We start from the raw sequence: 115,343 nt of genomic DNA on the forward strand, positions 1-115,343 counted from the left end.
TGATTGACGGCCTCACCAGGACGTTAAGCGACGTGCGCGCCAGCGTCGCGGACTGGCGCGTCATGCGCGACCGCGTCGAGAACGCGATCAAGACTTTCTCTTCCAATCCACCGCCGCTGCCGATCGACGAGGTCGCCGAGGCCAACCAGTTCCTGCAATGGCTGTGCGCGGACAATTTCACCTTTCTCGGCGTGCGCGAATATCGCTTCTCGCCCGACAGCGATGCGTCGGACGACATCACGACCGCTGAGGGCCTCGGCATCCTCCGCGACCCCGATGTAAAGGTCCTGCGCCGCGGCAACGAAATGGTGGTGATGACGTCGGAAATTCGCGAGTTCATGCGCGAGCCCACCCTACTCATCGTCATCAAGGCCAATGTGAGTAGCCGCGTTCATCGCCGCATCCGGATGGATTATATCGGCATCAAGCTCTATGCGCCCGACGGCCGGCTCGAGGGTGAATTGCGAGTCGTCGGCCTGTTCACCTCAGGCGCCTATACGCGCTCGGCACGACAGATCCCCTATGTTCGCCACAAGGTATCGCGGGTGCTTCAGCGCGCCGGCTTTGATCCGAACAGCCATTCGGGCAAGGCGCTAATGCACATCCTCGAGGAATATCCGCGAGACGAACTATTCCAGGTCGACGTCGACACCCTGTTCAATTTCGTCATGGAGATCCTGATCCTCTATGAGCGCCCCCGCGTCCGGGCGCTCGCTCGGGTCGACAAGTTCGATCGCTTCGTCTCCATCCTCGTCTTCATTCCGCGCGACAAATACGACACTGATGTGCGCATGCGCGTCGGCGCCTTCCTGTCGCAGATCTACAAAGGGATGCAGGCGGCCTCCTACGTGTCTTTCCCCGAAGGAGCATTGACGCGCGTTCACTACATCATCGGACGCTATGAAGGTAAGACTCCTGCCGTCGAGCGCGCCACGCTGGAAGCCGGGATCAGCGCCATTGCCGCGACCTGGGCCGACAAGCTGAAGGCCGCGCTGACTGCGTCTACCGATGGCATGCGGGCGCGCATGCTCGCCAATCGCTATGCCCAGGCCTTTACCGGCGGCTATACCGAGGTTTCCACGGCGGAACAGGCGATAGCCGATATCGCCACCATCGAAAGGCTCACGCCAACCCGCCCGGTGACGATTTCGGTTCATCGCTTCGAGGGCGAGGACGATCCCAAACGCTTCGGCCTGAAGGTGTTCTCGGATGCCGCGCCGCTGTCGCTGTCCTATCGCGTGCCAGTGATCGAAAATCACGGCCTGCGCGTGGTCGATGAACGTACCTATCAGATCGTGCCCGGTGCCAGGCCGGAGCCGGTGTGGCTGCACGACATGACGATAGAGACCAGCGACGGCCAGCCGATCGAGATCAACCGGGAATTCAGCCATCGGCTCGAAGCCTCGATCATGGCGGTGGTCGGTGATCGAGCCGAATCCGACGGATATAACGGGCTGATCCTGCGCACGGCCCTGGGCTGGCGCGAAGTCTCGACCATCCGGGCGCTGTCCCGCTATTTGCACCAGATCCGCGCGCCGTTCAGCCAGGATTATATGTGGGAGACTCTGCGCAAGAACGCAGCGATCACCGCCAACCTCGTCGCGCTATTCCAGGCCCGCCTCGATCCACGCCTCACCCTTACTGATGCCGAGCGCTCGGCCCGGGAGACCGCCCTCCTTGCCGATATCGAGGAGCAGCTCAAATCCGTCGCATCGCTCGACGAAGACCGCATCCTCCGCCGTTTCACCAATCTGGTGCAGTCCACCATCCGCACCAATTTGTGGCAGGTCGGCGAGGACGGACATCCGCGTCCGGTGATCTCATTCAAGTTCGACGCGCGCGGAATCGAGGACCTGCCGGCTCCACGACCGCTCTACGAGATTTTCGTCTATTCTCCCCGCGTCGAAGGCATTCACCTGCGCTTCGGCAAGGTTGCGCGCGGCGGACTGCGGTGGTCCGATCGGCCGCAGGATTTCCGCACCGAGATTCTCGGCCTGGTCAAAGCCCAGCAGGTCAAGAACGCCGTGATCGTGCCGGTCGGCGCCAAAGGCGGCTTCGTGCCCAAGCGCCTGCCGCCGCTCTCCAGCCGCGATGCGTGGCTCGCGGAAGGCACCGAAGCCTATCGCATCTTCGTTCGCTCGCTGCTCGAACTCACCGACAATCTCGACGGCGACGACCTCCTCCCGCCCGACTCGACCTTGCGGCATGATGGCGACGATCCTTATCTGGTCGTCGCCGCCGACAAGGGCACCGCCACCTTCTCCGACATCGCCAACGCGATTTCGGCCGAGAAGAACCATTGGCTCGGCGATGCCTTCGCCTCCGGCGGCAGCCAGGGCTACGACCACAAGAAGATGGGGATTACGGCGCGAGGCGCCTGGGAGGCGGTCAAACGCCACTTCCGCGAGCTCGGCACCGACATTCAGACCATGCCTTTCACTGTAGTTGGCGTCGGCGACATGTCCGGCGACGTCTTCGGCAATGGCATGCTGCTCTCGCCCGCGACGAAATTGGTTGCGGCGTTCGATCACCGCGACATCTTCATCGATCCCTCTCCCGATCCGGCGATCAGCTACGCCGAACGCAAGCGCATGTTCGACATGCCGCGATCGAGCTGGCAGGACTACAACAAATCACTGATCTCGCAAGGCGGCGGCGTGTTCTCGCGCTCCCTCAAGGCGATTCCGCTCGCACCGGAAGTGCGCACCTTGCTCGATCTCGACAAGCCGCAGGCGACGCCCTTCGAGGTGATGACGGCGATCCTGAAGACGCGCGCAGACCTACTGTGGTTTGGCGGCATCGGCACCTATATCCGGGCGTCGGTGGAGAGCGACGATCAGGCCGGCGACCGCGCCAATGATCCGATCCGCATCACCGGGACCGACGTTCGCGCCAGGGTGATCGGCGAAGGCGCCAATCTCGGCGTCACTCAGCGCGGCCGTATCGAAGCGGCGCAGACGGGCGTCAAGCTCAACACCGACGCGATCGACAATTCGGCCGGTGTGAATACGTCCGACGTCGAGGTCAATATCAAGATCGCATTGGCCCGCCCCGAGCGCGAGGGACGCCTCAGCCCGGCTGACCGTAACACCCTGCTTGCCGCGATGACCGACGATGTCGGTGCGCTGGTCCTGCGCAACAACTATCTGCAGACGCTCGCGCTCTCGCTCGCTGAACGCAAGGGCGTGGCCGCGACAGGCTTCCTCACTCGCCTGATGCAGTCGCTCGAGCAGCGCCGCCTGCTCAGCCGGGCAGTCGAATTCCTGCCCGACGACGCCGCCATCACCGAGCGCGCACGACGCGGGCAGTCCCTGACGCGGCCTGAACTTGCCGTGTTGCTCGCCTACGCCAAACTGACGCTCTACGACGACCTGCTCGGCACCAGCGTGCCGGACGATCCTTATCTCGCCCGCGAGCTCTCCGGGTATTTTCCAGGCCAGGTTCAGGACAGGTTCCCGACAGCGGTAGAGTGCCATCGCCTCCGACGCGAAATCATCGCGACCAGCCTCGTCAATACGGTCATCAACCGCGGCGGCCCGGCGTGTATCGTGCGCCTGATCGACGAAACCGATGCCGATATCCCCACCATCGTCATGGCCTATGTGGCGGTGGATGAATCCTACGGGCTCAAGTGGCTAAATGATGCGATCGATACGCTCGACGCCTGCATCGAAGGGCAGTTGCAATTGTCCCTCTATGAGGCGGTCCAGGACCTTCTGCTTTCCCGCATGGTCTGGTACGTGCGCAATATTGATTTCAAGGATGGCCTCGAGGCGGTGATCGCACGTTTCGGCCCGGGTATCCGCGAGATCAGCGCCTCTCTCGACAACACCCTGCCACCGGACTTGCAGGCCGCGCGCGGCAAGCGCCGGCAGGAGCTGACCGATGCCGGCGTCCCGTCCGGCCTCGCCGGCGAACTGGCCGATCTCGACACCCTGGTCTCGGCGCCGGACATCGTGACGGTCGCCGAGCGCACCGGCCGCAGCATCGGCGACGCCACCGCGACGTTCTTTGCCGCCGAGGCCAATTTCCGTCTCGACCGCATCATCGCTGCCGCGCGCAGCGTGCCCGCCAGCGATCGTTTCGAACGCCTCGCCATCGACCGCGCCGTCGACCTGATCGCGGCTGCCGAAAGAGGCCTCGCTGCGGATATGTTGGCAACCGGCCAATCCGGCCAGCAGGCTGCGGAGACCTGGCTTGCAGCTCATCCCGAGACGACGCGCATCCGCCGCGCAGTCGAGGAGATTGCTGCTGGCGGCCTGACGCTCGCCAAGCTGATGGTGGCGGCAAACCTGCTGGGGGACTTGGTCAAAGGCTGAGGCGTGCGGGGCAGCGATGTGAAACTCTAAAGAGCAATGCTAGCGCAGGTTGTTAGCCAGCGAACGGAGGACCCCAATGATCCACGCTACTTGCCATACCGCTGATAATGTCCGCTGCATCGAGTTCGATGCCACACCCTGGTTCAGCGAGGCTAACGCTCCGAGCATTATCGATTTGGCCGAACGCGGATGGGTCAGCACAGCGATTGCAGATTCCCTCGAGAGCCGACGAGGATACGAACGCTTGCACGACCTCGTTGAGTATGCAGCGAAGCGACTGCAACCGGAATCCCTGGAGGACCCCACCTGGGAAACCTTCGAGTGCGTCGTCGATGGACCCGAGGCCGTAGCCTGGCTCGAGAAAAACCGGCCCGACGTTGTGGCAAGGATCCCGTAAGCTACGAGAAGCGCAGCAATGGCAACGATGATTGGCGCATCACAATGAAGCGGAAATGGCGCGCCCGAAAGGATTCGAACCTCTGACCCCGTGATTCGTAGTCACGTGCTCTATCCAGCTGAGCTACGGGCGCGTGCCGCGATGTGGGGCCAAAGCCGCCAGCACCGGATGCGTTTCGGAAACGATGTTTGCGAAAGCGGGCCATAGCTACCGGGTCGAGCCCGGCTTGGCAAGCGCCCTGAGCCGCTTATTTCACTACCGTGACATAGCCGGAAAAAACGGCTCAGGCCCGCGCGCGTTCGTTACGGATGCTGTGCAGTTCCACCGGCCGGTCCGGAAGGCTGATCCGGAAGGTGGCGCCCAAAGTGCCTTCCACAAGGTGAATATCGCCGTCATGGGCGCGGACCAGTTCGGCCGCAATCGCGAGGCCCAGCCCGCTACCGCCGGGGCGAGACGAGCCCTGAAATGCTTCAAACAGGTGGTCGCGTGCCCGCTGCGGGACGCCGGGGCCGGTGTCGGACACTTCGAGAATCGTGACAGCGCCTTCGCGGCGGCCGGTGATGCGGATCTGCTGCGGGGCGACGTCGCTCTGTGGCTGCCCTTCCAGCGCCTGGGCCGCATTGCGGACCAGATTGAGCAAAATGCGAAATAACTGGTCGGGATCGGCATCAATCATCAGCCCGCGCTCGATGGCGTTGACCCAGCCGATCGACACGTCGGTCGCAAGCCCAGCCGATTCGCGGACTTCGTTGACCACCGGCTCAACGAGAATCATCTTGCGATCGGGGGCAGCTTCCTGCGCGCGACCATAAGAGAGTGTCGACTGGCAGAAGGCGATGGCGCGCTCCAGCGAGCGCATCAGCTTCGGCGCGAAGCGCTGCACGCGGGGATCGGGCACGCTGGCGAGCTGATCCGACAGCAATTGTGACGACGCAAGCAGATTGCGCAGGTCATGATTGATCTTCGAGACCGCGAGGCCGAGCGCAGCGAGACGACTCTTCTGATGCAGCATCGAAACGAGATCGCGCTGCATGTCGGACAATTCGCGCTCCGCCACGCCGATTTCGTCGGCGCGCTGGCTCGGCACGATAATCCGCGCCGAGCTCTCGGGGTTTTCATGGAAAGCGACGAGATTGGCTGTCAAATTCCGCATCGGCCGCACGAACAGATAATGCAGCGCCAGATAGACCAGCCCGGCAGAGAGAATCGCCAGTCCGAGCGACACCCACAATAGATTGCTGGAGAAACGATACATCGCCTGCCGCAGCGGCAATTCATCGACCACTACTTCAATGAATTGCGCCCCGCCGGGCGCCGGCCCGATGATGCGCATTGTCTGATCGCCAGTTTCCAGCATGACTTCGAACGCATCGACAATCGCCGACCACACCGTCATCGACCGCATATCGATGTCATGGTCGATCTGCGACGGAAGATCCGCGCTGGCGAGCAGACGGCGCTGCTGGCCCATCTTGATGGCCACCGCGCGGGCGCCGATGCTGCTCAGGATTTGTCGCGACAGCGATTCCGGGACCATGCCGAGCGGCGCGGCATCCAGCACCAGTGCTGCCGTATTGGCCGCGGCCAGCCTGTCGTTCAGCCTGTTGATCCGGAAATTGGCGATCGAGGGCACATAAATGAGAATTTCGGCAATCAGCACCAGCGGAATGGTGAGCAGCAACAGCTTGCCCGACAGCCCCAGCCGTCGCATGGGGCCGAGCCTGAACGCGGGCTCGATGGGCTTTTCGCCGGCCGAAGACACAATATTGGCCTCTGATCTCACGGTCTGACGCTGAACTATCGAGAGATACGGGTCCAACGACGATTTGTTACGATGATGTTTGCGACCAGTTCTTAAATTTGTCCGCTCAGCGAACACGCTTAAGCCATAGAGCAATTTCACAACCGCCAACAACCTGAAAACACCGGGAAATTGGGATTAATCCCATAGTTCCAGGAATTTGGCGGATCAGAACACCGCTACAGGGCAACATTGACGAAAACAGGACGCTCCCGTATAAGCCCGCCAACTGTCCGCGATGACCCGGTTTTGGATCGGGTGCGGCTCGTCTTTGGGCCGGAAATGGCTCGTTGAGCCAACATCTTAGGACTTACCTCAAATTACTCGGCGAATTGCCCGGTCAGCGGAGAACGACCCGTGAAGCGGACTTATCAACCCAGCAAATTGGTGCGCAAGCGCCGTCACGGCTTCCGCGCTCGCTTGGCGACCGTTGGCGGCCGCAAGGTTCTGGCTGCGCGCCGCGCACGTGGCCGCAAGCGCCTCAGCGCCTGATCGGATCTCTTCCGAGAGTTCATCATGGACCGGTTACGGCAGCGGGCGGACTTTCTCGCCGCTGCCAATGGGCCGCGGGTGAACAGCCCTGCCTTTGTGATGCAAACCCGGCGACGTGACGACGACGGCCCGATCAGGGTCGGCTTTACCGTGACCAAAAAAAACGGAACCGCCACCGAGCGGAACCGTATCCGGCGCAGGCTTCGCGAACTGGTGAAGCGCGTCGATGTCTTATCCATGCGACCCCACAGCGATTATGTGCTAGTCGGCCGTCGTGTCGCGCTCCAACGCGATTTCACGATGATGCTCGACGACCTCCGCTCGGCGCTGCACCGCCTCGATCGGCAATCTTCTAAGACGCAATCTTCTAAAACCAGCGTGACCTGACGCTTTCAGCCTGCGACAAGCGCGCAGCCGGAAGCGAGAGCCGCACCCGCATTTGAATGACGAGACCTGAACGATGACCGACAATCGCAACACCATCATTGCCGTCATTCTGTCCGGCCTGGTGCTGATCGGCTGGCAATATTTCTACAACATCCCGCAGATGGAGAAGCAGCGCGCACAGACCGCGACGCAGACCCAGCTCGCCAACCCGACCGCACAGCCCAACGCCACGCCCGGCAGCACGACGCCGACCGCGAATTCCACCGCCGCAGGCGGCGCACCCACGAATGTGGCGCCGGCCAACGCTCCGATCGTCAGCCGCGATAGTGCCATTGCAGCGTCGCAGCGCGTCAAGATCGACACGCCGCGTATCTCCGGCAGCATCGCGCTGAAGGGCGCGCGCCTCGACGATATCTCGCTGACCAAGTTCCGCGACACCGTGGATCCGAAGTCGCCGGCGATCGTGCTGTTCTCCCCCTCCGGCACTGCCGCGCCTTATTATGCCGAGTTCGGCTGGGTCGCCGCCGCCGGTGCGAACACCAAGATTCCCGACCAGAACACCCAGTGGCAGCAGGAAGGCTCCAACGCCCTGACGCCGACCACGCCTGTCGTGCTCAAGTACAACAACGGCGACGGCCTGACGTTCACTCGCACCATTTCGATCGACGACCGCTACCTGTTCTCGGTCAAGGATGACGTCAGCAATATCGGCAACGCGCCGGTGACGCTGTATCCCTTCGCGCTGATCTCGCGCCACGGCACGCCGCATGTCGAAGGCTATTACATCCTGCATGAAGGCCTCGTCGGCTATCTCGGCGACCAGGGCCTGCAGGAATACGGTTACAAGAAGATCGACGAAGCCAAGGCGGTGAATTTCAAGGTCACCAATGCCTGGCTCGGCATCACCGACAAATACTGGGCTTCGGCGCTGCTGCCCGACACCAATGCGCAGCTGCAGGCCCGTTTCTCGTCGAACCTGACCGGCACCCAGCGGACCTACCAGACCGACTATCTGCAGGACGCGCAGACCATCGCCATCGGCGGCACCGGCACGGCCAATGCCCGCCTGTTCGCCGGCGCCAAGGAAGCTGCCACTGTCGGCATCAACTTCCCGCTGGCGGTTGGCCTCGGCGGCTACAATCAGGCGCTCGGCCTCAACCACTTCGACCTTCTGATCGACTGGGGCTGGTTCTACTTCATCACCAAGCCGATGTTCCTGGCGCTCGACTGGTTCTTCCACCTGTTCGGCAATTTCGGCATCGCTATTTTGCTGGTGACGGTGCTGGTGAAGATCATCTTCTTCCCGCTGGCCTCGAAGTCCTACGCCTCAATGGCGAAGATGAAGGCCGTGCAGCCGCAGCTGGCGGCGCTCAAGGAGCGCTTCCCTGACGACAAGATGAAGCAGCAGCAGGAGATGATGGAGATCTACAAGAAGGAGAAGATCAACCCGATCGCCGGTTGTCTTCCCGTCATGTTGCAGATTCCGGTGTTCTTCTCGCTCTACAAGGTTCTGTTCGTCACCATCGAAATGCGCCACGCGCCGTTCTTTGGCTGGATCAAGGATCTGTCGGCGCATGATCCGACCAATCTCTTCAACCTGTTCGGCCTGATCCCCTTCGATCCGACGACGATTCCGGTGTTTGGTCACTACCTCGCGCTCGGCATCTGGCCGATCATCATGGGCATCACGATGTGGTTCCAGATGAAGCTGAATCCGACACCGCCGGATCCGACGCAGAAGATGATCTTCGACTGGATGCCGCTGATCTTCACCTTCATGCTGGCCGGCTTCCCGGCAGGCCTCGTGATCTACTGGGCATGGAACAACACCCTCTCGGTGCTGCAGCAGGCCTACATCATGAATCGCAACGGCGTGAAGGTCGAACTGTTCGACAACGTGAAGTCGACCTTCGCGAAGAAGCCGGCTGAAAAGAAGACGTAACCCTTGGAGCCCTCATCCTGAGGAGCGGCCACTTGGCCGCGTCTCGAAGGACGAGGGCGGGGCGCTCATGGTTCGAGACGGCGCTTGCGCGCCTCCTCACCATGAGGGCCGGAGCAGCACAGAAAGCCACTTCGCATGACCACTGACACCGATGCGAAGCTGATCGAACAGGGCCGCCTGCTTTTTGCAGGCGAATGGACGTTCATCTGGGCCTCGCCCTCGATCGAGACGCTGCCGCCGATGGCAGGAATGGAAGTTGCCTTTGCCGGGCGCTCCAATGTCGGCAAATCCAGCCTGATCAATTCGCTGACCGGCCGCAATGCGCTGGCGCGGACCTCGCATACGCCGGGGCGCACACAGGAGCTGATCTTCTTCGAAGGTCCTGATGGCTCCGACTTTCGGCTCGTCGATATGCCCGGCTACGGCTATGCCTCGGCGCCAAAGGTCAAGATCGCGTCCTGGACCAAGCTGATCTACAATTTCCTCCAGGGCCGGGCGAGCCTCGCGCGCGTCTACGTCCTGATCGACTCCCGGCATGGCCTGAAGGATGTCGACCTCGACGTGCTCAAGTCCCTCGATCGCTCGGCGGTCAGCTACCAGATCGTGCTGACCAAGGCTGATCAGGTGAAGAAGAGCGAACTCGACAAGACCCTCGAAGAGGTCCGCACCGAGTTGCGGACTCATCCGGCAGCCTTTCCGGACGTGCTGGTTACATCGTCGCGCACCGGTGACGGCATGGCCGAATTGCGGGCTGCAATGGTCCGCCTGTTGAACGAGCGCAACTGATGACCCGCTTTAGCCTGTTTCGCATTCTTGTCATCCTGGCCGGCGTGATGGGCGCGGACGGCGTCATTCTGGCTGCCGCTTCGGCGCATCAGCCGGACGCGACGCGGCTGGCCTCGGCCTCCTCGATGCTGCTGTTTCATGCCGCCGCCATTCTGGGTACCGTTGCCCTGATCGAGCGCGGCGTCGCCCATCTGCAGATCGGCCTGACAGCTGCGTTCGGCTTCGTCATTGCTGCCGCGATCTTCGCCGGCGACCTGACCCTGCGCCAATATGTCGGTCACGGCTTGTTCACAATGGCCGCACCGACCGGCGGCACCCTGCTGATCCTGAGCTGGCTGGCGCTGGCGGTATCCGCAGCTTGGCCGCGCCCCACCTGACGCCGGGCCACTGGACAGAGCAGCGATGCTTTGCGCGGCGGCAATCAATCGGCTAGAACGCGCCGCAGATTGCTCACCGTGAGATCCGCTTCATGACCGACGCGCCCATCATCAGTGCTCTCGACCAGGCCCGCATCCTGTCGGAGGCGCTGCCCCACATGCAGCAATATGACGAAGAGACGATCGTCATCAAATATGGCGGGCATGCCATGGGCGCCGAGGATACGGCCCGCGCCTTTGCCCGCGACATCGTCCTCTTGGAACAGACCGCCATCAATCCGGTGGTCGTGCATGGCGGCGGCCCGCAGATCGCGCAGATGCTGACGCGCCTCGGCATCAAGTCGGAATTCGCCGCCGGATTGCGCATCACCGACGCGGCGACCATCGAGATCGTCGAGATGGTGCTGGCCGGCTCGATCAACAAACAGATCGTCAGCTACATCAACGAAGCCGGCGGCAAGGCCGTTGGTCTCTGCGGCAAGGACGGCAACATGGTCACCGCGTCGAAGGCGACGCGCACCATGGTCGATCCGGATTCGAACATCGAGAAGGTGGTCGATCTCGGCTTTGTCGGCGAGCCGGAAAAGGTCGATCTCACGCTCCTCAACCAGCTGATCGGCTATGAGCTGATCCCGGTGCTGGCGCCGCTCGCAGCAAGCAAGGACGGCAAGACCTTCAACGTCAATGCCGATACCTTTGCCGGCGCCGTGGCAGGCGCGCTGAAGGCCAAACGCCTGCTTCTGCTCACCGATGTGCCGGGCGTGCTCGACAAGTCGAAGAAGCTGATCCCGGAACTGTCGATCAAGGATGCCCGCAAGCTGATCGCCGACGGCACGATTTCCGGCGGCATGATCCCAAAGGTCGAGACCTGCATCTATTCGCTCGAACAGGGTGTCGAAGGCGTCGTCATTATCGATGGCAAGACTCCCCATGCCGTGCTGCTCGAACTCTTCACCAATCAGGGCACGGGCACGCTGATCCACAAGTGACGGACAACACGCACCACAAGCCGTCATGGCCGGGCTTGTCCCGGCCATCCACGTCTTGGCGGTGGAAAGCGAAAGGCGTGGATGCCCGGGTCAAGCCCGGCCATGGCGTGGGGAGAGGCCTTGGGTGCTCTCTGCTTCTTGGCTTTGCGCTTCTACTCGGCGCCCTCACCTCCCCCGCTCGCGCCGATCTCAAACTCTGCAACCGCATGAGCTATGTCGTCGAAGCCGCCATCGGCATCGACGACAAGAGCGCCACCGCGACGCGCGGCTGGTTTCGCATCGATCCCGCGCAGTGCCGCGTCGTCGTACAGGGAACGCTGACGGCCGACCGTATCCTGCTGCATGCCCGCGCGCTCAGCATCTACGGCGCCTCACCCGTGGCGCAGAACGGCACCGACAACCTGTGCATCGCGCCGGATAACTTCGTCATCGCTGCTGCCCGGCAATGCCGTGCCGGACAGTCACAAGTGCCGTTCACGATGATCAAGCCGACGCAGACCGACGACGGCAACATGGTCGCCTATCTCGCGGAAGACAGCGAATATGACGACGAACAGGCCAAGCTTGCCGCCATCCAGCGCCTGCTGGTGATCGCGGGCTATGACGCCGCACCGATCGATGGCGTGGACGGGCCGAAGACCCAGAGCGCGCTCTCGTCCTTCCTCAAGAGCCGTAGTCTTGCTGCCGATGTGGTTTCAACGCCGAATTTCTTCGAGACAATGATCGCCGCCGTGCAGGCGCCCTCCGCAACAGGCCTCACCTGGTGCAACGACACGTCCTACAAGGTGATGGCGTCAGTCGCGACCGATGATGGCAAGGGCGTTGTCAGCCGCGGCTGGTATCGCATCGAACCAGGCAAATGCCTGCGACCGGATGTTGTCGGCCAACCCCGCCAGATCCTCAGTTTCGCCGAGGCCGTCGACGACAATGGCCGCGGCATCAAGCTCAACGACAAGCCGCTAAACTGGGGTGGCGTTCGCATGCTGTGCACGCGCGAGAGCAAATTCGAGATTCGCGACCACAACGACTGCAATACTCGCGGCCTCACCAGCGCCGGCTTCGCTATCGTCGACATGTCGGGCGGCGGCAGGACGCTGCGCTTTGCGACGCCGTGACGACCGGACAACAGAGACAATCAATGACCCTGCCGACCAAATCGCCCCGTGCCTTCAACCATGTCGAGACATGGGTGTTCGATCTCGACAACACGCTGTATCCGCACCACGTGAACCTGTGGCAGCAGGTCGATGGTAAGATCCGCGACTTCGTCGCGAACTTCCTCAGGATTTCGCCCGACGCGGCCTTCAAGGTTCAGAAGGACTATTACAAGCGTTACGGCACCACCATGCGCGGCATGATGACCGAACACGGTGTGCGCGCCGACGACTTTCTGGCTTTCGTCCACGAGATCGATCATTCGCCGCTCGAGCCCAATCCGGTGATGGGCGCCGCGATCGCACAATTGCCCGGCCGCAAACTGATCCTGACCAACGGCTCGGTCGCCCATGCCGGCGCCGTGCTGGAGCGCCTCGGTTTCGCCGACCAGTTCGAAGCGATCTTCGACATCATCGCCGCCGATCTGGAGCCCAAGCCGGCTCAGCAAACCTATGATAAGTTCTTGCGCCTACACGGCGTCGATCCCTCGAAGGCGGCCATGTTCGAGGACCTGTCACGCAACCTCGTGGTACCGCACAAATTGGGCATGACGACCGTGCTGATCGTGCCTGACGGCGCCAAAGAGGTCGTGCGCGAGGACTGGGAACTGGAAGGCCGCGACGACGACCATGTCGACCACGTCACCGACGATCTGACGGGGTTTCTGGCGGCGCTGAACAAAGCCCGGTAGGGCGGGATGGCCGCCCGCGCGTCTTGACTCTCCCCAGCCGAATCCCGACAAAAGCTCCAAGAAATCACCTTTTACCCACGATCTGCCCAAGGAAATCGCGATGTCGCTGACCGCCCTCGAATCCACCATCAATGCCGCCTTCGACGCGCGCGATAACGTCAACGCTGCGACCAAGGGTGAAGTCCGCGACGCTGTCGATCAGGCGCTGAACCTGCTCGACAAGGGCGAGGCCCGCGTCGCCGTGCGTGCAGACGACGGCAAGTGGACCGTGAACCAGTGGCTGAAGAAGGCCGTGCTGCTGTCGTTCCGCCTCAATGACATGGCGCAAATCTCTGGTGGTCCCGGCGGCGCGGCCTGGTGGGACAAGGTGCCCTCGAAGTTCGAGGGATGGGGCGACAACAGCTTCCGCGACGCCGGCTTCCGCTCTGTACCGGGCGCTATCGTGCGCAAGTCGGCCTTCATCGCCAAGAACGTCGTGCTGATGCCGTCTTTCGTCAATCTCGGCGCCTATGTCGACGAGAGCTCCATGGTCGACACCTGGTCGACGGTCGGCTCCTGCGCCCAGATCGGCAAGCGCGTGCACATTTCCGGCGGCGTCGGCATCGGCGGCGTGCTGGAGCCGCTACAGGCCGGCCCGGTCATCATCGAGGACGACTGTTTCATCGGCGCCCGCTCGGAAGTCGCTGAAGGCGTGATCGTGCGCAAGGGTGCGGTGCTGGCCATGGGCGTGTTCCTGGGCGCATCGACCAAGATCGTCGATCGCGAGACGGGCGAAGTATTCGTCGGCGAAGTGCCGGAATATGCGGTGCTGGTCCCCGGCAACCTGCCCGGCAAGCCGATGAAGAACGGTCAGATCGGCCCCTCCACCGCCTGCGCCGTGATCGTGAAGCGTGTCGACGAGCGCACCCGCTCCAAGACCAGCATCAACGAACTGCTGCGCGACTGATTTGTCGTTTCGTCCGGTTTGCGCGTAGCATCGTGTAAACCGGACCGATCCGTTGAATTGAGGGCTGCCATGGACTGGACCACGCTGCTTTTCAGCTTCAAGGGACGGATCAACCGCGGCAAATACTGGCTCGCGATCCTGATCTACATAGTGGCCTGGATCGCCTTCGTGGCTGCTGCCGTGATGTGGCTCGGCGGCTTTGACACCGATCGCCTGTTCAGCATGGTCGGCGGCGCGTTGCTGCTGTGGCTGGCCGCCATTGTCCTCATCACCGCCGGTACATGGTCCGGCATCGCCACCGGCATCAAGCGGCTGCATGACCGCGAGAAGAGCGGATGGTGGATCCTGGTGTTCTGGCTCGGCCCCAGCGTCCTGAGCGGCATCGGCAGCACCAGCAGCGCGAGCACCAGCTTCGTCTTTCATATCGCCAGCTTCGCCGTGACCATCTGGGCCATCGTCGAACTGGGCTTCCTGCGCGGCACCGCCGGGCCGAACGAATACGGTCCCGATCCGCTTGCCGCGCTTGCCACTGCACCAAGGGTCTGATGTCCACCGACGCTCTCTCCATCGCTCAAGATCTTCTCCGCTGCCCCTCAGTCACTCCTGCTGACGCCGGCGCCCTCGGCGTGCTCGAGACCCTGCTGACGTCGGCCGGCTTCGAAGTCCATCGCGTCACCTTCAGCGAGGAAGGCAGCGCCGACATCGAAAACCTCTATGCCCGTATCGGGACTTCCGCGCCGCATATCTGTTTTGCTGGCCATACCGACGTGGTGCCGCCCGGTGATGAAGCGGCGTGGACCCATGGCGCTTTCTCCGGCGACGTGACGAACGGCCTGCTCTACGGCCGTGGCGCGGTGGACATGAAGGGTGGCATCGCCGCGTCAGTCGCCGCCGTGCTGGACTATCTGGCCGCGAATGACGGCAAGCCGCAAAAGGACGGCGGCGGTTCGATCTCCTTCCTGATCACCGGCGACGAAGAAGGCATTGCCGTCAATGGCACCGTGAAGCTGCTGCAATGGGCGGCCGAGCGTGGCGAAAAATTCGATCATTGCATCGTCGGCGAGCCTTCGAATGTCGAGGAGATGGGCGACACCATCAAGATCGGCCGCCGCGGCTCGCAATCCGGCACGTTGGTCGTCGATGGCGTGCAGGGCCATGTCGCCTATCCGCATCGCGCATCGAATCCGGTACCGGATATCGCCGCGTTGATCACAGCGCTGAGCAGCGATCCGCTCGATCAGGGCAATGCGCAGTTTCAGCCGTCCAATCTCGAATTCACCTCGGTGGATGTCGGCAACAAGGCGACCAACGTCATCCCCGCGCAAGCGCGGGCGAAGTTCAATATCCGCTTCAACGACCATCACACGCAGGCGTCATTGCGCGACCTGATCGATGCACGCGTCGCAACTGCCGCCGGCAATCGCATTCGCGCGCATGTGATCTGGGAGCCGAGCAATTCGGACAGCTTCGTCACAAAGCCCGGCGCCTTTACCGATACGGTCGTCGCCGCGATCAAGGATGTCACTGGCCGCACACCGGATCTCAACACGGGCGGCGGAACCTCGGATGCGCGCTTCATCAAGAACTACTGCCCGGTGATTGAATTCGGCCTGGTCGGGCAGACCATGCATCAGATCGACGAACACACGAAGGTTACCGATCTGGAGAAGCTCACCCAAATCTATCGCGGCGTGCTGGATCGGTATTTCGCATGAACGGCAAGATTCTCGTCCTCACCGCGCTCGAAAGCGAGCTCGACAAATCACGCGCGCCTGCCGAGATCGAGGTGATTTTCACCGGCGTCGGTAAGATCAACACCACGATCGCAACACTTCAGGCGGTGCAGGCCATGCAGCCCAAGCTCGTCGTGAACTACGGCACCGCCGGCAAGCTAAACACCAAACTCAACGGCCTCGTCGAGGTCAGCGACGTGATCCAGCGCGACATGAATGCCGAGCCGTTGGCGCCGCGCGGCCGCACGCCCTTTGCGCCCGATCTCGACCGCCTGGTCTCGGGCCAGCGCGGCGTGATCTGCGGCAGTGGTGACAGTTTCGTCACCTCCACCGATCCTTGGCTGGTGTCGAACAATGTCGATATCGTCGATATGGAACTGTTTGCCATCGCGCAGGTCTGCCTGCGCCACGGCATTCTCTGGCGCGCCTTCAAGTTCATCACCGACGACGCCAATGATTTTGCGCATGAGCATTGGACGGCGAATGTCGCGAATGGACAGGATCTATTCTGGGACGCGATGAAGGCCGTGAAGGTCTAGTAGTCGACCTTTACCAGATACAGCCCATCCGGCGGCGCCACGATGCCGCAGGCGCTGCGGTCCTTCGCGGCAAGCGCCGCAGCCAGATCGTCCGGCGTCCAGCGGCCGTTGCCGACCCAGACCAGTGAGCCAACCATCGAGCGCACCTGGCTGTGCAGGAACGAGCGTGCGGAGGTCGTGATGGTGATCGCCTCACCGTTCTGCACCACATCGAGCTGATCGAGCGTGCGGATCGGCGACTTGGCCTGGCATTCGGTATCGCGAAAGGTCGTGAAGTCGTGTCGACCGAGCAAACGCTTCGCAGCCTCGCTCATGGCAGCGACATCGAGCGGTCGCGGCACGCGCCATACCCGGCCGGCATCGACGGCGAGGTTCGCGCGACGATTGGTGATGCGATAGACATAGTGGCGCTTGATGGCCGAGAACCGCGCCTCGAAATCATCCGGCACGATATCCGCCGACAGCACGCCGACCGGATGCGGCCGCAGATGGGCATTCATGCCATCGCGAAAGCGACCCGGCACCAGCACTTTCGGCACGTCGCAATGGGCGACCTGGCCGAGCGCATGGACGCCGGCATCGGTGCGACCGGCGCCATGGACGCGGATCGGCTCGCCGCAGATGGCCTCGGCGGCACGCTCCAGCGTGCCCTGTACGGTCAGCGTCGCGTTGGCCTGCACCTGCCATCCGGAAAATGGCGCGCCGTCATATTCGATGATCATCTTGTAGCGCGGCATCAGCCCACCCGCAGAGGCGGCTTCAGCGGCGTGCCACGCAGAAATTCACTGGCCTTCATCGGCTGCTTGCCGGCGCGCTGCAGGTCGATGATCCGGATCGCGCCCTCGCCGCAGGCGATGGTGAGCTGATCGTCGATGATCTCGCCGGGCGCACCCGCGCCCTTTGCAAGCTCGCAGCGCAGAACCTTCACGCGCACCGCCTCGCCCTCGATCGGCACTTCGCACCACGCGCCCGGAAACGGCGACAGGCCATGACAATGCCGAAGCACGTCGCGCGCCGGCTTCGACCAGTCGATCTTGGCTTCGGCCTTGTCGATCTTGGCGGCATAGGTGACGCCGACATCGCTCTGCGGCGTCAGGCTCAGCCGGCCCCTTTCCAGCGCGCCCATGGCACGCACCATCAGGTCGGCGCCGAGCGGCGCCAGTGCATCATGCAGGTCCAGCGCCGTCATCGCATCGGTGATCGCCAGCCGCTCGGCCATGGCGACATCGCCGGTGTCGAGGCCGACATCCATCTTCATCACCATGACGCCGCTCTCGGCGTCGCCCTCCATGATGGCACGATTGATCGGTGCAGCGCCGCGCCAACGCGGCAACAGCGAGCCGTGCAGGTTGAAGCAGCCGAGCGGCGGCACATCGAGAATGTTCTGCGGCAGGATCATGCCGTAGGCGACGACGACCGCAGCCTCGGCCTCATGCGACCGGAACTCGACTTCCGCCTCCGGCGTCCGCAGCGCTTTCGGCGTGAAGACGGGAATGCCGAGCCGTTCCGCCTCGCGCGCCACGGGCGTTGGCTGCAGCTTCATGCCACGGCCGGCGGGCTTTGCTTCGCGGGTATAGACCGCCACGATCTCATGGCCATGGGCCACGAGTTCGAGCAGCGTCGGCACCGCGAAATCCGGCGTGCCCATGAAGATCAAACGAAGCGACATAGGTTCGGAGCCGATCTGTTGCAGCGTTGCGCGGAGAAACCTACTCCGCGCGCTTGGCGAGCTTGGTGAACTTCTTCAGCACGCGGTCGCGCTTCAGCTTGGAAAGGTAATCGACGAACAGCACGCCATTGAGATGGTCGATCTCGTGCTGAATGCAGGTCGCGAACAGGCCAGAAGCCTCTTCCTCGATGGTCTTGCCGTCGAGGTCCATATAGCGGATCCGTACCGTCGCCGGACGTTCCACTTCCTCGTAATATTCGGGGATCGACAGACAGCCCTCTTCATAGACCGAGAGCTCTTCCGAGGCCGAGATGATCTCCGGATTGATGAAGACGCGTGGCTTCTTGCCGTCCTCCTCATCGTCCTTCTTGGCGATGTCCATGGTGATCAGCCGCAGCGGAACCGCGATCTGGATCGCCGCCAGCCCGATCCCGGGTGCGTCATACATCGTCTCGAACATGTCGTCGGCGAGCTTGCGCACCTCTGACGTCACCTTCTCGACTGGTTTGGAGATCAGCCGCAACTGTTTGTCGGGCAGGATAATGATTTCACGAATGGCCATGGCGGCGATTTAATCTGCGCGCCGGTCCGGGTCAATCCGCTGGAAAAGCTGGACTTTGAAGGACGTTAACTCCCCGCTAACCATGAAAATTGAGGCGCGGTTAACCATGCCGGTTAAGGCCTGCTTAACCACATTTCTTAGGCTTGGGTTAACCAGGAAAATTCATTTTGCATTAACCATAAATGTTCCCTCTTCGTTCGCGCAACCGACCGAATCGGCTACAAGGATGGGATGAACGAGATTCTTTTCATGATCGGCGACATGCCGGTCACCGCCGGCGTGGCATTGATGGGCTTCAGTGCTCTAGCGCTGGGTTTGCTGCTCACCATCGCCATCATCATCGCTCGCTCCGGTAGCCGCGGCGCCGCCATGGCCATGGCCCAGGCGATCCGCGCCGACGAACTGGAAGAACGCCTCAGCGAAGTGCTGAAGGCGCAGAACGAGGCCACCGGCCGCGTCGACGCCATGGGCCAGGCCTTGGCGGGCCGTCAGGCCGACATGGCACGCGCGGTCTCCGAGCGGCTGGACTCGGTGACCCATCGCGTCGGCCAGTCGATGGAACAGACCACACGCAACACTATGGAAAGCCTGAGCGCGCTGCATGAGCGGCTGGGCATCATCGACAACGCCCACAAGAACCTCACTGACCTCACCTCGCAGGTGACGACGCTCCGCGACGTGCTCGCCAACAAGCAGTCGCGCGGCGCCTTCGGTCAGGCGCGGATGGAAAGCATCGTCAAGGACGGCATGCCGAGCGGCGCCTATGCGTTCCAGCACACGCTGTCGTCGGGTAAGCGGCCGGATTGCGTGATCTTCCTGCCGGACCAGCGCCCGCTGTGCATCGACGCAAAATTCCCGCTGGAAGCCGTCACGGCGCTGCATGACGCACGCAGCGACGACGAGAAGAAATACGCGGCGCAGCGCTTGCGCGCCGACGTGATGAAGCATGTTACCGACATCGCCGAGAAGTATCTGGTTGCCGGCGAGACGCAGGATACGGCGCTGATGTTCGTGCCGTCGGAATCCGTCTATGCGGAAATCCATGACGGCTTCGACGACATCATCCAGAAGGCCTATCGCGCCCGCGTCGTGCTGGTTTCCCCCTCGCTGCTGATGCTGGCTATCCAGGTGATGCAGCAAATCCTGAAGGACGCGCGGATGCGCGACGCCGCCGACCAGATCCGCACCGAGGTACTGAATCTGGGCGACGACCTCACCCGGTTGCGCGATCGCGTGATGAAGCTGCAGACGCATTTCGGGCAGGCCAATGAGGACGTCCGCCAGATCCTGATCTCCGCCGACAAGATCGAGAAGCGCGCCGGCCGCATCGAGGAACTGGATTTCAGCAAGAGCGAGCCGGCGGCCGAGGTAGCCCCGGTCATCGCGAAGACCGCCGCCCCCGACATGTTCGCGCCACTGCCGCGCAAGATTCAGGCAGGGGAATAGCTCCAGAACTCCAACTGTCATCGCCCGGCCGAGCGCGCAATTGCGCGCTTGGACCGGGCGATCCAGTATCCGGCGGCGGTTGTAGTTTGCTATGAAGTATCAACGTTAAGGGCAGTGTATACTGGATCGCCCGTCAAGCCGGGCGATAACAACTGAGAAAGTGGTGCCGAGAGGCAACTGAGTTATTGCGCCCTCACCGGCAGATGATCGGATACAGATCGTCCCAGTTCGGATTATCCTTCTCGATCAGCGCAATCTTCCATTCCCGCTTCCACTTCTTGAGCCGCTTCTCACGAAGCATCGCGTATTCGATATTGTCGAAGTGTTCGAAGTAAACGAGGCGATCCACACCATATTGCTTCGTGAATCCCTCTGCGGCTTTCGTTTTGTGTTCGTATACGCGGCGAATGAGATCGTTCGTCACGCCGATATAAAGCGTTCCGCCGATGTCGCTTGCCAGAATGTAGACGTAAAAGTTGTAGGCACGCATCGTCAGGACTCGCCACTGCCGTTGCACCAAACTCACTTGTCGTCACCCGGCTTGACCGGTTGACCCAGTATACACCGACCTTACGTTCGTACGACGCTGCCAAACACAACCAACGCCGGATACTGGATCGCCCGGTCCTAGCGCGCAATTGCGCGCCAGGCCGGGCGATGACAACCGAGGGGAAGGATACGAAGCCACAGGCCGCTTTCCCCCGAATCTGCTAACCTTTCCCCATGACCAGCGCGCCTGACTCGTCCGAAGCCGCCCTCGCCTTGAAGCCCCGTGCCACCTGGCGCGAGAGCATGGCGGTGTATCTGCAGCCGCGGGTGCTGATCGTGCTGCTGCTTGGCCTGTCGTCGGGTCTGCCGCTTGCATTGTCCGGCTCGACGCTGCTGGTGTGGATGCGCGAATCCGGCGTCGATCTCGGTACCATCGGGTTGTTCGCCCTCGTCGGCACGCCCTACACGCTGAAGTTCCTTTGGGCGCCGCTGGTCGACGCGCTGCATGTGCCCTTCTTCACGCGACAGTTCGGCCGCCGCCGCGGCTGGCTGGTATTTTCACAACTGCTGCTGATCGGCGCGATCCTGCTGCTGGCGCTCACCGACCCCGCCCGCTCGCCACTGTTCGTCGCCCTTGGTGCGCTGCTGGTCGCTGCGATGTCATCGACGCAGGACATTGTCGTCGATGCGTTTCGTGTGGAGAGCCTGCCGGAGAGCGAACAGGCGGCCGGCATGGCGTCCTATGTGGCGGCCTATCGCATCGGCATGCTGATCTCCACCGCCGGCGTGCTGTTTCTGGTCAGCGCCTTCGAGAGCATCGGCATCGCGCGCTCCACCGCATGGATGTGGGGCTATGTGGCGATGGCGGCGATGGTGCTGATCGGCACGGTCACAGCGCTTGCGGCCACCGAGCCCGAGCAATCCGCGCAGGCCGAAGCCGCCACGCGCGGCGACAGCGCCTTCACGCGCGTGCTGCAGGCTGCAATCGGCGCGTTCTCCGAGTTTCTGGCCCGCAAGGACGCCTGGGCCGCGCTGGCCTTTGTCGTGCTGTTCAAATTCACCGACGCCTTTTCCGGCACCATGACAGCGCCGTTCGTGATCGATCTCGGCTTCACCCGCAACGACTACGCCGCCATCGTCAAAGGCGTCGGCCTTGCCGCCACGCTGATCGGCGGCTTCGCTGGCGGCTTCGTGGCGCGGCGCTATTCGCTGGCGGCGAGCCTGTGGATCGGCGCTGTGTTGCAGGCGCTGTCCAACCTGGCATTCTCGTGGCTCGCCATCGTCGGCGTCAATCAATGGGCGCTGGCACTGGCCATCTCGGTCGAGAATTTCACCAGCGCCATCGGCACGGTGATCTTCGTCGCCTATCTCTCCGCGCTCTGCAAGAATCCGCTGCACACGGCCACGCAATATGCGCTACTCACAGCGCTCGCTGCGGTGGGGCGGACCTATCTGTCGGCAGGCGCAGGTTACGTTGCGCAAGCGACGGGATGGCCGATGTTCTTCGTCATCAGCGTGGTCGTCGCGGTGCCGAGCCTGATCCTCCTGATCTGGCTGCAGCGCCGCGCGCATTTCGAGATGCTGGGGCCGGTACGGGTTTAACCGAAGCGAACTCAGTTCGGCTTCGTCACCACGCTCCATTTCGTCACCAGCGCTTCACTCATCTGCCCGGCCTGCTCGGCGCAGGTGACTTCAGCAACCTTGAGCGCAACTTCCTTGCCGACAAGCTTCTTCAGCTGCGTGGCCTGCACGTCATTGGCAACGACGATCTCGAACGTCTCGGGACCGGTCTCAAGATTGCACAGCCCTGCAGGCGCCGGCAGCCGACGCGGCTCGCTGACCACTTGATACACATTGGTGCGCTTGCCCTTGGCATCGCGGCTGCGCATGGCGTTGAGCTGCCCGGTCAGCACATCGCCGATCTTCATGGTCTTCGGTGCCACCGGTGCGGCTGGCGGAGCCGGCGTTTCGGTCGCGCCTCTGGCAGCCGTAGCAAACAGGCCGGCCGCACAAATCGCAGCGGCCCAGGTCGGCAAAGCCTTCAAGTCATATCGTGTCATCAATGCTCTTCCAGTCTTAAAACAGCGTCCGCTGTCGCATTGCTGCCGACAGCGTGCCTTCGTCGAGATAATCGAGTTCACCACCAACCGGCACGCCATGTGCCAGCCGCGTCACCTTCACATTGGCCTCCTGCAGGAGGTCGGTGATGTAATGTGCCGTGGTCTGCCCATCAACCGTCGCATTCAGCGCCAGGATGATTTCGCTCACCTCTGAATCATGCGCACGTGACACCAGCGCGTCGATGGTCAGATCCTGCGGGCCGACGCCGTCGAGCGGCGACAGCGTTGCACCCAATACATGATATTTGCCCGTCGTCGCATGGGCGCGTTCGAGCGCCCACAAGTCCGCGACATCGGCGACCACCACGATGGTCGAGGGATCGCGGCGCGGGTCCGTGCAGATCGTGCAGGGATTCTGCGTATCGATATTGCTGCAGACCTTGCAGACCTGAATCCGGTCGATCGCCACCTGCAAGGCACCGGCCAGCGGCGTCATCAGTGCCTCGCGCTTCTTGATCAGATGCAGCGCAGCACGCCGGGCCGAGCGCGGGCCAAGACCAGGCAACCGCGCCAGCAGTTGAATCAGGCGCTCGATTTCCGGACCGGCCGTGGATGCCATCTCAGGTAAGGCCCATCCCCGGCGGCAGACCGAGGCCGCCGGTCAGCGCCTGCATCTTCTCTTGCATCGCAGCTTCCGCCTTGCGGCGCGCATCACCGAGCGCTGTGACCAGCAGATCCTCAAGGATCTCGACTTCGTCGGCTTTAACCAGCGAGGGATCGATCTTCACGGCCTTCACTTCGGTCTTCGCGGTCATCCGCACGGACACGAGGCCACCGCCGGAGATACCTTCGACCTCGACATGGTCGAGCTCGTCCTGCATCGCCTTCATCTTCGATTGCAGCTGCGCTGCCTGTTTCATCATGCCGAGAAAATCAGCCATGAGTTTTCCTTCGCAGTTCGATTAATCGTCGTCGTTGAGACCGTCGGTCGCGTCATCGCTGATCAGGTCGCTATCGCTGCCGTTGAAGTCCGGCGGCTCAGGGGCGATGACACGAACCTCGACCTTCGCACGCGGAAACCGTGCCAGCACTTCCTTGACCCGCGGATCGGCTTCCGCCGCACGCTGGCGCTCATTCTTCTGCTCGAGCTGCTGATCGCGCAGCGTCGGCTGTCCCTGCTCGTTGGACACGATCACGGCCCAACGCCGGCCGGTCCACTGTTCGAGCTTCCGTGACAGGTCGTTGATCAGCGTGCGCGACGCCGTGCGCTCCATCGCCAGCTCAAGCCGCCCGTCTTCGATCTTGATCAGGCGCACATCGGCTTCGAGCGCCCCGCGCACCATCAGGTCGCGTTTCTCGCCGGCCAGTGCGACGAGTTCAGGGAAGGTGGAAATCTTCAGCACCGCTGCGGGCGGTGCATCTGCCATGCCGACTTGCGGCCGCGGCGATGGTTCCGCGCCGCCGCGCTGCATGGTCGGACCACGCGACGCACTCGCTGACATCGTCGGCATGGCGGACGGCATCTGCGCTGACGGCAAAGATGCCGACGGAGGGGACGATGGCGCGGCACGGCCTCCACCATTCGTTGGGATCATCGGCGACGTCCCGCCATTCTGGTCGAGCATCCGGATCGCTTCATCCGGCGTCGGCAGATCGGCAACGTAAGCGATGCGCACCAGCACCATCTCTGCGGCGGCGGCGGGACGCGTCGCGCCCTGCACCTCGGTGATGCCCTTGAGCAGCATCTGCCACATCCGCGACAGCACCCGCATCGACAGCTTCGAGGCAAAATCGCGTGCGCGCAGACGTTCGGTCTCTCCAAACGCGACATTGTCGGCGGTTGCCGGCACGATCTTCACGCGGGTGACGAAATTGACGAATTCGGCAAGATCGCTCAGCACCACAATCGGATCAGCGCCGACGTCGTATTGTTCGCGAAATTCCTTAAATGCACTGGCGATGTCACCGCGCGCCAGCGAATCGAACAAGTCGATCACGCGGGTGCGGTCAGCAAGGCCGAGCATCTGCCGCACAGCATCGGCGCGGACCGTGCCCGCGGCATGCGCAATCGCCTGATCGAACAGCGACAGCGAATCGCGCACCGAGCCTTCGGCGGCGCGGGCGATGATGCCCAGCGCTTCCGGCTCGACCTCGACATTCTCTTTGCCCGCGATGTTCGACAGATGCGACATCAGCACGTCGGCATCGACGCGGCGCAGGTCGAAGCGCTGACAGCGCGACAGCACCGTCACCGGCACCTTGCGGATTTCGGTGGTGGCGAACACGAACTTGGCGTGTTCCGGCGGCTCTTCCAGCGTCTTCAGGAACGCGTTGAAGGCGGCGGTCGACAGCATGTGGACTTCGTCGATGATGTAGACCTTGTAGCGCGCGCTGGACGGCGCATAGCGCACGCTGTCATTGATCTGGCGGACATCGTCGACGCCGGTGTGGCTCGCGGCGTCCATTTCGAGAATGTCGATATGCCGGCTTTCCATGATCGCCTGGCAATGGATGCCGGGCGTCGGCATGTGGATGGTCGGGCCTTTGACCGAGCCATCGGCCATTTCGTAATTCAGCGCACGCGCGAGAATGCGCGCCGTCGTTGTCTTGCCGACACCGCGGACACCGGTAAGGATCCAGGCCTGCGGAATGCGGCCGGTCTCGAACGCGTTGGAAACGGTGCGGACCAGCGCTTCCTGGCCGATCAGATCGTCGAAACTGCCGGGGCGGTATTTACGCGCGAGCACGCGATAGGGCGTGGCGGCAGCAGGCGCCGGGGCAACGCCCGAAGGACTGCCCATATCGAAACCGCTCTGGTGATCATCAGGAGGGGACGTGCCAGCGTCGGTCATCGAGGAATCCGCAATGTGTTGTCTCGTAAAGCCGGCTTGCGGAACATCTGGCGCATCATAGGCGGAACGGGACACAGGTTCCGGCCTTCGATGCTGCCTCACTCATCGAACAAGGCGCCCACCGAGCAAACGACCCATGTGCAGGACGCTGAATTTGCTCGATAAAACAAGTAGGAGACTGACGAGCGACCCGATCCGGATCTCGTTAGGGCTGCTTCCTTCCGGACCTGACCCGATTGGCGAGTGGCTCGTCCACCGCCAATCTCCCGGTGCTTATTTGGGGCCAAAATGGTCGGAAAGCAAGCGCGGCGCGTGTCGCAAGTCCGCCGCAAGTTTTGCGCAGGAAAGTCGCAAGAAAACGTGGTCCAGACGCGCAAAACCGGCCATGACGGGAGTTGTCTGCGCAGCCGCTTCCTGCGACGCTGTGCGCCTTAATCGAGAGTCAGAATGGCCGCTCCCTCCTCCTGGTCGCTGCACGAGCAGCTGCAACAAGACACCATCGACATCGGCGACCTCCCCCTCAGCCGCGTGCTGGTGGTGAAGGACGCGCACTACCCCTGGCTGATGCTGGTGCCGCGCCGCGCCGACACGACCGAGATCATCGATCTCGACGAGGTCGCGCAGGGCCAGTTGATGACCGAGATCAACCGTGTCGGCCGCGCGCTCAAAGAAATCACCAAATGCGACAAGCTCAATGTCGCGGCGCTCGGCAACATGGTGCCGCAGTTGCACGTCCACATCATCGCGCGACGCAAGACCGATGCCGCCTGGCCGCGGCCGATCTGGGGCGTGATGCCACCACTCGCCCATGACGCGGCAGAAGTGCAGCGCTTCATCTCAGAACTCCGCCGCAAGATCTGGCTCGGTTGACCATCATGACAAGCACCATGTTTCCGCTCGGCCATCCGGCCTTCGTCTCCAACACGCTCGATCGCGCCGCCCACCTGCGCTTCAGCGACGAGAAACTGTTCGCGCTGGAGGGCAAAAGCTCCTCGCGCGCTTATGTGATCTACCGCGACTCGCTGGTCATGAAGAAGGATGGCGATGCCCAGCGCGCGCTGCTGACCATCGACGAGGCGCTGAAATTCGGCGCCAATCCTGGCACTGTCTTTCTGGGCCTGCGTGACGGCGATGCGGTGTTCGGCATGGGCATCGGCGCACCCGCAGTGGAAAAGCTGCTGACCCGCGACGATGTCGTCGTCAGCGAACTCCGCGGCATGGCCATGCAGGGTATGGTGCCGCCGGAGCAGCTTTCGGCGGTTGCACAGGCCAAGTCGCTCGTCTCCTGGCATCAGCGCCATGGGTTTTGCGCCAATTGCGGCACCAAGTCGTCGATGGCCGAAGGCGGCTGGAAGCGCGTTTGCCCGAGCTGCAAGACCGAGCATTTCCCGCGTACCGATCCCGTCGTCATCATGCTGGTGGAGAAGGGCGACAAGTGCCTGCTCGGCCGCCAGAAGCAGTTCGCTCCGGGCATGTATTCGTGCCTTGCCGGTTTCGTCGAAGCGGCCGAGACCATCGAGGACGCGGTGAAGCGCGAGATCTTCGAGGAAGCCGGCATTCGCTGCACCGACGTCACCTATTACATGACGCAGCCCTGGCCCTACCCGTCATCCCTGATGATCGGCTGTTCGGCGCGCGCCATCAGCGACGAGATTACCGTCGACAAGATGGAACTTGAGGACGCCCGGTGGTTTGACCGTGACGAGGCGATGCTGATGTGGAAACGCGAACACCCGGACGGGCTCGCGGGGCCGCACCCGTTCGCCATCGCGCATCATCTGCTCGGTCGCTGGCTGCATCCCGACCAAGCCTGACCACGGGGAATCCTTCATGAGTGCCACGCCTGTCCACGTATTGTGTATCGGCCTGCCGGTTCGCGACCTGACCTTTGCCGTCGAAGCCGTCCCGGGGCGTGGCCAGAAATTCCCCTCCCAACGTTTCGCCCAGATCATCGGCGGCAATGCGCTCAACGCCGCCATCGGCGTCAGCCGGCTGGGTGGCCGGGCGTCGATGACCGGGCCGATGGGCGACAAGAACGAGACCGCCGACCAGTTTCTGTTCGACGACCTCGCCAAGGAAGGCATCGACTCCGCGCATCTGGTGCATATGCCGGGCCTGGTGACACCGATCTCGGCCGTCATGATCGACCCGTCGGGCGAGCGCACCATCGTCACCTTCCGCGATCCCGAACTCTGGAAGGTAAAACTGCCCGACCACGACCTGCTGCTGCAGGACTGCAGTGCCATTCTGGTCGAGAGCCGCTGCGCCGGCTTTGCCACCGAGCTATGCATCGAGGCACGCCATCGCGGCATTCCCGTCGTCGTCGACATCGACAGCACGCTGTCGCAGCGCGAGGGCCTGCTGACCGCCTCCTCGCACCTGATCTTTTCGGACGATGCGCTGCAATCGACCGCCGGCATCACCGACAATCTCAAGGCACTGCAGAAGATGGCGACGCTGACCTCGTCTTTCCTCGCCGTCACCCGCGGCCCGCGCGGTACCCTGTGGCTCGACGAGCACGGACATCCCAAGGAAACCCCGGCCTTCCCCGTTCACACCGTGGACACCCTCGGCGCCGGCGACATTTTCCATGGCGCCTTCGCGCTGGAATTCGCGGGCGGCAAGTCGGTACCGGAGGCGCTGCGCTTCGCCTCCGCCGCCGCGGCCCTGAAATGCACCCGCTATGGCGGTGCTTTCGCCTGCCCGCAACGTGCTGAAGTCGAACAGCTTTTGAGGGAATCCAGGGTCGGCGCCCTTAGCTGAGGCGGGACAGGGCTTGCTTTGGAAGAATGTTCTATATATGAGGTTACTCGACCCCATAATTAGAACAAAGTTCTTCCCATGACCGATGTCGCCGACCAGCCCCTTGAATCCACCCGCCGCCTCGATGCGATCGATCGCAAGATCCTGACCGTCCTGCAGGAAGACGCCTCGCTGTCGGTGGCCGAGATCGGCGACCGCGTCGGGCTTTCGTCGACACCGTGCTGGAAGCGCATCCAGCGCCTCGAGGCGGATGGCGTGATCCTCCGCCGGGTGGCACTGGTCGATCAAAACAAGATCGGCCTGGGTATCTCGGTGTTTGTCTCGGTGGAGAGCGGCGACCATTCCGACGCCTGGCTGAAGAAATTCGCCGATGCCGTCAGCGCCATGCCCGAAGTCATGGAATTCTACCGGATGGCCGGCGACGTCGACTACATGCTGCGCGTGGTCGTGGCCGACATGCAGAGCTACGACATCTTCTACAAGAAGCTGATCAGTGCCGTGGCCCTGAAGAACGTCACCTCCCGCTTCGCCATGGAGAAGATCAAGTCGGTCACGGCACTGCCGGTGCCACCGATGCCGGCTGCTTGAGAAATACCGCGCTGTCGTCGCCCTGTCGGACCGGGCGACGACGCCGAAACAGATCAATCATATACTTCGATTGAATCAACAATAATGATCAATTAGATTTATTGATCAAACGGCATGAGGATGTGGCCAAACCGGAGTTTGGCCCATGACCGTTCTTGCCCAAGATGCGAACCGCACCAGCCCGCTTGCTGCTCGCAACCTCCCGCTTCTTCCCGGATTGGCGCTCACCGGCGCCATCGCCGGCACTGCACTCGCCTTGCGTGAAATCCCCTATGTCGGCCTCGCCAGTCCGATGATCCTGGCCATCGGCATCGGTATCGCGATCCAGAACACATCCGGCACGCCGGCTGCGGCCAAAGCCGGCATCACCTTCTCCATGCGCAGCATCCTGCGCTTCGCCATCATCCTGCTCGGCCTGCAACTCACCGCGGCGGAATTGCTGGAGGTTGGCGGCATCGGCTTTGCGGTGATCGCGGCGACGCTCCTTGCAACCTTCATCTTCACCACATGGCTTGGCCGCGCGATGGGTATCGACCGCAGACTGGTCGAACTGATCGCCGCCGGCACATCGATTTGCGGCGCGTCCGCCGTGATCGCAACCAACACCGTGACCCGCGCGCCCGATGAGGATGTCGCCTACGCGGTCGCCTGCGTCACCATCTTTGGCTCGATCGCCATGTTCGTCTATCCGCTACTCGGTAGCGTGCTGCAGCTCGACCCACATCATTTCGGGCTTTGGGCTGGCGCATCGATCCACGAGATCGCGCAGGTGGTCGCGGCCACCTTCCAGCAGAGCCGTGAGGCCGGCGAATTCGGCACCGTCGCGAAACTCGCGCGCGTGATGATGCTGGCACCGGTGGTGATCGCACTTGGCCTGCTGGCGACACGGCGCGCACGTGCCATGGGCGCGGAATCCGGCAGCGCCAAGGTGCCGATGCCCTGGTTCGCCTTCGGCTTCGTGGCGATGGTGATCCTGAATAGCCTCGTTGACGTGCCGCATGCAGCTATGAGCGTGATCATTCCGATCACGACCTTCCTGCTGACCATGGCGCTCGCCGCCATGGGGCTGGAAACCAATATCCAGAAGCTGCGCGCCAAGGGCCTGCGCCCGCTGCTGCTCGGCGCCGCAGCCTTCCTCTTCATTGCCAGCTTCAGCCTCATGCTGGTGAAGCTGACTACCTGACGGAGATGCCATGACGCTCGAACAGCTCCGGATCTTCGTCGCCGTCGCCGAACACGAGCACATGACGCGGGCTGCCGAGAGTCTGCATCTCACGCAATCCGCCACCAGCGCCGCCATTGCGGCGCTGGAAACGCGCTATGCGACGCAGCTGTTTCACCGTGTCGGCCGCCGCATCGAACTCACCGAGATTGGCCGCGCCTTTCTGATCGAAGCCCGGGCCGTGCTGGCACGCGCTGCCGCCGCGACGACCGTCCTCACCGATATGGCTGGCATGACGCGCGGCTCCCTTGCGCTGGCCGCGAGCCAGACCGTCGGCAACTACTTTCTGCCGCCTGTCATGGCGCACTATCGCCAGCGCTTCCCCGGCATCGACCTCAGCCTCCGCATCGGAAATACCGAACAGGTGGCCGATTGGGTGCGCGACGGCGAAGTCGATCTCGGCATCGTCGAAGGCGCGGTTGACGATCCGGCGCTCGCGACCCAGCCCGTGGGCGACGACGAACTTGTGCTGGTGGTCGGTCAATCGCATCCATGGGCGCGACAACGCACCATCGCGCCAGCTCAGTTCGCCGAGACGCAATGGGTGCTGCGTGAAGTCGGCTCCGGCACGCGCGCCATTGCGCAATCGGTACTGGACCAATCAGGAATCGCGCCCGATGACATCCGTATCGCCATGGAGCTGCCGTCGAACGAAGCCGTCTGCGCGGCCGTCGTGGCCGGCGCTGGTGCGAGCATCATCTCACGCCTGGTTGCCGCCGCCTTGATCGGCAGCGGCGATCTCATCGCCCTCGAAGCCTCGCTGCCAACACGGCGCTTCATCCAGCTGCGCCACAAGGAGCGCTATGTGACGCAAGCGGCAAGGGAGATGTCGGAGATGATTGCGGCGGATCAGGCAGCCAGAACGTAACTCGCACGATTTTCCACCAACTGTCGTCGCCCGGCTTGGCCGGGCGACGACAGCAGAAATCAAATCGTCTGGTTATACGCGCCGACTTCCGGATGCGTGCGCAGCACCACATTCATGGCTTCGAACATGTCGTGCATCCGCGCTTCGGAGACCGGGCTTTCGACAACGACCACCAGCTCCGGTTTGTTCGATGACGCCCGCACCAGACCCCAGCTGCCGTCCTCGCAGGTGACGCGCACGCCGTTGACCGTGACGAGATCGCGGATCGATTGTCCGGCGACCTTATCGCCCTTCTTCTGCGCATCCTCGAAATGCTTCACCACCGCAGCGACGACGCCGTATTTGGTCTCGTCGGCACAATGCGGCGACATGGTCGGCGACGACCAGGTCTTCGGCAGCGCGTCCTTGAGATCGGCCATGGTCTTGCCCGGCGCGCGGTCCATCATTTCGCAGATCGCAATCGCCGAGACGAGGCCGTCGTCATAGCCGCGCCCCACCGGCGCATTGAAGAAGAAGTGACCGGACTTCTCGAAGCCAGCGAGCGCCTTCAGCTCATTGGTGCGGCGCTTCATGTAGGAGTGGCCGGTCTTCCAATAGGTCGTCTTGGCATTCTGCTTCTGCAGCACCGGATCCGTCACGAACAGACCAGTCGATTTCACGTCGACCACGAAAGTCGCATCCTTGTGAACCGCGGACATATCGCGGGCGAGCATCACCCCGACCTTGTCGGCAAAGATTTCCTCGCCGGTGTTGTCGACGACGCCGCAGCGATCGCCGTCACCGTCGAAACCGAGACCGACATCGGCCTTGTGTTCGAGCACCGCATCACGGATCGCATGCAGCATCTCCATGTCTTCCGGATTCGGATTGTATTTCGGGAACGTGTGATCGAGCTCGGTATCGAGCGGGATCACCTCGCAGCCGATCGCTTCCATCACTTGTGGTGCGAAAGCGCCGGCAGTGCCGTTCCCGCAAGCCACGACGACCTTCAGCTTGCGCTTCAGCTTCGGGCGATTGGTGAGATCGGCGATATAACGCGCCGGATAATTCTCATGGAATTGGTAGGAGCCGCCAGCCTTGTTCTTGAATTCGGCATAGAGCACGATTTCCTTCAGCCGGGTCATCTCGTCCGGACCGAAGGTCAGTGGCTTGCTGGCGCCCATCTTCACACCGGTCCAGCCATTGTCGTTATGCGAGGCCGTCACCATGGCGACACAGGGCACATCGAGATCGAACTGCGCGAAATAGGCCATCGGCGTTACCGCGAGGCCGATATCATGGACCTTGCAGCCGGCGGCCATCAGGCCCGTCATCAGCGCGTATTTGATCGAGGCGGAGTAGCCACGGAAATCGTGTCCGGTGACGATTTCCTGCTTCTGGCCGAGTTCTGCAATCAGCGCGCCGAGCCCCATGCCCAGCGCCTGAATGCCCATCAGGTTGATTTCCTTGCCGAACAGCCAGCGCGCGTCATATTCGCGAAAACCCGTGGCCTTGACCATCGGCTCGGATTCGTAGGCGTAGGTATTCGGCACGAGCAAGGGCTTCGGCTTCGGAAACATCGCAGGACCTCGCATCAATTGGGATCAATCTCGAATGCGCAGGCTTAGCCTTTGCGCACGCCTGTGGGAAGACGCATGGGCATTCAAGGATGCGAGTTTGTTTAGAATTGGGCTGCGGCGTGAATGCGTGGGGGATATGAGGTACTACTGTTCGAGTACCATCCGGCCATTTGCATATTCGAAGCGTTTCAACTTCGAGAGAAACGACAGGCCGAGCAGATTCTCGGACAGTGCCTCATCGGGCAGCACCATCGCATCGACATCACGCACAGTGAGTTCACCGACCTGCACGACAGCGATTCGCGTGCGCGCAGCCTTCAGCGTTCCGTTCGCCGTTGTCACCGTGGCGTTATAATCGGCACGCGACGGACGCAGACCAAATCGCGCCGCCGACTTTTCATTCAATGCGATGACGGACGCGCCAGTATCGACCATGAAGCCGATGCGCTGGCCCTCGATGCTCCCCTCAGTCTGGAAGTGACCGCGCGCATCGCGCGCAATCGACAGGCTACGGACACCGGCCTTTGCATTGCCCTGTGTCGCGGGTGCAGGGGATGACGCCTTCGCCATGGCCGGCGTCGTCGCCGTCATCTTGTCGGCCATCTGCGCCATCACGGTGCCCAGACCGATCAGGATCGCCGCGAAGAACATGATACTACGCATACGCAACCTCACTGAACGCAATCAGGGGAACCGCGAGTTCATCACACGGACTCACCACCGTCCGTTCAGGACGGTCTTACAGACTGCTATTTTCGCGAAAAGGATGAGCGAAGCGTTAATGAGCAGCACTTTGCCTGATGATCACGTCCCGCGCGGCTTCACGCGGCGCGTCGGCAGCGCATTGGCGGGATCTTCCGGCCAGGGATGGCGCGGATAGCGGCCGCGCAGGTCAGAGCGCACATCGAGGTAGCTGCCGCGCCAGAAGCCCGGTAGATCGCGCGTCACCTGCACCGGGCGCTGCGCCGGCGACAGCAATTCCAGCACCAGTGGCACCTTGCCCTTGGCGACCGAGGGATGGGTGTTCAGCCCGAACAATTCCTGCAGACGGACGGCAATGGTCGGCCCCTGCTCGGCTTCATAATCGATCGCCAGCACGGTCCCCGTCGGCGCCTCGAAATGCGTTGGCGCTTCCTTGTCGAGCCGCGCACGCAGATCCCAGGGCAGCAGGCCCATCACGGCATCTGACAGATCGCCGGCCGAAAAATCCTTCGAGGAGATCTTGTCGAACAGCGCCGGCATCAGCCAGGTCTCGCGAGCCGCGGCGAGCGCAGTGTCGGACAGATCGGGCCAGGCATCGCCTTCCGACACGCGCAGGAACATCACGCGCCCCCGCCACTGCTGCAGCGCCTTCGACCATGGCAAGCGGTCGATGCCCGCGGCAACCAGACCGTCGGCGAAGACACGCGCGGTGTCTTCAGACGGTTTCAGCGTGAACGGTGCTTCCGACAACGTGATCGCATGCAGCACACGCTTGCGGCGCCCGCGCAGCGACATCGACGCCCGATCGAAACTGACATCGTCGGTATTCTCGATCTGATCGGCGAAGCGCGTTTCGATATCGGCCTGCGCGATCGGCGCTGCCAGCAGGATACGGCCATTGGCCGCCGTGCCGGTGAGCTCCGCCACGGCGATATATGGCGCGCGCGCAAGCGCCGCGCTTTGTTCGATCGACGCGCCGCGGCCATTGGCCAGCACGAAACTGCCATTGCCGCGGTTCTTGGCCACGCGATCCGGGAATGCAAAGCCGAGCATAGTGCCGGTGGTCAGCGTATCCGAGGTTGGGCTGCGGCGGTCGAGCCCCCTTCCCCCTTGCGGGGAAGGGTCGGGGATGGGGGTGCCCCACGCTCCGACCTCACTTGTGGACCCCCCTCCCCGACCCTCCCCCGCAAGGGGGGAGGGAGCAGAAGCGCCGCGCTCGTTGCCTTCGACCTGCGACGCCCAGCGCTCTGCGAGCTGCCGGGCGCTGCCGGCGCGCTGTGAGCGGTCGCGGCGGAATTGATCGAGTCTGACATCGAGATCGACGCTGTCGCCACCAAGACCACGTTCAGTGAGGATCGCAGCGATCTCGGCAGCCTCCTCGCCATAACCGAACCGCGCCGAATCCACGATCATGCGCGCCAACCGCGGCGGGAGCGCCAGCGCGCGCAGCGCATGGCCTTCCTCGGTGATGCGGCCGTCACCATCCAGCGCGCCGAGTTCGCCGAGCAGGCCGCGTGCTTCCTTCAGCGCCGGCGCGGGCGGCGGATCGAGGAAGGTCAGTTGTGCGGGATCGTTGACGCCCCATTGCGCGAGATCGAGCACCAGCGTGGACAGATCCGCGCTAAGAATTTCGGGCTGTGTGTAGGCCGGCAATGAGGCGGTCTGCGGCTCGTCCCATAGCCGATAGCAGATGCCAGGCTCGGTCCGGCCGGCGCGGCCGCGGCGCTGATCGACCGCAGCGCGCGAGGCCCGCACGGTCTCCAGCCGCGTCAGTCCGATGTCCGGCTCATAGCGCGGCACGCGCGCGACGCCGGAATCCACCACGATCCGCACGCCTTCGATGGTCAGCGAGGTCTCGGCAATCGACGTCGCGAGCACTACCTTGCGCTGTCCCTTGGGCGCAGGCTGGATGGCACGGTCCTGGACGCCGGCATCGAGTGCACCGAATAAAGGGACGATCTCGATGGATGCATCCTGTACGCGCTCGGCGAGAAAATTCTGCGTGCGACGAATTTCTGCAGCGCCCGGCAGGAACGCCAACACCGAGCCGGGATCGGCACGCAAGGCGGTCGCGATGGCGTCGGCCATCTGCCGCTCGAGCTGGATATCTGGCTTGCGGCCAAGATAGCGTGTCTCCACCGGATAAGCGCGCCCCTCGCTGGCGATGACCGGTGCATCGCCAAGCAGCTTCGCGATGCGCGCACCGTCGATGGTCGCCGACATCACCAGTATGCGTAGGTCCTCACGCAATCCGGTCTGCGCATCGCGCGCCAGAGCGAGTCCCATATCGGCATCCAGCGAGCGTTCGTGAAATTCGTCGAACAGCACCGCGCCGATATTCCTCAACTCGGGATCGTCGAGGATCTGCCGCGAGAAGATGCCTTCGGTGACTACTTCGATCCTGGTGTTGCGCGAGATCTTCGAGCCGAAGCGGACGCGATAGCCGACGGTCTCGCCGACGCGCTCGCCCAGCGTTTTCGCCATCCGCTCGGCGCTGGCGCGGGCTGCGATGCGGCGCGGCTCCAGCATGATGATCTTCCTGCCCTTCAGCCACGGCGCATCGAGCAACGCCAGCGGCACGCGCGTGGTCTTGCCGGCGCCCGGCGGCGCCACCAGCACCGCGGCGTTGCCGGCGTCCAGCGCGCCTGACAGGTCGTCGAGCACAGCATCGATGGGCAGGGATGTATCGAAGGTTCGGGTCAAATCGTCATCTTCGCGATGTTCTCGGGGGGCATACCAATCTCAGGTGTCATACGCGGGCTTGACCCGCGTATCCATCTTGCTTCGCGAGAAGATGGATCGCCGGGTCAGGCCCGGCGATGACGGTGGAGAGGACGTTGCGTCCCATTCCCCCACTCCTTAACGCCCGTTAACCACCCCGCCAAACTCGCACTGCCGCGACCATTTGCGGGGCATATTTGGGGGGCAGAGAAAGGCAATTGAAACCGATCTCGTCTCATGATCCCGCCAAAAGAAGCGCCGAACAGGGGATACCGATGACCACCAGTGGCACCTTCGCCGTCGCCGATCGCGCGGCGCTGTCAGGCACAGAGCGAATCGACTGGGTCGATTATGCCAAGGGCATCTGCATCATCATGGTGGTGATGATGCACTCGGTGCTGGGCGTCGAACTGGCCGCCGGCCAGACCGGCTACATGCATCTGCTGGTGGCCTTCGCCAAACCGTTCCGGATGCCGGATTTCTTCCTGATCTCCGGGCTCTTTCTGGCCCGTGTCATCGACCGCGACTGGCGGACCTATCTCGACCGCAAGGTCGTCCACTTCCTGTATTTCTACGTGCTCTGGGTGACCATCCAGTTCGGCTTCAAGGCGCCCGGCTTTGCTGCCGAACACGGCTGGGCCTATGTCGCCAATCTCTATCTGATCTCCTATATCGAGCCGTTCGGCACGCTGTGGTTCATCTATATGCTGCCGGTGTTCTTCATCGTCACCAAGCTGGCGCGGCGCGTGCCGCCGCTGCTGATCTGGGGCATCGCCGCCGCGCTGGAGATGGCGCATATCGGCACTGGCTGGACGATGATCGACGAGTTCTGCTCGCGCTTCGTCTATTTCTATTCGGGCTACCTGTTTGCGACACAGGTCTTCGCGCTGTCCGATCGCGCACGGGCCAAACCAGTGATGGCGCTGGTCGGCCTTGCGGCCTGGGCGCTGGTCAATGCCGCTCTCGTCTATGACGGCTGCAGCGAATGGCCAGTGATCTCGCTGATGCTCGGCTTCGCCGGCGCGGTCGCGATCATCGTGATGGGCACACTGCTGGCGAAGATGCAATGGCTCGGCTTCATCCGCTTCTTCGGCGAGCATTCCATCGTGATCTATCTCGCCTTCTTCCTGCCGATGGCGACATCCCGCGCGCTGTTGCTGAAATTCAGCCCGTTCGACATCGGCACGATCTCGCTGCTGGTGACACTCTGCGGCGTCATCGGCGCGCTGGTGATCTGGAGGCTCGCGCTGATGGTCCGTGCGAACTTCCTGTTCGAGCGCCCGGCAGCGTTCTGGATTGCGCCGAAGAAGAAAAGCGCGACGTTGCAGGCGGCGGAGTAGAACTTACACCGCCGTCGGCGACCTTCCGTCATCGAGCTTCACGCCGTCCTTCATGCCCTCAATTTTGGCGCGGAAACCTTCCGCATCGCCGAAATCCGCAAATCCGACATAATGCCGATGCGGGCCGAGCACGCGGCGCGCATGCTTGATCGGGCACCAATAGACTTCGGTGCGGGCGGCAACTTCGCGCACAAAGGCAGCGACCCCGTTGCAATACGAGCAATAGGCGCAGTTCACCTTTTCGATGATGTTGAGGTAGGCGAGGTGATGCCGGTCGAACACCAGATAGTCGCGCCGCCGCACCTTGGGGATGCCATAAATCGGAAAGCAGACCGCCTGATAGGCCATCACCCAGAGATCGATCAGTACGAAGGGGATGATCAGTGAATAGATCACCGGAGCGGACAACACGATCAGCGGATTGGCGCTGAAGAGGTATTTCGACGCGCCCACCTTGATGGCGCGCTGCAGCTTCTCGATGTCCTGCTCGAACACGATCTTGCGCCGCTCGAAGCGAAAGCGCAGCTCCTCCCGCCGGCGGGTCAGCTCGGCCTCGATCTCGGCCTCCACGCTCTTCATTTTGTCCATCAGTTCGGCGAGCTCGGGCATGAACGGTCCTTGATTGGCAATGACCGGCGCAGGGGCACATGGAACAGGACGCGGCGCAAGCCGGGCGGCATCACAAAAACCGGCGGGATGGCGGGCTGACAGACTGTCATTTCCGGCGAAAATCCTTAAGTTGCGGCCATGCCGAAAACCTCAGAAACAGCTGCCGCCAAGCCCGCCACCGTCAAGGCCCTCGCGAAGGGCGACCATGTCTTTCTGGTCGACGGCTCGTCCTATATTTTCCGCGCCTATCACGCGCTGCCGCCGCTGAACCGCAAATCCGACGGGCTGCAGGTCAATGCGGTGCTGGGCTTCTGCAACATGCTGTGGAAGCTGATCCGCGACATGCCGCCGGACAACCGGCCGACGCATCTGGCGATCATCTTCGACAAGTCGGAAGTGACCTTCCGCAACAAGCTCTACCCCGAATATAAGGCGCACCGGCCACCTGCGCCCGACGACCTGATCCCGCAATTCGCGCTGATCCGCGACGCCGTGCGCGCCTTCGACCTGCCGAGCATCGAACAAGGTGGTTTCGAGGCCGATGACCTGATCGCGACCTATGTCCGCGAAGCCGGTGAGCGCGGCGCGACCGCCACCATCGTGTCGTCGGACAAGGATCTGATGCAGCTCGTGACCGAACAGGTCACCATGTACGACACCATGAAGGATCGTCGCCTCGGCATTGCGGAGGTGATCGAGAAATTCGGCGTGCCGCCGAACAAGGTCGTCGAAGTACAAGCGCTGGCCGGCGACAGCGTCGACAACGTGCCCGGCGTCCCCGGCATCGGCATCAAGACCGCTGCGCAACTCATCATCGAATATGGCGATCTTGAAACGCTGCTGAACCGCGCCGGCGAGATCAAGCAGCCGAAGCGCCGTGAGTCGCTGATCGAGCACGCGGAGAAGGCGCGCATCTCGCGGCAGCTCGTGCTGCTCGACGACAAGGTGGCGCTCGACGTGCCACTCGATGACCTCGCGGTGCATGAGCCCGACGCACGCAAGCTGATCGCGTTCCTGAAGGCGATGGAATTCTCGACACTGACCCGGCGCGTTGCCGAATATGCCGAGATCGATCCGGCGGATGTGGATGCCGACAGCGCAACGAAGAGCAGCTCCGCGCCCTCCGCTCATAGAGCAGGCGGCGATCTGTTCGGGAACACCGAATCTACATCCACTGCGAAAAGCAAAACAGGCGCAACCGGCCCAGTGAGCGGTAGCGCCCATGCGACCGGTCCCGGCAGCAAGGACGTGCTCACCCCGATCTCGCTGGCCAAGGCCCGCGCCGAAGCCGCGCGCAAGATGCCGGTGAAGCGCGAGGCCTATCAGCCTGTACGCTCCCTGAAAGAGCTCGAGCTATGGATCTCCCGCATCCTCGATACCGGTCACGTCGCATTCGAATGCAAGGCGTCGTCGATCGATCCGATGCAGGCCGACATGGTCGGCATCGCGCTGTCGCTCGGTCCGAATGATGCCTGCTATGTGCCGCTGGCCCATCGCCAGTCCGGCGACGGCGCAGGCCTGTTCGCCGCCGATCTCGAGCCCGACCAGATCAAGGCCGCCGATGCGCTTGCTGCGCTGAAACCGGTACTGGAATCCGCGGGCCTGCTGAAGATCGGCTTCAACATCAAGTTTACCGCGGTGCTGCTCGCACAACACGGCATCACGCTGCGCAATCATGACGACGTGCAACTGATGTCCTATGCGCTCGACGCCGGGCGCAACGCCCATGGCCTCGATGCGCTCGCCGAGATCTGGCTCGGCCATGCCATGTTGACTTTTGGCGAACTGATCGGCTCCGGTAAGGGCAAGCTGACGTTCGAGCAGGTCAAGATCGACCGCGCCACAGCCTATGCCGCCGAAGACGCCGACGTGCTGCTGCGACTGTGGAATGTGCTGAAGCCGCGGCTGGCGGCCGAGCACATGACCACCGTCTATGAGACACTGGAACGACCGCTGATCTCGGTGCTGGCCCGCATGGAACGTCGCGGCATTTCCATCGACCGTCAGGTGCTGTCAAAACTCTCGGCCGACTTCGCGCAGACCGCTGCGCGCATCGAAGCCGAAATCCGCGAGATTGCCGGCGAAGAGGTCAATATCGGCAGTCCCAAGCAGCTCGGCGATATCCTGTTCGGCAAGATGGGCCTGCCGGGCGGTAGCAAGACCAAGACCGGCGCATGGTCGACGTCGGCGCAGGTGCTCGATGACCTAGCCGAACAAGGCCACGAATTCCCGCGCAAGATTCTCGACTGGCGACAGGTGTCGAAACTGCGTTCGACCTATACCGACGCGCTGCCGAATTACGTGCATCCGCAGACCCACCGCGTTCACACCACCTACGCGCTGGCAGCGACGACCACGGGACGCCTGTCGTCCAACGAACCGAACCTGCAGAACATTCCGGTGCGTACCGAGGATGGCCGCAAGATTCGCCGCGCCTTCATCGCCGCACCCGGCCACAAGCTGGTGTCGGCCGACTACTCACAGATCGAATTGCGACTGCTCGCAGAGATCGCCGATATCCCGGTGCTGAAACAGGCCTTCCAGGACGGGCTCGACATTCACGCCATGACGGCTTCGGAAATGTTTGGCGTGCCGGTCAAGGACATGCCGGCGGAAATCCGCCGGCGCGCCAAGGCGATCAATTTCGGCATCATCTACGGCATTTCGGCCTTCGGCCTCGCCAACCAGCTCAGCATCCCCCGCGAGGAAGCCGGCGCCTATATCAAGAAATACTTCGAGCGTTTCCCCGGCATCCGCGCCTATATGGACCAGACGCGCGATTTCTGCCGGGAGCACGGCTATGTGCAGACCCTGTTCGGGCGTAAATGTCATTACCCGGACATCAAGGCCTCGAACGCCTCGATCCGCGCCTTCAACGAACGCGCCGCGATCAATGCCCGCCTGCAGGGCACCGCCGCCGACATCATCCGCCGCGCCATGACGCGGATGGAAGACGCGCTGGCGGAGAAGAAACTCTCAGCCAAGATGCTGCTGCAGGTGCATGACGAACTGATCTTCGAGGTCCCCGACGACGAAGTCGCGGCGACGCTGCCGGTCGTGCAGCACACGATGCAGGACGCGCCGTTCCCGGCGGTGCTGCTGTCGGTGCCGCTGCAAGTGGATGCGCGCGCGGCGGATAACTGGGAAGAGGCGCACTAGTTTTACCGCCCAAATCGGCGTCGCAGATGGATTTCGACTATCTGCGATGCCGAATCTGAAATGGTTCGACGCCATCCCATGGGCTAAACAACGACCACTCCCAGCCAGCGAATGGTCCCATGCCCCATCTCACATCCCTGCTCGGTTTTGCCCTCGTCTCGCTCGGCATGGTGCTGACGCCGGGACCGAACATGATCTACCTGATCTCGCGCTCGATCACGCAGGGGCCTGCGGCCGGCATGGTGTCGCTCGGCGGCGTGGCGCTGGGCTTCATTTTCTACATGCTCTGCGCGGCCTTCGGCATCACTGCGCTGCTGTTCGCGGTGCCCTATGCCTATGACACGCTGCGCCTTGCCGGTGCGGCCTATCTGCTGTGGCTGGCATGGCAGGCGCTGAAGCCGAACGGACGCTCGCCGTTCCAGGTCAAGAAGCTGGCCATCGACAGCCCGCGCAAGCTGTTCGTCATGGGCTTCGTTACCAATCTGCTCAATCCAAAGATCGCGATGCTGTATCTGGCGCTGCTGCCACAGTTCATCGATCCCACGGCCGGCAGCGTGCTGACACAGTCGCTGGTGCTCGGATCGACGCAGACCATCATCAGCGTCGGCGTCAACGGGCTAATCGCGCTCGGCGCCGGATCGATCGCGCTGTTTCTCGGCGAGCGACCGACCTGGCTCAAGCTGCAGCGCTGGCTGATGGGCACGGTGCTGGCCGGCCTCGCCGTGCGGATGGCGCTGGAGACAAAGCGGGCTTAATCCAGCTTCGCGTCCATGCCGCGCTTCACACCCGGACGCGCCATCAACGCATCGTACCAGCGGCCGACATTCGGGAAATCGGCGAACGACACCTTGTGGCGCTCATGCCGCCAGGCCCAGCCGAGGACGGCGAAATCGGCCACCGACAGCGCGCCGGCGACGAATTCGTGGTCGGCCAGGCGACGATCCAGCACGCCATAGAGCCGGCGCGTCTCATCGGAATAGCGCTTCAACCCGTAGGCCCGCTGGGTCTCATCTTCCAGCGCGATGAAATGATGCACCTGGCCGGGCATCGGACCGAAGCCCCCCATCTGCCACATCAGCCATTCCAGCACCGGAATCCGCTCGCCGAGAGATTTCGGCAGGAATTTGCCGGTCTTTTCGCCGAGATAGAGCAGGATGGCGCCGGATTCGAACACGCTGACCGCCTTGCCATCCGGCCCGTCGGGATCGACAATGGCCGGGATCTTGTTGTTAGGGCTGATTTTCAGGAATTCGGGCTTCATCTGCTCGCCCTTGCCGATATGCACCGGGAAAACCTTGTAAGGCAGCCCCATTTCCTCCAGCGCGACGGAGATCTTGCGGCCGTTCGGCGTATTCCAGGTGTGCAGCTCGATAGTCATGCGATTCCTCTTCCGGTCTTGCCTGATCTTGTTGCCCGGTCTGTAGCATCGTCCCAACGGGCGGTAAAACGGCCTGGAGAGTGTTGACGAGGCCCGCGCCAGTCTGGAATGTGCCGGAAAGCGCCGGTAGATTGCGCCCGGTTCAGCACAGAGACCGTTTCAGCAGAGACATGCCATTGACCAAATCAGCCGCCCGCGCCCGCCTGTTCGAGATCATCCGCGACCGTTCGTTCGGTTATGGTGAGATCACTTTGGCTTCAGGCCGCAAGAGCGATTTCTATTTCAACCTGAAGCCCACGATGTGCCACCCGGAAGGCGCGGCCCTGCTGGCCGAGCTAACCTATGACGCGCTGCGCGACGACAATCTCGATTATGTTGGCGGGCTTGAGATGGGCGCCGTGCCGCTGGCCGGCGCGCTCGCACAGCTCTCCTGGCTGAAAAACCATCCGATCGCGGCCTTCTTCGTCCGCAAGAAGCCGAAGGAGCACGGTGCACGTCTCGCTGTCGAAGGTCTCGCCAAGGGCGAGACGCTGGAAGGCAAACGCATTGTCATCGTCGAGGACGTCACCACCACTGGTGGCTCTGCCGTGAAGGCACTCGATGCGGTGCGCGAGGCCGGCGGCGAAGTCGTGCTGGTGTTCACCATGGTGGACCGCGACGAAGGCGCAGCCGAGACCTTTGCCAAGGCCGGCGTGGCGTTTCGCTCGCTTTACAAGGCCGGCGAATTTCTGAAGGGTTGATCCTTCATCGGCTCCGTTCGCGCACAATGCGCGCAGGACGCAGTGAAAGGTCACCTTTTGCTTCGCTTCATCGCCCTCGCTGCTCTGCTCCTCATTGTCACGCTTGCGCCCGACATGGCGCATGCAGCCGAGGGCGGCCTCGATGGCACCAGGCTGTCGCTGCTGTGGGCATTACCGTTTGCCGGCATCCTGCTGTGCATCGCCACCGGACCGGTGCTCTATCATCACCTGTGGGAGCACCATTACGGCAAGTTCGCCGCGTTCTGGGCCGCGTTGGTGATCGTGCCGCTGTTCTTCGTGACTGATGCAACGACCGTGGTGCACACGCTCTCCCACACCGTGCTGCTCGAATATCTGCCGTTCATTCTGCTGCTGCTGGCGCTGTTCACCGTGGCCGGCGGAATCTATGTCGAGGGCAACCTGCATGACAGCGTGTTCACCAATACGGCGCTGCTAGGCTTCGGCACGCTGATCGCCAGCGTTGTCGGTACCACCGGTGCGTCGATGATCCTGATCCGGCCGCTGATCCGCGCCAATGACGATCGTCGCACTAACGTCCACGTGGTGGTGTTCTTCATCTTCCTCGTCTCGAATATAGGCGGCTCGCTCTCACCACTCGGCGACCCCCCACTCTTCCTCGGCTTCCTCCGCGGCGTCGATTTCTTCTGGACCACGGTGCACATTTTTCCGGAAACGCTGTTCGCGGCCGGCATCGTGCTGGCGATCTTCATGGTGCTCGATGTCTGGCTGCATCACCGCGAAGGCAATCTGCCTGCGAAGAAAGATCCGACGCCGGATTCGCCGTTGCATTTGCACGGCAAGATCAACCTGCTGCTGCTGGTCGTGATCATCGGCGCAATCCTGATGAGCGCAAGCTGGAAGCCCGGCATCACTTTCACCGTACTCGGCACGCCGCTCGCATTGCAGGATTTGCTGCGCGACGTGATCTTCGTGCTGGTGACATTTGCGTCGCTGTGGCTGACCAAGACCGAGCATCGCAAGGCGAACGATTTCAAATGGGGGCCGATCGAGGAAGTCGCACTGCTGTTCGCCGGCATTTTCATCTGCATCGTGCCGGTCATGGCCATGCTGCAGGCTGGTGCCAATGGCCCGTTTGCGCCGCTGGTGGCGCTCGTCAGCCATGCCGACGGTACGCCGAACAATGCCGCTTATTTCTGGCTGACCGGCATCCTGTCGTCGTTCCTCGACAATGCGCCAACCTATCTGGTGTTCTTCGAACTCACCGGCGGTGACGCCAAGACATTGATGGCATCGGGCGCGGCGACGCTGGCGGCGATTTCAGCAGGTGCAGTGTTCATGGGCGCCAACACCTATATCGGCAACGCGCCGAATTTCATGGTCTATGCCATCGCCCGCGACGCGGGCATAAAAATGCCAAGCTTCTTCGGTTACATCCTGTGGTCGGGTGCGGTGCTGATCCCGGTCTTCCTGGTGATGACATGGGTGTTTTTCATCTAGCGCGCCGCGCTGGTTACCATTCATTTACCATGACGCCCTAACATGACACCGCACCGGAGCGTTTTCGCTCGGGCACTGACATGCGGTCGCGGAGCTGGCGTTGCGTCACAATCGAACATCCTCGCGTGTCGTGCGTCCCCTGGTGCTGCTGACGGCGATGAGCCTCGTCGGACTGACCCCGCAGACGGCATCTGCGCAGAATTTCTTCGACTTCCTGTTCGGCGGCGGCCAGCCGCAGAAACAGCAGCAGCGCCGCGGCGCGCCCGCGCCGGAGAGCAATTTCTTCTCCGATCCGTTCGGCCTCAACACGCCGGCCGAAGCGCCGCCACAGCAGCGCAGCGCATCTATCGGGGGCTCCGGTCCCGCCTTCTGCGTGCGCACCTGCGACGGCAAATATTTTCCACTCGGCCGCGGCATGAGCGCCGCTCAGATGTGCCAGGCATTCTGCCCGGCGGCGACCACCAAGGTCCTGTTCGGCAGCAGCATCGAAAGCGCCTCGTCGAGCACCGGTGAGCGCTACAACGATCTGGAAAACGCCTTCGCCTATCGCAAGGCGCTGAAGGCCGACTGCACCTGCAACGGCCGCGATCCCTCCGGCCTCGCGCCGGTCGATCTGACGCTCGATACATCGCTGCGTCCCGGCGATGTGATCGCGACGACCAACGGTCTCGTCGCTTTCTCGGGCGTCCGCACCGGCAACACCCAGACCGCGGAATTCACGCCGGTGGCGAATTATCCCGGCCTGACCTCGGATGTCCGTGCCCGGCTCGGCGAGATGAAGGTGGCACCGGTCTCTGCAGAAATGATCACCGACGAAGCGCCGATGTCGGAAGCCGCGCGTGATGCAGCGCCGGCTGCTGCCACGACCGTCGTGCCGAAGAGCGCGCCGGCTGCCCGCGCCAAGCGCGCCGAGCTTCAATAGATCATCGACCGACGATGACGCCGATCACGTTCGGCGCCGAGAGATACTTCTCCTCGATCTCGGCACGCGCCGCCGCGCGATTCTCCGGCGTCAGCAATCCGCGCTTCTCGGCGAGGATCATCCAGCAATAGCCCCACCAGTCCGTCAGCATGCCGTGGTCGTCGACAAGGTCGTACCCCTGTTCCGCGGCGAAAATCCGCGCATGCGCCTCGTCGAGCTGATCGAGCCAGGCGTGATCTTCCAGCGAGAACAGGTCATCGCTGATGTCGTCCGTCGTATAGCCCCAGACCGAGAGGCAAACGGTGTTGAACTCGCGATCGATCTGATCGTCATCGATCGGATGCCGGCGCGCCATCAAATGCAGCCGCGACAGCGACCGCGCAAAGTCGGCTATGCGGGTGAGAGCAAACTGATCGAAGGCAATGGTGGACATCTAGTCCTCGCGAGCTTGAACAGACCATAGATATTGTAGGCGAAGGCAACGAATCACCTCGGAATATCAATAGCTTACTAATTTGTTCTTAATTTGTTCCAATTTTATAAATTCGGTTCTCGCGTGCCTGCCCAAATCCCGGGCAGCTCCATGGCAAAAGCTCGCCACCCCCACGGGTTCCGGGAGCAGCTAAATGCGCGTATGATTTTGGTCAGTGACACAGCTCAGGATGGCCGGTTTGTCAGATCTATCAGTCCCAGCAAAATTCCAACCCGAGAATACGGCTGTCGATGAACTGGCGCTTGCCGACATCAAGAGCGCTATCCTCGTCAAGTTGAGGCTGGCAATCGGCAAGGAAGCCGCATTCGCCACCAAGCACGACTGGTACAAGGCTGCCGCCCTGACGCTGCGCGACCGCATGGTGCATCGTTGGCTGAGCTCGGACAAAGAGAGCTACGACGCCGGCCGCAAGCGGGTCTATTACCTCTCGCTGGAATTCCTGATCGGCCGCCTGTTCACCGATGCGCTGAACAATATGGGCCTGCTGCCGCTGTTCGAAGCCGCGCTCGGCGATCTTGGTGTCGGCCTCGACGAACTCCGCAAATGCGAGCCGGATGCAGCGCTCGGCAATGGCGGCCTCGGCCGCCTCGCCGCTTGCTTCATGGAGAGCATGGCAACACTCGGCATTCCAGCTTTTGGCTACGGCATCCGCTACAACTTCGGCCTGTTCCGTCAGGTCATCTCGCACGGCGTGCAGCAGGAATATCCCGACGAGTGGCTCGGCTTTGGCAATCCGTGGGAACTACCGCGGCGGGAAGTCACGTATAATGTCTATTTCGGTGGCAGCATCGAGACCGTCGAGGACGGCAAGGGCCGCAAGCAGGTCATCTGGCATCCCGGCGAGACCGTCGAGGCCGTTGCCTATGACACGCCCATCGTCGGCTGGCGTGGCCAGCATGTGAACGCGCTGCGGCTGTGGTCGGCGCGCGCGCCGGATCCGCTGCGGCTCGACGTCTTCAACACCGGCGACTATGTCAGCGCCAGCGCCGAACAGGCGCGCGCCGAGGCGATCTGCAAGTTCCTCTATCCGAACGACGAGAGCGCCGCCGGCCGCGAATTGCGTTTGCGCCAGGAATACTTCTTCGTCTCCGCCTCGCTGCAGGATCTGGTGAAGCGTCACCTCCATTCCGACGGCAATCTGCGTGGCCTCGCCAACAAGGCGGCGGTGCAGATGAACGACACGCATCCGAGCCTGGCCATCGCCGAGCTGATGCGCATCCTGGTCGATCAGCACAACATGCGCTGGGATGCCGCGTGGCAGATCACCAACGCGACCTTGTCCTACACCAATCACACGCTGCTGCCCGAAGCGCTGGAGACCTGGCCGGTCGAACTGTTCCAGCGGCTGCTACCGCGGCATCTCGAAATCATCTATCGCATCAACGAAGCGCATCTCGACCGCGCCGATGCGACGCGCCCCGGCGACACCGCCTATCGCGCTTCGGTCTCGATCATCGACGAGACCTCCGGCCGCCGCGTGCGCATGGGCAATCTAGCTTTCATCGGCTCGCACCGCATCAACGGCGTCTCGGCGATGCATTCGGAGCTGATGAAGGAGACCGTGTTCCACGATCTCAACCAGCTCTATCCCGGTCGCATCACCAACAAGACCAACGGCATTACTTTCCGCCGCTGGCTGATGCTGGCCAATCCGAAGCTCACCGACCTGTTGCGCGCCACTTGCGGCGAAGCCGTGCTCGACGATCCTACGCGGCTCATCAAGCTCGAGGCCTTTGCCGGCGACGCCGCGTTCCAGCAGGAATTCCGCAAGGTCAAACATCACAATAAGCTCGCGCTCGCGCGTGTGATCGGCGAGAAGCTCGGCGTACAGGCCGATCCCTCGGCGCTGTTCGACGTGCAGATCAAGCGCATCCACGAATACAAGCGACAATTGCTCAACCTCATTGAAACAGTCGCGCTGTATCAGGCGATCAAGGACGAGCCGGGCAAGGACTGGGTGCCGCGCGTCAAGATTTTCGCCGGCAAGGCGGCGGCGAGCTATCGTTACGCCAAGCTGATCATCCGCCTCATCAATGACGTCGCCGAGGTCGTGAACAACGACACCACGATCGGCGGCAAGCTGAAGGTCGCGTTCCTGCCGGACTACAATGTCAGCCTCGCGGAAGTCATCATTCCTGCGGCCGACCTGTCCGAACAGATCTCCACCGCCGGCATGGAAGCCTCCGGCACCGGCAACATGAAGCTCTCTCTGAACGGCGCGCTGACCATCGGCACGCTGGACGGCGCCAATATCGAAATCCGTGACAATGTGGGCCCGGAGAATATCGCGATCTTCGGCATGACCGCCGCCGAAGTCGTCGAGCGCCGTGCCAAGGGCCTCGACGCCTCCGACGTGATCAACAAATCGCCCAATCTCGGCCGCGCGATCCAGGCCATCGAGACCGGCGCATTCTCGCCGGATGATCCCGGCCGTTACGCGTCGGTCGGCCACGCGCTGCGCCACCTCGATCACTATGTGGTCTCGGCTGACTTCGACTCTTATTACGAAGCCCAGCGCGGCATCGACACGCGGTGGAGGGCCGGCTCAGCCTGGAGTCGCGCCGCGATCCTCAACACCGCCAGGATGGGCTGGTTCTCGTCAGACCGCACCATCCGCGAATATGCCGATGATATCTGGGGCGTGCCGGTTGCTGGCGATCTGCCGGGCACACCGAGTCTGCAGGCGCGAAAGGCAACGTAAGCGCGACGGTGCTCACGCGCGATAAGCAACGAGCACCGCGCCGCAGGCGATCAGGATGACGCCGAGCCAGTTCGGCAGCGACAATTTCTCGCCGAGAAACAGCACGGCGAACACCGCCACAAACACGACGCTGAGCTTGTCGATCGGCGCGACCTGTGCGGCATTGCCAAGCTTCAGCGCGCGGAAGTAGCAGATCCACGATGCTCCGGTCGCGAAACCAGACAGCACCAGAAACACCCACGTCTTCGCTGATACATTGGACGGCGACTGCCAGTTGCCGGTGACATAGACCATCATGCCCGCGGCCAGCAGGATAACGATGGTGCGGATGAAAGTAGCAAAATCGGAATTGACGTTCTCGATGCCGACCTTGGCGAAGATCGCCGTGAGCGCCGCAAAGCCCGCGGACAGCAGCGCCCAGAACGGCCAGGAGAGCATGACGTTTTTCATTTGAAGCGTCCTTACCTGTCAGCCGTCATTGCGAGGAGCCCTTGCGAGGAAGCAATCCAATCTTCGCGTTCTAGCTGGTCGTGCATTGCATTCCGACTAACGGTTTCGTCATGGCTGGGCTTGTCCCGGGCAAGACGGCTGACAGATTCCGCGTGACATGAAAAAGGCGGCCTTGCGGCCGCCCTTTCGCACTCAATCTTGAAGCAGCAACTTACTCCGCGGCCAGCTTCACATCCGGCGCAGCGGCGCGGACATCCGCATCGACCTGGGCTTCGAACTTGGCGAAGTTCTTCTGGAACATGCCGACCAGTTTTCGCGCAGTCGCGTCGAATTCGGCCTTGTCCTTCCAGGTGTTTACCGGATTGAGGATTTCCGACGGCACGCCATCCAACGCGGTCGGGACCGCGAAGCCGAAATACTTGTCGGTACGGAATTCCACGTTGCGCAGTGAGCCGTTCAGCGCGGCGGTCAGCAGTGCGCGGGTCACCTTGATCGGCATGCGCGAGCCGACGCCGTACTTGCCACCGGTCCAGCCGGTATTGACCAGCCAGCAGTCGACATTGTGCTTGGCGATCAGGTCGCGCAGCATATTGCCATAGACTGACGGATCGAGCGGCAGGAAGGGCGAGCCGAAGCAGGTCGAGAATTCCGGCTCCGGATCGTTGCCGAGGCCGCGCTCGGTGCCGGCGACCTTGGCGGTGTAGCCGGACAGGAAGTGATACATCGCCTGCGCCGGCGTGAGCTTGGCGATCGGCGGCAGCACGCCGAATGCGTCGGCGGCGAGCATCACGACGTTCTTCGGCTGCGGCGCGCGGCCGGTGCGCGAGGCATTCGGGATGAAGTCGAGCGGATAGGCGGAACGGGTGTTCTCGGTCTTCGAGCCATCGTCGAAATCCGGCAGGCGAGTATTGGCGTCGAGCACGACGTTTTCCAGCACCGCACCGAAGCGCTTGCTCGCCGCATAGATCGCGGGCTCGGCTTCTTCGGAAAGCTTGATGGTCTTGGCGTAGCAGCCGCCTTCGAAATTGAAGATGCCGTCCTTGCCCCAGCCATGCTCGTCGTCGCCGATCAGCGTGCGCTTCGGATCGGCCGAGAGCGTGGTCTTGCCGGTGCCCGAGAGTCCGAAGAAGATCGCGCTGTCGCCGTCGGGGCCGACATTGGCCGAGCAATGCATCGGCAACACGCCCTTGGCAGGCAGATAGTAGTTCAGCGTCGTGAAAACCGACTTCTTCATTTCGCCGGCATAATAAGACCCGCCGATCAGGACGATCTTGCGGGCGAAATCGATGGCCACGACGTTTTCCGAGCGGCAGCCGTGACGTTTGGGATCGGCCTTGAAGCTCGGCAGGTCGATGATGGTGAGTTCAGGCACGAAGTCCTTCAACGCAGCTGCTTCCGGACGGATCAGCAGCGTGCGGATGAACAGGGAGTGCCATGCGAGTTCGGTGAACACGCGGGTCTTGATCTGGAAACTCGGATCGGCGCCGCCATAAAGGTCCTGCGCGAACAGGGTCATGCCTTCGGCGTGCTTCTTGAAATCGATATAGAGCGCTTCGAACTGCTCCGGCGTGATCGCCTGGTTGCCAGCCCACCACATCTGTTCGGTGGAAGCGTCCTTGACGGTGAACTTGTCCTTCGGGCTGCGGCCGGTGAATTCACCCGTGTCAGCACAGAGCGCGCCATCGGACGACAATTCGGCTTCGCCGTTACGCAGCGAATATTCGTAAAGCTGCGGCGCGCCGAGATTCCAGTTCACCGCTTTGAGATTTTTCAGTCCGAATTTGTCGGCGCCATAGGCACCGTTGCGTACGCCCGTCTCTTGCACGGAATATTCCTCCTTGAGTCCGCATATCCGACCTGTGCAACTGTCTTCAATCGCACGTCAGCAGCGGTAGCCGTCATTATAACCACCGAGGCCGTAACCCGGCGATCTAATAGTGACGAAGATGTGAAATGCCAAGCTGCTGTCCGCATATTTGGTTTATTCCAGCACGGCACTTGATACCGCTCAATTCTTCAAAGCGCGGGCCTGCTCTGCGAGTTCCTTCAGGACTTGCCGCAATGCACCCGGAGTGACAATCCGCCGCGGAAAGTCCAGCCGGATCACCGTCGCGCCGTTCTGCAGGTCCATGCCATCCGGATCGCATCCGGTGCACCGCCAGTCGCCTGCGTCCGCGTGGAGAAGCTTCGTTGCATAGAGATTAAGCGCATCGAGATGATCGGCGTTCATATGAGCAACAGCGCCCTCCTCGGCCTCCAGCATCCCTTCGGCATCGGTGAGATCGGTCAGAAATTGCTCCGGCTTCAGGTCGTTGATACGGCCAAAGCCGGCCACCAGATGGGCACTCTTCGGCTTGATCCGGAAGAACGAAAAATCCTTAAAATCCACAAAGACTTGCGCGGATGGATGGACGCTGAGATAGCGCCGGCGCAGCAGCGATTTTTCGCTGTCGCCGGCCTCCTGCGCGATACCTCCGAGCATGATGCGTGAGCCCTCCAGAGGGTCCCCCGGCGCTCGCTCATCAAGCATCAGCGAGACGCGGGCATCGGCCAGAATATTGCGGGTATGAAGCGCCAGCCGGGAAATCAGGACAATCGGCGACCCGTCCGGGTGGCTGGCGACATTGGCCAGCGCACAATAAGGATCGCCGGAACCGACGGCCAGGGTAGCCAGCGCCCCCTGCCGACTGCGCCGCAACAGCGACCGGGTGACGCGCGAGGGGTCGAAATCAGGGGTCGGCTGCATGGTTAAATCCCGTATTTCATTGCAAAAAGTGGCTATTTCTTCTCCCCCGGGAGGTCTATACATCTACGGAACCCACGCGTCATTCAAGCGTTCAGGGAACTCGGCCACACTTCAGCCCAGCTTGCATTGCTCGTTGACTGTGTTCTTAAGGCCACCTCATACGGCGGATTGTTGAATTCTGCCGGATAGCCCATCCCGCTTCGGAAAGCAGGCTCATGCCAACTATCGCACTGGTCGACGACGACCGTAACATTCTCACATCCGTATCGATCGCGCTGGAAGCCGAGGGCTACCGCATCATGACCTATACGGATGGTGCTTCCGCACTCGATGGCTTCCGCACGAGCCAGCCGGACCTCGCAATCCTCGATATCAAGATGCCCCGCATGGACGGCATGGAGACCTTGCGCCGCCTGCGCCAGAAGTCCGATCTGCCGGTGATCTTCCTGACGTCGAAGGACGAGGAGATCGACGAGCTGTTCGGCCTGAAAATGGGCGCCGACGATTTCATCCGCAAACCGTTCTCGCAGCGTCTGCTGGTCGAGCGCGTCAAGGCCGTGCTGCGCCGCGCCGCGCCGAAGGACCCGACTGCCGCTCCGAAGGAGACCGACGCCAAGGCGCTCGATCGCGGTTTGCTGCGGATGGATCCGGAACGTCACACCTGCACCTGGAAGAACGAGCCGGTCACGTTGACCGTCACCGAATTCCTGATCCTGCAGGCGCTGGCGACGCGCCCCGGTGTGGTGAAGAGCCGCAACGCACTGATGGATGCCGCCTATGACGATCAGGTCTATGTGGACGATCGCACTATCGACAGCCACATCAAGCGGCTGCGCAAGAAGTTCAAGGTCGTCGACGACGACTTCGAGATGATCGAGACGCTGTATGGCGTCGGTTATCGCTTCAAGGAAACCTGATCTGTAGATGGTTCCCGCAGCACGGTTGGGGCCTGACGGCTCAGCCGTGCTGCGCTAGAATGCGCATCCGCACACGCAACAATGAGCGCGGCGTGGCGCATCGCAGATATCGACAACAACCGGGCAGTTTTGGCATTGCTGGATCGTACGCAGCCTGATGAAAGCCTGGACGCCGACGGCACGTCGCCGCATGCGGCAGGCGGCGATGCCGATCGCACCCGTCGCGGCTGGCAGCGCCCGCTCGACTGGCTGCGCCGTGCCCGGCAGTTCTTCGTTGCGCTGACCTTTTCGAGCCTGACGCGTCGCATCGTTTCGCTCAATCTCGCCGGCCTCTGCGCCCTGGTCGCCAGCATTCTCTATCTCTCACAATTTCGGGCCGGCCTGATCGACGCGCGTGCGCAGAGCCTGCTGGTGCAGGCCGAAATCATCGCCAGCGCCATTGCCGCTTCGGCCACCGTCGAAACCAATACGATCACGATCGACCCCGACCGCTTGCTCGATCTCAAGCCCGGCGAAACCTATGGCGTGCCGGACGAACTCTCCGGCCTCGATTTCCCGATCAATCCCGAACGCGTTGCGCCGGTGCTGCGGCGGCTGATTTCGCCGACCAAGACTCGTGCGCGCATTTACGACCGCGATGGCGTGCTGATCCTCGACAGCCGCAGCCTTTATGGTCGCGGTGATGTGCTGCGTTTCGAACTGCCGCCGCCGACGACCGAAAAGCCCGGCTTTGCCGAACGCACAATGATCGCGGTCCGAACCTGGCTCAATCGCGGCGACCTTCCGCTGTATCGCGAACTTGGTCCGGAAAACGGCAACGGCTATCAGGAAGTGCAACAGTCGCTCGACGGTCTGAAGAGCAGCATGGTGCGCATCAACGAACGGGGCGAAGTGATCGTCTCGGTCGCCGTCCCAGTGCAGCGCTTCCGCGCCGTCCATGGTTCGCTGATGCTGTCGACCCAGGGCGACGACATCGATCAGATGGTGACCGCCGAACGTCTGGCAATTCTGAAAGTCTTTGCGGTCGCCGCCGTGGTGATGATCGTGCTGTCGCTGCTGCTGGCATCGACCATCGCAGGTCCGGTGCGACGGCTGGCCGACAGCGCCGAGCGCGTTCGCCGCCGCATCCGCACCCGTGTCGAGATCCCGGATTTCACACGCCGCCGCGACGAGATCGGCCATCTCTCCGGAGCGCTGCGCGACATGACCGATGCGCTTTATAACCGCATCGAGGCGATCGAGATGTTCGCGGCCGACGTCTCCCACGAGCTCAAGAATCCTTTGACCTCGCTGCGCTCCGCCGTGGAAACACTCCCGCTGGCGAAGAACGACAACAGCCGCGGCCGCCTGCTCGCAGTGATCGAACACGACGTGCGCCGGCTTGACCGGTTGATCTCGGATATTTCCGACGCCAGCCGTCTCGATGCCGAACTCCAGCGCAACGACACGGCGCCCGTCGATGTCCGACGGTTGTTGACCACACTGACCTCGGTCGCCAACGAAACCAAGCTCGGTCATGACGTCGGCGTTGAAGTCCGCTTCGAAGGCGCTGCCACCGACGCCTTTTCAGTGCCGGGCCACGATTCCCGCCTCGGTCAGGTCATCACCAATCTCGTCACCAATGCGCAGTCATTCTCGACACCGGGCGGCAAGGTGCGGATCGTCTGCCGTCGCCTGAAAGGCAAGATCGAGATCGTGGTCGATGACGACGGCCCCGGCATCGGACTAGATGCACTCGAACGGATCTTCGAACGCTTTTACACCGACCGCCCACATCAGGGCTTTGGCCAGAATTCCGGTCTGGGCCTGTCGATCTCCAAACAGATCGTCGAAGCCCATAGCGGTACGATCTGGGCGGAGAACCGCATCGGCCCGGCCAATGCCGACGGCGAGATCCCGGTGCTGGGTGCGCGCTTCGTGGTACGGTTGCCGGCCACATGAGCGCGGATGGCAAAAGCATCCATGCCTCCGCCGTACTGGTCGATGAGCGCGCGGTCCTGATCCGGGGGCCGTCCGGCTCCGGGAAATCGCGGCTGGTCTTCGACCTGATCCTCGCCGCTCAGAGCGGACAGCTTCCCGAGGCCATGCTGGTCGGCGACGACCGGGTGCATCTGGATGTCAGGGATGGAAAACTGTGGGTACGGCCGGCGCCCGAACTGGTTGGGCTGCTTGAGGTCAGGGGGCTCGGAATCCGGCGTCTGGACTGCGCTACCGGTGCCATCGTCGGGCTGGTGGTCGATCTCGCCGCCACCGACGCTGCGCGCCTGCCAGAGCCGGAAGCGCTCAAAACCACACTGGAGGGCGTTGAATTGCCCCGAATCCCGGTCGGGACAGGCTTTTCACCACTACCATTGGTCGTAGCCGCGCTTATTACAAACGATGGTTTAGCCGCAGTGCGACCTTTGGACGATTGCTCGAAGGGAATTGGTAACCATATTAGTCCCACTATCGCCACCGAATAGACCCGCGCTACTTCCCGCCGCATCCGTGCAATTTAAGGGAGATTCGCGAAGAGCCCTCTTGCATAGGGGCTCTGGATGGTCAAAGTGGCCCTTTCGTGCGGTGCACCAAAAGCACCCACGAGGAGTTTCCGATGATTGGTCTAGTACTTGTGACCCATGGGCGCCTTGCCGACGAGTTTAAGGCGGCGCTTGAGCACGTAATGGGTCCGCAAAAACAAATTGAAGCCGTGACGATCGGCGCCGAAGACGATTCCGATTTGTGTCGCAGCGACATTATCGAAGCGGTCAATCGCGTCGACAGTGGCGATGGCGTTGCCATCCTCACTGATATGTTCGGCGGCACGCCATCGAATCTGGCGATCTCCTGCATGAGCCGGCCGAAGGTCGAGGTTCTCGCCGGTATCAACCTGCCCATGCTGGTGAAGCTCGCAAAGGTGCGCGAAGAGCGCACGCTGCCCGATGCGATCGCCATGGCGCAGGAAGCCGGCCGCAAATACGTCACCATCGCCAGCCGCGTTCTCGCCGGCAAATGAGCGACAGCCCAGACGATACGACGGTGTCCGGCAGCGTCTCCCGCGAGATTCCGATTACCAACAAGCGTGGCCTTCATGCGCGCGCCTCTGCCAAATTCGTGCAGATGGTCGAACGCTTCAATGCCGACATCACGGTGACACGCAACGGCGAGACCGTTGGCGGTACATCCATCATGGGCCTGATGATGCTGTCCGCCGGACCCGGGACCAGCATCACGGTCACTGCCAAAGGCGCCGAAGCTCAAGCGGCGCTGGATGCGATCACCGAGCTTGTGACCAACAAGTTCGGCGAAGAGTAGCGGTTCGCCGAAAGCTGCTTTGTCAGCGAACGGCTATTTCATCGCGCCAGGCGCCACCACATAGACATTCCACCGCGTGGTCGTGCCGACATTGCCCTTGAAGAAGCGTCGCGTCGACATCACGATACGTTCGGCATTCGGCAGATTGTCCTTCATCCACGCTTCGCAGCGATCGAATTTCCAGTCACCGACCATGCAGATTCCGATGAAGCCGTTACGCTTCGCTTCGGCCATCGACGTCACGCCTGACGGCCATGGCTCGTAAGGCGTCAGCGGCAGCGGATGATCGGGACTGTAGAACGTCATCTGCTCGGCAACATCGACGAAGCCCACGACCTCGCTCCAGCGCGTGTGGAAGCGCTTGTGCCAGACTTCGGTGAGTTCGCGCGCGAGTTGCGAGTAGGAGATGTGAGCGAAATTGCCGTTGGCATCGCGCGGCAGTGACGCGATGGCGATCTGCGGTGCGGCGGCGAGCGTGACCAGCGACAGCACCAGCCAGATCGCAGCGAGCCGTACCAGCGCGACCCGCGGCATCTTCAGCGCCGGGATCGCAATGACCGCCAGCGGCACCAGGAAGAACAGCGAGATACCCCAATCAGTCTTGATATAAACGTCGAACAACAACGCACCGATCGGCGGCCCGACGGCGACAATGGCCTGGATCAGCCAGATATTCAGGGCCTGATCCTTGCGGACACCGGGATTGGTCGTCAGTGACCACGGTCGCTTGACGAATGCGCGGGGATCGCGCGCCACCGACGCCCACCAGCGTGGCCCCCAGGCCAGCACCGCAGCGGCCAGACCCAGCGGCAACAGCAGCAGCGCGATATTGTGGCCAACATAACCCCACGCCAGCTGCAAACTCTCCCAGCGTGACGAGATCGCATAGGTATTGCCGGCGTAACGAAACGGCGCGTATTCCACCTGCCGCACCCAGTCGAGATGCGGAATCATCGCCGCCGCCATCGTCGCGATGGCGATCCATGGTGCCGGCGAGCGCAGGAACAGCATCCGCTGCGGATGGATCAGCGCGGCCAGACCGATGGCGCCGATCATCGTCACCACCCAGTATTTGGTCATCAGCGCCAGCGCAGCGGCGAGGCCAAGCAGGAAGCCCGAGCGGATCGAGCGCTTCTCGAACGCGTGCAAATAGGCGAGCACCACCAGCGGCAAAGTTACCAGCTGCAGCAGGTCCGGATTGTATTTGAAGCCCTTGAAATTGAAGATCGGATAGATCGCGACCATCAGCAGCACGAAAAAGGCACGGCGGCGATCGACCACGCGCAGCGCGATCGCCCAGCAAAGGATCATGCCGATGCCGACCGTGACCATGGCGAGCAGATAGGTCGCCCAGTCCACCGGCGGGAAAAATCTGAACCAGACGCCCGAGATCCAGCCCGACAGCGGCGGATGCTTGCCGTAGCCCATCAGGAACTTCTGCCCCCAGGCATAGCCCTCGGAGACGTCGAAATGGATGTCCTGCGCCGCCTTTACCTGGGTCAGGATCGCGGTCCACAGCACCACATGGGCGATCGTGAAGCCGAGCACCAGCAGGACGCTCAATTGCGGATCACACGCCCAGGCAACGAGCCGCGCAGCGCCGCGGCGGCCGATCGACAGCAAGCCCCGGCGTTTGGCGGGGGTAGAGGAAGCGATTGTACTCATGGGCCCCTGCCTAGCGTGTTTCGGGCCGGAGTAAAATCAGGATGCCGTGACGGAAACAGGGCCGGGAATCAGGCCGAAACCCGCATTAAGGTTGCCGCATCGGGGCCTGAATGCTATCCCGCGCGCATGACAACCTCCCCGATTTCGAACGTTCGCAACTTCTCCATCGTCGCCCATATCGACCATGGCAAATCGACGCTGGCCGACCGACTGATCCAGATCACCGGCGGCTTGCAGGCGCGCGAGATGAAGGAGCAGGTGCTCGATTCGATGGATATCGAGCGCGAGCGCGGCATCACCATCAAGGCGCAGACCGTCCGCCTGCATTACAAGGCCAAGGACGGCAAGGATTACATCTTCAACCTGATGGACACGCCCGGCCACGTCGACTTCGCCTACGAGGTCTCGCGGTCGCTGGCGGCCTGCGAAGGCGCGCTGCTGGTGGTCGACGCCTCGCAGGGCGTGGAAGCGCAGACGCTTGCCAACGTCTATCACGCACTCGACGCCAATCTCGAAATTGTGCCGATCCTCAACAAGGTCGATCTGCCCGCGGCAGAACCCGAGCAGGTGAAGAAGCAGATCGAGGACGTCATCGGCATCGACGCCTCGGACGCGTTGATGATCTCGGCAAAAACGGGTCTGGGCGTGCCTGACGTGCTGGAAGCCATCGTGCACCGGCTGCCTCCACCGAAGGGCGATCGCGACGCCACGCTGAAGGCGTTGCTGGTCGATAGCTGGTACGACGTTTATCTCGGCGTCGTCGTCCTCATCCGCGTCGTCGACGGCGTCATGAAGAAGGGCCAGCGCGTCCGCATGATGGGCACCAACGCCGCCTATGATGTCGAGCGCGTCGGCTACTTCACGCCGAAGATGGTCAATGTGGACGAGCTCGGCCCCGGCGAGATCGGCTTCATCACGGCCGCGATCAAGGAAGTCGCGGATACCCGCGTCGGCGACACCATCACCGACGATCGCAAGCCGGTCACCGAGATGCTGCCGGGCTTCAAGCCCGCGATCCCCGTGGTGTTCTGCGGGTTGTTCCCGGTCGATGCCGACGACTTCGAAACGTTGCGCGCCGCCATGGGCAAGCTGCGGCTGAACGACGCGTCGTTCTCGTTCGAAATGGAAACCTCGGCTGCACTGGGCTTCGGCTTCCGCTGCGGCTTCCTCGGCCTGCTGCATCTGGAAATCATCCAGGAGCGCCTGAGCCGCGAATTCGATCTCAACCTGATCGCGACCGCACCGTCAGTGATCTACAAGATGCATCTCACCGACGGTGAGGAGATCGAGATCCACAATCCGATCGACATGCCGGACGTGGTGAAGATCGCCGAGATCCAGGAGCCGTGGATCGAAGCCACGATCCTGACGCCCGACGAATATCTCGGCAGCGTGCTGAAGCTCTGCCAGGAACGCCGCGGCAATCAGAAAGAACTTACTTACGTCGGCGCCCGCGCGATGGTGAAATACGAGCTGCCGCTCAACGAAGTGGTGTTCGATTTCTACGATCGCCTGAAGTCGATCTCGAAGGGCTACGCCTCGTTCGACTATCATCTGACCGACTACAAGGCCGCCGATCTCGTCAAGATGCAGATCCTGGTCAATGCCGAGCCGGTCGACGCGCTGTCGATGCTCGTGCATCGCACCCGCGCCGAAGGCCGCGGCCGCGCCATGGTCGAGAAGATGAAAGAACTGATTCCGCCGCACATGTTCGTCATCCCGATCCAGGCGGCGATCGGCGGCAAGGTGATTGCCCGCGAAACCGTCCGCGCGCTGCGCAAGGACGTGACCGCGAAGTGCTATGGCGGTGATATCAGCCGCAAGCGCAAACTTCTGGAGAAGCAGAAGGAAGGCAAGAAGAAGATGCGGCAGTTCGGCAAGGTCGACATCCCGCAGGAAGCGTTTATTGCCGCGCTGAAGGTGGATAGCTGAGGGCATATCGCTTGCAGCTCTGACAGGAGGGGCACTACGTGGCAGCGATGCGGAAGTTGAGCAAAGCGGCCCAGCAACACCCCTCCGGTTTTTCCGATCCGGCCGTCAAAGCGGCATTCGACCGTTACCCGCCGCCCTTCAAGGCGCGGCTCATGGCCCTCCGGCGACTGATCTTCGGGACCGCCGCGGGAATCGATGGCGTCGGTCCGCTGCAGGAGACCCTCAAGTGGAATCAGCCCAGCTATCTGACAAGCGAGAAGAAAAGCGGGAGTACCATCCGACTTGATCGCATGGGGGCCACAGAGCAGTACGCGCTGTACTTTCACTGCCAGACCGATCTGGTTGCAACCTTCCGTGAATTGTATCCAACGGAGCTAAGCTTCGAAGGCAACCGCAGCATCGTGCTGCACGTCGATGATCCCGTGCCGGAACAAGCCCTGAGTCACTGCGTCGGACTGGCGCTGACCTATCATCTCCGCAAGCGCAGGCCTTCAACGAGGTCATCTCAGGCTGAATGAGCGCGGCGACAACTGGCTGTCGTCCGGGAACAAATAGCGCCGTGAATGAACGGATTCCGCCGGCACAATTTTCCGCCCGCCGCAATGCGGCAGGTTTCTGCGACCAAACATCCCCCACGACCGCTATTGCCTCCCCGCTCGCCTCCCCTCATGCTGCCCCCCACGACGCTGAAAACGGCGCGTATAAAAATTTGGGGAGGATTGAATGATCGCGCACCGCACGGTTGCGGCTACGACGGTTGCTGTTTCGCTGCTTTTCGGCGCTTCCGCACTGGCCCAGCAAGCCAACACGCTTCCGCTCAAGATCGGCGTGCTCGCCGACTTCGCCTCGGTCTATGCCGACATCGGCGGCCAGGGCAATGTCGAAGCAGCGAAGATCGCCATCGAGGAATTCGGCGGCAAGATGTTCGACAAGCCGATCGAGCTGGTCACCGCAGATGCGCTTAACAAGGCCGACGTCGCCGCCACCATCTCGCGCAAATGGTATGAGGCCGAGAATGTCGACATGATCATCGACATGCCGACATCGGCCACTGCGTTGGCCGGCATGGAGATGTCGAAGCAGTTCGAGAAGATCATGATCGTCACCGACGCCGCGTCGTCGGACATCACTGGCAAGTCGTGCTCGCCCTATACCGCGCACTGGACCTACGACACCTATGGCAACGCCCACACCGTCGGCAGCGCCATCGTCAAGCAGGGCGGCGATTCGTGGTACTTCATTACAGCGGACTATCTGTTCGGCCATTCCATCGAACGTGACACCGGCGACGTGGTGCGCGCCGCGGGCGGCAAGGTGGTCGGCAGCGCCAAGCATCCGCTGAACACGGCGGACTTCTCGTCCTTCCTGCTGCAGGCGCAATCGTCCAAGGCCAAGATCATCGGCATGGCCAATGGCGGTGGCGACACCATCAACACCATCAAGCAGGCGTCGGAATTCGGCATCGTCGCCGGCGGCCAGAAGCTCGCGGGCATCGTGATGTTCATCTCCGACATCCACTCGCTCGGCCTGAAGATGGCGCAGGGCCTGATCATCACCGAGGCCTATTACTGGGATCTCAACGATCGCACCCGCGCCTTCGGCAAGAAGTTCTTCGACAAGATGAAGCGCATGCCGACCATGAACCAGGCCGCGACCTACAGCGCCACGCTGCACTATCTCAAATCGGTGCAGGCGGCAGGTACCCGTGCCACCAAGCCGGTGCTGGCGAAGATGCGCGAGATGCCGGTGCGCGACGCCTTCACCGATAACGGCGTCCTGCGCGAGGACGGCCGCATGGTGCACAGCATGTTCCTGCTCGAGGTCAAGAAGCCGGAAGAATCCAAGGCGCCGTGGGATTACTACAAGGTGCTCGCGGAGGTCCCCGGCGATCAGGTGTTCCGTCCGATGAAGGACGGCGGCTGCCAGTATGTGAAGAAGGACTGAGGGTCTTTCGCATCAGCAACAACGGCCGTCGCCCGGCCTGGCGCGCAATTGCACGCCTGGCCGGGCGGCACGTTAGTTTCATCGCATTTAAACGATGGCACTCGTTTCCGGCTTCGCCACCGGAGCCCTCAACCAGAAGAGCGCCAGGAATGCGAGCGACGTCAGCGCACCTGTGAGCGCCAGCGCGACGCGCGGGCCACCTTGATCCAGCACAAGGCCGAACAGCAGCGGCGCTGCCCCCTGCAGGATGCGCGCCGGCGCGGCCAGCCAGCCGGTTCGCATGCCGTATCCCACGGCGCCAAACATGGCCAGCGGAAGCGTCCCGCGCGCGATCGTGAACAGGCCATTGCCGGCACCGTGCAGAAGGGCGAATGGCAGCGCGACGGGCGCTCCGAACAGGATCAGCAATCCGGCGCCGACGGGATGCAGGCCCGCCGCCAGGCGTGCGGATATCATCGCCGACGCATGTCGTAGCAGGCCGAATTCCCCGATCCGGGCTGCGACTTGCGCAGGCCCCATCAAAGCCCCGGCGAGCACGGCCTGCGCCGGGGTGGCCCCGAGCGCTTCCAGCAGGCGCGGCATGTGCGCGGCAAAGGCGGTGGTGACAAACCAGGTCGCACCAAAGACGCCCGCCAGAACGATCATCGCCCATGGAATGCCTGATGTGGGGACGGCAGGCTCATCCAGATGCGCATGCGGCGGCGCCTTCGGAACGAGAAAGCGGTTGAGCGGCAGACCGATGACGATGTGCAACGCGGCCCATGCGAAGCAGGCGCCGCGCCAGCCGAAGGCATCGATCATCGCGGCACTGAGCGGCCAGCCGATGGTGCTCGCAAAACCGGCGAACAGGGTGATGCCGGTGATCGCACTTCGGGCCTGTCGTCCCCACAATCCCGCAACCGTCGCGAACGCGGCCTCATACAGGCCGAAACCCATGCCGGCGCCGATGACCAGCCAGGCCAGGGCCAGCGTGATCGGCCCCGTTGCAACCGCAAGCAAGGCCAGCCCCGCCGCAAACATCAGATTGGTGGCGACAAGGACGTCCCGGCCACCGCTGCGGTCGATCATGCGGCCGGCGAGTGGACCGAGCAAACCCGACACCAGCAACGCCACGGAGAACATGGCGAAGAACCACGTCCTGGACAGATGCAGGTCGTCGCAAATGGGATCCGCGAACACGGCCGGAACATAGTAGCTGGAAGCCCATGCCAGTGTCTGCGTCGTACCGAGCGCGGATACGACTTGCCAACGAACGACTGCCACCTCAGGTCACAGCTCCCCGCTCGTACCAGTCCCGTGTCGCCTTCACGATGTGAACCACAGAGAGCATCACCGGCACCTCGATCAGAACGCCGACGACCGTTGCCAGTGCCGCGCCCGATTGAAAGCCGAACAGTGCGATCGCCGCGGCGACGGCGAGCTCGAAGAAGTTCGATGCGCCGATCAGGGCGGAAGGACCGGCCACGCACCAGGCGACGCCGAGGCGGCGGTTGAGCCAGTAGGCGAGACCGGCATTGAAATAGACCTGGATCAGGATCGGGACGGCAAGCAGCGCAATGACCATCGGTTGCCGGGTGATCTGCTCGCCCTGCAGGCCGAACAACAGCACTAGGGTCAACAGGAGCGCGATCAGCGATACCGGGCCAAGCAGCGACAGCGCCTGCGATAGCGCCGCCTCGCCTCCCCTCGCCAGCAATGCGCGCCGCCAGAACTGCGCGATCGCCACAGGCACGATGATGTAGAGCAGGACGGACAACAGCAACGTGCCCCAAGGCACGATGATGGACGATAGGCCGAGCAGAAGTCCGACGATCGGCGCGAAGGCAACCACCATGATGGTATCGTTGAGCGCGACCTGTCCCAGCGTGAAATTCGGCTCGCCATCGACCAGATTCGACCAGACAAACACCATCGCCGTACAAGGCGCAGCGGCAAGCAGAATCAGACCAGCCGTATAGCTGTCGATCTGGTCCGCGGGCAGATACGGCCTGAACAGATGGCCGATGAACAGCCAGGCGAGCAGCGCCATCGAGAACGGCTTCACCAGCCAGTTGATTCCGACGGTCGCGGCAATGCCGCGCCAGTGTGCGCCAACGTGACCGAGCGCTCCGAGGTCCACCTTGAGCAGCATGGGAATGATCATCAGCCAGACGAGAACAGCCACCGGCAGATTGACCTGTGCAATCTCCGCCGAGCCCAGCGCATGGAAAACAGCCGGCATCCATCGGCCCAGCAGAATGCCGACGACGATGCAGAGACCGACCCAGATCGTGAGATAGCGTTCGAACAAACCCATGGCTGGAGCGGAAACCGGCCTGCCGATGGCCTCACTGGTCATGACGTTGTCCTGCGATCCGCTGGCCGCTCGCATCCACGACCCGGTCGCCATCCTCTTTCGAGAACGCTCCAAGCTGTGGAGTGGGCATGATGTCCAGAACCGCTTCGGATGGCCGGCAGAGCCTCACGCCCAGCGCGGAGACCACGATCGGGCGGTTCATCAGAACCGGATGGGCTTCGATGGCGTCGAGCAACTGCGCGTCGGTCAGACTGGTGTCGGAGAGGCCCAGTTCGGCATAGGGCGTTCCCTTCTCACGCAGGACGTCGCGCACCGACATGCCGGCGCGCGCGAGCAATTGAACGAGCAGGACTCGCGACGGCGGTGTCTTCAGATACTCGATGATGTGTGGCTCAATGCCGGCGTTGCGGATCATGGCCAGCGTGTTGCGCGAGGTACCGCAATCCGGGTTGTGATAGATGATGACGTCGACGCTATCAGGCACGTGACAGCTCCTTGCTGTCCGAGGTGCATGCGGACGCCGTGGCCGGCATACAGATGTCGGGATGACCCGCGCAGCAATCCCGCATCAGGAACTGGATGAGGCCCGACAGCGCGTCGTAATCGGCGGTGTAGACAATCGAGCGGGCCTCCCGCTTCGCGCTGGCAAGGCCAGCCTGGGTCAGCTCCTTCAGATGGAAGGACACATTCGAGGCCGACACGCCTGCAGCCTCCGCGACGGCGCCGGCCGGCATCCCGGCGGGACCGGCCTGCACGAGCAGGCGCACGATGCGAAGCCGCGTCTCCTGGGACAGCGCTGCAAAAGCCGACAGGGCTTGACGTTCTTCCATATTTCAATAATCCTAAAAATATAGAATCATGGAGTAACATCGATGCTGGACCTTGCCAAGCCGGAAATTCCGCCTTCGCCGCAGATCACCGCCGACGACATCAGCATCGGGGCGCTCCTCGCAGTCTGCGACGCGGCACCGGCATTGCCTTTGGTGTTCACCTATGGCGGTCACAGCATTCGGCCGGGCTACCACATCACCGAAGTCAAGGCGGGCGCCTTTTCCGCGCTTGATTGCGGCGGCAATCCCGAAGCGTGGTCGGAGATCTTCGTGCAGCTGTGGGACATCGTCGAAGGCGACCGGACCCATATGACCGCCGGAAAGTTCGCGGCCATCATCCGGAAAGTCTCCGACCATGTCGCTCTCGATATCAATGCGCGACTGACTTTCGAAGTGAGCGATGGCATCGCGCCGATGCAACTACACTGCGCGGATACCCCGCGCATACAGGGCGACGTTCTCACGGTGGCGCTTGCCCCGCGTCCGGCGAGTTGCAAGCCACGCGACCGCTGGCTGGAGGCGCAGAAGGAAGCCAGTGCATGCTGCGCGCCGGTATCGTCCAAAAGCGCGTGCTGCCGGTAGACGCCGCGGTTCAGACCGGAGACCTGTTACTGGACTCTCAACGAGAGCGCGCGGTAGAGCCCACAATCATTATCCTTTGCCACCTGCGGTCGTTGCGCTGCGTCGATCCGCGAGGCGACCAGTCTCTTTTGGCAAAGCTCCTGGCGAGGAGCCGGGATGCGCAGACGCCTGGGCTTGCGACAGCAACCACGCCCGGAATGCCTGCAGCAAAGGATTCCCGGCTTTCTCCTCCGGGCAGGCGAAATAGTACGAGCCGACGCTTTTCAGGGTCAGGCTCGACAACACCTTCAATTTGCCCGACCTGAGTTGGTCGGAGATCAGGAATTCCGGAAGCAGGGCGACGCCAAGACCGGAGCTCGCCGCGCTGATCAAAGTGGACTGGATATCGAAACGCGGCCCGCGGATCACATTCGTGCCGCCGAGCTCAGCGGCATCGAACCAGCGACGCCATGCATCCGCGCGTGTGACCAAATGCAGAAGCCGCAGCTCGGCGACCTCGCTCGGCGGCAATTCGCCGCGCCTGCCGATCAGCGTCGGCGATCCAACCGGCAGAAGAATTTCGTCGAACAGATGGTCTGCCTGCGTGCCGGGCCAGTCCGGCTGGCCGAAGTAGAGGGCACCATCGAGCGCGGTCTCGCTGAAGAAGAAGCGCGTGTTGCGCGCACTCACATTGATGGCGACGCCGGGATGGCGCGCATAGAAGTCCGGCAGGCGCGGAATGAGCCACTGGGCGCCGACAGTGGGCAGCGCCGCGACGTCCAGAACCATGCCGTCGGCCTCATAGCCCATGATCTCGAGCGCATCGCGCTCGATCCGCTCGATCGTCTGCGCCACGCGGGTGCTGTAGGCCGCCCCTGCCCGCGTCAACGTGATGCGTTTCTTGATCCGATGAAACAGCTTCACGCCGAGCTGCGTCTCCAGCTGCGCAATCTGGCGCGACACCGCACTTTCGGTCAGCGCGAGTTCGCTGGCGGCGCGGGTGACGCTGAGGTGTTTGGCAGCCGCGCTGAACGCCATCAGCGCGCCGAGGCTCGGTATTCTGCGGCGCATAGTTCATTCCAAAAACGCAAGATGTCCGCAGATTAAATTGTTTGCACGCCTAAGCACAAGGCAACAATCTCCCCGCGGATGACAAAAGTCATGGCGGGCGGCGACCTCTGGCGAGGTCAGGCCCCGGCAACGGTCTCAAGACATGCAGACTGCAGCGCGGTGCCCCGCACAGGTGCTTCGGTCATCAACTTCAAGGAGCACATCAGTGGCAGTCAACAAATTGCATGACGAATTCCACACGCTCGACATGGAGAGCGGCTGGCAATTGCCCGAGGGCTACGATCCCGCGTCGGGCGCGCTGGAGAAGATCCTGTCCGGATCGCTCGATACCGCGAACAAACGCGGCAGCCGGACGCGATTGCTGAAGTTCCCTCCGGGTCTCTTCACCACACAGCAGATCGTTCACGACCACTGGGAAGAAGTCTTTCTCGTCTCCGGCGACCTGATCGTTGGCAACGACGAGAACGGGCAAGGCGGCACGCCGTTCGCCGGCTACACCTACGCCGTCAGACCGCCAGGCGCGTGGCATGGTCCGTTCAAATCCGAGGGCGGCTGCCTGCTTCTCGAAATGCACTACTACGATCCCGCCTGAGAGCCACAGAGACGATGACGGCAGCCTCTTGGAGGGGCCGCCGATCAGAGCCGATGCTCCCTGAAATCCCCGCAAGAGGTCTTGATAGAATGAGTAATGCGAAGCTTCCCGTCATCATCGCCGGTGCAGGGCCGGTCGGCATGGTGGCTGCCGCAGATCTGGTGCGACAGAACATTCCGGTTCTGGTGCTTGAGAAGAACGACGCGCTGAGCAGCGAGTCGCGCGCATCGACATTCCATCCGCCCACACTGGACATGCTCGACGATCTCGGTTTCGCCAGCACGTTGATTGCACAGGGACTGAAGGCGCCGACAGTGCAGTACAGCTCGTCCGAGGACGGTGTGCTCGGCACATTCGATTTCGCGGCGATCTCCGATCTGGTGCGGCATCCGTTCCGCCTGCAAGCCGAACAGTTCAAGCTCACACGCATCATTCTGGACGCCCTGTCCGGCAATCCGCTGTTCTCGATCGCGTTCGGCAGCGGGGTTAAATCGGTCGAGCAGACCAGCAACACCGTCAAGGTGGTGGTCACGGCCAACGGCCACGACACCACGCATGAATGCGCCTGGCTGATCGGCGCCGATGGTGCGAACAGCATCGTCCGCCGCAGCCAGGATATGGAATTCGAGGGCTTCACCTGGCCCGAGCGTTTCCTGGTGATGACGACACCGGTCGATTTCACCGCGCTTCGGCCGGGCGTCTCGTCGGTCAGCTATGTCGCCGATCCCGAACGCTGGTACTTCCTTCTGCGTATCCTCGGCGCATGGCGCGTGATGATGCCGGTGGCCGCGGAAACATCCGATGAGGAAGCACTGTCCGAAGCCTATGTGACGGCGTCGATCCGGCGGATCGTTCCCGCAGAGCTGGAGGCCCCCATCCTCCACACCACGCTCTATCGTGTGCACCAGCGCGTGGCCGCGAACTTCCAGAAAGGCCGCACATTCCTGGCCGGTGACGCCGCCCATATCAACAACCCGCTCGGCGGCATGGGCATGAATGGCGGCATTCATGATGCATTGAACCTGACCGCGAAGCTGGGTCCGGTCATCAACGGCACGGCTGATGAGAGCATTCTTGCCGATTACGATCTGCAGCGCCGGACGGTCACCATGCAGGCCATTCAGGGCGACACCATCCGCAACAAGAAGAACCTCGAAGCGAAAGACGAAGCCGATCGCGCGCGTTTCCGCGACGACATTCGCGCAGCAGCCGCCGATCCGGAAAAGGCACGAGCGCTATTGCGCCGGATCGCGATGCTCGACTCGCTTGAGCGGGCCGGTGCGTTGCATGTGGCTGAGCACCGCCCGGGGTGATCAGCAACTCTCTCTGAGACGATGTCGACGGCAACCGGTCACTCGGCTGGATAAGAACCGCGGCAGTGGAAGCGCCAGTAAGCCTGGAGGAGCCAATACCATGGTTCCCAAGATGTCATGCAGGAGTTTCAGAATGCCAAGCAAGGATTTACGGATGAAGTGGACGACGTTTCTTTTGGCGGCGCTGGTAGCGCCTGTCGCCTTGGGCGTGCCCGGCGCGGCAGCGGCCGGCTTTCCGGAAAAAATGATCACAATCGTGGTCCCTTATCCGGCTGGAAGCACGGCGGACGCGATTCCACGACTGGTGGCTCCGCTGATGTCGAAGTCGCTCGGCGTCACCGTGATCATCGAGAACCGCGGCGGCGCCAACGGCTCGATCGGGGCGGCTCGCGTCGCCGCTTCGCCGGCGGATGGCTATACGATTCTGCTCGCGACAACCGGCATGATGGCGATCAATCCGTGGATCTATGAAAAGCCCGCCTATAATTCCGAAAAGGATTTCGCGCCCATCACCAATGGCGCTTCGACGCCGAACATCCTGGTCGTCAATCCGTCGGTCAAGGCGAACTCGCTGAAGGAACTGGTGGCGCTGGCCAAGGCCGAGCCGGGCAAGCTGACATTTGCGTCAGCCGGTATCGGCAGCACGAGCCATCTGTGCGGCGAGACGCTGAAGGTGCTCGAAGGCATCGATGCCGTCCACATCCCGTATCAGGGCGCAGCTCCGGCACTTCAGGATGTCATCGGTGGTCAGGTGTCCATGATGTGCGATAATCTGTCGAACACGGTCCAGCAGGTACAAAGCGGAGCGCTGAGGCCCATCGTCGTGACCGCGCCTGAACCAAGCAAACAGCTGCCCAATGTGCCGACGTCGCCGCAGGCAGGCTATCCCGATCTCCTCGCGGGCAACTGGTACGGCTTTGTCGCTCCATCGGCGACCCCCAAGGACGTGATTGAGAAGCTCAACACATCGATCGTGGAGGCGTTGCGAGATTCAACTGTTTCGGCTCGCCTGGAAGGCCTTGGTTTGACCGTGATCGCGGACAAGCCCGATCAGTTCGGAGCTGTTATCGCCAAGGATTCTGCGCGGATGGAAAATATCGTGAAGCGCTCGAAAGCGAAGATTTCCAACTAGGGATTTTTCGGCATCCCTCCGAGCTTAAACTGGTATTGACTTTAGTCCTAGATTGAGTTGCCTCGCTTCCAGCCTGCTCGATTGCTGCGTGCTCATGACACACAGCGTCGATCAGACTGCAGCGGCGACCCGGTGATCCGGGCAGCTGCTGGTGGAGCGCCGGGAGGCGCAGCGTTCGCTCGGCGGGCTTCGCACCCCCACCGATGTCGCAACGCGCGCGTCTTCCCTGCGGGACTCGCAATCCCGCCGGTGCTGACGTGCGGGCCGGCCCTCGCAAGGCCAGCCTCAAGGGGTCTCGCAAACCCCTGGCGCCTCCCGGCGCTCCATTCTCGCAATGGGAAACGGGATGAAGGGTCGTCCGCGCCCTCGCCGAAGCGGAGATCGGCGCGTGCCTTATGCGACCTGCGCGCGGACGGACAGTTCCGCATCCGGCGCAGCAATGGCCTGAGCGCGCAGCAGCTCGACAATCTCCTCATTCGGCCGGGCCCGGCTGAACAGGAAGCCCTGCCCTTCATGGCAGCCTTCGCTGCGCAGGCAGGCGAGTTCGGATTCTGTCTCGACGCCTTCCGCCGTGATGGTGACACCGAGGCCCATGCCAAGGCTGATGATCGAGCGCACGATGGCCTGCGCATCGCGATTGGAGCCGAGATCACGCACGAAGGACTGGTCGATCTTGATCTTGTCGAACGGAAAGCTTCTGAGATAGCTCAGCGACGAATAGCCGGTTCCGAAATCGTCCATCGAGATGCGCACGCCGAGCGCGCGCAGCGCGTGCAGGGTCGCCAGCACCTGATTGCTCTTTTCCAGCAGCAGCGTCTCGGTGATCTCCAGTTCAAGCCGCCGCGGCGGCAAGCCCGAATGCTTCAGCGCATCCATCACCACCGAGAGCAGATTGCCGACACGGAACTGCAGCGGCGACAGATTGACCGCGACGCGCACTTCATCGGGCCAGCGCGCAGCCTCATTGCAGGCGCGGCGCAGGATCTGCGTGCCGAGCGCATTGATCAGGCCGGTGTCTTCCGCAACGGGGATGAAATCCGCCGGCGAAATCATGCCGCGCTCCGCATGTGGCCAGCGCACCAGCGCCTCGCAGCCGGTGATGCGGCCGGTCTTGAGATCGATCAGCGGCTGGTAGAATGGCCGGAGCTGATCGTCCTGAATGGCGGAGCGCAGATCGATTTCGATCTTGCGACGCGCCTGCGCACGGGCGTCCATGCCGGATTCGAAGAAGCTGAAGGTGCCGCGCGAGTCGTTCTTGGCACGCGACAGTGCCATGTCGGCGTTCTTGAGCAACCGCTCGGATTCGTCGCCGTCGCTCGGCGCCATCGCGATGCCGATGCTGGCGCCGATGACCACCGAATGACCGTCGAGCAGATAGGTCTCACCGACGGCGTCGAGCAGCCGGCGCGCCAGCAGCACGACATCCTCGGGACGGTTGATGCCGGTCTGGATGATGGCGAATTCGTCGGAGTTCAGCCGCGCCAGCGCGTCTTCCTCGCGCAACGACGACCGCAACCGCCGCGCCACGCCGCGCAGCAGCTTGTCGCCGATACCATGGCCGAGCGTGTCGTTGACACCCTTGAAGTTGTCGAGGCCGAGAAACAGCACCGCGACCTTCTCGCCGGTGCGCCGGGTATGTGCGAGGACCTCGTCGAGACGCTGGCGCAGCAGGTTGCGATTTGGCAGGCCGGTGAGGCCATCATGATGCGACATGAAAGCCAGCCGCATCTCGGCACGCTTGCGCTCCGTGATATCCATCAGCGCCAGCATCACAGCTGGCTCCTCGTTGTAGACGAGGTGCCGCGAATAGATCGCCAGATCGATCAGCGAGCCGTCGGCCTTGACGTGTTTCCAGGTTCGCGCGGCCTGCTCGTCATTGGCGTGATCGCCGACCCAGGGCGGGGCGGCCTCGAAGGCCTGCAACTGGCGGATGGTGAGCTTCTCGAATTCCGGACGCGTGTAACCGTAATGTTCGATCGCAGCGTCGTTGACGCTGAGGATGCGTTCGTCATCGAGTGCGCAGACGATCATCGGCACCGGATTGCTCTCGAACAGCAGGCGGAACGACGCCTCGCGCTGTTTCAGCTCGGTGATGTCGACGCGCAGACCGATGACACCGCCGTCTTCGGTGAGCCGCTCTTCGATCAGGACGACGCGGCCGTCGGCCAGAACCTGTTCGTGACGTTCACCTGGATGGAACAGCTTGGCGACGCGTTCTGCGATCCATTCGTCCTCGCGGCCGATGGCTTCGGGATAGTCGCCGCGCTCGACACCAACGCGGATCGTGTCCTGCAGACGCGCACCCGGCACGAACTGATCCGAGCTGCGGTTGTAGATTTCCGCGTACTTCTTGTTCCAGAGGATGTAGCGCCCGTCGGAATCGAGAAACACGATGCCTTGCGGCAGGATGTCGATCGCCTCGCGCAGACGCTCGTGGGATTTGCGGGCTTCCGCGATCGCCGCCTCGGCCTGGGCACGCTGTCGCACGATCTCGCGAATGGGACCGCTGACGAGACCCTTTTTCGGCGCCAGTTTCGGCGCAGCCGCGATCGCCCGGCTCGGCCGGGTGATCCGAGACGCCAGTCCGGCTTTCGCTTTCTTTTTCGCTTCAGGCCGGAACTTCGGCATCAATGATCCACTCGCAACGCGCGTGTGACAATATGTGCAAGAAGTGTCTGAAAAAACGGTATCAATGCCCGTTTACAGCAACCGATTACCGTCTGAACTGCGCGCCTGTACACATCCCGTGCCTTCACAACAGGCAAAAACCGTGGGCCTATGGTTACCCATGTCTGGACGTTACCGGGTCACGCGCGATCATCCCCGCCAAGTGAGAGACGCAAGCGGCTCGAAACGCTGATAAAACGACTGAGCCGGTCGCAACGGGAGGACCAGCAAACCCAAACGCAAAAAAAAGCGCCAGCGTCAGACATGGTTACCCGCGCATTAAAATCATGCGTGCCGCAGGTCACTCACCTCATCGACAGCTTCAGCTATAGTCGCGGCATGAGCCTTCGCCTGATTCTCAGCCTCATATTCCTGCCCGCCGTCATTGCTTCAACGCCGCTGGCGTTGGCGCAAACCAAAGGCAGCGTCGATCTGAAACCGCTGCCGCCGCTGGCCAATCCGAACGACCCGGCCATCGGCGCCAAAGAACTATTCGGCCGCAAGGTGCTGCCGACGAAATCGCCGGTGCGCGTGGTCGGCTTCTACGCCAAGGGCTGCATCGCAGGTGCCGAAGCGCTGCCGATCAACGGGCCGACCTGGCAGGTGATGCGGCTATCGCGCAACCGCAACTGGGCGCATCCGCAACTCGTCGAGCTGCTGGAGCGGCTATCGGTCAAGGCTAACAAGAACGCCGGCTGGCCAGGCATCCTGGTCGGTGACATGTCGCAGCCGCGCGGCGGCCCGATGATCACAGGCCATGCCAGCCATCAGGTCGGGCTTGATGCCGATATCTGGCTGACGCCGATGCCGAACCGCCAGCTCTCGCGCAACGAGCGCGAGGAGATGTCGGCGGTGATGATGGTGCGGCACGACCGGCTCGACATCGATCCGACTACCTGGACGCCGTCCCATCTGCCGGTGATCCGCGCCGCGGCGGTGGAGCCCAGTGTGGAGCGCATCTTCGTCAACGCCGCCATCAAGAAGGCGCTGTGCCGCGAGGCCAAAGGCGACCGCAGCTGGCTGTCGAAGGTGCGGCCGATGTACGGCCATGATTATCACTTCCATGTCCGCATCAAATGCCCGGTCGGCAGTGCCGAATGCGAATCCCAGCCACCGCCGACTGATTCCGAGGGCTGCAGCGCCGGCGATCTGGCTTACTGGTTCAGCGATGCCGTGCTGCATCCAAAACCGCCGCCGGTTCCGGCCAAGCCGAAGCCGCCGATGACGCTCGCAGAAATGCCGGCTGCGTGCCGACAGGTTCTGACGGCACCGTGATCGGCCGATTGGCTATCGCATTGTCGTGAAACCGGGTTAGAACACGCCATCGTTGTGCCGTAAGCCGACGATCAACAACGGGCGCCCCTCCCGAACTCCTTCCATATCAGCCGCGGCTGTCAGCTGCCCGGCCCAATCGGCGAGATCCAACATGCGCATCAGTGCACGCAACCAGATCAAAGGTACCGTCCTCGAAGTGACCAAGGGCGCGACCACGTCGCATGTCCGCGTCGACATCGGCGGCGGCCAGGTCGTGACCTCGTCAATCACCAACGAAGCCGTTGACGATCTGGCGCTCAAGGCCGGCGGCAAATGCATCGTCGTGGTGAAAGCCTCCGACGTCATGATCGCGGTGGATTGATTATGTATGCGCGTCTGATTGTCGCGCTCACACTGCTCGGTTCGGCGCCTGCATGGGCTGCCGAGCCAAGCGGCTGTGACAAATTCAAATGGCCGATCGACAAGGAGCGCGCCGCACTCACGGCGCAAGATCGCCCCAAGATTGTCTCAGGTGCCGACCTCGCAATTCCCTCTGCAGCGACGCTCGATCTGAAGACGCCCGGCGATGCCAAGCTGCCGACGTCCCCGGAGCGAAAGCCGAAAGAAGGCACATTTGCAGGCTTTGCGCGCTTCCAGAAGGCGCCGAAGGCTGGCACATACACCGTCAGCCTGTCGTCGGCGGCGTGGGTCGACGTGGTGCAGGATGGCGAGATCCTGAAGCCGATGGAGTTCAGCGGCGCGACCGACTGCGCCGGCATCCGCAAGACCATGAAGTACGATCTCGCGGCAGGTCCGTTCGTGATCCAGGTCAGCGGCGTGACTGAAAACACCATCAGCCTGGCCGTGCTGCCGTCCGAGTGACGGCAGCCTTAGAGGCCTCCCCGCCCAAGGGCCTTTACCCCCTTGGCCAGCCTGATATTATTCCCCAGCGATATCCCCTGCGGACCGTAAGTCCTCGGGATTGCCGGAACGGCGCTTCCGCCTGTCGCATGTCCCACCCAACCAACGCCTGAGTTGCGCGCACTTTGCGCTGCGCTCACGCATGGAGCGCCACATGAACCGTTTTGCCGGACTTTTCGCTGCGTTCTCGATCCTGCTCGGATCGACCTTCACGCCTGCCCATGCGCAGGACAAAACCCTCACCGTGTTCGCCGCAGCGTCGATGAAGAACGCGCTCGACGAGCTCGATGCCGCCTACACTGCCAAGACCGGCGTGAAGATCACCGCCAGCTATGCTGCAAGCTCGGCGCTCGCCAAGCAGATCGAACAAGGCGCGCCGGCCGACGTCTTTGTGTCCGCCGACACCGACTGGATGGACTACGCCATCGGCAAAAAGAACATCAACGTCGCCACGCGCACCGACCTCCTCGGCAACAGCATCGTGCTGATCGCCGCCAAGGACGCCAAGCTCGACAACGTCACCATCGGTCAAGGCTTCGATCTCGCCAAGCTCGCCGGCGACGGCAAGATCGCCACCGGCGATGTGAAGTCGGTCCCGGTCGGCAAATACGCAAAGGCCGCGCTTGAGAAGCTCGGCAGCTGGACCGCCGCCGAGTCGAAATTCGCCATGGCCGAGAGCGTGCGCGCTGCGCTGACGCTGGTCTCACGCGGTGAAGCTCCGCTTGGCATCGTCTATGCGACCGATGCCAAGATCGATCCGGGCGTGAAGATCATCGGCACCTTCCCGTCGGACTCGCACCCGGCGATCATCTATCCGGTCGCGGCGACCACCACCGCGAAGACCGAAGCTGCCGACTATCTGGCCTTCCTGAGGTCATCGGCCGCAAAGACGGTTCTTGAGAAGTACGGCTTCACGTTCCTGGTCAAGCCGACGTCCTGACACGTGTCCGACATCTCCCCTGAAGAATGGACGGCGATCCTGCTTTCAGTCAGGGTCGCCGTGATCGCGACATTGATCTCGACGCCGATTGGAATCGGCGTCGCTTGGCTGCTCGCGCGACGTGACTTCTGGGGCAAGCCGATCATCGACGCCATAATCTATCTGCCGCTGGTGCTGCCGCCCGTCGTCACCGGCTATCTGCTGCTGTTGCTGCTCGGCAAGCGCGGCATTCTCGGCGCGTGGCTCTCCGAACATCTCGGCATCGTCTTCGCCTTTCGCTGGACGGGTGCCGCGCTTGCATGCGGCGTGATGTCGTTCCCTCTGCTGGTGCGGCCGATCCGGCTCTCGATTGAAGCGGTTGACCGGCGGCTCGAACAGGCGTCGAGCACGCTCGGCGCATCGCCCTGGAAAGTGTTTGCGACCGTGACCCTGCCGCTGGCGCTGCCCGGCGTCTTGGCCGGCATGGTGCTCGGCTTTGCCAAGGCCATCGGCGAATTCGGCGCCACTATTACTTTTGTCTCAAACATTCCCGGCGAGACCCAGACGATTTCCTCCGCGATCTACTCGTTGATCCAGACGCCCGACGGTGACGCGGCAGCCTCACGTCTGGTGATGATCTCCATCGGCATCGCCGTACTGGCGCTTATCGCTTCGGAATGGTTCGCGCGCCGCGCGACGCAACGGCTACACGGAAACTGATCGTGCTGCGCGTTGATGTGTTCAAACAACTCGGCGAATTTTCAGTCGACGTCGCCTTCACCAGCGAAGGCCGCGTGACGGGCCTGTTCGGCTCCTCAGGCGCGGGCAAGACCTCGCTGGTCAGCATGATTGCCGGCCTCGTGCAGCCGGATCGCGGCATAATCGCCGTGGATAGTGACGTGCTCTATGACGGCAGCGCGCGCATCCACGTCCCGCCGCATCGGCGCCGCATCGGCTACGTGTTTCAGGACGCGCGACTGTTCCCGCATCTGAGCGTCGCGCAGAATCTCGATTACGGTCGCCGAATGAACCGCCTGACACGCGATTCTGCTGAGGAAACGCGCATTACAGAGATGCTTGATATCGGACATCTGCTCGATCGTCGTCCCGGTGGCCTCTCGGGCGGTGAACGCCAGCGCGTGGCGCTGGGACGTGCGCTGCTCTCGCAACCGAGGCTGCTACTGCTCGACGAACCGATGGGGGCGCTCGACGAGGAGCGGAAGGCGGAGATCCTGCCCTACCTCAAGCGGCTGCGCGATGCAGGCGATGTGCCGATGGTCTTCGTCAGTCACGATGCCGACGAGATGCGGCAACTGGCGACGCAGGTCGTGATGCTGAAGCGTGGCCGTGTCGCGGCCTTCGGTGGCACCGAGATCCTGCCGCGTATCATCCCGGCAGCCTGAGCCAATCAGGCGCCGGACAGCGTGGTCCAGCCTCGCTTCAGTTTCGCCTTGAGGGCTTGCCTGCGTGTCAGCTTTGGCGGCGCGGGATCTTCATCTTCGGGCAGACGCAGGCCAACCACATTAACGCGTCCGCCACCAAGACTGCGCGCGACAAGATCAATACTGTCGATCGGCAAGGCGGCGCCAACAGTCGGCGCATGATCGAGATGGATATCGAAATAATCGGCCAGCGTCAGCGATGCCTGGGCTGGATCGACGGCGATGCCGTAGATCGCCGCAAGATCGCCGAGAGTGATTTCGCCAGACACCATGAAATCACCAAGCAGATGCGGGTCTGGCGCCGTGCTCGGCGGCATGTCGACAAAGAAGCGATCCAGCGCCTCGGCCTTTTCCGGCGGCGCCAGCAGATAGATGTAATCGCCGGCCGTAACAGGCTCGGCCTCCGCCGGCGTCAGTATGCGCTCATCGCGAATGACCAGCGTCGGCTTCGACCACGACGGAATGAGGTTGCGTTTCAGGTAGAGGCTCTTCGGGCGCACGGCATAGCCGACCAGTTGCTGTTCGAGCTGACCTGGCAAATCGAGTTCGATACGGCGCGGCCCCCTGTCGGTGCGCGGCAGAGCGACATGCAGCTTCCGGGCGGCAAAAGCCAGCGTCCATCCCTGAAACAACAGCGAGATGATCACGACCACGAAAGCGACGTCGAAATACAGCGACGCCTTGGGCAGACCAACCAGCATCGGGATCGAGGCAAGGAAGATTGCGACGGCACCGCGCAGACCGACCCACGAAACGAACATCTTTTCGCGCCAGTTGAAGCGGAAGGGCTGCAAACACAGGAAGACCGCGACCGGGCGTGCCACGAACATCAGAACAAGGGCAACGCCGACCGCCGGAATGATGCTGCCCACCAGCCGCTCCGGCGACACCAGAAGACCGAGCATGACGAACATCACGATCTGCGCCAGCCACGTCGCAGCGTCGAGGAACGTCACCACGGAATTATGCGCCCGCGTCGGGCGATTGCCGATGATGATGCCGGCAAGATAGACCGCCAGAAAGCCTGAGGCGTGAGCGATCTGAGCCAGCCCGAAGATCACCAGAGCCGCGGTGCAGACGAAGGGCGCATGCAACCCCTGCGGCAGCGCCACGCGATTCATGGCCAAGACAACCAACCGGCCACCGACGACGCCGATCAGGGTGCCCAGCACGGCTTCCTGAACAAATTCCATTGCCACGTGACCGGCAGAGGCGTCCCCCAGCGACAGAAGCTTGACCAGCGTCAGGGTCAGAAAGACGGCGAACGGATCGTTCGTTCCAGACTCAACTTCGAGTGTCGCGCCAACCCTTGGTCTGAGGCGCAGGCCTTGCGCGTGGACCAGCAGAAAGACAGCCGCCGCGTCGGTGGAAGCCACCACCGCGCCGGTCAGCAGCGCCTGGGTCCAGTTCAGGTCGAGGGCATATTTGGCGACCGGTGCCGTGATCAACGCCGTCAACAACACGCCAATCGTGGCCAGCACCATCGACGGGGCCAGCACCGCGCGAATGGCCTGAAATCGTGTCTTCAACCCACCGTCGAACAGGATCAGCGCGAGTGCAACCGAGCCCACCACATAGGTTGTATGGACGTCGTCAAACCGCAGTCCGCCAGGGCCCGCTTCGCCGGCCACCATGCCGATAAACAGGAAGAACAGCAGCAATGGCGCGCCGAAGCGAAGCGCAAGCAGGCTGGACAGGATGCCGGCCATAACCAGAACTGCGCCGAGAAGGATGGCAATGCTGACGGAATCAAGTGACGCCATGAGGCTCCGAGGCCGGAAATACTTGTAAATCCATGCTTATCGTCGTCATCCCGAGACGCCAAACGTTTTCTGCGTGATACCTATTTGCAGGTATATTTCTCGGAAATTGCCCAAGGCAGAAGCTCCACTCAATGGCGTCGACGTGGTGCTTGTGTGAATCTCTACCCATCCGAATCAAATACGCCGTCCAGCGATGATTCCACACCACACGATACATTCACGACAACGAGAGCTGCGCGATGCTTGACCTGACCGACACCCACGAATTCGTGCTGGCAACCGCACGATCGTTCGGCGCCGAGGTAACCTCGCCGTGGTTCTATTTGCAGCTCGGACTTATGATGGCCGGCGGCGGCATTGCCTTCGCCATCGGGGCCGCAATCCGCTCGCGGGTCGATATGACCTCTCTGGCGATGGGCTGGCCGGCGCCACTGCGCATGTTCATGCGCATTCTCGTCGGCAGCGCAGCCACCGCGGCCTTTGCGATCCTGATGACCCTCGACCGCGTGATCATGCTGAGCGTGACATGGCCGAGCCGCAGCTATTTGCTGTCGGTGACCGCGAAGCTTGCACTCGCCTGGCTGGTGATCCGGCTTGTCACCAGCGTGATCCGTAACGAATTCCTGGTCCGGCTGGTGTCGATCTCGGCCTGGTTCGTCGCGGCCCTCAGCATTGTCGGCCAGTTGCAGCCGACCATCACCATGCTGGATGCGAACGGGATTGATCTCGGCGGCCTCCGGCTGACCCCGCTACTCTTGATCAAGCTCGGCGTCTTGCTCGCGGTAGCGCTATGGCTGTCGAATATTGCCAGCAATTTTCTGGAAGGCCGGATCAGGCAGTCCCATGACCTCACGCCCTCGATCCAGGTCCTGCTGATCAAGCTGGTGCGCCTGCTCTTGATGGTGTTCGCCGTCGCTCTCGTCATGGGTGCGGTCGGCATCAACCTCTCGGCGCTCGCCGTGTTCTCCGGTGCAGTCGGTGTCGGTATCGGTTTCGGCCTGCAGAAAATCGTCGCCAATTTCATCAGCGGCGTGATCCTGCTGGCGGACAAATCGGTGAAGCCCGGCGACCTCGTCACCATCGGCGACAGCTCCGGCCGCATCAGTGCGATGAATACGCGCTACATCTCGGTCGCCGCGGGCGACGGCCGCGAGTTCCTGATCCCCAACGAGGACCTCATTACCCAGAAGGTGGTGAACTGGACCTATACGGACAAGGACACGCTGGTGAAGGTCAATTTCAGCGCCAATTACGATGCGGATCCGCGCGTCGTCTGCAAGCTGGCTATCGACGTCGCAACGGCATCGCCACGGGCCAATACGGCCAAGACGCCGAACTGCATCCTCACCGAATTTGCCGAAGCCGGCATGAAATTCTCGCTGACCTTCTGGATCGACTCGCCCGACGGCATGGATGCTGTGAAGAGCGAGGTGATGCTGGGACTGTGGGATGCTTTCAAGCGTGAGGGCATCCGCGTGCCCTATCCGGTCCGCGAGCTGAAGATCCGTGGCGGTGCACTACCGGTCGAAACCATTGTCGAAGTCGTATCCGGTCCGGAATAAGTCCCGATGAAGCTTTCCGCCGACCTCGTTCCGGCGACGCTGCTGCGGCGCTACAAGCGCTTCCTTGCCGATGTCGAACTCGCCGATGGCAGCGTGATCACTGCCCATGTCGCCAATCCCGGCGCGATGATCGGCCTGCAGGCGGCCGGCGCGCGCGTCTGGCTGTCGAAGTCGCCGAGCAAGACCCGCAAGCTGCCTTTTTCATGGGAGCTGATCGAAGCCGATTTCGGCAATGGCCCGGAACTGGTCGGCGTCAATACAATGCACCCCAATGCCATTGTCGCCGAGGCGCTGGCCGCCAATGCGATCCCCGAACTCGCCGGCTACGACACCATCCGCCGTGAGGTGAAATACGGCGCTGCGTCGCGGGTGGACTTCCTGCTGGAACACCCGTCACGGCCGCCCTGCTATGTCGAGGTCAAAAACGTCCACATGATGCGCCAGCCAAGTTTGGCCGAATTCCCGGATTCCGTCACCGCGCGCGGCGCCCGCCATCTCGACGAACTGGCCGCCATGGTTGCCACAGGCGCCCGGGCCGTGATGCTGTTCGTGGTCCAGATCGGCTCGTCCACGGCTTTTGCGCTGGCGCGGGATATCGACCCGGCCTATGGCCGCGCCTTCGACAAGGCCCGCGCCGCAGGCGTCGAAGCCATCGCCTATACCTGCCGGATCGACCATGACGGCATCGTTCTGGCCGGCCGAGTGCCGATTCAGGCATGAATATGGCTGGGGTGGGGACCGAGCGATGAGGTCCTGGAGGGGCTGCTTTGGCTTGCGCTGACCGCCCCAGCCATTAAATTGGGGCTTCAAATCGCACATTCCCGTCGCATCCTGCCTGGCAAGATCACCTGATGAGCTACGTCGAAGCCTCCGAAACCTCCCAGCGCAAAACCGGTCAGATCAAGCTGCATGGTCCCGCCGCTTTTGCTGGCATGCGCAAGGCCGGCGCGCTGGTGTCGCAGTGTCTCGACGAGCTGACCGATCTGGTGAAGCCGGGTGTGCTGACCTCGGCGATCGACGACTTCGTGCGGGAATTCGCCTTCAGCCATGGCGCCTTTCCGGCCACGCTGATGTATCGCGGCTATCGCTATTCGACCTGCACATCGATCAATCACGTGGTCTGTCACGGCATGCCCGGCGACCGCGCGCTGAAGGAAGGCGACATCGTCAATGTCGACGTCACCTTCATCGTCGAGGGCTGGTATGGCGATTCCAGCCGTATGTATGGCGTCGGCGAACTCGCCCGCAAAGCGGAGCGTCTGGTCGAGGTCACTTATGAATCGCTGATGCGCGGCATCGCCGTGGTCAAGCCGGGCAATACCACCGGCGACATCGGCCATGCGATCCAGAGCTTCGTCGAACCGCAGCAGATGAGCGTGGTGCGTGACTTCTGCGGCCATGGCCTCGGCCGCATGTTCCATGACGAGCCGAACATCATCCATGTCGGCCGCCCCGGCGAAGGCGTGACCTTGCGCCCCGGCATGTTCTTCACCATCGAGCCGATGATCAATCTCGGCAAACCGCATGTGAAGGTTCTGTCCGACGGCTGGACCGCCGTGACCCGCGACCGGTCGCTGTCGGCGCAGTTCGAGCACACCGTCGGCGTGACGGCGACCGGCGTCGAGATTTTCACGCTGTCCAAGCGGCATAACGAACAGCCGCCGACGCCCGCCGCCTAAACTTCAAATCGCCGCAGCGCTACAGACACTTTCTGGTTGCAAATGTAGCCGGGCACGGCATGCTCGCGAATAGTGTCCATGCGAGCGTTGGCGCCACATGCCCGTCAGTCCCAGCGATCCAGCCACCCCGACGGGTCTTGCGGAAGCGCCGCATTATCATGGCCATCGGGAGCGACTGCGGGGACGCTTTCGGAGCGTCGGCGCCGATGCGCTGAGCGACTACGAGCTGCTGGAAATGGTGCTGTTCCGTGCGCTGCCGCGCCGGGATGTGAAGCCACTGGCGAAATCGCTGATCACGAAATTCGGCTCCTTCGCCGAGACCGTGCATGCCCCGGACATGCGGTTGCGCGAGATCGACGGCCTCGGCGAAGCCGCCATCACCGAGATCAAGCTGATCGCCGCCGCCACCAGCCGCGTCGCCAAGGGACAATTGAAGCAGCGCACCGTGCTGTCGTCATGGGCCACGGTGATCGACTATTGCCGAACGGCCATGGCCTTTGCTGATAAGGAGCAGTTCCGCATTCTGTTCCTCGACAAGCGCAACCAGTTGATCTCGGACGAGGTCCAGCAGGTCGGCACCGTCGATCACACACCGGTCTATCCGCGTGAGGTCGTGAAGCGCGCGCTCGAATTATCCGCGACGGCCATCATCATGGTGCACAATCATCCTTCCGGCGACCCGACACCGTCGCAGGCCGATGTGCAGATGACCAAGGCGGTGATCGATGTTGCCGCGCCGCTCGGCATCGCGGTGCATGATCACATCATCGTCGGCAAACATGGGCATGCGAGTTTGAAGGGGCTGAAGCTGATCTAAGGCCAATCAGAACACTTAGTTTTTGATGGTTTTGACGTATTCTTCTGCTGCTCGAATACCACTCTTTGCCTTGAGTGTTAAAGCAGTTGTCCGCGGCTTCCATTCGGACACCAGTTTTTCTGCGTTCTTGAGTTCTTGTTCGGACAACAGTGCAGCCATCTCATTCACATTTTTCGCGGGTGCCAGCTTCGAGAGTTTGAAATACGCATACGACAAAGACAGATCCTTTGGCGCTCCTTTTCCGGCGGAATACAAACGGGACAAACCAAAGAGGGCACCGGGATATCCCTGATCACCCGCCCTCTTCCACCACTTGAGCGCTTCTTCCGAATTTCCTCGCCTGTCATACAGATTGGCGACATCGTGCTGCGCAAGCGCGTAGCCGGCTTCGGCAGAAACAAGCTTGTATTTTAAAGCTTGATCCGTGTCAGACTCCACGATGCCTGCGCCTTGCCCGTCATAGTAACAACCAAGCTTGTAGGCTCCCAACGGGTCGTTCAACGCAGCCGATTTTTGAAACCACTCAAAGGCCTGCCTGCGATCCTGTTGAGTGCCGATGCCATTATTGTACATCATGCCCACGTGATATTGCGCCTCTGCATCTCCCTTGTTCGCCAATGCGACCATTGCATTAAAGGTATCTGCGTCATTTGCGTTGGCGGGCATTGAGAAGAATAAAAGGCACGAAAAAGCCAAGGCGAAAAATTTCATCTCACCCTCCAATCGGGTTTGAACCAATTCATCTTGGTAACGCGCAGCGGAAATAGGTTCGAAGAAGCTGATTTGAACCAGACGGATTGATGCGTAGCGCGCAATCCAGGCAACGACCTCTCCTCGTCGTCCCCGCAAAAGCGGGCGCGGAGCGACCGTCTACTGTCGCAGCAGGATGAGCGGGTCGGCGCTATCCGGCACGCGGCGCCACTGAGCGTTGTCGTCGGCTTCGAAATGCCAGATCTCACCGGATGATGACATCATCAGCAATTCGCCGCGTTCGAGGCGCCACTGTTTGGGATTGAAATTCGCCACCAGGGGTTCACAACGCGGCTTCAGGAAGACGGCGAAATTATCCTGGGTCGTTTCGGTATTGGTCAGCGTCAGACCGCAGACCACGCGGCCGCTGCCGCGTACCATCGACCAGTCGCCAATCATCTGGTCCATCGATTTGGTCAGCGAGCGGGCTGCAGCGAGATTCTGCAGGATATAGACGCCCTCGCCGGTACGAATGCCTTCAAAGATGCCGCTCTCGACCTCGGTGAAATCGATCACGGCTTCGCCCGTCGGATTCTGCAGCCGGACGATATCGAGCCCCTTGATGTTCCAGGCCGTGATATCCTTGGTGAAGGGCAACGCCTTCGCGCAATCCGGTTCGAGTTCGAGCTTCAGCCCCTGCGGCGACGTGTCGTTCTTCAGCGTCACCACGCAGGTCTTGCTGCGTTCGGTGGTGGAGAGCTCCCACTGCCCGATCATGTTTTTTCGAAGGGTGGCAGCGTCCTGCGCTCGCGCCAGTGCGCCGACGAGCATCGCGCCGGCAACTGCCAGCGCAAAATATCGACAGCGCCCCGACGCGAGTCTCACGATCAGCGTCCCTTTATCGGCGTTTCCGCAATCGGCGTCGTCGGCGCCTTGCCGGCGAACCAGAGTTTGAGGTTGTCGACCACAAGCTGATCCATCGCGTTGCGCGTCACCACCGACGCCGAGCCGACATGCGGCAACAGCACGACGTTCTGCATCGACTTCAGCTCGTCCGGCACTTTGGGCTCCTGCGCAAACACGTCGAGGCCCGCGGCCAGAATGGTGCCCGATTTGAGCGCCGCAATCAGTGCGGGCTCGTCGATCACCGAACCGCGTGCGATATTGATGATGATACCGCGCGGACCGAGCGCCTGCATGACTTCCGCATTGACCAGGTTGGCCGTCGACGGTCCGCCCGGTGTGATGACGATCAGCGTATCCACCGCCTTCGCCATCTCGATCAGGTTCGGATAGTGCTTGTGCGAGACGCCAGCGGCGGGGTTGCGCGAGTGATAGACCACCGGCACCAGCGAGGCGTCGAGACGACGCGCAATCGCCTGACCGATGCGGCCCATGCCGACCATGCCGACCTTGCGGTCGCGCAGCGAGCCGACCGTGAGCGGATAAGGCTGTGTCAGCCACAGGCCCGAACGGACATATTTATCCGCTTTGATGAATTCGCGGGCAGTGGCGATGAACAGGCCGAGCGCCGTATCGGCGACTTCCTCGGTCAGCACATCCGGCGTGTTGGTAACGAGGATATTGTTCTCGGCGGCATATTTCGCGTCAATGTGATCGTAGCCGACGCCGAACGAGGAGATGATCTCGACCTTGGGATATTTCGCCAGCACCGCGCTGTTGGTCGGCACCAGGCCCGTCACGGCGATGCCGCGGATTTTCTCGGCGACGCCCGCCGGCAGCCGTTCGAGATCGTGCTGGGTTTCATATTTATGCAATACGAACTGATCCGAGAAACCGTTATTGATCAGCGGCTTCGTCGGTCCGTAGATCAGCAGGTCGATTTTGTCCGAAGAGATTCCCGTCCCCATTATTTTTCCTTTCGCAGTGCACTCTCATGCCAGCGCCGCAACACAATGTGGGATACCAGCGCGAGCAGCATATAAATCACAATCCCCGCAACGGACAGCAACAATAACGCGGCGAACATTCGGGGAATATTGAGGCGATAGCTGGATTCCGAAATGCGATAGGCGAGGCCTGAACCAGCGCCCGCCGCACCTGCGGCGATTTCCGCTGCCACCGCGCCGATCAGCGACAATCCGCCCGCAATGCGCAATCCACCAAGTATGAATGGCAATGCCGCCGGAAGCTTCAGATAGCGCAGCACCTGCCAACGCGATGCGCGATAGAGCTGGAACAGACCGGCCAGATTGCGATCCACCGAATTGAGGCCCAGCGTCGTATTGGCCAGCACCGGGAAGAACGCGACGATCCAGGCGCAGACAACAACGGCCGTCTGCTGCGGCAGATAGATCAGCATCAGCGGCGCGATGGCGATGACGGGCGTCACCTGCAGCACGATGGCATAGGGCAGCAGCGAATATTCCAGCCATTTGGACTGGTTGAACAACAGCGCCAGCGCGATGCCACCGATGGCCGCGGCGATGAAGCCCTCCAGCGCTGTCAGCAATGTCACGCCGAGCGATTCAGACAGGACCGACCAGTCGGCGATCAGTGTCTGAAAGACGAGCACGGGACCTGGCAACAGGTAGGGCGGGATTTCGCCGATCCGGACGACGAGATCCCACAAAACGATTCCAGCGACAAACACGACCACCGGCCAGACGACGCGCTGCCATTGCATATCGCTGCCCGGCACGACCGAACCGCGATCGACTGTGGGCAGTGGCTCCAGCCCTTTCATGCTCGCGCCTTTGTCTCGTTGAATGCCGCATCACTGGCCGTCATCAGTGCTTGTGAAACATCGCGGCAGTAGCCGGCATAGGCCATCGAGGTGCGGAACGCGTCGTCGCGCGGTTCAGAGGATTCGATATGGCATTCGGCGCTGACGCGACCTGGCCGCGACGTCATCACCACAACGCGCTGCGACAGATAAACCGACTCGAACACCGAATGAGTGACGAAGATGACCGTCTTGCCGAGTTCGCGCCATAGCGCCAGCAGGTCGTTGTTGAGCCGGAAGCGCGTGATCTCGTCGAGCGCCGCAAAAGGCTCGTCCATCAGCAGGATATCCGGCTCGGTCACCAGCGCGCGGGCCAGCGACGCCCGCATCTTCATGCCACCCGATAATTCGCGCGGATAGGCTCCGGCGAAGTCCGCGAGACCGACCTGTGCGAGCACCTCATCCACTCGCGCCGTCGACTGCGCATCCGGCATATGTGCCAGCTTCAGAGGCAGCCGTACATTCTCCCGAATCGTGCTCCATGGCATCAGCGTCGGCTCCTGGAACACGAAGCCAATAGCGTGACCGCTGCTGCGTGCGGCCACATCCAAAGTGCCCGCTGACGGCGCGATCAGGCCTGCTATCAGACGTAATGCAGTAGATTTTCCGCAGCCGGACGAGCCCAACAGCGAGACGAACTCGCCCTTGCGAATATCGAGATCAAGAGGCCCCAGCGCCACGGTGCCGTTGTCATAGACCTTCGTGACACCGCGCAGGCGCACAGCGGTGGGTGCATCGCTCGACGACAACGCAGGTTCGACCATCTGCCGGGCTACTTCTTCGGCCGGAGATCGAGACCGACACCCTTGTTGATGAACTGCAGTGTATAGGCCTTGCGATAGTCGATATCGCGCTTGACCACGCCTGCGCGTGACATCTTGTCGAAGAAGCTGGCAACACGCGCTTCGCTCATGGCACCGATGCCGTCTTTCAGCGTGTCACCTGAGTCGACGATACCGTATTCCTTCATCTTGGCGATGGAATAGGCCAGCAGGTCATCGGTCATTTCCGGGTTGAGCTTCTTGATGACCTCATTGGCGGCTTTGTTGTCACCATAGAGATAGTTGTACCAGCCAATCATCGAGGCATCGACGAAACGCTGGACAAGGTCCGGCTTCTTGTCGACCCATTCGCGGCGCGTTTCGATCAATGTCGAATAGCCATCGAACCCGTAATCCGCGAGCAGCATCACGGTTGGCTTGAAATTGGCCTGCTTCTCGACCACGAACGGCTCGGATGTGACATAGCCCTGCATCGCGCTATTCTTGTCGACGATGAAAGGCTGCGCATTATAGGTGTAAGGCTTGACCTTGGACGCGCTGAAGCCAAGCTCGGATCGCATCCATTGGAAATAGCCGGCGACGCCCTCCTTCGAGATCAGCAGCGTCATCGGCTTGAGATCTTCGAGCTTGGTCACCTTGGGATTGGGATGCGCCAGAAAAACCTGCGGGTCCTTCTGGAAGATCGCGGCGACAGCGACCACCGGCACATTATTGGCGACGGCATCGAAGGACTGCAGCGTGTTGGCGCTCATGAAGAAGTCGAGCTTGCCCGAGATCAACAGGATGCGATTGTTCACGTTCGGCCCGCCCGGCACGATGGTGACGTCGAGCCCGTAATTCTTGTAGGTACCATCCGCGACCGCTTGGAAGAAGCCGCCATGTTCAGCCTCGGCCACCCAGTTGGTGCCGAAACTGACCTTGTCGAGCCTGGTTTCCGCTGTGGCGGGCGACTGCGCGGCCATCACGGCCAGTGCGCCAATGGTTAACGCGCGCAGCAGGGATATCGGGCTCATATTGGACTCCGTCGACCGTTATGGCCCATGATAGGAAGCAATCTGCTGCCAGACTACCCTGCAAAATTGACCAAAGAAACGCACCTCGATGACTGCCAACATGCCGCCCCGCGACTGGACTGCCATTCACTGGCCCGACATCGCCCAGAGCGATCCGGCCTCCTGGATTGCAGTGCTGCCGCTCGCCGCGACCGAGCAGCACGGACCGCATCTGCCTCTCGGCACGGACATCATGATTGCGGAGGCTTATCTTGCAGAGGTCCAGCGCCTGCTGCCCGCCGATATTCCGGCGACGTTCCTGCCGCTTCAACCTGTGGGCATTTCAACCGAGCACCTCGCCTTTCCCGGTACGCTGACTCTGCCGACCGAGATCGCATTGCAGACCTGGACTGCGATCGGCGAAAGCGTCGCGCGCGCTGGTGTTCAGAAACTCGTGATCGTGACCAGTCACGGCGGCAACAGCGCAGCGATGACGCTCGCGGCGCAGGACTTGCGCGCCGAATACGGCATGCTGGTCGCCACCACCGGATGGAATCGGTTCGGTGCGCCGGATGGCCTGTTCACCGACGAAGAATTGCGTCACGGGATTCATGGCGGCGCCGTGGAAACATCGATCATGCTGGCGCGCTATCCGCAGCATGTGCGCAACGACAAGATCGCAAACTTCGCATCGTCGGCGATTGCAATGGAGAAGAATTATCGCTGGCTGTCCGCAAGCCGGCCCGCGCCATTCGCGTGGCAGGCCGAAGATCTGCATCCCAGCGGCGCTATTGGCGACGCCACGCAGGCATCAGCCGACAAGGGCGAGAAACTGCTGGCACATGGCTCAAAAGCGTTCTGCGAACTACTCGCGGACATGCATCGCTTCGACGTGACAGCGTTTGATCGCGAACCGGATGCCGACGCGTGAGATGTGGTTAACCGTGGATTGCGCGATTCACACGACGACATATTCCGCGCGGATGACGACACGATTCTGAAACCAAAAGAATTTGCCTGAAACCAAATAGTTCGACCTGGTCTCGAACCCGATCCGTTTGGGCTCCGACTGATTGGCATGCAGGCCACGATGGCTGCACTTCAACAGGATGGAGTTATCCCATGTCGATCAAGTCCAAGATTGCTGCTTTCGCACTCGTTGCTCTCACCGCTGCCGGCACCGTGGCATCGTCCCAGCAGGCTCAGGCCAAGGGCCCGGGCATCGGCTTCGGCATCGCTGCCGGTGTAGTCGGCGCCGCAGTCGTCGGCAGCGCCATTGCCGCCAATAACGGCTACTACGGTTACGGATATCGCTGCGGTTGGGTCCGCCAGTATGACGGCTACGGCAACTATGTCGGCCGCGTCCGGACCTGCAACTACTAATCTCTTGATCGACTGACGTGGATTTGCGTCCGACACGGGCGCCTCATCCACCCCGTGTCGCACCAGACCCGCTCGGTTGCCCCCCCGAGCGGGTCATTTTTTTGCGCTCGCCAAATGCCTTTCGAGCCGTGCCGGCCAGCTGCTGTTATCCAACCGTCATGATCGGCTGCCACTGAAACATGCTTCTCCAGTTGCTTCTTGCTATTGCGAATTAGTTGCAATTATAGTCAGGGAGTCGACAGGTTGCTCGTTCTGTTTCGTTTTGTCTCATGACGACCCTCGATACCCCCAACGTTATGGGCGAATCGACTATTTTTGTGGAATATCAAACGGTTCGTCGCATGATCAGCGGCGACCTAGAGTGAGAAATGACGGCCGCATGAAGTACCCCGACCGATCGCGAGTATTGTCGTGAAGCGCGTTTTGGCCGGTTTTGCGCTGGGCGCATTGGCGTTCGATGGCTCTGCGATCGCGGCCGATATTTCGCCCGGCATGGCGCTGAAAGCGCCCCGCCTGGTTTACGACTGGACCGGGTTTTATCTCGGCGGTCACATCGGCTATGGCGGCGGCAGCTTTGGTCCCGGCAGCAATCCGCTGCCCGCGCAGGGCGTTTTCCTGCCGCCTTCGCCGACCGGCCTGATCGGCGGCTACCAGATCGGCTACAACAGGCAGCTCAGCAACAACGTCGTGCTGGGCTTCGAGGCCGACGCCACGTTCAGCAGTCCGCAGGACGCAGCGCGGTTGATGCCAGCGCCTTTCCATACGACCTTCGACTATTTTGCGACCGCACGTGGCCGCATCGGCTACGCCTTCGGCGCGTTGATGCCTTACTTCACCGGTGGCGTGGCGTGGGGACGCACCAAGCTCAATCTCAATGATGCCGACGGCGACCTCATATCATCAGCGACCCGCACCCGTTTCGGCTGGACCGCCGGCGCGGGCGTCGAATTTGCCGTTGGCGGCAACTGGACCGCGAAGGCCGAATACGCCTATCTCGATTTGATGCGGCAGACCTTTGACCTCGGCAATGCCGGGCTGCCGAATGTGAGCGTTGATCCGAATATTCACACCGTCAAAGTCGGCTTGAATTATCGGCTGTGGGACACGCCGCCGTGGTTGCCGTCAGCTCCCATCACCGGCAAGATTGTGCTGCCGGAATCGACAGACTGGAACGTTCACGCCCAAACCACCTTCATCGCGTCCGCCTATCCGCGGATTCGCTCGCCCTATGAAGGCACCAACAGCCTTCCTGGCGGCGGCCAAGGGCGCGAGACCTTTACGACGACGGCGTTCCTCGGCTGGCGACTGTGGCAGGGCGGTGAGCTCTATCTCAATCCCGAGCTGGCGCAGGGCTTCGGCCTCAACTCCACGCTCGGCCTCGCAGGCTTCCCCAATGGCGAGGCGCAAAAGGGCGGCGCGCCGTTTCCGCGCTTCCGCATGCAGCGCTATTACTTCCGCCAGACGCTAGGCCTCGGCGGCGAGCAGGAAGACGTCCCCGACGCCGCCAATCAATTGGCAGGCAAGCGCGATATCGACCGCATCACGCTCACGGTCGGACGCTTCGCGGTGGGTGATTTCTTCGATGGCAATTCCTACGCCAAGGATCCGCGCGCCGACTTCATGAACTGGGCAATGTGGTCATCGGCCGCTTACGACTTTCCAGCCGACCTGCCGGGCTTCACCCGCGGCGCCATCGTTGAACTGAACCGCAAGGACTGGGCGATCCGAGCCGGCCTGTTTCAGGTGCCGGCGCAGCCTAACAACGACGTCCTGACGTTCAAGACTGGCGGCGCGGTCGTCGAATTCGAGGAGCGTCACCAGATCTTCGACCAGCCCGGCAAGTTGCGCGTCGGTGCCTTCATCAATCGCGGCAATACCGGCAGCTATCGCGGCGCGCTGGCGATCGAGGCCAATGATCCCACGCTGGATATCAACGACGTGATGTCCTCGATCCGCCGCGCCAGCGATAAATACGGCTTCTACGTCAACGGTGAGCAGCAGGTTGCCACTGACGTCGGCATCTTCGGCCGCGTCAGCTGGAACGACGGCCAGAACGAGATCCTGTCCTTCACCGATATCGACCGCAGCGTCTCTGCCGGCGTCTCGATCAAGGGCAGCCATTGGGGCCGCGCCAATGACACGATCGGCCTTGGTGGCGCGATCAACGGCCTGTCCGCGGCGCATCGCGACTTCCTCGCCGCTGGCGGCAACGGATTGCTGATCGGCGACGGACGGCTAAATTACGGCACCGAGCGCATTCTCGAAACCTATTACGCCTATGCCATCGACAAGAACTTCACCCTCACGGCCGACTACCAGCTGATTGCGAACCCCGCCTACAACAAGGATCGCGGACCGGTCTCGATCTTCTCAGGCCGACTGCACGGCGAGTTCTGACGACACATCCTGCGCCGTTTGTAGCCGGATGAGCGCAGCGATATCCGGGATCGCCACACGCACGGTCCCGGATATCGCTGCGCTCATCCGGGCTACGATATCTAGGCCGAACGTTCCAGAGCTGCTGGCAGGAACGAGCCCGCTTGCGCCATCTCCCATGCATCGCGAAAGCGCTTGTCGCCGGTGCCATCGACCAGCTCGTTGTGGCGCAGTGCCGGATACATCCGCGCGAAAGACAGGACGTCGGTACTGGAGGCGCGATGCGAGAAATGGATCGGACGAATATCCTGCGGATGAGCGAGCCCGGCTGCCGCGATCAGCTCAGCCAGCGCATGCAACGTCGCCTCGTGATAGTTGTAAACGCGATCGGTCTTCTGCGGCACAGCGAGGGCGCGATTGCGCGTGGGGTCCTGCGTCGTGACGCCGGTCGGGCAACGATCGGTGTGGCAGCTCAGTGACTGGATGCAACCCAGTGCGAACATGAAGCCGCGCGCCGAATTACACCAGTCGGCGCCCAGCGCCATCGCGCGGGCGATATCGAAGGCCGTCGCGATCTTGCCGGAGGCGCCAATCTTGATGCGGTCACGCGCGCCGATGCCGATCAGCGCATTGTGCACGAAGTTGACGCCCTCGCGCATCGGCATGCCCAGATGATCCATGAACTCCAGCGGCGCCGCGCCCGTGCCGCCTTCATTGCCATCGATCACGATGAAATCCGGATAGATGCCGGTTTGCAGCATCGCCTTGCAGATCGCGAGGAATTCCCAGGGATGACCGATGCACAGCTTGAAGCCGGCAGGCTTACCGCCGGACAGACGGCGCATCTTGTCGATGAACTCCATCATCTCGATCGGTGTTGAAAACGCCTTGTGATAGGCTGGCGAGATACAATCCTCACCCATGGCGACGCCGCGGATACGCGAGATCTCTTCCGACACTTTTGCCGCCGGCAACACGCCGCCGTGGCCCGGCTTTGCGCCCTGGCTGATCTTGAGCTCGACCATCTTGATCTGATCGTTGACGGCAAGCTTCGCGAAGGCGTCGGGATCGAAGTTGCCATCACGCGTGCGGCAACCAAAATAGCCGGAGCCGACCTCCCAGATCAGGTCGCCGCCGTTCTCCTGATGATACGGACTGACGCCGCCTTCTCCAGTGTCATGCGCGAATTCACCACGCTTGGCGCCAGCATTCAGCGCGCGGATCGCATTGGGGCTGAGTGCACCAAAGCTCATAGCCGAGATGTTCAGTACAGAGGCCGAATAGGGCTTGAGGCAATCCGGGCCGCCGATGGTGATGCGGAACTGCTCAGTCGCATGCGGCCGCGGCGCGACCGAATGGTGCATCCACTCATAGCCCTCTTCGTAGACGTTCTTCTGGGTGCCGAAGGGACGTTTGTCGAGCACCATCTTGGCACGCTGATAGACCACCGCGCGCGTGTCGCGGCTGAACGGCATGCCGTCCTTTTCGCTCTCGAAGAAATACTGCCGCATCTCCGGACGGATTTCTTCGAGCAGGAAGCGGATATGCGCCGAGATCGGATAGTTGCGCAGAACCGCATGGTCCTTCTGCAGCACGTCGTGAATGCCGAGCACGGTCAGGCCGCCGAAGACGATGACCGGGATGACAACGAGAGGGATGACTTTCGGGTCGTGAATGCCGATGCCGACCAGCAGCAAGGTTGCGACGCCGCAAATCGTCAAAACGATGAAGCGCGGCGAGAGGGGAAGCATCAACGTTTCCATAAAAATCCTGCCTGACATGAATGGCGCTAGCGTTACACAGACCCGATGACGCAAACATCACAAGCGCGTTGCCGCAGAGCATCGCGCCAGAGTGCCCAATCTATCGCGCCACGCTCAATGAATCGTTGCAAAAAGCGAGGGCCCCCAGACGACAAAACCCGCGCCGGAGCGCGGGTTTTGCAGTGCAGTGAATTTTGATGGTCTCGGGCTGCCTTAGCGCTCGACGAACGCCTTCTCGATCACGAAGTGGCCCGGCTTCGAGCCGCTGCCTTCGATGAAATCGCGCTCTTCGAACATGATCTTGAGATCTTCGAGCATGCTCGGGCTGCCGCACAGCATGATGCGGTCGGTCTCGATCGAAAGCGGGCCCTGGCCGATGTCGTTGAACAGCTGCGACGACGCGATCAGGTCCGTGATCCGGCCGCGGTTGCGGAACGGCTCGCGGGTGACCGTCGGGTAATAGGTGAACTTGTCCTTCATCAGTTCGCCGAACAGCTCGTCCTCGGCCAGCTTGGCGACCAGGCGCTCGCCATAAGCGAGTTCGGAAACCTGACGGCAGCCATGCACGAGCACCACATGCTCGTAGCGCTCATAGACGTCGGGGTCCTTGATCAGGCTGGCGAACGGCGCGAGGCCGGTGCCGGTGGAGAGCATCAGCAGGCGCTTGCCGGGCAAAAGATTGTCGGTGATCAGCGTGCCGACGGCCTTGCGGCCGACCAGGATGGTGTCGCCTTCCTTGATCTTCTGCAGGCGCGAGGTCAGCGGACCATCCGGCACCTTGATGCTGAAGAATTCCAGCTCTTCCTCGTGGTTCGCGCTGGCCATCGAATAGGCGCGCAGCAGCGGCTTGCCATCGATTTCCAGGCCGATCATGGCGAACTGGCCGTTCTGGAAGCGGAACGAGGTGTCGCGGGTGGCTTTGAAGCTGAAAAGTGTATCGGTCCAATGCTGGACGGAAAGAACTTTCTCTCTGTGAAAGGCGCTCATGAGATCTGATTTTCCAGTGCGGGCTTTTTTAGAACAAGTCCATTGTTTGCCGCGTCACGATGCCGAGAAACCATTGCGGCTATTGGCTAATTTTGGTTCTCGCAGCTGCGAATGACAATTAGTCAAAGTAGCCATGAAGTGCAATTGCGGACTGAGGGAGGAGGTCGATTAATTTCCAAAGCAGGTTACCCATGCAGCAACGCCCATCAGGCCGCGACATTAAATTACCCGATATGGGAGGTTTCGTTCAGTTTCTTGCCGGACGCCGTTAATGGTATCCGGCTGGATCACCCGATCCCGATCCGGTAGTTTCCGGCCACCTCGTTAAAGTCGTCGCAGGCGGCTTTTCGTTCAATCGTCGGCCTGGTCCTTGATGACATCCCTTCGCGACATCCGGGGCGGAAAGCCCCCATCCTATCCCGACCAGTCGATCTATGCCGAATACGCTTGCCGCCAGTTCGGGCTGGATTTCGCCGACGTCGATGGCGGAACGGGCCTGATCTTCACCGTCGGCCACAACGGCAGGAGCGCATCCTTCGGCGCCGGACGCGGCTCGTTCTTTCCGCAGAACAACGCCACGGCTGCGACGCTGGCGAATGACAAGTATTTCGCCAATGTGCTGATGGAGCGCACCGGCGTCCCGACTTTGGGCGGGAAATACTTCTTCCTGCATGAGCGTTATCGCGCCCATCGCCCGCCCGGCCACGAACATGCCGACGCCGTCTGGCATTTCGCCGAACTCGGCGACCGGGCCTTCATCAAACCGCTGATGGGATCGCGCGGCGACTTTGCGGAGATCGTCACCGGCGGCGACGCGCTCATGGCCTATCTCAGGCAGGTCGCGCAGTATTATGACGCGATCCTGATGCAGCGCATCTATTCCGGCCAGGAATATCGCGTGTTCATCCTCGACGACGAGATCGTGTATTGCGCGCAGAAGACGTCGCCCTTTGTGACCGGCGACGGCAAGGCGACGCTCAGGCAATTGATCGCCGCGGAGACGTCCGCGCTGGACCGCCACGGGATTTCGTCGGCCGCCACAGGTCCCGACGATACCTCCCTCGATCGCGTGCTGCCATATGGCGAGCGGCGCGCGATTCCCGGCCGGATGAATCGCAGCGCAGGCGGCAGCATGAGCTTTGCGGCGCCGGGCAACGAGACTGTCGCCTTTGCGATGGCGCTACAGGCCGCCAAGGCGCTCGGCCTGCGCGCTGGCGCGGTCGACCTGTTTACGGATATCGACGGAGATGCTGCGGCCTTGCGCGTAATCGAGGTCAATGCCAATCCCTCGATCCGCTTTCTCGAAGACAGCGGCCGCGAGGATCTGATCCTGCGCATCTGGCGGCATACATTTACGGCGATCGGCCTGCTCGATGTTTAACCTGCCCAAATATGGCGACGGCCTATGCCTCGCCCGGCTGGCGATGCTGCTCAACGCGCTGTCGATCGACCGTGTCAGGCTGCGCAAACATTCCGTCGTCGTCACCGGCTCCAACGGCAAGGGCTCGACCGCGGCATTCTGCGCCAGTATCGGACGCGCTTTCGGCCTGCGGACGGGCTTGTTCACGTCACCACATCTCTATCGCTTCAATGAGCGCTTCCAGATTGACGGCGTCCCCGTCGATGACGAATTGCTCGAAGCCCTCGTCCTGCGTGTCGCCACTGCCATCGCAGATCTCAAGCAGCACACGCTGCATGAGACCTTCGGTGCCTTCGAGGCGCAGTTCGCGCTGGCCTGCCTGTATTTCCAGGAGACCGAATGCGAATTCGCCGTGTTCGAGGCCGGCATCGGCGGACGTTACGATCCGGTTCGGCTGGTCGGCGCCGACATCACCTGCGTCACCTCGGTCGATCTCGAACACGTCAACCTGCTCGGCAACTCGCTGGAGCTGATCGCCTGCGACAAGAGCGATGCCTGCATTTCGGGCGGCACCGTCGTCTATGGTGAGAACTGCCTGCCCATGCGCGGCAATCTCGCCGAGTACAATCGCAACCGCAACGTCACCGGCCTGCATATCGGCGACGAGATCACGATCAGTAACGTCTTTGCATCAGCCAAGGCCCAGGCCTTCAACTGCAGGCTCGGCGCATTCGACCTGCGCGCGCTCGAACTCATGCTGGCCGGCGAGTTCCAGCTCAACAACGCTGCCATTGCGGCTGCGCTGTTCATTCTCTGGATGCAGCGCATGCATCCCGATGCGACCACCAGCGCCATTGATCTCGCGGTCCGGACCGGGCTGCGCGATACCAGATGGCCAGGACGGCTTGAGATCGTTCAGCGCGATCCCCTGACCGTCATCGATGTCGGCCATACGCCTGATGGCGTAGCACAGGCCCTGAAGAGCCTTCGCGCCATCCATGGCGATGACAACTGGTTGCTGGTGCTCGGCGTCTCCGGCGACAAGAATGTCGATGATATCGCCAAGCATCTCGCGCCCGTCTTCGATACGATCGTGTGCACCCGCGCCTATCACAAGGGTGCAGACGCGCGCGTGGTCGGCGCTGCAGCGCGCAAGGCTCATCCGGCGGCGCGCATTCATGTGGCCAATGCCATGGAAGACGCGGTGCGCCTCAGCCAGCAACTGGGTCGCGCCGTGCCGCGCAAGATCTATGTGGCGGGCGGACTGTTCGCGGCGATCGAATACGCAACGGTGCTGCGCGGCGGCAAGGCGCAGGATCTGGTGTTTTTCTGAGATCTCACGTTCGTCATTCCGGGGCGTGGCCGGCACTCGCCGGACGCGAACCCGGAATCTCGACATGGGAGTCTCCCGACAGCGCCAAACATGTCGAGATTCCGGGTTCGCGTGCAGCTAGCGCTGCCCGCGCCCCGGAATGACAGTTTGCGGTCAATTCGTCCCACCCGCTGAATCGTCCAGCACCTTGAAGCTCTCTTCCAACTGCGGCGAGATCGAAACGCCCATGCGCTCGCCGGTCGGCAGGCGTGCGACGAACCATTTGTTATAGAGCGGGATCAGATCACGATTGGAGCCGAGCCGCCGAAACGCACGTTCGACGACAGCCGCAAGCTGCGGCTCGCCCTTACGAAACATGATGCCGTAGGGATCATAGGACAGGTAATCGCCGACCACGCGGAACTTGTCCTGCGACTTGTGCCGCGCGATCAAGCCCGACAGCAGGATATCGTCGGTCGCGAAGGCATCGGCCTTGCCGTCGACCAGCATCTGGTAGCTCTGCTCATGATCGGGCGAGACCACGATGTCGAGGCCGAGATTGAACTTTTTGTCGACCGCATGCATCGCCTGTTCGTTGGTGGTGCCTTTGGTGACGACAATGGTCTTACCCTTGAAGTCAGTCGGTGCAGTACCCGCCGTGGTTTTCGGCACCATCAGCTTGGTGCCGGCGACGAACATCAGCGGCGAGAACGCAACCTGCTTGCGCCGTTCGGCATTGGCCGTGGTCGAACCGCATTCGAGATTGATCTTGCCGTCGACCACGGCGGGAATGCGATCGTCCGACGTTACTTTTACATATTCGATCTTGAGCTGGGGATCGTCGACCTCGATGCCGATATCCTCGACGATGGCCTCGCAGAGTTCGAGACTGTAGCCGATCGGCCGGCCCGCCTGATCGAGGAACGAGAATGGCGGCGAGCTCTCGCGGTAGCCGAGTTTGACCACATGTGCCTTCTTGATCGCCGCCAGCGTGGGGCTAAGCCCTTCCGCGGGCGCTTGCGCCTGCGCAGTCGTCGCCAGCAGCAAAGCTGCCAGAAGCCCGGTGATCGAACCGGTCAGATAGTAGCGCATCACGCACCTCAACCATGTCCGAGGGCGGGGATTTCTCCGGGGATCATGTCGCCAGGCACCACATCGTCGGGACCGAGCTCATGTTCGGGCGCGAGTTCGCCCTCCCATTTCGCGACCACGGCCGTGGCCAGCGAATTGCCGATCACATTGGTGGCGCTGCGGCCCATATCGAGGAAGGTGTCGATACCCATGATCATCAACAGGCCCGCTTCGGGAATGTTGAACTGGCTGAGCGTCGACGCGATCACCACCAGCGAGGCACGCGGCACGCCGGCCACGCCCTTCGAGGTGATCATCAGCGTTGCCAGCATCGCGAGCTGCGTGCCGAGCGACATCTCGATGTGATAGGTCTGCGCGATGAAGATACTGGCGAAGGTGCAGTACATCATCGTGCCGTCGAGATTGAACGAATAGCCAAGCGGCAGCACGAAGCTGGAGATGCGCGACGAGGCCCCGAAGCGGTTAAGACCTTCCAGCGTCTTCGGATAGGCAGCTTCCGAACTTGCCGTGGAAAACGCAATCATCAAGGGTTCGCGGATCAACCGCAGCAGATGGCTGTAGCGCGGCCCGATGACGATGAAGCCGACCACCACGAGGATACCCCACAGAATCGCCAGCGACAGATAGAAGCCGCCCATGAAGACGATCAGCTTCCACAACACGCCCAAGCCATTCTTGGACACCGTCGCCATGATCGCCGCCCACACCGCGAGCGGCGCGAACAGCATCACATAGCCGGTAACCTTCAGCATGATGTGACCGAGGTCATCGATCAGTTGCAGCATCGGCTTGGAGCGTTCCGGCATGGCGCCCATCGCAACTGCGAAGAACACTGCAAAGATGACAATCTGCAGGATCTCGTTCTGCGCCATCGCGTCCGCGATGGAGGTCGGGATCAGATGGGTGAGGAATTTTTCAATGGAGAAAGCCGACACCGGCAGGCCCGTCGATTGCCCCGCAGCTGGCAGCGTTCCCGGGAAATTCGCGCCGGGCTGCAACAGGTTGACCATCACGAGGCCGAGCAGCAGCGAGATGAAGGAGGCGCTGACGAACCAGCCCATGGTCTTGGCAAAGATGCGGCCGAGCTTGGAGCCCGAGCCCATATGGGCGATGCCGCCGACCAGCGTGGCGAAGACCAGGGGCGCGATGATCATCTTGATCAGGCGCAGGAACAACATGGCGATCAGATTGACGTCGGCCGCGATCTCGACGCGGCTATCGGGTAAATAGTTGAAAACCAGCGAGCCCATCACGATGCCCAGCGCCATCGCGATCAGAATGTATTGCGTAAACCTGTTCGACATACCGTCCCCCGTTACACATTCCCAACTGCGACAGTCTGTCATATTGATCAGAGCGCGCAACAAGCTTCGTCAGCCGCATACCGTTTCGGTATCATCAGGCGGCAGATAGCCGTTGTGGAATGCCGCGCTGCCGCATAGCGTCATCGCCAACTACAAAAACTGTGCAGTCTGATTGTTTTGTACGCGGCGACTGCAACAAGTTTCGACACAGGAAGAAACAGGGAGACAACGGCCATGACCGACACCGTCAATCATCAGGTGCTGCTCGTCGAAAAGCCCACAGGAAAATTGGGGCCCGAGCATTTCAAACTATCAAAGGGCCAGATTCCCGAGCCGAAAGATGGCGAAGCGCTGCTGCGCGTGCGTTACATCTCGCTCGACGCTGCCAATCGCGCATGGATGCATGGCGCGACCTATCGCGCTGCGGTCGAGGCCAATACGGTGATGGCGGGCGGCGGCATTGCCGAAGTCGTGTCGTCGAAGTCGCCTGCGCTGAAGCCGGGTGACATCGTGTTCGGCGACACCGGCTGGCAGAATTACGCGGCGGTGCCAGCCAAGCATCTCAACAAGATGCCATCAATGGAGCCGATGACGCATCTGCTCAGCGTCTATGGCATCGCCGGACTGACAGCCTATTTCGGCCTGCTGGACGTCGGCAAGCCCAAGGCAGGCGAGACCGTCGTCGTCTCGGCGGCGGCCGGCTCGGTCGGCTCCATCGTCGGCCAGATCGCCAAGATCAAGGGCTGCCGGGTGATCGGCATCGCCGGCGGCAAGGACAAATGCGACTGGCTAACCAAAGAACTCGGCTTCGATGCCGCGGTGGACTACAAGGACGGCGCGGTGTTCAAGGCGCTGAAGGCGGCAGCGCCGGGTGGCATCGACGTCTATTTCGACAATGTCGGCGGCGACATTCTCGAGGCTTGTCTCGCACAAATGAATCTCAACGGCCGCATCGCCTGCTGCGGCGCCATCTCGCAATATGACGGCGCGCCCTCGGCGACCGGCCCACGCGGCGTCCCCGGTCTGATCGTGGTGAAACGCCTGATCATGCAGGGCTTCATCGTGATGGACTATATGAACCAGCGCGAAAAGGCTTTGACCGATCTGCAGTCCTGGGTCGCCGCGGGCAAGCTCAAGGTCCAGGAAGACGTTATCGACGGGCTGGAGAACACGCCGCAGGCCCTGATCGGTCTGCTGGCCGGTGAGAACCGGGGCAAGCGGATGGTGAAGGTGTAGGGAGATCGTGTAGCGGGGCTTCTCTCTTATCCCTCCCCCTTGCGGGGAGGGTGGCCGGCCGCTTGGCCGGTCGGGTGGGGGCGCCACAAGTGGCGCTCTCACGTGGGGCACCCCACCCCGGCCTCCAATTCGTCGATGCTCCGCATCGCCTCGTTCGGCCGACCCTCCCCGCCTAGCGAAGCTTCGCTTCGCGCGGGGGGAGGGATTCCTCTGACGCCTGCCCGTCATCGCGGATGTGAATGTCAAACAGCCACTGCCCTTCAGACATGCGTCATCGCCCCCATTTTTTGCGGCGCGGGGGCGCCGTCGTCTTTTGCATTCCCGCCCCCCTTGTGAGAGGGCGTGCGGAACGCCGGGTGCCCGTTGCACCCTTGGGCCTGATGCGAATGCGGTCTTCCGCAGGTTAGTGTGCATCAGGACTTTCGGAGGCGCCGAGCGATTGCCCGGCGTTCCGCATGCGGTGTTTTTTCGGTTGCTTGCACTTTGCCTCGACGAACGCTCCGATCGCGAATTAAAGTCCCAAGGCGATGGGAAGGGAGCCTCAAGCGAGTAAGCCGAACGCGTTTTGACTTGGTCGTCCGTCACACTGTCCAGGGGTCTGTCCATCCCAGGGTCGGTCGTCTCCTTGCCAGTGGCAGTGCTGGCGCAGATCCGTCCTGCCCGAAGACAGACGTCCCCCGTGAACCGCGTAACGCCGCATCTCCGGCGTCCACCGCATCCTGCCCCGCGAACGTGACGATCGCGATCGCCCCTCTCGGTGGGGCAGGGCGAATGGGAATATAAACCAGACGGGGATACTGTCAACGGGAGATAGGAAAAAATGTTTGGGTGCGCCAAACTGTCATTCCCCGGCAAACTAATTGGTTTGCCTGAGGGCGCGAGGAGACACCGAAGGCGGCGTATCGCGAACCTCAGCCACTCCAATTGGAGTGGCGGGGTTCGCGCTCTGTCAGCTTCGCCGGCGACGAGCCATGCAGATTGCGACGCGCGCCCACGCCGCGACGTCCTATCCACCCGCCCCCCGCTTTTGTATGACCTAGCACTCACTCCCTCCAGCCCATCGATATCTCGCAAGAAGGAAAATCCATGACTGATGCGGCGACTGACGCGGCCTATGCTGAACTCGAAGCCGCCGGCTGGAGCATCATGGACGATGACGGGTTCATCCATTTCGTCGGCCCGATGTGGCACCGGGTCGTCGATGGCATCAATGAATTCGCCATTCTCGGCCAGGACAAGCACCGCAACCGCCGCGGCGTGGTTCAGGGCGGGGCGGTGATGACGCTGGCCGACCGGAGCTGCGGCATGGCAGCGCGCGAGGCCGCGGGGGTCGAGGCGCTCGCCACCGTCCAGATGGATACTTATTTCGTCGATGCCGCGCGGATCGGCGACCTGATGATCTCCCGGCCCAAGGTCGTGCGTGCCACCAAGAGCCTGATCTTCATGAGCACCGAGGTCAGTGTGAACGATCACGTGGTCGCCACGGCACATGGTGTGTTCAAGACGGTCCGCGACCGCACCGATGCCGGGCGCAAGAACGACTGACCTGACGGCCGCCGCGGATTTTCGTCATCTTCACGGATTTTTTTTCGCACGCGGCGGAACGAAAGCGCGATCAGCTCGCTTAGCAAAGACATGCGAACCAAAACAGTTTTTACGCGACCTATATTCGTATTCGATTGATCACGTTTAGACTGACCGATGCTTTCGACCCGAACCATCCCGGCCCTGTGGCCCATGGAACCGGCGATCAAGGTTCAAATCCCATGGCCCAAGACGCTGCCGTAAACGACGCCGCCCTCCCCGCCACCGTCCTGGTCGTCGAGGACGATGTACTGCTGCGCATGTTTGCGGTCGAAATGATCGAGGACGCCGGTTTCCGGGTGATCGAGGCGCCGGATGCAGACGCTGCGATCCGCGTGCTCGAAGCGAGCAACGATATCCGCATCATCTTTACCGATATCGACATGCCCGGCTCGATGAACGGGCTCAAGCTCGCCCATGCGGTCGCCAATCGCTGGCCGCCCATTCGCATCATCGCAACATCAGGCCACTTCAGGATAGGCGAACGCGACCTGCCCGATGGCGGCCGCTTCATTGCCAAACCCTATCGCCAGCACCAGATCATCGGCGCCCTCACCGAATTCGCCAATCCCCGCAGCGCATTCCGCGGCTGATAAGCCCCGTTCGCACTTGCGCTCACGCTTGACGCCTCCACACCGCCCGGTCACCCTCGGTTGCTAGATACCAGCTATCGGCGGGGGCACGTGATGTGGGCATCACTCAAGAACTTTCTCGATAGTTCCATGTTTGCACCGCACGGCATTTGTCTGCTGTGGGACCCCGGCCTGATCTGGCTTCATGTCGGCTCGGATGCGCTGATCGCCGCGGCCTATTTCTCGATCCCCGTCGTACTCACGATCTTCGTCTGGAAGCGCCGCGATGTGGAGTTCGGCTGGATCTTCTGGGCCTTCGCACTCTTCATCATGGCCTGCGGCCTGACCCATGTGATGTCGATCTACACGCTGTGGGTTCCGGCCTATGGCGCCGAAGGAATCCTCAAGGCGATCACCGCCATCGCTTCGGTCGTCACCGCAGCGATTCTCTGGCCACTGCTACCGCGGCTACTGGCGATCCCCTCGCCTGCGCAATTGCGCGAAACCGAACTGGCGCTGATCGAGGAGGGCCGGCACCGGCGCGAAGCCGAGGACATGCTGCGCCATACGCAGAAGATGGAAGCGATCGGCCATCTCACCGGCGGTGTCGCCCATGACTTCAACAATCTGCTGACCATCATCATCGGCAATCTCGAAATCGCCGAGCACAGCATCTCGACCTGGACGGAATCGTCGCGCGATCGCCTCAGGCGCGTCATTGCCAGCGCGGCCGGCGGCGCGCAGCGCGCCGTGGTGCTGACCCAGCGCCTGCTCGCCTTCGCACGCAAGCAGCCGCTCGACCCGAAGACCATCAATGTCAACGGATTGCTCCACGGCATGTCGGACTTCTTCCAGCGCACGTTGAGCGAGAATATCGATCTCGAAATCGTCGGCGGCGCCGGGCTGTGGCAGGTCGAGGTCGATCCGAGCCAGATGGAAGCCGCCATCCTCAATCTTGTGGTCAATGCACGCGACGCCATGGCCGGCCAAGACCATCTGAAGATCGGCAAGCTGACGATCGAAACCAGCAACGCTTTCATCGACGAGATCTACGCCCTGCAGCATTCCGATGTCGTCATCGGGCAGTATGTCCTGATCTCGGTAACGGATACCGGACCGGGCATGCCCAAGGACGTGCAGGAGCGCGCCTTCGACCCGTTCTTCACCACCAAGGAGCCCGGACAGGGCACCGGCCTCGGCCTGAGCCAGGTCTACGGCTTCGTCAAGCAATCCGGCGGCCATGTGAAGATCTATAGCGAGGTCGGCGAAGGCACGACCATCAAGGTCTATCTGCCGCGCAGTAGGCAGCATACGGAGCAAGCAAGCGAGATCGAGAGGCGCATCGTCGGCAGCAAGGGCAACGAGACTGTGATGATCGTGGAGGACGATCCGGATGTGCGGTCCTACCTGGTCGAGACGCTGGAAGGTCTCAACTATCAGGTCCGCGAGGCCGGCAATGCCGACGCAGCGCTGGCCGATTTTGCCGCTGACCCCGAACCGTTCGACCTGCTGCTGACCGATATCGTGATGCCCGGCATGAACGGGCGACTGCTGGCCGACGAGATGCAAAAGCGGCAGCCCAAGCTGAAAGTGCTTTTCATGACAGGCTATTCGCGCAACGCCATCGTGCATCAGGGCCGGCTCGACCCCGGCGTCTCCTTGCTGCAGAAGCCCATTACACAAGCAGCCCTCGGCAACAAGGTGCGCGAGATGCTCGACAAGAGATAGCGACTACGGGATCCGTCTGACGGACGGGACGACGCCCAGCGTCCGCTCCGGATGCGCCTGACGCCGCACCTCGCTCAGGGCAATGGCGGCACGCGACGTTTCGTGATCCGCGAACCAGAGCTCGAAATCCGGCACCGGCAGCGCAGGCGAATAGACGAAGCCCTGGATAACGTCGCAGCCGAGTTCGGTGAGAATCCGGCGCTGCCCATCGGTCTCGACGCCTTCGGCGACCACGATCATGTCGAGGCTCTGGCCAACGCGTATGATGGCGCGCGTAATCGCCAGCGCACTCGCCTCGCTTTCAAGGCCGCGCATGAAGCTGCGATCGATCTTCAACTCACGGATCGGCAGATGCGCGAGACGGCTGAGGCTGGAATAGCCGGTGCCGAAATCATCCATCGACAGCTGCACGCCGGACTTGCGAATTTTCTCCATGGTCTCGACGGCGGTCGAATGCTCGCTCATCACCACGCCTTCGGTGACCTCCAGCATCAGCATGTCCGGCGACAGACCGTTTTCGGCGATCACTTCGCCGACCAGCGTGGCGAGATCGCCATTCTGGAAATTGATCGGCGACAGATTGACCGAGACGCTGGGCACGTCGACGCCATTTCTGCGCCAGGCCGCGACCTGCCGGCAGGCTTCGCGCAGCGACCATGTGCCGATCAGCTCGATCAGTCCGTATTCTTCCGCGAGCGGAATGAATTTCGATGGCGGCACTTCGCCGAGCACCGGATCTGACCAGCGAGCCAGCGCCTCGACACCGTAAAGGCGACCGTCAGCGCGAACCTGCGGCTGATAGTGAAGCCGCAGCGCATCCTGCACGATGGCATTGCGCAGCGCCGTACTGAAGGCGAGTCGCTCCTCGCTGACGCGGTTCATCTCCGCACTGAAGAAGCGATAGGTCGAGCGGCCGGCCTGCTTGGCCTGATACATCGCCGCATCGGCATGTTTGAGCAGACCATCGATATCGCCGGCATTGTCGGGATAGATGCTGACGCCGATGCTGGCCGATACCGGCACCAGCTTGGCGCCAAGCTGCATGGGCGGCAGCAGTGTCTCGAGCAGGCGGCTGGCGATCAAGGCGGCGCCTTCAACATCGCAATTCGGCAGCACAATGACGAATTCGTCGCCGCCCTGCCGGCTCAGCGTATCGGCCGGCCGGATTTGCCTGCACAGTCGTTGCGTGACCTTGACCAGCAACTCGTCGCCAATGGAATGACCGAGCGTGTCGTTGACGTCCTTGAAGTGATCGATATCGAGGAACATCACCGCAATGCGGTCCCTCGGCTTGCTCTTGTCGATCAGCCCCGTCAGGATCTGGCGCAGTTGCGCGCGGTTCGGCAGGCCGGTCAGCGCATCGAAATAGGCCAGACGCGCGATTTCGCTGCGGGCCTCGTGCCGTTCAATGGCCAGTGCGCACAGATGCACACAGGCATCGACGATGGTCTGGTGCCAGCGCGTCGGGCCCCGTGTCTCGCGGAAATAGAAGGCAAAGGCGCCGATGACGCGGCCGTCCCGCGCCTTGATCGGCGTCGACCAGCAGGCGCGCAGGCCGGCCTCCAACGGCAGGCTGCTATAAAGCTGCCACCGCGGATCGGTGGCGATATCGGTGGCCAGCACCGCGTGGCCGAGAAAGGCTGCCGCGCCGCAGGACCCGACATCGGGACCGATGGCAATACCGTCAATAATGGGCGCGAAGGCCGGCGGGAGACTGGGGCCGCCGAGTGGATGGAGCCGGCCGTCCGCGTCCACATGCAGCACCGACGGGACGATATCGGGCGCGATGGCTTCGACGCGGTGGCAGAGATCGCCGATCACATCCATGACCGGCATGTCATTGGCGAGATTTTCCAGCACATGATGCTGCAGCGAATGGATCTGCTTGCTCTCGGTGATGTCGTCGAGCACCGCGACCAGATGCTCGACCTCGCCGGCTTTGTTGCGGCCTGCGTTGACCGTGCTTGAGATCCAGATCTCGTGACCGTCCTTGTCATAGACAAGGATATCCTCTTGCCCGTGTCCTTCGGCATCGATCTGCGCGTGAAACCGCTCCAGCGTTTCGTTGTCGGTATATTCTCCGGTCAGCAAATCCCGCGGGTGTTTGCCCATCGCTTCCGCAAGCGTGTATCCGAACAGCTCCGTGAAAGCGTCGTTGACATAGACGATGGTCATGTCGCGTTTGGAGACCATCACGACGCGGTCGGTCTTTTCGGCAACCAGTGCCATCAGCGCATTTTGTTCGCGGTCACGGACATCGTCCGTCACGTCGCGGATGAAGTTGATGTAGAGCGTCTTGCCGGCGTAATCGACGCGTGAGATCGAGAACGCGCCCCAGGCCTCGCTCCCGTCCTTGCGGCTGATCCTGAACTCGCGGCGGCCCTTGACCGCTACTTGCGGATCCATGGCAGACTTTGCCGCAATCACTCCATCGAGATGTTCGCGCACGTCGAGGGGAACGAGGAAGCTGACCTGCCGGCCGACAACTTCGTCGCGGTGATATCCCCACATCCGCTCGGCAGCAGCATTGAAATGCCTGATCTCGTTGTCGATCCCGGTGATCACGACAGCATCGACCGCCTGTTCGAATGCAGAGAACAGCGCCTTCGCCTCTTCGCTGGGCTGGCCGACAGGACTTGCAGACATGAAACGACCTTCGATCACAGGAGCCGCGGGAGCACGACGACAACTGTCTTCGTTACAGCGGCAATGTCATTCGCTGGTACGAGTGTATTCGAACTCCAGTAGCTAAGAAGTTCGTTCGATCTCATCTTGAAGGGCCGGAATACCGGATGTCGTTAACAACGCGTTAACGACGGTCGTCAATTTCTCGAGATTACATGGCCGCGAGCGCACCCGGCCACATTTCCTCTTGCGCAGCTTCGGCCCGGCGCTCGTCAACCAGCGCCGCCCAGCGTTCGGCATGGCGGGCCACCAGCCAGGCTTCGAGATCGAATGCGGACAGTGCAGGCGAATACAGGAACCCCTGAATGACGTCACAGCCCAGCCCGGCCAGAATCCTGCGCTGCTCTTCGGTCTCGACGCCTTCGGCCACGACCGTCATGTTGAGGCTCTGTCCGACGCACACGATGGCGGTGGCGATCGCCAGAGCACAGACCTCGGTCTCAATACCGCGCATGAAGCTGCGATCGATCTTCAGCTCGCGCACCGGCAAATGCGCCAGGCGACTCAAGCTCGAATAACCGGTGCCGAAATCATCCATCGATAGTCCGATGCCCGCCGCGCGGATCTGCATCATGATCTCGATCGCGGTCGTGTGTTCGCTCATCACCGCGCCCTCGGTGACTTCGAGCATCAGCCTGTTAGGCGCCAGCCCGTTTCCCGCGATGATATCGGAGATCAATGCCGGCAATCCCGGATTCAGAAAATTGATCGGCGACAGGTTGACGGAGACGCAAGGCACATCGAGCCCTGCCTTTTGCCACGCCGCAATCTGCCTGCACGCCTCGCGCAGCGACCAGACACCGATCTGCTCGATGAGGCCGCATTCCTCCGCAAGTGGAATGAACTTCGCTGGTGACACATCGCCCAATACGGGATCATGCCAGCGCGCCAATGCCTCGACACCGTACAGATCGCCGCTGCCTGCGCGGATCTGCGGCTGGTAGTGCAACCGCAGGCCGCCTTGCGCAAGCGCGTGGCGCAAAGCGGTGCTGAGACGAAGGCGCTCCTCATTCACGCGATCCATGTCGTTGCTGAAAAACCGATGCGTGGAGCGGCCGGCCTGCTTGGCCTTGTACATTGCCGCATCGGCATATTTCAGCAGACTATCGAGATCGCGGGCATTGTCCGGAAACATGCTGATGCCGGCGCTGGCAGAAATCGGCACCTGATGGCCGCCGAGCTGCAGCGGAACCGACAGTGCCTCGGTGAGACGGCCCGCGATGCGGGAGGCATCTGCCGCGACACAGTTCGGCATCAGGATGATGAATTCATCGCCGCCCTGACGACTGAGGATATCGCCCGGTCGGATGTGCTGATGAAGCCGCTGTGTGACGGCGACCAGCAAGTCATCGCCGACAGCATGTCCCAGCGTATCGTTGACGTCCTTGAAGTGATCCAGGTCAAGAAATATCAGCGCCATCTGCGCATCTGCGGGGCATTCCGCGACGGCACGCTCCATCAACTGGCGCATATGGGTCCGGTTCGGCAGACCGGTGAGCGCATCGAAATAGGCAAGCCGCGAGATTTCGTTGCGCGCTTCTTCACGCTCGATGGCGACCGCGGCGAGATGAACACAGGCATCGACGATGCCGTGATGCAAGCGGCTGGGTCTGCGACATTCCCTGAAGTAGAATGCGAACGTGCCGATGACGCGCCCATCCTTGGTCTTGATCGGCATCGACCAACAGGCCTTCAGACCGGAAGCCAGCGGCGCGCTGTTGTATGGCAGCCAGAGAGGATCGTTTTCGATATCGGTGACCAGAACAGGCTCGCCGCGAAAGGCCGCGGTCCCGCAGGAGCCGACATCCGGTCCGATGGCAACGCCGTCCAGCGCCTGCGCATAACCTGCCGGAAGGCTTGGTCCTCCCAAAGGATGCAGCAGTCCCACGGAATCGACATGTAGCACCGAACAGACGACATCGGGCGCGATCTGCTCCACCTTCCGGCAAAGATTCTCCATCACGTCGAGCAGCGGCTGCTCATCGGCCAGCGCTTCAAGGATGTGATGCTGCAGCGACTGAAGCTGCTTGCTCTCGGTGATATCGGTCATCAATGCGACGAGGTGCTGGATTTTTCCATCCGCGCCATGAATCGCATTCAAGGCAACCGAGACCCAGACCTCGTTGCCGGCTTTGTCGTAAAGGAGAATTTCGTCTTCAGCAGAACCTTCCGTTCTGATCTGCCGGTCCAGATATGCGAGCGTCGCCTGGCTGGTATATGCGCCGACGAGGAATTCTTCGGGGATCAGTCCCGTCGCCTCATCCAGTGAGTAGCCGAACATGCCGGTGAAAGCGCCATTCACATAGCAGATCCGTGCGTCGCGACCCGCAATGTAGATAGCGCGTTTCGTCTTGTCGACCACGAGAGCCAGCGGGATAATTTCGTCCCTGCGCTTCGCCTCCTCCGTCACATCGCGGACGAAGCCCATATAGGTGATCTCGCCATTCACCTCGACCCGCGACATCGACAACGATCCCCAGATCTCGCTGCCGTCCTTGCGTTCGATTCTCACCTCGCGGCTATGACCGACGATGCGATTGACGCCGGTCGCGCGGTTCGCGGCGATGTATCCGTCATGCTGCGACCTGATGGCCATCGGCACCAGAAAGCTGATATTTCGCCCGAGCACTTCATCGCGCTCATAGCCCCACAACCGTTCGGCGGCGGCGTTGAAATGGGTCACGGTATTCTTGCTGTCGATCATCACGACAGCATCGATGGCCTGCTCCAGCCCGGCGAGGAGCGTCCTGGCAGCATCACTCTGGTCGACATGCACCAACGTCATAAACGCAACTCGCAATTACTTTGCTCAAACCATCGGACCGTCTTTGAAATGACCCGATCACCGGCTTTCAGCCGCGGTGGTGCAATCGTATGTGCGAGACGTCGCCAAATTGTTTTGCGCGGCGCCCGAGTTCCCGGCGGCCGCGAACGTACTTAAGGTTCGGATAAAACCACGCAGCCAGAGCAGGGCACGCAAGCAACGACGCAACCTTCGATAGATCGCGCGCTACTTAAGCGGTATCCTGACGCCGCTGATGCGCCCTGAGAATCTCAGTGGGCCTCAGCCGCGAGCACTGCCTCGACACGGATTTCTTCCGTGAGCCGCGCTTTGAGATCGGAAAAAGCCGGGCTGGTCTTGATTGTGTAGTGCCGCGGATGCGGTAGATCGACCGCGATATCGGCCTTGATGCGACCGGGACGCGCCGACATCACCACGGTGCGCGACGCGAGGAACACCGCTTCCTCGATATCGTGGGTGACGAAGATCACCGTCTTGCGCTCGCGCTCCCAGATGCCGAGCAGCAATTCCTGCATCAAGGCGCGGGTCTGGTTGTCGAGCGCGCCGAATGGCTCGTCGAGCAGCAGGATTTTCGGATCGTTGGCGAGCGCGCGCGCAATGGCCGTGCGCTGCTGCATGCCGCCGGAGAGTTGCTTCGGAAAATGATTGGCGAAGCTGGTGAGGCCGACTTTCTCCAGCCACTCGCCGGCAATGCGCGTGCGTTCACGTTGGGACACACCGCGCTCGCGCAGGCCGAAGGAAATGTTCTCGGAGACCGTGAGCCAGGGAAACAGCGTGTAGGATTGGAACACCATGCCGCGATCGGCGCCGGGACCGGTGATCGCCTTGCCGTCGAGCAGGATGCGGCCGGTGGTCGGCGTATCCAGTCCAGCGACCATGCGCAGCAGCGTGGACTTGCCGCAACCGCTTGGTCCGAGGATCGTGACGAAGTCGTTGTCCGCGACGGAAAGATTGGTCGGCTCCAGCGCACGCGTCGGCGTGCCGCCGCGGACGGCCGGAAAGATCCGCGAGACATTGTCGATGACGAGCTTGCTCAAATGATGCTCCACGGAAACAAGCGCCGGTTCGCAGCCTTGAACGCATAGTCCGAAATCAAACCGATGATGCCGATGACGATAATGCCGAAGATGATCTGGCCAGTGGCCAGCAGCGCCTGGCTGTCGATGATCATGTGGCCGATGCCCGAGGACGAGCCGATCAGTTCGGCGACGATGACATAGGTCCAGGCCCAGCCGAGCACGAGACGGAGAATTTCCGCAATCTCCGGCGCGGCGGATGGAATCAGCACGCGCTTGAGCACCCCGGCGTCGCGCGCGCCGAGTGTCAGCGACGCCTCGACAAGATCGCGGCGCACGCTGCCGACACTGACAGCGACCATCAGGATGAGCTGGAACACCGAGCCGATGAAAATCACCAGGAGCTTCTGCAATTCGCCGATGCCGGCCCACAGGATCAGGAGCGGAATGAAGGCCGAGGCCGGCAGATAGCGCGCAAAGGAGACGAAGGGTTCGAGAAAGGCTTCAACCGGCTTGTAGGCGCCCATCAGGATGCCGATGGGCACCGCGAATAGCGCAGCCAGCACGAAGCCGCCGATCACGCGCCAGATGGTCATGCCGATATCATGCAGGAAGCCGTGCTTGGTCAGCAGCAGCCAGCCATCCTGCAGCATGGTCCATGGATTGGCGAGGAAGGTCTTGGAGACGAAGCCGCCAAAGGTCGCATAGGACCACGCGGCAACGAACAGAACGAAGAACGATATGCCGAGCACGACGCGCGCGGTGGATGAAATGGGGGCGAGTGGCTTCATGCTGCGTATTCGATGCTCATGATCGTCATTGCGAGGAGCTCTTGCGACGAAGCAATCCAGTCTTCCTTAAGTAAGAGCTGGATTGCCGCGTCGCTTCGCTCCTCGCAATGACGGAAGCGATGGCGGAGATTTACTGAATGAAACGCGGATCGGCGAGCTTCGTCAGATCCGGGATTTCCTTGATCACGCCGATTTCGAGCAGCAGCTCGGCCGCTTCCTTCGAGAACGCCTGGTGCTCGCCGGCGAAGAACTTCTTGTTCGCCTCCTGATCCTGCCAGCGCAGATACTGCGCGGAGGCGCCGAACTTCTCGCCGGTCTGCTTCACGTCGGCGCCCATGATCTCGTAGGACTTGGCCTGGTCGGCCTTGATCATCGCGACGGCTTCGAAATAGCTCTTGGCCAGCGCCTTCACGGCACCTTCGTTATCGGCGATGAATTTCGGCGTGCAGCCGAAGGTGTCCATGATCATCGGATAGTCGAGCGTGGTGGCGATGATCTTGCCGGCTTCCGGCTTCTCGCGCACGGCCGACAGATACGGCTCATAGGTCATGGCCGCATCGTTCTGGCCGGCGATGAAGGCCTGCGCTGCCGGACCCGGCTCCATGTTGACCACGGAGACATCCTTCACACTGAGGCCGTTCTTCTTCAGGAACCAGGCGAGCGTGAAATAGGGCGCAGTGCCCGGGGCGGAAGCGGCAACGGTCTTGCCCTTCAGGTCCTTGATCGATGCGGTGCCGGCGCGCACGGCCATACCGTCAGCGCCATAGGACTTGTCGAGCTGGAACAGCTGCGTGGTGGCGACGCCGTTGGCATTCCACACCACCCAGGTCTCGACCGTGGTGGCGGCGCATTGCACATCGCCCGATGCGATGGCGAGATGGCGGCTGGCCTGCGGCACCTTCTTGATGGTGACGTCGAGTCCGTTCTTGGCGAAGATGCCGGCTTCCTTCGCCAGCGTCAGCGGCGCAAAACCCGTCCAGCCGGAAATGGCGATGGTGACCTTGGTCTGCGCCGCAGCCGGGGTCGCAACGAGAGCCGCGAGCATGGCGGCGACGGAAACTCCAATCAACTTCATAACGCACTCTCCTCAGCCAGATTTAGAATGATACTGCATGGCAACATGGCGGATTGCCAGAGTCAATTTGCGCGGCTATGCCGCGCCAGACGATTCATATCGTCCTCATGATCGCAGCCCCGTCGGCGTGAAGCGTGCGGTGAGCTGATACAGATCGTTCGGATAGGTGACGCGCACCGATGTGATAATCTTGTTCTTGCGCCAGGTGCGGCGCTCGACCACGAGACAGGCGGCCGGCTTCTTCAGCGTCAATGCCTTCAAGGCGACATCATCGGCGAGAGACGCGGTGATCCGATGTTCAGCCTCATTCCACGGTACGTGACCGAGCAGCCAGGTACCGGGTGGCACGCGCGTGAAATCGATTTCAGACGCGGGCGGCACCACGTCGAGATTGATCAGGCGCTCTTCCAGCGCGAAAGGCCTGCCCTTGGCAATGTGCCGACAGCTCAACACCAGCACGTCGCAGCTCTTGTCGATGCCGAGACGTTCGAGATCGTCCTTGGTTGCCTTGCGTCGTTTGCGCGTGAGCAACTCATAAGCATAGGCCTCGCCGCGCTTGGCGATCTCGGCCTGGATATCCGGAATATGCAGCACTGCGGACTGCACCAGCGGCTTGGCGACGAAGCTCCCGACGCGGCGCTTGCGTTCGATGACACCAGCGGCTGCGAGACCCGACAGCACCTTGTTCACGGTCATCCGCGAGCAATTATAGCTCTCGACCAGCTCATGCTCGAATGGAATGCGATAGCCGGGCGGCCAGCGGCCGGAGAGAATCTTCTCTTCGAGATCGGCACGGATGCGCTGATAGAGCGCCTGCGGCGCGGCCTGCGCTTTTCCATTTGCCGGTTTTGATACGCGCGCTGTCGCCATCAGAGTGTCGCCAGCCGCTGCACGACGCGCCGATAGCGCTCGGTGATGGATGCGCGCTTGATGTGGCGACCGCCGTTGACGACCTGCTTGCCGCCGACGAAGACGTCGGAGATCGCCGACTTGCCGGCAACAAAGGTCATGGCATCGAGCCAGCGGTCACCGGTGACGGCACAGAGATCGGGATGCGCGGTATCCAACACGACGATATCCGCACGCTTGCCGACCGCAAGTGCACCGATATTGCGGCCCGAGGCGTGCGTGCCGCCGATCAGCGCATGTTCATAGAGCGCACGGCCAGTGGACTCGCCCTCATGGCGCGCCACGGCATTGCGGACGCGATAGGCGAGACGCTGGCTGTATTCGAGCTGCTTGAGTTCGCCAGGCGCCGTAATCTCGATATTGGAATCGCTGCCGACACCGAACACACCGCCGGCATCGATGAAGCGCGGGCCGTCGAAAATGCCGTCACCGAGGCTGGCTTCGGTGAGCGGACAGAGACCGACGACGGCACCTGCTTTCGCGACACCGGCGGCTTCTTCATCGGTCATATGGGTCGCGTGGATCAGCACCCAGTGCCTGTCGACGGGCATGTGATCCAGCAGCCATGCCACCGGCCGCTTGCCGGACCAGGCGATACAGTCCTCGACCTCTTTGGTCTGCTCGGCCACGTGGATATGGATCGGACCATCGGGCACCGCCTTGAGGACGTCATTCAACGTCTCCGGCGTGATCGCGCGCAACGAATGCGGCGCGATGCCGATGGCGGCGTCATCGAGAGGCGCGATGGCCGCGCCGGATTTCTCCAGCAGCGCCAGAAAGCGCGCGGGATCATTGACGAAACGGCGCTGACCGTGAATTGACGGCGCGCCGCCGAAGCCGCTGAAATTGTAGAAGGACGGCAGCAGCGTCAGACCGATACCGGTCTCGCTGGATGCCGCCGCGATGCGCGTACCCATCTCCGCGAGATCGCTATAAGGCGTGCCGGTCTCGTCGTGATGCAGATAGTGAAATTCGGCCACCGAGGTGAAGCCGCCTTCCAGCATCTCGGCATAGGCGAAAGCCGCGATGGCTTCGACGTCATCCGGCGTCAGCGTATCGATGAAACGATACATCAACTGCCGCCAGGTCCAGAAACTGTCTTGGGTCGCGCCGCGGATTTCGGTGAGGCCGGCCATGCCGCGCTGGAACGCATGGCTGTGCAGATTGGGCAATCCGGGCAGCGCCACGCCGCTGATGATTTCAGCGTCAGCGCTGCTCGAATTCGCGGCAACGGCCGTGATGGTGCCATTCTCGATTGCGACAATGACGTCGCGCGCCCAGCCTGACGGCAGCAGCGCGTGCGCGAAGAACAGCCTTTTTGCAGCACGTTGCGTGCCCATAGCGATTGCCTGTTGCATTCAAAAGACGCTCGACAATAAGCGAGGCCGCTGATTATGTATAGACATACGACGTCCCGAATTTACGGCAGTCCGTCATGACCTTCGATACCATCTGGACCAATGCACGCCTCGCGACCATGGCGCCCGGCCAGCCCGGCCTCGGCATCGTGAAGA

General features: G+C 62.0%; 103 protein-coding genes, 1 tRNA gene and 1 other RNA gene (2 of these 105 cut by a window edge). 60 read left to right on the forward strand and 45 right to left on the reverse strand.

Features of this window, described 5'->3' with window-relative positions; all coding sequences use genetic code 11:
- A protein-coding gene (locus AB7951_RS24800; RefSeq protein WP_439062094.1) for an NAD-glutamate dehydrogenase crosses the window boundary here: on the forward strand, nucleotides 1-4,319 show its 3' portion. The gene continues 508 nt to the left of window position 1, outside the view; 4,319 of the gene's 4,827 nt are visible here — the last part of the coding sequence; its start codon lies beyond the left edge, outside the window; its stop codon occupies nucleotides 4,317-4,319.
- A 453-nt stretch (nucleotides 4,320-4,772) separates the two neighbouring features.
- Here AB7951_RS24800 and AB7951_RS24805 read toward each other — a convergent pair.
- Both AB7951_RS24805 and AB7951_RS24810 read right to left on the reverse strand, forming a co-directional pair.
- Nucleotides 4,773-4,849 (reverse strand) — tRNA-Arg (locus AB7951_RS24805).
- Between the two features lie 150 nt (nucleotides 4,850-4,999).
- Nucleotides 5,000-6,427, reverse strand: coding sequence for an ATP-binding protein (locus tag AB7951_RS24810; RefSeq protein ID WP_089263645.1), 1,428 nt, complete (start codon nucleotides 6,425-6,427; stop codon nucleotides 5,000-5,002).
- Nucleotides 6,428-6,874: 447 nt separating this feature from the next.
- On the opposite strand from AB7951_RS24810, the gene rpmH reads away from it, so the two are divergent.
- The 12 genes from rpmH (at nucleotide 6,875) to AB7951_RS24870 (ending at nucleotide 16,554) form a co-directional block, all read left to right on the forward strand.
- Nucleotides 6,875-7,009 (forward strand): 50S ribosomal protein L34, encoded by a 135-nt coding sequence (gene rpmH / locus AB7951_RS24815; protein ID WP_011471298.1) that lies wholly within the window; start codon nucleotides 6,875-6,877, stop codon nucleotides 7,007-7,009.
- A gap of 24 nt (nucleotides 7,010-7,033) precedes the next feature.
- Nucleotides 7,034-7,396, forward strand: a complete 363-nt coding sequence (gene rnpA, locus AB7951_RS24820; RefSeq protein WP_089262790.1) for a ribonuclease P protein component — start codon at nucleotides 7,034-7,036, stop codon at nucleotides 7,394-7,396.
- Nucleotides 7,397-7,469: 73 nt separating this feature from the next.
- Nucleotides 7,470-9,338, forward strand: a complete 1,869-nt coding sequence (gene yidC / locus AB7951_RS24825; protein WP_093759796.1) for a membrane protein insertase YidC — start codon at nucleotides 7,470-7,472, stop codon at nucleotides 9,336-9,338.
- 135 nt (nucleotides 9,339-9,473) lie between these two features.
- On the forward strand, nucleotides 9,474-10,124 hold the full coding sequence (gene yihA / locus AB7951_RS24830; protein ID WP_120288259.1) for a ribosome biogenesis GTP-binding protein YihA/YsxC: 651 nt from the start codon (nucleotides 9,474-9,476) through the stop codon (nucleotides 10,122-10,124).
- A complete protein-coding gene (locus AB7951_RS24835; RefSeq protein WP_120288258.1) occupies nucleotides 10,124-10,501 on the forward strand; it encodes a DUF423 domain-containing protein in 378 nt (125 codons plus the stop codon). Before yihA ends, AB7951_RS24835 begins: the two co-directional genes overlap by 1 nt.
- A 92-nt stretch (nucleotides 10,502-10,593) precedes the next feature.
- Nucleotides 10,594-11,490 carry an acetylglutamate kinase gene (gene argB / locus AB7951_RS24840; RefSeq protein WP_120288257.1) on the forward strand — a complete coding sequence of 299 codons (897 nt, stop codon included), beginning with the start codon at nucleotides 10,594-10,596 and terminating at the stop codon, nucleotides 11,488-11,490.
- 77 nt (nucleotides 11,491-11,567) lie between these two features.
- The gene (locus AB7951_RS24845; RefSeq protein ID WP_439062093.1) at nucleotides 11,568-12,605 is read left to right on the forward strand and encodes a DUF1036 domain-containing protein; all 1,038 of its coding nucleotides are present in this window, start codon (nucleotides 11,568-11,570) and stop codon (nucleotides 12,603-12,605) included.
- 23 nt (nucleotides 12,606-12,628) lie between these two features.
- Nucleotides 12,629-13,336: a pyrimidine 5'-nucleotidase gene (locus tag AB7951_RS24850; protein WP_120288255.1), complete on the forward strand. Its 708-nt coding sequence runs from the start codon at nucleotides 12,629-12,631 to the stop codon at nucleotides 13,334-13,336.
- Nucleotides 13,337-13,436: 100 nt separating this feature from the next.
- Nucleotides 13,437-14,282 carry a 2,3,4,5-tetrahydropyridine-2,6-dicarboxylate N-succinyltransferase gene (gene dapD, locus AB7951_RS24855; RefSeq protein ID WP_093759804.1) on the forward strand — a complete coding sequence of 282 codons (846 nt, stop codon included), beginning with the start codon at nucleotides 13,437-13,439 and terminating at the stop codon, nucleotides 14,280-14,282.
- 69 nt (nucleotides 14,283-14,351) lie between these two features.
- Nucleotides 14,352-14,828, forward strand: coding sequence for a DUF805 domain-containing protein (locus AB7951_RS24860; protein ID WP_093759806.1), 477 nt, complete (start codon nucleotides 14,352-14,354; stop codon nucleotides 14,826-14,828).
- Complete coding sequence (gene dapE, locus AB7951_RS24865; RefSeq protein ID WP_120288254.1) at nucleotides 14,828-15,997, forward strand: succinyl-diaminopimelate desuccinylase; 1,170 nt, start codon at nucleotides 14,828-14,830, stop codon at nucleotides 15,995-15,997. Before AB7951_RS24860 ends, dapE begins: the two co-directional genes overlap by 1 nt.
- Entirely contained in the window at nucleotides 15,994-16,554 is a 561-nt protein-coding gene (locus AB7951_RS24870; protein ID WP_441256079.1) for a phosphorylase family protein, read from the forward strand. The genes dapE and AB7951_RS24870 overlap by 4 nt, the downstream gene beginning before the upstream one ends.
- Here the strand turns inward: AB7951_RS24870 and truA are convergent.
- Genes truA through def form a run of 3 tightly spaced genes read right to left on the reverse strand, consistent with a single transcriptional unit; the run spans nucleotide 16,551 to nucleotide 18,785 of the window.
- A complete protein-coding gene (truA, locus tag AB7951_RS24875; RefSeq protein WP_120288252.1) occupies nucleotides 16,551-17,291 on the reverse strand; it encodes a tRNA pseudouridine(38-40) synthase TruA in 741 nt (246 codons plus the stop codon). The genes AB7951_RS24870 and truA overlap by 4 nt on opposite strands.
- Nucleotides 17,291-18,223: a methionyl-tRNA formyltransferase gene (fmt, locus tag AB7951_RS24880; RefSeq protein ID WP_120288251.1), complete on the reverse strand. Its 933-nt coding sequence runs from the start codon at nucleotides 18,221-18,223 to the stop codon at nucleotides 17,291-17,293. Before fmt ends, truA begins: the two co-directional genes overlap by 1 nt.
- A gap of 40 nt (nucleotides 18,224-18,263) precedes the next feature.
- Complete coding sequence (gene def, locus AB7951_RS24885; RefSeq protein ID WP_089262812.1) at nucleotides 18,264-18,785, reverse strand: peptide deformylase; 522 nt, start codon at nucleotides 18,783-18,785, stop codon at nucleotides 18,264-18,266.
- Nucleotides 18,786-19,016: 231 nt separating this feature from the next.
- Between def and AB7951_RS24890 the strand changes: the two genes are divergently transcribed.
- On the forward strand, nucleotides 19,017-20,231 hold the full coding sequence (locus AB7951_RS24890) for a DNA recombination protein RmuC (protein WP_120288250.1): 1,215 nt from the start codon (nucleotides 19,017-19,019) through the stop codon (nucleotides 20,229-20,231).
- Nucleotides 20,232-20,424: 193 nt separating this feature from the next.
- Here the strand turns inward: AB7951_RS24890 and AB7951_RS24895 are convergent, their stop codons facing one another.
- Entirely contained in the window at nucleotides 20,425-20,721 is a 297-nt protein-coding gene (locus tag AB7951_RS24895) for a GIY-YIG nuclease family protein (RefSeq protein WP_120288249.1), read from the reverse strand.
- Nucleotides 20,722-20,954: 233 nt separating this feature from the next.
- Here AB7951_RS24895 and AB7951_RS24900 point away from each other — a divergent pair, with 233 nt between their 5' ends.
- Entirely contained in the window at nucleotides 20,955-22,322 is a 1,368-nt protein-coding gene (locus AB7951_RS24900; protein WP_309947917.1) for an AmpG family muropeptide MFS transporter, read from the forward strand.
- An 11-nt stretch (nucleotides 22,323-22,333) separates the two neighbouring features.
- Here the strand turns inward: AB7951_RS24900 and AB7951_RS24905 are convergent, their stop codons facing one another.
- From AB7951_RS24905 to ffs, 5 genes are all read right to left on the reverse strand, one after another.
- Nucleotides 22,334-22,780, reverse strand: a complete 447-nt coding sequence (locus tag AB7951_RS24905) for a hypothetical protein (RefSeq protein ID WP_231078271.1) — start codon at nucleotides 22,778-22,780, stop codon at nucleotides 22,334-22,336.
- A gap of 16 nt (nucleotides 22,781-22,796) precedes the next feature.
- Complete coding sequence (recR, locus tag AB7951_RS24910) at nucleotides 22,797-23,399, reverse strand: recombination mediator RecR (RefSeq protein ID WP_089262818.1); 603 nt, start codon at nucleotides 23,397-23,399, stop codon at nucleotides 22,797-22,799.
- 1 nt (nucleotide 23,400) lies between these two features.
- Nucleotides 23,401-23,721: a YbaB/EbfC family nucleoid-associated protein gene (locus AB7951_RS24915; protein ID WP_089262819.1), complete on the reverse strand. Its 321-nt coding sequence runs from the start codon at nucleotides 23,719-23,721 to the stop codon at nucleotides 23,401-23,403.
- Nucleotides 23,722-23,742: 21 nt separating this feature from the next.
- Nucleotides 23,743-25,632 carry a DNA polymerase III subunit gamma/tau gene (locus AB7951_RS24920; RefSeq protein WP_120288247.1) on the reverse strand — a complete coding sequence of 630 codons (1,890 nt, stop codon included), beginning with the start codon at nucleotides 25,630-25,632 and terminating at the stop codon, nucleotides 23,743-23,745.
- A gap of 170 nt (nucleotides 25,633-25,802) precedes the next feature.
- Nucleotides 25,803-25,899, reverse strand: an RNA gene (ffs, locus tag AB7951_RS24925) — signal recognition particle sRNA small type.
- A 180-nt stretch (nucleotides 25,900-26,079) separates the two neighbouring features.
- Here ffs and AB7951_RS24930 point away from each other — a divergent pair.
- The 6 genes from AB7951_RS24930 to AB7951_RS24955 all read left to right on the forward strand — a co-directional run bounded on the left by AB7951_RS24930 (nucleotide 26,080) and on the right by AB7951_RS24955 (nucleotide 31,073).
- On the forward strand, nucleotides 26,080-26,502 hold the full coding sequence (locus AB7951_RS24930) for an HIT domain-containing protein (protein ID WP_068732762.1): 423 nt from the start codon (nucleotides 26,080-26,082) through the stop codon (nucleotides 26,500-26,502).
- A gap of 5 nt (nucleotides 26,503-26,507) precedes the next feature.
- Complete coding sequence (gene nudC / locus AB7951_RS24935; protein ID WP_120289086.1) at nucleotides 26,508-27,446, forward strand: NAD(+) diphosphatase; 939 nt, start codon at nucleotides 26,508-26,510, stop codon at nucleotides 27,444-27,446.
- A gap of 16 nt (nucleotides 27,447-27,462) precedes the next feature.
- Nucleotides 27,463-28,395, forward strand: coding sequence for a sugar kinase (locus AB7951_RS24940; RefSeq protein ID WP_120288246.1), 933 nt, complete (start codon nucleotides 27,463-27,465; stop codon nucleotides 28,393-28,395).
- A 78-nt stretch (nucleotides 28,396-28,473) separates the two neighbouring features.
- Complete coding sequence (locus AB7951_RS24945) at nucleotides 28,474-28,983, forward strand: Lrp/AsnC family transcriptional regulator (protein ID WP_089262825.1); 510 nt, start codon at nucleotides 28,474-28,476, stop codon at nucleotides 28,981-28,983.
- 145 nt (nucleotides 28,984-29,128) lie between these two features.
- Nucleotides 29,129-30,166, forward strand: a complete 1,038-nt coding sequence (locus AB7951_RS24950) for a YeiH family protein (RefSeq protein ID WP_120288245.1) — start codon at nucleotides 29,129-29,131, stop codon at nucleotides 30,164-30,166.
- A 10-nt stretch (nucleotides 30,167-30,176) separates the two neighbouring features.
- On the forward strand, nucleotides 30,177-31,073 hold the full coding sequence (locus tag AB7951_RS24955) for a LysR family transcriptional regulator (protein ID WP_120288244.1): 897 nt from the start codon (nucleotides 30,177-30,179) through the stop codon (nucleotides 31,071-31,073).
- A gap of 59 nt (nucleotides 31,074-31,132) precedes the next feature.
- Here the strand turns inward: AB7951_RS24955 and AB7951_RS24960 are convergent, their stop codons facing one another.
- The 3 genes from AB7951_RS24960 to hrpB form a co-directional block, all read right to left on the reverse strand.
- Nucleotides 31,133-32,632, reverse strand: a complete 1,500-nt coding sequence (locus AB7951_RS24960; RefSeq protein ID WP_120288243.1) for a phosphomannomutase/phosphoglucomutase — start codon at nucleotides 32,630-32,632, stop codon at nucleotides 31,133-31,135.
- 144 nt (nucleotides 32,633-32,776) lie between these two features.
- Nucleotides 32,777-33,295: a TIGR02281 family clan AA aspartic protease gene (locus AB7951_RS24965; RefSeq protein ID WP_120288242.1), complete on the reverse strand. Its 519-nt coding sequence runs from the start codon at nucleotides 33,293-33,295 to the stop codon at nucleotides 32,777-32,779.
- A 141-nt stretch (nucleotides 33,296-33,436) separates the two neighbouring features.
- Nucleotides 33,437-36,037 carry an ATP-dependent helicase HrpB gene (gene hrpB, locus AB7951_RS24970; protein WP_120288241.1) on the reverse strand — a complete coding sequence of 867 codons (2,601 nt, stop codon included), beginning with the start codon at nucleotides 36,035-36,037 and terminating at the stop codon, nucleotides 33,437-33,439.
- Between the two features lie 293 nt (nucleotides 36,038-36,330).
- Here hrpB and AB7951_RS24975 point away from each other — a divergent pair, with 293 nt between their 5' ends.
- Nucleotides 36,331-37,395, forward strand: a complete 1,065-nt coding sequence (locus tag AB7951_RS24975; RefSeq protein WP_120288240.1) for an acyltransferase family protein — start codon at nucleotides 36,331-36,333, stop codon at nucleotides 37,393-37,395.
- Nucleotides 37,396-37,398: 3 nt separating this feature from the next.
- Here the strand turns inward: AB7951_RS24975 and AB7951_RS24980 are convergent, their stop codons facing one another.
- On the reverse strand, nucleotides 37,399-38,004 hold the full coding sequence (locus AB7951_RS24980; protein ID WP_120288239.1) for a hypothetical protein: 606 nt from the start codon (nucleotides 38,002-38,004) through the stop codon (nucleotides 37,399-37,401).
- 138 nt (nucleotides 38,005-38,142) lie between these two features.
- On the opposite strand from AB7951_RS24980, the gene polA reads away from it, so the two are divergent.
- Nucleotides 38,143-41,163: a DNA polymerase I gene (gene polA / locus AB7951_RS24985; protein WP_120288238.1), complete on the forward strand. Its 3,021-nt coding sequence runs from the start codon at nucleotides 38,143-38,145 to the stop codon at nucleotides 41,161-41,163.
- A 119-nt stretch (nucleotides 41,164-41,282) separates the two neighbouring features.
- Nucleotides 41,283-41,918, forward strand: a complete 636-nt coding sequence (locus tag AB7951_RS24990; protein WP_120288237.1) for a LysE family translocator — start codon at nucleotides 41,283-41,285, stop codon at nucleotides 41,916-41,918.
- On the opposite strand, the gene AB7951_RS24995 is transcribed toward AB7951_RS24990, so the two are convergent.
- Nucleotides 41,915-42,541, reverse strand: coding sequence for a glutathione S-transferase family protein (locus AB7951_RS24995; protein ID WP_120288236.1), 627 nt, complete (start codon nucleotides 42,539-42,541; stop codon nucleotides 41,915-41,917). The two genes, AB7951_RS24990 and AB7951_RS24995, sit on opposite strands and share 4 nt — an antisense overlap.
- 176 nt (nucleotides 42,542-42,717) lie before the next feature.
- Between AB7951_RS24995 and pyrE the strand changes: the two genes are divergently transcribed.
- From pyrE to AB7951_RS25010, 3 genes are all read left to right on the forward strand, one after another.
- Entirely contained in the window at nucleotides 42,718-43,281 is a 564-nt protein-coding gene (gene pyrE, locus AB7951_RS25000; protein ID WP_170849765.1) for an orotate phosphoribosyltransferase, read from the forward strand.
- Nucleotides 43,282-43,395: 114 nt separating this feature from the next.
- A complete protein-coding gene (locus tag AB7951_RS25005; RefSeq protein ID WP_120289085.1) occupies nucleotides 43,396-44,760 on the forward strand; it encodes a sodium:proton antiporter in 1,365 nt (454 codons plus the stop codon).
- Between the two features lie 100 nt (nucleotides 44,761-44,860).
- On the forward strand, nucleotides 44,861-45,682 hold the full coding sequence (locus tag AB7951_RS25010) for a DUF2865 domain-containing protein (protein ID WP_439062091.1): 822 nt from the start codon (nucleotides 44,861-44,863) through the stop codon (nucleotides 45,680-45,682).
- 1 nt (nucleotide 45,683) lies between these two features.
- Here the strand turns inward: AB7951_RS25010 and AB7951_RS25015 are convergent, their stop codons facing one another.
- Nucleotides 45,684-46,115, reverse strand: a complete 432-nt coding sequence (locus tag AB7951_RS25015; RefSeq protein ID WP_089262853.1) for a hypothetical protein — start codon at nucleotides 46,113-46,115, stop codon at nucleotides 45,684-45,686.
- Between the two features lie 229 nt (nucleotides 46,116-46,344).
- Here AB7951_RS25015 and AB7951_RS25020 point away from each other — a divergent pair, with 229 nt between their 5' ends.
- On the forward strand, nucleotides 46,345-48,876 hold the full coding sequence (locus AB7951_RS25020; protein ID WP_120288235.1) for a glycogen/starch/alpha-glucan phosphorylase: 2,532 nt from the start codon (nucleotides 46,345-46,347) through the stop codon (nucleotides 48,874-48,876).
- A 12-nt stretch (nucleotides 48,877-48,888) separates the two neighbouring features.
- On the opposite strand, the gene AB7951_RS25025 is transcribed toward AB7951_RS25020, so the two are convergent.
- From AB7951_RS25025 to AB7951_RS25035, 3 genes are all read right to left on the reverse strand, one after another.
- A complete protein-coding gene (locus AB7951_RS25025; protein WP_120288234.1) occupies nucleotides 48,889-49,326 on the reverse strand; it encodes an EamA family transporter in 438 nt (145 codons plus the stop codon).
- Nucleotides 49,327-49,537: 211 nt separating this feature from the next.
- Entirely contained in the window at nucleotides 49,538-51,151 is a 1,614-nt protein-coding gene (locus AB7951_RS25030) for a phosphoenolpyruvate carboxykinase (protein WP_093759852.1), read from the reverse strand.
- 183 nt (nucleotides 51,152-51,334) lie between these two features.
- Entirely contained in the window at nucleotides 51,335-52,072 is a 738-nt protein-coding gene (locus AB7951_RS25035) for a DUF2470 domain-containing protein (protein ID WP_120288233.1), read from the reverse strand.
- Between the two features lie 215 nt (nucleotides 52,073-52,287).
- On the opposite strand from AB7951_RS25035, the gene AB7951_RS25040 reads away from it, so the two are divergent.
- From AB7951_RS25040 to AB7951_RS25060, 5 genes are all read left to right on the forward strand, one after another.
- On the forward strand, nucleotides 52,288-52,989 hold the full coding sequence (locus tag AB7951_RS25040; protein WP_068733897.1) for a response regulator transcription factor: 702 nt from the start codon (nucleotides 52,288-52,290) through the stop codon (nucleotides 52,987-52,989).
- Nucleotides 52,990-53,124: 135 nt separating this feature from the next.
- Nucleotides 53,125-54,930: a sensor histidine kinase gene (locus AB7951_RS25045; protein ID WP_081421901.1), complete on the forward strand. Its 1,806-nt coding sequence runs from the start codon at nucleotides 53,125-53,127 to the stop codon at nucleotides 54,928-54,930.
- Nucleotides 54,931-54,986: 56 nt separating this feature from the next.
- On the forward strand, nucleotides 54,987-55,451 hold the full coding sequence (locus AB7951_RS25050) for an HPr kinase/phosphorylase (protein ID WP_374725710.1): 465 nt from the start codon (nucleotides 54,987-54,989) through the stop codon (nucleotides 55,449-55,451).
- A 131-nt stretch (nucleotides 55,452-55,582) separates the two neighbouring features.
- Nucleotides 55,583-55,984: a PTS sugar transporter subunit IIA gene (locus AB7951_RS25055; RefSeq protein WP_068733893.1), complete on the forward strand. Its 402-nt coding sequence runs from the start codon at nucleotides 55,583-55,585 to the stop codon at nucleotides 55,982-55,984.
- Entirely contained in the window at nucleotides 55,981-56,283 is a 303-nt protein-coding gene (locus AB7951_RS25060) for an HPr family phosphocarrier protein (RefSeq protein ID WP_093759856.1), read from the forward strand. Before AB7951_RS25055 ends, AB7951_RS25060 begins: the two co-directional genes overlap by 4 nt.
- 33 nt (nucleotides 56,284-56,316) lie before the next feature.
- On the opposite strand, the gene AB7951_RS25065 is transcribed toward AB7951_RS25060, so the two are convergent.
- Entirely contained in the window at nucleotides 56,317-57,948 is a 1,632-nt protein-coding gene (locus AB7951_RS25065; protein WP_120288232.1) for a glycosyltransferase family 39 protein, read from the reverse strand.
- 126 nt (nucleotides 57,949-58,074) lie between these two features.
- On the opposite strand from AB7951_RS25065, the gene lepA reads away from it, so the two are divergent.
- From lepA to AB7951_RS25080, 3 genes are all read left to right on the forward strand, one after another.
- Nucleotides 58,075-59,880 carry a translation elongation factor 4 gene (gene lepA / locus AB7951_RS25070; protein WP_089262869.1) on the forward strand — a complete coding sequence of 602 codons (1,806 nt, stop codon included), beginning with the start codon at nucleotides 58,075-58,077 and terminating at the stop codon, nucleotides 59,878-59,880.
- A gap of 47 nt (nucleotides 59,881-59,927) precedes the next feature.
- Nucleotides 59,928-60,398: a DUF1801 domain-containing protein gene (locus tag AB7951_RS25075; protein WP_120288231.1), complete on the forward strand. Its 471-nt coding sequence runs from the start codon at nucleotides 59,928-59,930 to the stop codon at nucleotides 60,396-60,398.
- Between the two features lie 205 nt (nucleotides 60,399-60,603).
- Complete coding sequence (locus AB7951_RS25080; protein WP_120288230.1) at nucleotides 60,604-61,824, forward strand: ABC transporter substrate-binding protein; 1,221 nt, start codon at nucleotides 60,604-60,606, stop codon at nucleotides 61,822-61,824.
- An 87-nt stretch (nucleotides 61,825-61,911) separates the two neighbouring features.
- Here AB7951_RS25080 and AB7951_RS25085 read toward each other — a convergent pair whose 3' ends face one another.
- From AB7951_RS25085 to AB7951_RS25100, 4 genes are read right to left on the reverse strand one after another with little or no spacing between them, the layout of a single operon-like run.
- The gene (locus AB7951_RS25085; protein ID WP_120288229.1) at nucleotides 61,912-63,087 is read right to left on the reverse strand and encodes an MFS transporter; all 1,176 of its coding nucleotides are present in this window, start codon (nucleotides 63,085-63,087) and stop codon (nucleotides 61,912-61,914) included.
- A gap of 1 nt (nucleotide 63,088) precedes the next feature.
- Nucleotides 63,089-64,120 (reverse strand): ACR3 family arsenite efflux transporter, encoded by a 1,032-nt coding sequence (gene arsB, locus AB7951_RS25090; protein ID WP_120288228.1) that lies wholly within the window; start codon nucleotides 64,118-64,120, stop codon nucleotides 63,089-63,091.
- Nucleotides 64,121-64,151: 31 nt separating this feature from the next.
- Nucleotides 64,152-64,604: an arsenate reductase (glutaredoxin) gene (gene arsC, locus AB7951_RS25095; protein WP_120288227.1), complete on the reverse strand. Its 453-nt coding sequence runs from the start codon at nucleotides 64,602-64,604 to the stop codon at nucleotides 64,152-64,154.
- Complete coding sequence (locus AB7951_RS25100; protein ID WP_089262883.1) at nucleotides 64,597-64,950, reverse strand: ArsR/SmtB family transcription factor; 354 nt, start codon at nucleotides 64,948-64,950, stop codon at nucleotides 64,597-64,599. The genes arsC and AB7951_RS25100 overlap by 8 nt, the downstream gene beginning before the upstream one ends.
- A 42-nt stretch (nucleotides 64,951-64,992) precedes the next feature.
- On the opposite strand from AB7951_RS25100, the gene AB7951_RS25105 reads away from it, so the two are divergent.
- Nucleotides 64,993-65,532, forward strand: a complete 540-nt coding sequence (locus AB7951_RS25105) for a DUF6428 family protein (protein WP_120288226.1) — start codon at nucleotides 64,993-64,995, stop codon at nucleotides 65,530-65,532.
- Nucleotides 65,533-65,601: 69 nt separating this feature from the next.
- Here AB7951_RS25105 and AB7951_RS25110 read toward each other — a convergent pair whose 3' ends face one another.
- On the reverse strand, nucleotides 65,602-66,582 hold the full coding sequence (locus tag AB7951_RS25110; protein WP_439062090.1) for a LysR substrate-binding domain-containing protein: 981 nt from the start codon (nucleotides 66,580-66,582) through the stop codon (nucleotides 65,602-65,604).
- 205 nt (nucleotides 66,583-66,787) lie between these two features.
- Between AB7951_RS25110 and AB7951_RS25115 the strand changes: the two genes are divergently transcribed.
- The 3 genes from AB7951_RS25115 to AB7951_RS25125 all read left to right on the forward strand — a co-directional run bounded on the left by AB7951_RS25115 (nucleotide 66,788) and on the right by AB7951_RS25125 (nucleotide 69,619).
- Nucleotides 66,788-67,174: a cupin gene (locus tag AB7951_RS25115; protein WP_068733870.1), complete on the forward strand. Its 387-nt coding sequence runs from the start codon at nucleotides 66,788-66,790 to the stop codon at nucleotides 67,172-67,174.
- 89 nt (nucleotides 67,175-67,263) lie between these two features.
- Complete coding sequence (locus tag AB7951_RS25120; RefSeq protein WP_439062089.1) at nucleotides 67,264-68,487, forward strand: FAD-dependent oxidoreductase; 1,224 nt, start codon at nucleotides 67,264-67,266, stop codon at nucleotides 68,485-68,487.
- A gap of 154 nt (nucleotides 68,488-68,641) precedes the next feature.
- Complete coding sequence (locus tag AB7951_RS25125) at nucleotides 68,642-69,619, forward strand: Bug family tripartite tricarboxylate transporter substrate binding protein (RefSeq protein WP_176454493.1); 978 nt, start codon at nucleotides 68,642-68,644, stop codon at nucleotides 69,617-69,619.
- Nucleotides 69,620-70,012: 393 nt separating this feature from the next.
- Here the strand turns inward: AB7951_RS25125 and AB7951_RS25130 are convergent, their stop codons facing one another.
- Complete coding sequence (locus tag AB7951_RS25130) at nucleotides 70,013-72,247, reverse strand: putative bifunctional diguanylate cyclase/phosphodiesterase (protein ID WP_092140036.1); 2,235 nt, start codon at nucleotides 72,245-72,247, stop codon at nucleotides 70,013-70,015.
- 378 nt (nucleotides 72,248-72,625) lie between these two features.
- On the opposite strand from AB7951_RS25130, the gene mepA reads away from it, so the two are divergent.
- From mepA to modC, 6 genes are all read left to right on the forward strand, one after another.
- Entirely contained in the window at nucleotides 72,626-73,561 is a 936-nt protein-coding gene (gene mepA / locus AB7951_RS25135; protein ID WP_439062088.1) for a penicillin-insensitive murein endopeptidase, read from the forward strand.
- A 151-nt stretch (nucleotides 73,562-73,712) separates the two neighbouring features.
- Nucleotides 73,713-73,922 carry a TOBE domain-containing protein gene (locus AB7951_RS25140; protein WP_089262895.1) on the forward strand — a complete coding sequence of 70 codons (210 nt, stop codon included), beginning with the start codon at nucleotides 73,713-73,715 and terminating at the stop codon, nucleotides 73,920-73,922.
- 2 nt (nucleotides 73,923-73,924) lie between these two features.
- The gene (locus AB7951_RS25145) at nucleotides 73,925-74,422 is read left to right on the forward strand and encodes a hypothetical protein (protein ID WP_439062087.1); all 498 of its coding nucleotides are present in this window, start codon (nucleotides 73,925-73,927) and stop codon (nucleotides 74,420-74,422) included.
- Between the two features lie 193 nt (nucleotides 74,423-74,615).
- Nucleotides 74,616-75,401 carry a molybdate ABC transporter substrate-binding protein gene (modA, locus tag AB7951_RS25150; protein WP_439062086.1) on the forward strand — a complete coding sequence of 262 codons (786 nt, stop codon included), beginning with the start codon at nucleotides 74,616-74,618 and terminating at the stop codon, nucleotides 75,399-75,401.
- Nucleotides 75,402-75,404: 3 nt separating this feature from the next.
- The gene (gene modB / locus AB7951_RS25155; protein ID WP_439056999.1) at nucleotides 75,405-76,100 is read left to right on the forward strand and encodes a molybdate ABC transporter permease subunit; all 696 of its coding nucleotides are present in this window, start codon (nucleotides 75,405-75,407) and stop codon (nucleotides 76,098-76,100) included.
- Nucleotides 76,101-76,102: 2 nt separating this feature from the next.
- Nucleotides 76,103-76,783 carry a molybdenum ABC transporter ATP-binding protein gene (gene modC / locus AB7951_RS25160; protein ID WP_116661652.1) on the forward strand — a complete coding sequence of 227 codons (681 nt, stop codon included), beginning with the start codon at nucleotides 76,103-76,105 and terminating at the stop codon, nucleotides 76,781-76,783.
- A 5-nt stretch (nucleotides 76,784-76,788) separates the two neighbouring features.
- On the opposite strand, the gene AB7951_RS25165 is transcribed toward modC, so the two are convergent.
- Nucleotides 76,789-78,585 carry a potassium/proton antiporter gene (locus AB7951_RS25165; RefSeq protein WP_093759886.1) on the reverse strand — a complete coding sequence of 599 codons (1,797 nt, stop codon included), beginning with the start codon at nucleotides 78,583-78,585 and terminating at the stop codon, nucleotides 76,789-76,791.
- A gap of 239 nt (nucleotides 78,586-78,824) precedes the next feature.
- On the opposite strand from AB7951_RS25165, the gene AB7951_RS25170 reads away from it, so the two are divergent.
- The 4 genes from AB7951_RS25170 (at nucleotide 78,825) to radC (ending at nucleotide 82,643) form a co-directional block, all read left to right on the forward strand.
- Nucleotides 78,825-80,147 (forward strand): mechanosensitive ion channel family protein, encoded by a 1,323-nt coding sequence (locus tag AB7951_RS25170; protein WP_439062085.1) that lies wholly within the window; start codon nucleotides 78,825-78,827, stop codon nucleotides 80,145-80,147.
- Nucleotides 80,148-80,153: 6 nt separating this feature from the next.
- Nucleotides 80,154-80,867 (forward strand): DNA/RNA nuclease SfsA, encoded by a 714-nt coding sequence (gene sfsA / locus AB7951_RS25175; RefSeq protein ID WP_120288216.1) that lies wholly within the window; start codon nucleotides 80,154-80,156, stop codon nucleotides 80,865-80,867.
- Nucleotides 80,868-80,998: 131 nt separating this feature from the next.
- Nucleotides 80,999-81,826, forward strand: a complete 828-nt coding sequence (gene map / locus AB7951_RS25180; protein WP_120288215.1) for a type I methionyl aminopeptidase — start codon at nucleotides 80,999-81,001, stop codon at nucleotides 81,824-81,826.
- A gap of 97 nt (nucleotides 81,827-81,923) precedes the next feature.
- The gene (gene radC, locus AB7951_RS25185) at nucleotides 81,924-82,643 is read left to right on the forward strand and encodes a RadC family protein (protein ID WP_120288214.1); all 720 of its coding nucleotides are present in this window, start codon (nucleotides 81,924-81,926) and stop codon (nucleotides 82,641-82,643) included.
- 15 nt (nucleotides 82,644-82,658) lie between these two features.
- Here radC and AB7951_RS25190 read toward each other — a convergent pair whose 3' ends face one another.
- The 6 genes from AB7951_RS25190 to AB7951_RS25215 all read right to left on the reverse strand — a co-directional run bounded on the left by AB7951_RS25190 (nucleotide 82,659) and on the right by AB7951_RS25215 (nucleotide 87,874).
- Nucleotides 82,659-83,354 (reverse strand): tetratricopeptide repeat protein, encoded by a 696-nt coding sequence (locus AB7951_RS25190; RefSeq protein ID WP_120288213.1) that lies wholly within the window; start codon nucleotides 83,352-83,354, stop codon nucleotides 82,659-82,661.
- A 159-nt stretch (nucleotides 83,355-83,513) separates the two neighbouring features.
- Nucleotides 83,514-84,164 carry a protease inhibitor Inh/omp19 family protein gene (locus AB7951_RS25195; RefSeq protein ID WP_120288212.1) on the reverse strand — a complete coding sequence of 217 codons (651 nt, stop codon included), beginning with the start codon at nucleotides 84,162-84,164 and terminating at the stop codon, nucleotides 83,514-83,516.
- A gap of 56 nt (nucleotides 84,165-84,220) precedes the next feature.
- Entirely contained in the window at nucleotides 84,221-85,204 is a 984-nt protein-coding gene (locus AB7951_RS25200) for a 2-hydroxyacid dehydrogenase (RefSeq protein WP_089266316.1), read from the reverse strand.
- On the reverse strand, nucleotides 85,204-85,980 hold the full coding sequence (locus AB7951_RS25205; RefSeq protein WP_120289081.1) for an ABC transporter permease subunit: 777 nt from the start codon (nucleotides 85,978-85,980) through the stop codon (nucleotides 85,204-85,206). The genes AB7951_RS25200 and AB7951_RS25205 overlap by 1 nt, the downstream gene beginning before the upstream one ends.
- Before the next feature lie 56 nt (nucleotides 85,981-86,036).
- Nucleotides 86,037-86,843 (reverse strand): ABC transporter ATP-binding protein, encoded by an 807-nt coding sequence (locus tag AB7951_RS25210; protein ID WP_120288211.1) that lies wholly within the window; start codon nucleotides 86,841-86,843, stop codon nucleotides 86,037-86,039.
- 8 nt (nucleotides 86,844-86,851) lie between these two features.
- Nucleotides 86,852-87,874: an ABC transporter substrate-binding protein gene (locus AB7951_RS25215; RefSeq protein ID WP_120288210.1), complete on the reverse strand. Its 1,023-nt coding sequence runs from the start codon at nucleotides 87,872-87,874 to the stop codon at nucleotides 86,852-86,854.
- A gap of 88 nt (nucleotides 87,875-87,962) precedes the next feature.
- Here AB7951_RS25215 and AB7951_RS25220 point away from each other — a divergent pair, with 88 nt between their 5' ends.
- The 3 genes from AB7951_RS25220 to AB7951_RS25230 all read left to right on the forward strand — a co-directional run bounded on the left by AB7951_RS25220 (nucleotide 87,963) and on the right by AB7951_RS25230 (nucleotide 91,633).
- Complete coding sequence (locus AB7951_RS25220; protein WP_120288209.1) at nucleotides 87,963-88,784, forward strand: creatininase family protein; 822 nt, start codon at nucleotides 87,963-87,965, stop codon at nucleotides 88,782-88,784.
- 191 nt (nucleotides 88,785-88,975) lie between these two features.
- Nucleotides 88,976-89,236 (forward strand): hypothetical protein, encoded by a 261-nt coding sequence (locus AB7951_RS25225; RefSeq protein WP_089266312.1) that lies wholly within the window; start codon nucleotides 88,976-88,978, stop codon nucleotides 89,234-89,236.
- A 411-nt stretch (nucleotides 89,237-89,647) separates the two neighbouring features.
- Entirely contained in the window at nucleotides 89,648-91,633 is a 1,986-nt protein-coding gene (locus AB7951_RS25230) for a carbohydrate porin (protein ID WP_439062084.1), read from the forward strand.
- A gap of 101 nt (nucleotides 91,634-91,734) precedes the next feature.
- Here the strand turns inward: AB7951_RS25230 and AB7951_RS25235 are convergent, their stop codons facing one another.
- Together AB7951_RS25235 and AB7951_RS25240 are read right to left on the reverse strand one after the other, a co-directional pair.
- On the reverse strand, nucleotides 91,735-93,375 hold the full coding sequence (locus AB7951_RS25235) for an FMN-binding glutamate synthase family protein (RefSeq protein ID WP_120288207.1): 1,641 nt from the start codon (nucleotides 93,373-93,375) through the stop codon (nucleotides 91,735-91,737).
- A 213-nt stretch (nucleotides 93,376-93,588) separates the two neighbouring features.
- The gene (locus AB7951_RS25240; protein WP_093759912.1) at nucleotides 93,589-94,362 is read right to left on the reverse strand and encodes a ferredoxin--NADP reductase; all 774 of its coding nucleotides are present in this window, start codon (nucleotides 94,360-94,362) and stop codon (nucleotides 93,589-93,591) included.
- Nucleotides 94,363-94,735: 373 nt separating this feature from the next.
- Between AB7951_RS25240 and AB7951_RS25245 the strand changes: the two genes are divergently transcribed.
- Together AB7951_RS25245 and AB7951_RS25250 are read left to right on the forward strand one after the other, a co-directional pair.
- Nucleotides 94,736-95,743, forward strand: coding sequence for a hypothetical protein (locus AB7951_RS25245; RefSeq protein ID WP_120288206.1), 1,008 nt, complete (start codon nucleotides 94,736-94,738; stop codon nucleotides 95,741-95,743).
- A complete protein-coding gene (locus AB7951_RS25250; RefSeq protein WP_120288205.1) occupies nucleotides 95,736-97,055 on the forward strand; it encodes a glutamate ligase domain-containing protein in 1,320 nt (439 codons plus the stop codon). Before AB7951_RS25245 ends, AB7951_RS25250 begins: the two co-directional genes overlap by 8 nt.
- 153 nt (nucleotides 97,056-97,208) lie before the next feature.
- On the opposite strand, the gene AB7951_RS25255 is transcribed toward AB7951_RS25250, so the two are convergent.
- On the reverse strand, nucleotides 97,209-98,126 hold the full coding sequence (locus AB7951_RS25255; RefSeq protein WP_120288204.1) for an amino acid ABC transporter substrate-binding protein: 918 nt from the start codon (nucleotides 98,124-98,126) through the stop codon (nucleotides 97,209-97,211).
- An 8-nt stretch (nucleotides 98,127-98,134) separates the two neighbouring features.
- A complete protein-coding gene (locus AB7951_RS25260; protein ID WP_120288203.1) occupies nucleotides 98,135-99,430 on the reverse strand; it encodes a dicarboxylate/amino acid:cation symporter in 1,296 nt (431 codons plus the stop codon).
- Nucleotides 99,431-99,664: 234 nt separating this feature from the next.
- On the opposite strand from AB7951_RS25260, the gene AB7951_RS25265 reads away from it, so the two are divergent.
- The 4 genes from AB7951_RS25265 (at nucleotide 99,665) to AB7951_RS25280 (ending at nucleotide 104,550) form a co-directional block, all read left to right on the forward strand.
- On the forward strand, nucleotides 99,665-100,666 hold the full coding sequence (locus AB7951_RS25265; RefSeq protein ID WP_120288202.1) for an NADP-dependent oxidoreductase: 1,002 nt from the start codon (nucleotides 99,665-99,667) through the stop codon (nucleotides 100,664-100,666).
- A gap of 1,086 nt (nucleotides 100,667-101,752) precedes the next feature.
- Complete coding sequence (locus AB7951_RS25270; RefSeq protein ID WP_089266877.1) at nucleotides 101,753-102,211, forward strand: PaaI family thioesterase; 459 nt, start codon at nucleotides 101,753-101,755, stop codon at nucleotides 102,209-102,211.
- Between the two features lie 221 nt (nucleotides 102,212-102,432).
- Entirely contained in the window at nucleotides 102,433-102,843 is a 411-nt protein-coding gene (locus AB7951_RS25275; RefSeq protein WP_120288201.1) for a response regulator, read from the forward strand.
- A 129-nt stretch (nucleotides 102,844-102,972) separates the two neighbouring features.
- Nucleotides 102,973-104,550, forward strand: a complete 1,578-nt coding sequence (locus tag AB7951_RS25280; protein WP_439062082.1) for an ATP-binding protein — start codon at nucleotides 102,973-102,975, stop codon at nucleotides 104,548-104,550.
- 3 nt (nucleotides 104,551-104,553) lie between these two features.
- On the opposite strand, the gene AB7951_RS25285 is transcribed toward AB7951_RS25280, so the two are convergent.
- From AB7951_RS25285 to AB7951_RS25315, 7 genes are all read right to left on the reverse strand, one after another.
- Entirely contained in the window at nucleotides 104,554-107,196 is a 2,643-nt protein-coding gene (locus AB7951_RS25285) for an EAL domain-containing protein (RefSeq protein WP_120289080.1), read from the reverse strand.
- Between the two features lie 190 nt (nucleotides 107,197-107,386).
- Complete coding sequence (locus AB7951_RS25290; protein WP_120288199.1) at nucleotides 107,387-110,020, reverse strand: EAL domain-containing protein; 2,634 nt, start codon at nucleotides 110,018-110,020, stop codon at nucleotides 107,387-107,389.
- A 269-nt stretch (nucleotides 110,021-110,289) separates the two neighbouring features.
- On the reverse strand, nucleotides 110,290-111,075 hold the full coding sequence (locus AB7951_RS25295; RefSeq protein ID WP_089266872.1) for an ABC transporter ATP-binding protein: 786 nt from the start codon (nucleotides 111,073-111,075) through the stop codon (nucleotides 110,290-110,292).
- Entirely contained in the window at nucleotides 111,072-111,845 is a 774-nt protein-coding gene (locus AB7951_RS25300; protein ID WP_120288198.1) for an ABC transporter permease, read from the reverse strand. The genes AB7951_RS25295 and AB7951_RS25300 overlap by 4 nt, the downstream gene beginning before the upstream one ends.
- Nucleotides 111,846-111,975: 130 nt before the next feature.
- Nucleotides 111,976-112,920, reverse strand: coding sequence for an ABC transporter substrate-binding protein (locus AB7951_RS25305; RefSeq protein WP_120288197.1), 945 nt, complete (start codon nucleotides 112,918-112,920; stop codon nucleotides 111,976-111,978).
- Nucleotides 112,921-113,025: 105 nt separating this feature from the next.
- Nucleotides 113,026-113,790 (reverse strand): histidine utilization repressor, encoded by a 765-nt coding sequence (gene hutC / locus AB7951_RS25310; RefSeq protein WP_120288196.1) that lies wholly within the window; start codon nucleotides 113,788-113,790, stop codon nucleotides 113,026-113,028.
- Nucleotides 113,790-115,169: a formimidoylglutamate deiminase gene (locus AB7951_RS25315; protein ID WP_199712017.1), complete on the reverse strand. Its 1,380-nt coding sequence runs from the start codon at nucleotides 115,167-115,169 to the stop codon at nucleotides 113,790-113,792. The genes hutC and AB7951_RS25315 overlap by 1 nt, the downstream gene beginning before the upstream one ends.
- 95 nt (nucleotides 115,170-115,264) lie before the next feature.
- Here AB7951_RS25315 and hutI point away from each other — a divergent pair, with 95 nt between their 5' ends.
- Nucleotides 115,265-115,343, forward strand: the 5' portion of a protein-coding gene (gene hutI, locus AB7951_RS25320; RefSeq protein ID WP_120288194.1) for an imidazolonepropionase. The gene runs 1,148 nt beyond the window's last position; 79 of the gene's 1,227 nt are visible here — the first part of the coding sequence; the start codon lies at nucleotides 115,265-115,267; the stop codon falls past the right edge of the window.

The sequence above is a fragment of the Tardiphaga sp. 285_C5_N1_2 genome (assembly GCF_052076065.1).
Taxonomy (GTDB): domain Bacteria; phylum Pseudomonadota; class Alphaproteobacteria; order Rhizobiales; family Xanthobacteraceae; genus Tardiphaga; species Tardiphaga robiniae.

Bases quoted from the DNA above. Each gene is read 5' to 3' on its own strand.
- radC (WP_120288214.1), top strand. From the start codon at position 81,924: ATGCCCGTCAGTCCCAGCGATCCAGCCACCCCGACGGGTCTTGCGGAA.
- AB7951_RS24975 (WP_120288240.1), top strand. From the start codon at position 36,331: ATGACCACCAGTGGCACCTTCGCCGTCGCCGATCGCGCGGCGCTGTCA.
- AB7951_RS24945 (WP_089262825.1), top strand. From the start codon at position 28,474: ATGACCGATGTCGCCGACCAGCCCCTTGAATCCACCCGCCGCCTCGAT.
- AB7951_RS25165 (WP_093759886.1), bottom strand. From the start codon at position 78,585: ATGGCGTCACTTGATTCCGTCAGCATTGCCATCCTTCTCGGCGCAGTT.
- AB7951_RS25060 (WP_093759856.1), top strand. From the start codon at position 55,981: ATGAGCGACAGCCCAGACGATACGACGGTGTCCGGCAGCGTCTCCCGC.
- AB7951_RS25040 (WP_068733897.1), top strand. From the start codon at position 52,288: ATGCCAACTATCGCACTGGTCGACGACGACCGTAACATTCTCACATCC.
- AB7951_RS25315 (WP_199712017.1), bottom strand. From the start codon at position 115,169: ATGGGCACGCAACGTGCTGCAAAAAGGCTGTTCTTCGCGCACGCGCTG.
- AB7951_RS25265 (WP_120288202.1), top strand. From the start codon at position 99,665: ATGACCGACACCGTCAATCATCAGGTGCTGCTCGTCGAAAAGCCCACA.
- AB7951_RS25240 (WP_093759912.1), bottom strand. From the start codon at position 94,362: ATGAGCGCCTTTCACAGAGAGAAAGTTCTTTCCGTCCAGCATTGGACC.
- AB7951_RS25075 (WP_120288231.1), top strand. From the start codon at position 59,928: ATGCGGAAGTTGAGCAAAGCGGCCCAGCAACACCCCTCCGGTTTTTCC.
- AB7951_RS25025 (WP_120288234.1), bottom strand. From the start codon at position 49,326: ATGAAAAACGTCATGCTCTCCTGGCCGTTCTGGGCGCTGCTGTCCGCG.
- AB7951_RS25210 (WP_120288211.1), bottom strand. From the start codon at position 86,843: ATGGTCGAACCTGCGTTGTCGTCGAGCGATGCACCCACCGCTGTGCGC.
- AB7951_RS24900 (WP_309947917.1), top strand. From the start codon at position 20,955: ATGACCAGCGCGCCTGACTCGTCCGAAGCCGCCCTCGCCTTGAAGCCC.
- AB7951_RS24905 (WP_231078271.1), bottom strand. From the start codon at position 22,780: ATGACACGATATGACTTGAAGGCTTTGCCGACCTGGGCCGCTGCGATT.
- AB7951_RS25055 (WP_068733893.1), top strand. From the start codon at position 55,583: ATGATTGGTCTAGTACTTGTGACCCATGGGCGCCTTGCCGACGAGTTT.
- AB7951_RS24860 (WP_093759806.1), top strand. From the start codon at position 14,352: ATGGACTGGACCACGCTGCTTTTCAGCTTCAAGGGACGGATCAACCGC.
- AB7951_RS25140 (WP_089262895.1), top strand. From the start codon at position 73,713: ATGCGCATCAGTGCACGCAACCAGATCAAAGGTACCGTCCTCGAAGTG.
- AB7951_RS25200 (WP_089266316.1), bottom strand. From the start codon at position 85,204: ATGGGGACGGGAATCTCTTCGGACAAAATCGACCTGCTGATCTACGGA.
- AB7951_RS25275 (WP_120288201.1), top strand. From the start codon at position 102,433: ATGGCCCAAGACGCTGCCGTAAACGACGCCGCCCTCCCCGCCACCGTC.
- AB7951_RS24920 (WP_120288247.1), bottom strand. From the start codon at position 25,632: ATGACCGACGCTGGCACGTCCCCTCCTGATGATCACCAGAGCGGTTTC.
- AB7951_RS25305 (WP_120288197.1), bottom strand. From the start codon at position 112,920: ATGAAGTTGATTGGAGTTTCCGTCGCCGCCATGCTCGCGGCTCTCGTT.
- def (WP_089262812.1), bottom strand. From the start codon at position 18,785: ATGGCCATTCGTGAAATCATTATCCTGCCCGACAAACAGTTGCGGCTG.
- polA (WP_120288238.1), top strand. From the start codon at position 38,143: ATGCCGAAAACCTCAGAAACAGCTGCCGCCAAGCCCGCCACCGTCAAG.
- hutC (WP_120288196.1), bottom strand. From the start codon at position 113,790: ATGGCGACAGCGCGCGTATCAAAACCGGCAAATGGAAAAGCGCAGGCC.
- AB7951_RS25245 (WP_120288206.1), top strand. From the start codon at position 94,736: ATGACATCCCTTCGCGACATCCGGGGCGGAAAGCCCCCATCCTATCCC.
- AB7951_RS24870 (WP_441256079.1), top strand. From the start codon at position 15,994: ATGAACGGCAAGATTCTCGTCCTCACCGCGCTCGAAAGCGAGCTCGAC.
- AB7951_RS25105 (WP_120288226.1), top strand. From the start codon at position 64,993: ATGCTGGACCTTGCCAAGCCGGAAATTCCGCCTTCGCCGCAGATCACC.
- map (WP_120288215.1), top strand. From the start codon at position 80,999: ATGAGCTACGTCGAAGCCTCCGAAACCTCCCAGCGCAAAACCGGTCAG.
- truA (WP_120288252.1), bottom strand. From the start codon at position 17,291: ATGCCGCGCTACAAGATGATCATCGAATATGACGGCGCGCCATTTTCC.
- AB7951_RS25130 (WP_092140036.1), bottom strand. From the start codon at position 72,247: ATGCCGAAGTTCCGGCCTGAAGCGAAAAAGAAAGCGAAAGCCGGACTG.
- AB7951_RS25250 (WP_120288205.1), top strand. From the start codon at position 95,736: ATGTTTAACCTGCCCAAATATGGCGACGGCCTATGCCTCGCCCGGCTG.
- AB7951_RS25035 (WP_120288233.1), bottom strand. From the start codon at position 52,072: ATGCAGCCGACCCCTGATTTCGACCCCTCGCGCGTCACCCGGTCGCTG.
- AB7951_RS25020 (WP_120288235.1), top strand. From the start codon at position 46,345: ATGGCCGGTTTGTCAGATCTATCAGTCCCAGCAAAATTCCAACCCGAG.
- modA (WP_439062086.1), top strand. From the start codon at position 74,616: ATGAACCGTTTTGCCGGACTTTTCGCTGCGTTCTCGATCCTGCTCGGA.
- fmt (WP_120288251.1), bottom strand. From the start codon at position 18,223: ATGTCGCTTCGTTTGATCTTCATGGGCACGCCGGATTTCGCGGTGCCG.
- dapD (WP_093759804.1), top strand. From the start codon at position 13,437: ATGTCGCTGACCGCCCTCGAATCCACCATCAATGCCGCCTTCGACGCG.
- AB7951_RS25005 (WP_120289085.1), top strand. From the start codon at position 43,396: ATGGCGCATGCAGCCGAGGGCGGCCTCGATGGCACCAGGCTGTCGCTG.
- AB7951_RS24915 (WP_089262819.1), bottom strand. From the start codon at position 23,721: ATGGCTGATTTTCTCGGCATGATGAAACAGGCAGCGCAGCTGCAATCG.
- AB7951_RS24890 (WP_120288250.1), top strand. From the start codon at position 19,017: ATGAACGAGATTCTTTTCATGATCGGCGACATGCCGGTCACCGCCGGC.
- AB7951_RS25220 (WP_120288209.1), top strand. From the start codon at position 87,963: ATGACTGCCAACATGCCGCCCCGCGACTGGACTGCCATTCACTGGCCC.
- AB7951_RS25110 (WP_439062090.1), bottom strand. From the start codon at position 66,582: ATGCGCCGCAGAATACCGAGCCTCGGCGCGCTGATGGCGTTCAGCGCG.
- lepA (WP_089262869.1), top strand. From the start codon at position 58,075: ATGACAACCTCCCCGATTTCGAACGTTCGCAACTTCTCCATCGTCGCC.
- AB7951_RS24980 (WP_120288239.1), bottom strand. From the start codon at position 38,004: ATGCCCGAGCTCGCCGAACTGATGGACAAAATGAAGAGCGTGGAGGCC.
- dapE (WP_120288254.1), top strand. From the start codon at position 14,828: ATGTCCACCGACGCTCTCTCCATCGCTCAAGATCTTCTCCGCTGCCCC.
- recR (WP_089262818.1), bottom strand. From the start codon at position 23,399: ATGGCATCCACGGCCGGTCCGGAAATCGAGCGCCTGATTCAACTGCTG.
- AB7951_RS25270 (WP_089266877.1), top strand. From the start codon at position 101,753: ATGACTGATGCGGCGACTGACGCGGCCTATGCTGAACTCGAAGCCGCC.
- AB7951_RS25080 (WP_120288230.1), top strand. From the start codon at position 60,604: ATGATCGCGCACCGCACGGTTGCGGCTACGACGGTTGCTGTTTCGCTG.
- AB7951_RS25125 (WP_176454493.1), top strand. From the start codon at position 68,642: ATGAAGTGGACGACGTTTCTTTTGGCGGCGCTGGTAGCGCCTGTCGCC.
- argB (WP_120288257.1), top strand. From the start codon at position 10,594: ATGACCGACGCGCCCATCATCAGTGCTCTCGACCAGGCCCGCATCCTG.
- AB7951_RS25100 (WP_089262883.1), bottom strand. From the start codon at position 64,950: ATGGAAGAACGTCAAGCCCTGTCGGCTTTTGCAGCGCTGTCCCAGGAG.
- AB7951_RS25205 (WP_120289081.1), bottom strand. From the start codon at position 85,980: ATGCAATGGCAGCGCGTCGTCTGGCCGGTGGTCGTGTTTGTCGCTGGA.
- AB7951_RS25235 (WP_120288207.1), bottom strand. From the start codon at position 93,375: ATGGAAACGTTGATGCTTCCCCTCTCGCCGCGCTTCATCGTTTTGACG.
- sfsA (WP_120288216.1), top strand. From the start codon at position 80,154: ATGAAGCTTTCCGCCGACCTCGTTCCGGCGACGCTGCTGCGGCGCTAC.
- AB7951_RS25170 (WP_439062085.1), top strand. From the start codon at position 78,825: ATGCTTGACCTGACCGACACCCACGAATTCGTGCTGGCAACCGCACGA.
- AB7951_RS24810 (WP_089263645.1), bottom strand. From the start codon at position 6,427: ATGCGACGGCTGGGGCTGTCGGGCAAGCTGTTGCTGCTCACCATTCCG.
- AB7951_RS24895 (WP_120288249.1), bottom strand. From the start codon at position 20,721: ATGCGTGCCTACAACTTTTACGTCTACATTCTGGCAAGCGACATCGGC.
- AB7951_RS25195 (WP_120288212.1), bottom strand. From the start codon at position 84,164: ATGCTCGTCGGCGCACTGGCGCGAGCGCAGGACGCTGCCACCCTTCGA.
- AB7951_RS24965 (WP_120288242.1), bottom strand. From the start codon at position 33,295: ATGCGTAGTATCATGTTCTTCGCGGCGATCCTGATCGGTCTGGGCACC.
- AB7951_RS24835 (WP_120288258.1), top strand. From the start codon at position 10,124: ATGACCCGCTTTAGCCTGTTTCGCATTCTTGTCATCCTGGCCGGCGTG.
- AB7951_RS24995 (WP_120288236.1), bottom strand. From the start codon at position 42,541: ATGACTATCGAGCTGCACACCTGGAATACGCCGAACGGCCGCAAGATC.
- AB7951_RS24850 (WP_120288255.1), top strand. From the start codon at position 12,629: ATGACCCTGCCGACCAAATCGCCCCGTGCCTTCAACCATGTCGAGACA.
- yihA (WP_120288259.1), top strand. From the start codon at position 9,474: ATGACCACTGACACCGATGCGAAGCTGATCGAACAGGGCCGCCTGCTT.
- AB7951_RS24955 (WP_120288244.1), top strand. From the start codon at position 30,177: ATGACGCTCGAACAGCTCCGGATCTTCGTCGCCGTCGCCGAACACGAG.
- AB7951_RS24950 (WP_120288245.1), top strand. From the start codon at position 29,129: ATGACCGTTCTTGCCCAAGATGCGAACCGCACCAGCCCGCTTGCTGCT.
- AB7951_RS24990 (WP_120288237.1), top strand. From the start codon at position 41,283: ATGCCCCATCTCACATCCCTGCTCGGTTTTGCCCTCGTCTCGCTCGGC.
- AB7951_RS25065 (WP_120288232.1), bottom strand. From the start codon at position 57,948: ATGAGTACAATCGCTTCCTCTACCCCCGCCAAACGCCGGGGCTTGCTG.
- AB7951_RS24960 (WP_120288243.1), bottom strand. From the start codon at position 32,632: ATGTTTCCGAAGCCGAAGCCCTTGCTCGTGCCGAATACCTACGCCTAC.
- nudC (WP_120289086.1), top strand. From the start codon at position 26,508: ATGACAAGCACCATGTTTCCGCTCGGCCATCCGGCCTTCGTCTCCAAC.
- mepA (WP_439062088.1), top strand. From the start codon at position 72,626: ATGAGCCTTCGCCTGATTCTCAGCCTCATATTCCTGCCCGCCGTCATT.
- AB7951_RS25215 (WP_120288210.1), bottom strand. From the start codon at position 87,874: ATGAGCCCGATATCCCTGCTGCGCGCGTTAACCATTGGCGCACTGGCC.
- AB7951_RS25120 (WP_439062089.1), top strand. From the start codon at position 67,264: ATGAGTAATGCGAAGCTTCCCGTCATCATCGCCGGTGCAGGGCCGGTC.
- AB7951_RS24930 (WP_068732762.1), top strand. From the start codon at position 26,080: ATGGCCGCTCCCTCCTCCTGGTCGCTGCACGAGCAGCTGCAACAAGAC.
- AB7951_RS25290 (WP_120288199.1), bottom strand. From the start codon at position 110,020: ATGACGTTGGTGCATGTCGACCAGAGTGATGCTGCCAGGACGCTCCTC.
- AB7951_RS25280 (WP_439062082.1), top strand. From the start codon at position 102,973: ATGTTTGCACCGCACGGCATTTGTCTGCTGTGGGACCCCGGCCTGATC.
- AB7951_RS25285 (WP_120289080.1), bottom strand. From the start codon at position 107,196: ATGTCTGCAAGTCCTGTCGGCCAGCCCAGCGAAGAGGCGAAGGCGCTG.
- arsB (WP_120288228.1), bottom strand. From the start codon at position 64,120: ATGGGTTTGTTCGAACGCTATCTCACGATCTGGGTCGGTCTCTGCATC.
- AB7951_RS24940 (WP_120288246.1), top strand. From the start codon at position 27,463: ATGAGTGCCACGCCTGTCCACGTATTGTGTATCGGCCTGCCGGTTCGC.
- AB7951_RS25260 (WP_120288203.1), bottom strand. From the start codon at position 99,430: ATGTCGAACAGGTTTACGCAATACATTCTGATCGCGATGGCGCTGGGC.
- yidC (WP_093759796.1), top strand. From the start codon at position 7,470: ATGACCGACAATCGCAACACCATCATTGCCGTCATTCTGTCCGGCCTG.
- AB7951_RS25255 (WP_120288204.1), bottom strand. From the start codon at position 98,126: ATGCGCTACTATCTGACCGGTTCGATCACCGGGCTTCTGGCAGCTTTG.
- AB7951_RS25015 (WP_089262853.1), bottom strand. From the start codon at position 46,115: ATGTCCACCATTGCCTTCGATCAGTTTGCTCTCACCCGCATAGCCGAC.
- AB7951_RS25300 (WP_120288198.1), bottom strand. From the start codon at position 111,845: ATGAAGCCACTCGCCCCCATTTCATCCACCGCGCGCGTCGTGCTCGGC.
- rnpA (WP_089262790.1), top strand. From the start codon at position 7,034: ATGGACCGGTTACGGCAGCGGGCGGACTTTCTCGCCGCTGCCAATGGG.
- AB7951_RS25190 (WP_120288213.1), bottom strand. From the start codon at position 83,354: ATGAAATTTTTCGCCTTGGCTTTTTCGTGCCTTTTATTCTTCTCAATG.
- AB7951_RS25225 (WP_089266312.1), top strand. From the start codon at position 88,976: ATGTCGATCAAGTCCAAGATTGCTGCTTTCGCACTCGTTGCTCTCACC.
- AB7951_RS25145 (WP_439062087.1), top strand. From the start codon at position 73,925: ATGTATGCGCGTCTGATTGTCGCGCTCACACTGCTCGGTTCGGCGCCT.